100 protein-coding genes and 1 pseudogene (1 of these 101 running past the window's edge) are annotated in these 115,343 nt (G+C 71.7%); 39 read left to right on the top strand and 62 right to left on the bottom strand.

Annotated elements, in window-relative coordinates:
- From A8711_RS05400 to A8711_RS05385, 4 genes are all read right to left on the bottom strand, one after another.
- Window positions 1–108 carry the start of a VWA domain-containing protein gene (locus A8711_RS05400; protein WP_064447006.1) on the bottom strand. The gene continues 852 nt to the left of window position 1, outside the view, so only the first 108 of its 960 coding nucleotides appear in the window; it begins with the start codon at window positions 106–108; its stop codon lies beyond the left edge, outside the window.
- A complete protein-coding gene (locus tag A8711_RS05395; RefSeq protein ID WP_064447005.1) occupies window positions 105–1,121 on the bottom strand; it encodes a DUF58 domain-containing protein in 1,017 nt (338 codons plus the stop codon). Before A8711_RS05395 ends, A8711_RS05400 begins: the two co-directional genes overlap by 4 nt.
- Window positions 1,118–2,167, bottom strand: coding sequence for a MoxR family ATPase (locus A8711_RS05390; protein ID WP_043325980.1), 1,050 nt, complete (start codon window positions 2,165–2,167; stop codon window positions 1,118–1,120). The genes A8711_RS05395 and A8711_RS05390 overlap by 4 nt, the downstream gene beginning before the upstream one ends.
- Before the next feature lie 192 nt (window positions 2,168–2,359).
- A complete protein-coding gene (locus A8711_RS05385) occupies window positions 2,360–2,881 on the bottom strand; it encodes a hypothetical protein (protein WP_043325982.1) in 522 nt (173 codons plus the stop codon).
- Window positions 2,882–3,162: 281 nt separating this feature from the next.
- On the opposite strand from A8711_RS05385, the gene A8711_RS05380 reads away from it, so the two are divergent.
- Window positions 3,163–4,155 carry an endonuclease/exonuclease/phosphatase family protein gene (locus A8711_RS05380; RefSeq protein WP_069087636.1) on the top strand — a complete coding sequence of 331 codons (993 nt, stop codon included), beginning with the start codon at window positions 3,163–3,165 and terminating at the stop codon, window positions 4,153–4,155.
- Between the two features lies 1 nt (window position 4,156).
- Here A8711_RS05380 and cimA read toward each other — a convergent pair whose 3' ends face one another.
- Window positions 4,157–5,755 (bottom strand): citramalate synthase, encoded by a 1,599-nt coding sequence (gene cimA / locus A8711_RS05375; protein ID WP_043325985.1) that lies wholly within the window; start codon window positions 5,753–5,755, stop codon window positions 4,157–4,159.
- Window positions 5,756–6,073: 318 nt separating this feature from the next.
- Between cimA and A8711_RS05370 the strand changes: the two genes are divergently transcribed.
- The 4 genes from A8711_RS05370 to A8711_RS05355 all read left to right on the top strand — a co-directional run bounded on the left by A8711_RS05370 (window position 6,074) and on the right by A8711_RS05355 (window position 8,616).
- Window positions 6,074–6,634, top strand: coding sequence for a peroxiredoxin (locus A8711_RS05370; RefSeq protein ID WP_069087635.1), 561 nt, complete (start codon window positions 6,074–6,076; stop codon window positions 6,632–6,634).
- A gap of 2 nt (window positions 6,635–6,636) precedes the next feature.
- Complete coding sequence (locus A8711_RS05365) at window positions 6,637–7,167, top strand: carboxymuconolactone decarboxylase family protein (RefSeq protein ID WP_013284513.1); 531 nt, start codon at window positions 6,637–6,639, stop codon at window positions 7,165–7,167.
- A 193-nt stretch (window positions 7,168–7,360) separates the two neighbouring features.
- Window positions 7,361–7,825 carry a hypothetical protein gene (locus A8711_RS05360; protein ID WP_030500871.1) on the top strand — a complete coding sequence of 155 codons (465 nt, stop codon included), beginning with the start codon at window positions 7,361–7,363 and terminating at the stop codon, window positions 7,823–7,825.
- 50 nt (window positions 7,826–7,875) lie between these two features.
- Complete coding sequence (locus A8711_RS05355) at window positions 7,876–8,616, top strand: tyrosine-protein phosphatase (RefSeq protein ID WP_069087634.1); 741 nt, start codon at window positions 7,876–7,878, stop codon at window positions 8,614–8,616.
- A gap of 52 nt (window positions 8,617–8,668) precedes the next feature.
- On the opposite strand, the gene A8711_RS05350 is transcribed toward A8711_RS05355, so the two are convergent.
- Window positions 8,669–9,763 carry a branched-chain amino acid aminotransferase gene (locus tag A8711_RS05350; RefSeq protein WP_043325988.1) on the bottom strand — a complete coding sequence of 365 codons (1,095 nt, stop codon included), beginning with the start codon at window positions 9,761–9,763 and terminating at the stop codon, window positions 8,669–8,671.
- A gap of 194 nt (window positions 9,764–9,957) precedes the next feature.
- A complete protein-coding gene (locus tag A8711_RS05345) occupies window positions 9,958–10,989 on the bottom strand; it encodes a 3-isopropylmalate dehydrogenase (RefSeq protein WP_030500874.1) in 1,032 nt (343 codons plus the stop codon).
- A 219-nt stretch (window positions 10,990–11,208) separates the two neighbouring features.
- On the opposite strand from A8711_RS05345, the gene A8711_RS05340 reads away from it, so the two are divergent.
- The gene (locus A8711_RS05340; protein ID WP_043325992.1) at window positions 11,209–12,081 is read left to right on the top strand and encodes an FAD:protein FMN transferase; all 873 of its coding nucleotides are present in this window, start codon (window positions 11,209–11,211) and stop codon (window positions 12,079–12,081) included.
- Between the two features lie 296 nt (window positions 12,082–12,377).
- Window positions 12,378–12,731 carry a hypothetical protein gene (locus A8711_RS05335; RefSeq protein WP_030500876.1) on the top strand — a complete coding sequence of 118 codons (354 nt, stop codon included), beginning with the start codon at window positions 12,378–12,380 and terminating at the stop codon, window positions 12,729–12,731.
- Between the two features lie 61 nt (window positions 12,732–12,792).
- On the opposite strand, the gene serA is transcribed toward A8711_RS05335, so the two are convergent.
- From serA to A8711_RS05310, 5 genes are all read right to left on the bottom strand, one after another.
- Window positions 12,793–14,391 (bottom strand): phosphoglycerate dehydrogenase, encoded by a 1,599-nt coding sequence (gene serA, locus A8711_RS05330; RefSeq protein ID WP_043325995.1) that lies wholly within the window; start codon window positions 14,389–14,391, stop codon window positions 12,793–12,795.
- A gap of 315 nt (window positions 14,392–14,706) precedes the next feature.
- The gene (gene ilvC, locus A8711_RS05325) at window positions 14,707–15,720 is read right to left on the bottom strand and encodes a ketol-acid reductoisomerase (RefSeq protein ID WP_043325996.1); all 1,014 of its coding nucleotides are present in this window, start codon (window positions 15,718–15,720) and stop codon (window positions 14,707–14,709) included.
- Window positions 15,721–15,779: 59 nt separating this feature from the next.
- A complete protein-coding gene (ilvN, locus tag A8711_RS05320; RefSeq protein WP_018786257.1) occupies window positions 15,780–16,295 on the bottom strand; it encodes an acetolactate synthase small subunit in 516 nt (171 codons plus the stop codon).
- Window positions 16,296–18,191 (bottom strand): acetolactate synthase large subunit, encoded by a 1,896-nt coding sequence (locus A8711_RS05315; protein WP_069087633.1) that lies wholly within the window; start codon window positions 18,189–18,191, stop codon window positions 16,296–16,298.
- Between the two features lie 180 nt (window positions 18,192–18,371).
- Window positions 18,372–20,819: a bifunctional diguanylate cyclase/phosphodiesterase gene (locus A8711_RS05310; protein WP_069087632.1), complete on the bottom strand. Its 2,448-nt coding sequence runs from the start codon at window positions 20,817–20,819 to the stop codon at window positions 18,372–18,374.
- 110 nt (window positions 20,820–20,929) lie between these two features.
- Between A8711_RS05310 and ilvD the strand changes: the two genes are divergently transcribed.
- Window positions 20,930–22,777 (top strand): dihydroxy-acid dehydratase, encoded by a 1,848-nt coding sequence (gene ilvD, locus A8711_RS05305; protein WP_083296934.1) that lies wholly within the window; start codon window positions 20,930–20,932, stop codon window positions 22,775–22,777.
- A gap of 94 nt (window positions 22,778–22,871) precedes the next feature.
- The gene (locus tag A8711_RS05300; RefSeq protein ID WP_069087649.1) at window positions 22,872–23,582 is read left to right on the top strand and encodes a hypothetical protein; all 711 of its coding nucleotides are present in this window, start codon (window positions 22,872–22,874) and stop codon (window positions 23,580–23,582) included.
- A gap of 76 nt (window positions 23,583–23,658) precedes the next feature.
- On the opposite strand, the gene A8711_RS32375 is transcribed toward A8711_RS05300, so the two are convergent.
- The 3 genes from A8711_RS32375 to A8711_RS05290 form a co-directional block, all read right to left on the bottom strand.
- A complete protein-coding gene (locus A8711_RS32375) occupies window positions 23,659–23,832 on the bottom strand; it encodes a hypothetical protein (protein ID WP_166455563.1) in 174 nt (57 codons plus the stop codon).
- A 97-nt stretch (window positions 23,833–23,929) separates the two neighbouring features.
- The gene (locus A8711_RS05295; protein WP_069087631.1) at window positions 23,930–25,324 is read right to left on the bottom strand and encodes a stress response protein; all 1,395 of its coding nucleotides are present in this window, start codon (window positions 25,322–25,324) and stop codon (window positions 23,930–23,932) included.
- 219 nt (window positions 25,325–25,543) lie between these two features.
- Complete coding sequence (locus A8711_RS05290) at window positions 25,544–26,248, bottom strand: TetR/AcrR family transcriptional regulator C-terminal domain-containing protein (protein WP_083296933.1); 705 nt, start codon at window positions 26,246–26,248, stop codon at window positions 25,544–25,546.
- Window positions 26,249–26,333: 85 nt separating this feature from the next.
- Here A8711_RS05290 and A8711_RS05285 point away from each other — a divergent pair, with 85 nt between their 5' ends.
- The gene (locus A8711_RS05285) at window positions 26,334–27,017 is read left to right on the top strand and encodes a DUF4386 domain-containing protein (RefSeq protein WP_069087629.1); all 684 of its coding nucleotides are present in this window, start codon (window positions 26,334–26,336) and stop codon (window positions 27,015–27,017) included.
- Here A8711_RS05285 and A8711_RS05280 read toward each other — a convergent pair.
- From A8711_RS05280 to A8711_RS05255, 6 genes are all read right to left on the bottom strand, one after another.
- Window positions 27,014–28,708 (bottom strand): SulP family inorganic anion transporter, encoded by a 1,695-nt coding sequence (locus A8711_RS05280; protein WP_069087628.1) that lies wholly within the window; start codon window positions 28,706–28,708, stop codon window positions 27,014–27,016. The two genes, A8711_RS05285 and A8711_RS05280, sit on opposite strands and share 4 nt — an antisense overlap.
- Entirely contained in the window at window positions 28,705–29,043 is a 339-nt protein-coding gene (locus A8711_RS05275; RefSeq protein WP_069087627.1) for a helix-turn-helix transcriptional regulator, read from the bottom strand. Before A8711_RS05275 ends, A8711_RS05280 begins: the two co-directional genes overlap by 4 nt.
- 81 nt (window positions 29,044–29,124) lie before the next feature.
- Window positions 29,125–31,572 (bottom strand): glycoside hydrolase family 2 protein, encoded by a 2,448-nt coding sequence (locus A8711_RS05270; RefSeq protein ID WP_069087626.1) that lies wholly within the window; start codon window positions 31,570–31,572, stop codon window positions 29,125–29,127.
- Window positions 31,569–32,429 (bottom strand): carbohydrate ABC transporter permease, encoded by an 861-nt coding sequence (locus A8711_RS05265; protein WP_069087625.1) that lies wholly within the window; start codon window positions 32,427–32,429, stop codon window positions 31,569–31,571. Before A8711_RS05265 ends, A8711_RS05270 begins: the two co-directional genes overlap by 4 nt.
- Window positions 32,426–33,427 (bottom strand): carbohydrate ABC transporter permease, encoded by a 1,002-nt coding sequence (locus A8711_RS05260; protein WP_069087624.1) that lies wholly within the window; start codon window positions 33,425–33,427, stop codon window positions 32,426–32,428. The genes A8711_RS05265 and A8711_RS05260 overlap by 4 nt, the downstream gene beginning before the upstream one ends.
- A gap of 70 nt (window positions 33,428–33,497) precedes the next feature.
- On the bottom strand, window positions 33,498–34,781 hold the full coding sequence (locus tag A8711_RS05255; protein ID WP_069087623.1) for an ABC transporter substrate-binding protein: 1,284 nt from the start codon (window positions 34,779–34,781) through the stop codon (window positions 33,498–33,500).
- A 339-nt stretch (window positions 34,782–35,120) separates the two neighbouring features.
- On the opposite strand from A8711_RS05255, the gene A8711_RS05250 reads away from it, so the two are divergent.
- A complete protein-coding gene (locus A8711_RS05250; RefSeq protein ID WP_069087622.1) occupies window positions 35,121–36,146 on the top strand; it encodes a LacI family DNA-binding transcriptional regulator in 1,026 nt (341 codons plus the stop codon).
- A gap of 11 nt (window positions 36,147–36,157) precedes the next feature.
- On the opposite strand, the gene A8711_RS05245 is transcribed toward A8711_RS05250, so the two are convergent.
- Complete coding sequence (locus tag A8711_RS05245) at window positions 36,158–38,515, bottom strand: GGDEF domain-containing protein (RefSeq protein ID WP_255365598.1); 2,358 nt, start codon at window positions 38,513–38,515, stop codon at window positions 36,158–36,160.
- A gap of 379 nt (window positions 38,516–38,894) precedes the next feature.
- On the opposite strand from A8711_RS05245, the gene A8711_RS05240 reads away from it, so the two are divergent.
- Entirely contained in the window at window positions 38,895–39,278 is a 384-nt protein-coding gene (locus tag A8711_RS05240; protein WP_069087620.1) for a PH domain-containing protein, read from the top strand.
- Here the strand turns inward: A8711_RS05240 and A8711_RS05235 are convergent.
- Window positions 39,272–40,198, bottom strand: coding sequence for a 2-hydroxyacid dehydrogenase (locus A8711_RS05235; protein ID WP_064446986.1), 927 nt, complete (start codon window positions 40,196–40,198; stop codon window positions 39,272–39,274). The two genes, A8711_RS05240 and A8711_RS05235, sit on opposite strands and share 7 nt — an antisense overlap.
- A gap of 142 nt (window positions 40,199–40,340) precedes the next feature.
- Here A8711_RS05235 and A8711_RS05230 point away from each other — a divergent pair, with 142 nt between their 5' ends.
- From A8711_RS05230 to A8711_RS05220, 3 genes are read left to right on the top strand one after another with little or no spacing between them, the layout of a single operon-like run.
- On the top strand, window positions 40,341–42,146 hold the full coding sequence (locus tag A8711_RS05230; RefSeq protein ID WP_069087648.1) for a SpoIIE family protein phosphatase: 1,806 nt from the start codon (window positions 40,341–40,343) through the stop codon (window positions 42,144–42,146).
- Window positions 42,147–42,191: 45 nt separating this feature from the next.
- The gene (locus A8711_RS05225; RefSeq protein ID WP_043326037.1) at window positions 42,192–43,367 is read left to right on the top strand and encodes a sorbosone dehydrogenase family protein; all 1,176 of its coding nucleotides are present in this window, start codon (window positions 42,192–42,194) and stop codon (window positions 43,365–43,367) included.
- Window positions 43,368–43,420: 53 nt separating this feature from the next.
- On the top strand, window positions 43,421–45,040 hold the full coding sequence (locus A8711_RS05220; RefSeq protein WP_069087619.1) for a metallophosphoesterase: 1,620 nt from the start codon (window positions 43,421–43,423) through the stop codon (window positions 45,038–45,040).
- A gap of 339 nt (window positions 45,041–45,379) precedes the next feature.
- Here the strand turns inward: A8711_RS05220 and A8711_RS05215 are convergent, their stop codons facing one another.
- The 7 genes from A8711_RS05215 to ligA all read right to left on the bottom strand — a co-directional run bounded on the left by A8711_RS05215 (window position 45,380) and on the right by ligA (window position 57,615).
- On the bottom strand, window positions 45,380–47,737 hold the full coding sequence (locus A8711_RS05215; RefSeq protein WP_069087618.1) for a pyruvate dehydrogenase: 2,358 nt from the start codon (window positions 47,735–47,737) through the stop codon (window positions 45,380–45,382).
- Window positions 47,738–47,848: 111 nt separating this feature from the next.
- Complete coding sequence (gatB, locus tag A8711_RS05210) at window positions 47,849–49,342, bottom strand: Asp-tRNA(Asn)/Glu-tRNA(Gln) amidotransferase subunit GatB (RefSeq protein ID WP_043326041.1); 1,494 nt, start codon at window positions 49,340–49,342, stop codon at window positions 47,849–47,851.
- A gap of 99 nt (window positions 49,343–49,441) precedes the next feature.
- A complete protein-coding gene (locus A8711_RS05205) occupies window positions 49,442–50,590 on the bottom strand; it encodes a putative Ig domain-containing protein (protein WP_255365597.1) in 1,149 nt (382 codons plus the stop codon).
- A 192-nt stretch (window positions 50,591–50,782) separates the two neighbouring features.
- Entirely contained in the window at window positions 50,783–52,258 is a 1,476-nt protein-coding gene (gatA, locus tag A8711_RS05200; RefSeq protein ID WP_043326045.1) for an Asp-tRNA(Asn)/Glu-tRNA(Gln) amidotransferase subunit GatA, read from the bottom strand.
- Window positions 52,259–52,334: 76 nt separating this feature from the next.
- Window positions 52,335–52,640, bottom strand: coding sequence for an Asp-tRNA(Asn)/Glu-tRNA(Gln) amidotransferase subunit GatC (gene gatC, locus A8711_RS05195; RefSeq protein WP_013284468.1), 306 nt, complete (start codon window positions 52,638–52,640; stop codon window positions 52,335–52,337).
- Between the two features lie 98 nt (window positions 52,641–52,738).
- Window positions 52,739–55,309: a bifunctional diguanylate cyclase/phosphodiesterase gene (locus A8711_RS05190; protein WP_069087616.1), complete on the bottom strand. Its 2,571-nt coding sequence runs from the start codon at window positions 55,307–55,309 to the stop codon at window positions 52,739–52,741.
- 152 nt (window positions 55,310–55,461) lie between these two features.
- Entirely contained in the window at window positions 55,462–57,615 is a 2,154-nt protein-coding gene (gene ligA, locus A8711_RS05185; protein WP_083296931.1) for an NAD-dependent DNA ligase LigA, read from the bottom strand.
- A gap of 179 nt (window positions 57,616–57,794) precedes the next feature.
- Here ligA and A8711_RS05180 point away from each other — a divergent pair, with 179 nt between their 5' ends.
- Window positions 57,795–58,340 (top strand): type II toxin-antitoxin system PemK/MazF family toxin, encoded by a 546-nt coding sequence (locus tag A8711_RS05180; protein WP_069087615.1) that lies wholly within the window; start codon window positions 57,795–57,797, stop codon window positions 58,338–58,340.
- Window positions 58,341–58,359: 19 nt separating this feature from the next.
- On the opposite strand, the gene A8711_RS05175 is transcribed toward A8711_RS05180, so the two are convergent.
- From A8711_RS05175 to A8711_RS05145, 7 genes are all read right to left on the bottom strand, one after another.
- The gene (locus A8711_RS05175) at window positions 58,360–59,394 is read right to left on the bottom strand and encodes an ADP-ribosylglycohydrolase family protein (RefSeq protein WP_043326052.1); all 1,035 of its coding nucleotides are present in this window, start codon (window positions 59,392–59,394) and stop codon (window positions 58,360–58,362) included.
- A gap of 26 nt (window positions 59,395–59,420) precedes the next feature.
- Entirely contained in the window at window positions 59,421–59,789 is a 369-nt protein-coding gene (locus A8711_RS05170; RefSeq protein ID WP_176722754.1) for a VOC family protein, read from the bottom strand.
- Between the two features lie 36 nt (window positions 59,790–59,825).
- On the bottom strand, window positions 59,826–60,830 hold the full coding sequence (locus A8711_RS05165; RefSeq protein ID WP_069087613.1) for a methionine synthase: 1,005 nt from the start codon (window positions 60,828–60,830) through the stop codon (window positions 59,826–59,828).
- A 30-nt stretch (window positions 60,831–60,860) separates the two neighbouring features.
- The gene (gene mnmA, locus A8711_RS05160) at window positions 60,861–61,937 is read right to left on the bottom strand and encodes a tRNA 2-thiouridine(34) synthase MnmA (RefSeq protein ID WP_069087612.1); all 1,077 of its coding nucleotides are present in this window, start codon (window positions 61,935–61,937) and stop codon (window positions 60,861–60,863) included.
- A 37-nt stretch (window positions 61,938–61,974) separates the two neighbouring features.
- The gene (locus A8711_RS05155) at window positions 61,975–63,150 is read right to left on the bottom strand and encodes a cysteine desulfurase family protein (RefSeq protein ID WP_043326058.1); all 1,176 of its coding nucleotides are present in this window, start codon (window positions 63,148–63,150) and stop codon (window positions 61,975–61,977) included.
- Between the two features lie 98 nt (window positions 63,151–63,248).
- The gene (locus A8711_RS05150; RefSeq protein ID WP_064446976.1) at window positions 63,249–63,914 is read right to left on the bottom strand and encodes a class F sortase; all 666 of its coding nucleotides are present in this window, start codon (window positions 63,912–63,914) and stop codon (window positions 63,249–63,251) included.
- Entirely contained in the window at window positions 63,911–64,744 is an 834-nt protein-coding gene (locus tag A8711_RS05145) for a DUF4397 domain-containing protein (RefSeq protein WP_069087611.1), read from the bottom strand. Before A8711_RS05145 ends, A8711_RS05150 begins: the two co-directional genes overlap by 4 nt.
- A gap of 240 nt (window positions 64,745–64,984) precedes the next feature.
- On the opposite strand from A8711_RS05145, the gene A8711_RS05140 reads away from it, so the two are divergent.
- Window positions 64,985–65,590 carry an RNA polymerase sigma factor gene (locus tag A8711_RS05140; RefSeq protein WP_013284457.1) on the top strand — a complete coding sequence of 202 codons (606 nt, stop codon included), beginning with the start codon at window positions 64,985–64,987 and terminating at the stop codon, window positions 65,588–65,590.
- Complete coding sequence (locus A8711_RS05135) at window positions 65,544–66,317, top strand: anti-sigma factor (protein WP_064446974.1); 774 nt, start codon at window positions 65,544–65,546, stop codon at window positions 66,315–66,317. The genes A8711_RS05140 and A8711_RS05135 overlap by 47 nt, the downstream gene beginning before the upstream one ends.
- A 95-nt stretch (window positions 66,318–66,412) precedes the next feature.
- Here the strand turns inward: A8711_RS05135 and A8711_RS05130 are convergent, their stop codons facing one another.
- The 4 genes from A8711_RS05130 to A8711_RS05115 form a co-directional block, all read right to left on the bottom strand.
- The gene (locus A8711_RS05130; protein ID WP_069087610.1) at window positions 66,413–67,372 is read right to left on the bottom strand and encodes an electron transfer flavoprotein subunit alpha/FixB family protein; all 960 of its coding nucleotides are present in this window, start codon (window positions 67,370–67,372) and stop codon (window positions 66,413–66,415) included.
- Window positions 67,373–67,384: 12 nt separating this feature from the next.
- Window positions 67,385–68,164 (bottom strand): electron transfer flavoprotein subunit beta/FixA family protein, encoded by a 780-nt coding sequence (locus A8711_RS05125; protein WP_069087609.1) that lies wholly within the window; start codon window positions 68,162–68,164, stop codon window positions 67,385–67,387.
- A 177-nt stretch (window positions 68,165–68,341) separates the two neighbouring features.
- Window positions 68,342–68,746 (bottom strand): hypothetical protein, encoded by a 405-nt coding sequence (locus tag A8711_RS05120; RefSeq protein ID WP_030500918.1) that lies wholly within the window; start codon window positions 68,744–68,746, stop codon window positions 68,342–68,344.
- A 2-nt stretch (window positions 68,747–68,748) separates the two neighbouring features.
- Window positions 68,749–69,546: a GNAT family N-acetyltransferase gene (locus A8711_RS05115; protein ID WP_030500919.1), complete on the bottom strand. Its 798-nt coding sequence runs from the start codon at window positions 69,544–69,546 to the stop codon at window positions 68,749–68,751.
- A 41-nt stretch (window positions 69,547–69,587) separates the two neighbouring features.
- Here A8711_RS05115 and A8711_RS05110 point away from each other — a divergent pair, with 41 nt between their 5' ends.
- The 3 genes from A8711_RS05110 to A8711_RS05100 are packed head-to-tail and all read left to right on the top strand — an operon-like array spanning window position 69,588 to window position 70,692.
- Window positions 69,588–69,974 carry a YidH family protein gene (locus tag A8711_RS05110; protein WP_030500920.1) on the top strand — a complete coding sequence of 129 codons (387 nt, stop codon included), beginning with the start codon at window positions 69,588–69,590 and terminating at the stop codon, window positions 69,972–69,974.
- A complete protein-coding gene (locus tag A8711_RS05105; protein WP_030500921.1) occupies window positions 69,971–70,270 on the top strand; it encodes a DUF202 domain-containing protein in 300 nt (99 codons plus the stop codon). Before A8711_RS05110 ends, A8711_RS05105 begins: the two co-directional genes overlap by 4 nt.
- A 26-nt stretch (window positions 70,271–70,296) precedes the next feature.
- A complete protein-coding gene (locus tag A8711_RS05100) occupies window positions 70,297–70,692 on the top strand; it encodes a PLD nuclease N-terminal domain-containing protein (RefSeq protein ID WP_043326070.1) in 396 nt (131 codons plus the stop codon).
- A gap of 55 nt (window positions 70,693–70,747) precedes the next feature.
- Here the strand turns inward: A8711_RS05100 and A8711_RS05095 are convergent, their stop codons facing one another.
- Together A8711_RS05095 and A8711_RS05090 are read right to left on the bottom strand one after the other, a co-directional pair.
- Window positions 70,748–72,370, bottom strand: a complete 1,623-nt coding sequence (locus tag A8711_RS05095) for an acetolactate synthase (RefSeq protein WP_043326072.1) — start codon at window positions 72,368–72,370, stop codon at window positions 70,748–70,750.
- A gap of 70 nt (window positions 72,371–72,440) precedes the next feature.
- The gene (locus A8711_RS05090; protein WP_043326074.1) at window positions 72,441–73,214 is read right to left on the bottom strand and encodes an enoyl-CoA hydratase-related protein; all 774 of its coding nucleotides are present in this window, start codon (window positions 73,212–73,214) and stop codon (window positions 72,441–72,443) included.
- 131 nt (window positions 73,215–73,345) lie between these two features.
- Between A8711_RS05090 and A8711_RS05085 the strand changes: the two genes are divergently transcribed.
- The gene (locus tag A8711_RS05085) at window positions 73,346–73,909 is read left to right on the top strand and encodes a DUF6232 family protein (RefSeq protein WP_069087608.1); all 564 of its coding nucleotides are present in this window, start codon (window positions 73,346–73,348) and stop codon (window positions 73,907–73,909) included.
- Between the two features lie 88 nt (window positions 73,910–73,997).
- Entirely contained in the window at window positions 73,998–74,480 is a 483-nt protein-coding gene (locus tag A8711_RS05080) for a DUF6232 family protein (protein WP_064446971.1), read from the top strand.
- A 15-nt stretch (window positions 74,481–74,495) separates the two neighbouring features.
- Here the strand turns inward: A8711_RS05080 and A8711_RS05075 are convergent, their stop codons facing one another.
- Window positions 74,496–75,971 carry an alpha/beta hydrolase gene (locus A8711_RS05075; protein ID WP_069087607.1) on the bottom strand — a complete coding sequence of 492 codons (1,476 nt, stop codon included), beginning with the start codon at window positions 75,969–75,971 and terminating at the stop codon, window positions 74,496–74,498.
- Window positions 75,972–76,065: 94 nt separating this feature from the next.
- Here A8711_RS05075 and A8711_RS05070 point away from each other — a divergent pair, with 94 nt between their 5' ends.
- A complete protein-coding gene (locus A8711_RS05070) occupies window positions 76,066–76,830 on the top strand; it encodes a hypothetical protein (protein WP_064446969.1) in 765 nt (254 codons plus the stop codon).
- 45 nt (window positions 76,831–76,875) lie between these two features.
- On the opposite strand, the gene A8711_RS05065 is transcribed toward A8711_RS05070, so the two are convergent.
- Together A8711_RS05065 and A8711_RS05060 are read right to left on the bottom strand one after the other, a co-directional pair.
- Window positions 76,876–77,772: a ribokinase gene (locus A8711_RS05065; protein ID WP_069087606.1), complete on the bottom strand. Its 897-nt coding sequence runs from the start codon at window positions 77,770–77,772 to the stop codon at window positions 76,876–76,878.
- Window positions 77,773–77,789: 17 nt separating this feature from the next.
- A complete protein-coding gene (locus A8711_RS05060) occupies window positions 77,790–78,629 on the bottom strand; it encodes an ABC transporter ATP-binding protein (RefSeq protein WP_064446967.1) in 840 nt (279 codons plus the stop codon).
- Between the two features lie 132 nt (window positions 78,630–78,761).
- Between A8711_RS05060 and A8711_RS05055 the strand changes: the two genes are divergently transcribed.
- Window positions 78,762–79,772, top strand: a complete 1,011-nt coding sequence (locus tag A8711_RS05055) for an ABC transporter ATP-binding protein (RefSeq protein WP_043326083.1) — start codon at window positions 78,762–78,764, stop codon at window positions 79,770–79,772.
- A complete protein-coding gene (locus A8711_RS05050; protein WP_043326085.1) occupies window positions 79,769–80,779 on the top strand; it encodes an ABC transporter permease subunit in 1,011 nt (336 codons plus the stop codon). The genes A8711_RS05055 and A8711_RS05050 overlap by 4 nt, the downstream gene beginning before the upstream one ends.
- A gap of 85 nt (window positions 80,780–80,864) precedes the next feature.
- Here the strand turns inward: A8711_RS05050 and A8711_RS05045 are convergent, their stop codons facing one another.
- The gene (locus A8711_RS05045; protein WP_069087605.1) at window positions 80,865–82,070 is read right to left on the bottom strand and encodes an ROK family transcriptional regulator; all 1,206 of its coding nucleotides are present in this window, start codon (window positions 82,068–82,070) and stop codon (window positions 80,865–80,867) included.
- A gap of 124 nt (window positions 82,071–82,194) precedes the next feature.
- On the opposite strand from A8711_RS05045, the gene A8711_RS05040 reads away from it, so the two are divergent.
- The 4 genes from A8711_RS05040 (at window position 82,195) to A8711_RS05025 (ending at window position 85,286) form a co-directional block, all read left to right on the top strand.
- Window positions 82,195–83,646, top strand: a complete 1,452-nt coding sequence (locus tag A8711_RS05040; protein WP_069087604.1) for a glycoside hydrolase family 3 protein — start codon at window positions 82,195–82,197, stop codon at window positions 83,644–83,646.
- An 83-nt stretch (window positions 83,647–83,729) separates the two neighbouring features.
- On the top strand, window positions 83,730–84,167 hold the full coding sequence (locus tag A8711_RS05035; protein WP_043326089.1) for a hypothetical protein: 438 nt from the start codon (window positions 83,730–83,732) through the stop codon (window positions 84,165–84,167).
- On the top strand, window positions 84,164–84,646 hold the full coding sequence (locus tag A8711_RS05030) for a thiol-disulfide oxidoreductase DCC family protein (RefSeq protein WP_043326091.1): 483 nt from the start codon (window positions 84,164–84,166) through the stop codon (window positions 84,644–84,646). The genes A8711_RS05035 and A8711_RS05030 overlap by 4 nt, the downstream gene beginning before the upstream one ends.
- Window positions 84,585–85,286: a TetR family transcriptional regulator gene (locus tag A8711_RS05025; protein ID WP_043326093.1), complete on the top strand. Its 702-nt coding sequence runs from the start codon at window positions 84,585–84,587 to the stop codon at window positions 85,284–85,286. Before A8711_RS05030 ends, A8711_RS05025 begins: the two co-directional genes overlap by 62 nt.
- 174 nt (window positions 85,287–85,460) lie before the next feature.
- Here A8711_RS05025 and A8711_RS05020 read toward each other — a convergent pair whose 3' ends face one another.
- The gene (locus tag A8711_RS05020; protein ID WP_069087603.1) at window positions 85,461–86,126 is read right to left on the bottom strand and encodes a GNAT family N-acetyltransferase; all 666 of its coding nucleotides are present in this window, start codon (window positions 86,124–86,126) and stop codon (window positions 85,461–85,463) included.
- 228 nt (window positions 86,127–86,354) lie between these two features.
- On the opposite strand from A8711_RS05020, the gene A8711_RS05015 reads away from it, so the two are divergent.
- The 4 genes from A8711_RS05015 to A8711_RS05000 all read left to right on the top strand — a co-directional run bounded on the left by A8711_RS05015 (window position 86,355) and on the right by A8711_RS05000 (window position 87,907).
- Entirely contained in the window at window positions 86,355–86,540 is a 186-nt protein-coding gene (locus tag A8711_RS05015) for a DNA repair protein (RefSeq protein ID WP_069087647.1), read from the top strand.
- Between the two features lie 63 nt (window positions 86,541–86,603).
- Complete coding sequence (locus A8711_RS05010; protein ID WP_043326097.1) at window positions 86,604–86,861, top strand: type II toxin-antitoxin system VapB family antitoxin; 258 nt, start codon at window positions 86,604–86,606, stop codon at window positions 86,859–86,861.
- A complete protein-coding gene (locus A8711_RS05005; RefSeq protein WP_069087602.1) occupies window positions 86,861–87,280 on the top strand; it encodes a PIN domain nuclease in 420 nt (139 codons plus the stop codon). Before A8711_RS05010 ends, A8711_RS05005 begins: the two co-directional genes overlap by 1 nt.
- Window positions 87,281–87,388: 108 nt before the next feature.
- The gene (locus A8711_RS05000; protein ID WP_069087601.1) at window positions 87,389–87,907 is read left to right on the top strand and encodes a hypothetical protein; all 519 of its coding nucleotides are present in this window, start codon (window positions 87,389–87,391) and stop codon (window positions 87,905–87,907) included.
- Between the two features lie 48 nt (window positions 87,908–87,955).
- On the opposite strand, the gene A8711_RS04995 is transcribed toward A8711_RS05000, so the two are convergent.
- Window positions 87,956–88,693, bottom strand: a complete 738-nt coding sequence (locus A8711_RS04995; protein ID WP_043326103.1) for a Clp protease N-terminal domain-containing protein — start codon at window positions 88,691–88,693, stop codon at window positions 87,956–87,958.
- A gap of 67 nt (window positions 88,694–88,760) precedes the next feature.
- Here A8711_RS04995 and A8711_RS04990 point away from each other — a divergent pair, with 67 nt between their 5' ends.
- Complete coding sequence (locus A8711_RS04990; RefSeq protein WP_069087600.1) at window positions 88,761–90,470, top strand: Na+/H+ antiporter; 1,710 nt, start codon at window positions 88,761–88,763, stop codon at window positions 90,468–90,470.
- A 27-nt stretch (window positions 90,471–90,497) separates the two neighbouring features.
- Here A8711_RS04990 and A8711_RS04985 read toward each other — a convergent pair whose 3' ends face one another.
- Together A8711_RS04985 and A8711_RS04980 are read right to left on the bottom strand one after the other, a co-directional pair.
- Entirely contained in the window at window positions 90,498–93,152 is a 2,655-nt protein-coding gene (locus A8711_RS04985) for a DUF4132 domain-containing protein (RefSeq protein WP_069087599.1), read from the bottom strand.
- Window positions 93,153–93,461 carry a hypothetical protein gene (locus tag A8711_RS04980; protein ID WP_051611207.1) on the bottom strand — a complete coding sequence of 103 codons (309 nt, stop codon included), beginning with the start codon at window positions 93,459–93,461 and terminating at the stop codon, window positions 93,153–93,155. It lies immediately after the preceding gene.
- Window positions 93,462–93,573: 112 nt separating this feature from the next.
- Here A8711_RS04980 and A8711_RS04975 point away from each other — a divergent pair, with 112 nt between their 5' ends.
- Both A8711_RS04975 and A8711_RS04970 read left to right on the top strand, forming a co-directional pair.
- Window positions 93,574–95,058 (top strand): sigma-70 family RNA polymerase sigma factor, encoded by a 1,485-nt coding sequence (locus tag A8711_RS04975; RefSeq protein ID WP_255365595.1) that lies wholly within the window; start codon window positions 93,574–93,576, stop codon window positions 95,056–95,058.
- A 21-nt stretch (window positions 95,059–95,079) separates the two neighbouring features.
- Window positions 95,080–96,060 (top strand): DUF2804 domain-containing protein, encoded by a 981-nt coding sequence (locus A8711_RS04970; RefSeq protein ID WP_069087597.1) that lies wholly within the window; start codon window positions 95,080–95,082, stop codon window positions 96,058–96,060.
- Here the strand turns inward: A8711_RS04970 and A8711_RS04965 are convergent.
- Window positions 96,045–97,802, bottom strand: coding sequence for a glycoside hydrolase family 2 protein (locus A8711_RS04965; RefSeq protein WP_064446958.1), 1,758 nt, complete (start codon window positions 97,800–97,802; stop codon window positions 96,045–96,047). The two genes, A8711_RS04970 and A8711_RS04965, sit on opposite strands and share 16 nt — an antisense overlap.
- A complete protein-coding gene (locus A8711_RS04960; RefSeq protein ID WP_069087596.1) occupies window positions 97,799–99,127 on the bottom strand; it encodes an MFS transporter in 1,329 nt (442 codons plus the stop codon). Before A8711_RS04960 ends, A8711_RS04965 begins: the two co-directional genes overlap by 4 nt.
- A gap of 622 nt (window positions 99,128–99,749) precedes the next feature.
- Between A8711_RS04960 and A8711_RS33105 the strand changes: the two genes are divergently transcribed.
- Window positions 99,750–99,911 (top strand): hypothetical protein, encoded by a 162-nt coding sequence (locus A8711_RS33105; RefSeq protein WP_176722753.1) that lies wholly within the window; start codon window positions 99,750–99,752, stop codon window positions 99,909–99,911.
- On the opposite strand, the gene A8711_RS31330 is transcribed toward A8711_RS33105, so the two are convergent.
- Complete coding sequence (locus tag A8711_RS31330; RefSeq protein WP_083296930.1) at window positions 99,847–100,047, bottom strand: transposase; 201 nt, start codon at window positions 100,045–100,047, stop codon at window positions 99,847–99,849. The two genes, A8711_RS33105 and A8711_RS31330, sit on opposite strands and share 65 nt — an antisense overlap.
- Window positions 100,048–100,285: 238 nt before the next feature.
- Here A8711_RS31330 and A8711_RS04950 point away from each other — a divergent pair, with 238 nt between their 5' ends.
- The gene (locus A8711_RS04950; RefSeq protein WP_124778990.1) at window positions 100,286–104,812 is read left to right on the top strand and encodes a sacsin N-terminal ATP-binding-like domain-containing protein; all 4,527 of its coding nucleotides are present in this window, start codon (window positions 100,286–100,288) and stop codon (window positions 104,810–104,812) included.
- 136 nt (window positions 104,813–104,948) lie between these two features.
- On the opposite strand, the gene A8711_RS04945 is transcribed toward A8711_RS04950, so the two are convergent.
- From A8711_RS04945 to A8711_RS31320, 8 genes and pseudogenes are all read right to left on the bottom strand, one after another.
- The gene (locus A8711_RS04945) at window positions 104,949–105,323 is read right to left on the bottom strand and encodes a hypothetical protein (protein WP_124778989.1); all 375 of its coding nucleotides are present in this window, start codon (window positions 105,321–105,323) and stop codon (window positions 104,949–104,951) included.
- 649 nt (window positions 105,324–105,972) lie between these two features.
- Window positions 105,973–106,494, bottom strand: coding sequence for an endonuclease NucS domain-containing protein (locus tag A8711_RS31325; protein WP_083296929.1), 522 nt, complete (start codon window positions 106,492–106,494; stop codon window positions 105,973–105,975).
- A gap of 193 nt (window positions 106,495–106,687) precedes the next feature.
- Window positions 106,688–107,407: a M48 family metallopeptidase gene (locus A8711_RS04935; RefSeq protein WP_069087591.1), complete on the bottom strand. Its 720-nt coding sequence runs from the start codon at window positions 107,405–107,407 to the stop codon at window positions 106,688–106,690.
- Window positions 107,394–110,480: a type I restriction endonuclease subunit R gene (locus A8711_RS04930; RefSeq protein WP_069087590.1), complete on the bottom strand. Its 3,087-nt coding sequence runs from the start codon at window positions 110,478–110,480 to the stop codon at window positions 107,394–107,396. Before A8711_RS04930 ends, A8711_RS04935 begins: the two co-directional genes overlap by 14 nt.
- Window positions 110,477–111,622, bottom strand: coding sequence for a restriction endonuclease subunit S (locus tag A8711_RS04925; protein ID WP_083296922.1), 1,146 nt, complete (start codon window positions 111,620–111,622; stop codon window positions 110,477–110,479). The genes A8711_RS04930 and A8711_RS04925 overlap by 4 nt, the downstream gene beginning before the upstream one ends.
- Window positions 111,619–114,033, bottom strand: coding sequence for a type I restriction-modification system subunit M (locus tag A8711_RS04920; protein WP_255365593.1), 2,415 nt, complete (start codon window positions 114,031–114,033; stop codon window positions 111,619–111,621). The genes A8711_RS04925 and A8711_RS04920 overlap by 4 nt, the downstream gene beginning before the upstream one ends.
- A 535-nt stretch (window positions 114,034–114,568) precedes the next feature.
- Window positions 114,569–114,991 (bottom strand): hypothetical protein, encoded by a 423-nt coding sequence (locus tag A8711_RS32365; RefSeq protein WP_069087491.1) that lies wholly within the window; start codon window positions 114,989–114,991, stop codon window positions 114,569–114,571.
- A gap of 119 nt (window positions 114,992–115,110) precedes the next feature.
- Window positions 115,111–115,343 (bottom strand): annotated as a pseudogene (locus tag A8711_RS31320) (transposase family protein); the annotation flags it as partial.

Below are 115,343 nucleotides of genomic sequence, written 5' to 3'. Positions count from 1 at the left end.
GAAACGCACCGCGTACCGGCTCTGCCGCCGTTGCAGCACCAGGTAGCCGGCGACCAGCGCGAGGACGGCGAGCAGCAGCCAGAGGCGGGCTGGTGACTGCCAGGTCATGCGACACCTCCGCGGGCGGCGGCCGGCACGGTGGCCAGCCGGCGCTGCTCGTGCACGTGCCGCACCACGTCCGCGCACCAGTCCCGGTCGGTGCGCAGTGCCATGTGGGTGGCGCCGGCCCGGCGCAGCGTGTGGCGTACCTGCTCGCGCTGCTCGGCGGCGGCGCGCGCGTACCGCTCGCGCAGGTCCGGGTCGCCGGTCCACACCTCGCGGTGCCGGCCGCTCTCCGGGTCGACGAGCGTGATCAGCCCGACGTCGGGCAGTTCCAGCTCGCGCGGGTCGGTCACCTCGACCGCGAGCACCTGATGACGGACCGCGAGGCGGCGCAGCGCCGCGGCCCACGGCGGGGGCGCGGCGTCCGGGTCGTCGGGCAGTTCGTCGAGGAAGTCGGAGACGATCACCACGAGCCCGCGCCGGGTGGCGACACGCTGCAGGCCGTCCAGGCCGTCGGCCAGGCCCGGCCCCGCGGCGGGCGGGCGTGCGCCGGCCGCGCCCGCGCCGTCCGGGTCCCGCCGGTCGTCGGTACGCGGGGCGCCGAGCAGCGCGCGGAGCAGCCCGAGCAGATGGGTACGCCCGCTGCGGGCCGGGAATCGGCGCAGCCCGTCGGGCGTGAGCACCTGCGCGCCGAGCCGGTTGCCGACTCCGGCGGTGAGGAAGCCGATCGCTGCGACAGCGGCCACCGCCAGCTCCCGTTTGTCCAGCGTGGAGGTGCCGTACTCCATGCTGGGGCTGGCGTCGACGAGCAGCCAGGTGGTCAGTTCCCGGTCCGCGTCGACCTGGCGGACGTGCGGCACCGTGGTCCGGGCGGTGACCGCCCAGTCCATCCGGCGTACCTCGTCCTCGCCGGGGCGGTACTCCCGGCTGCCGGCGGCCTCGCTGCCCGGCCCGGGCAGCAGGCCCCGGTACCGGCCGTGCAGCAGGCCGTCGAGCCGCCGGGTCACCGTCAGCTCCAGCCGGCGCAGCCGCTGGTCGGGCGCGAGGTCGGTCAGCCCGGGCTCGGCCGCGCCGGTCATGCCGCCGCCAGGTCCGGCGCCGCCTCGGTGGGCCCGTTCACCAGCCGGGGTGGTGGCACCGCCTCGATCACCCGGCGCACCACGTCCTCGCCGGAGATCCCGTCGGCGACCGCGTCGAAGGTGAGCACGAGCCGGTGCGCCAGCACGTCCACCGCCAGGTCCCGGATGTCCTCGGGGAGGACGTAGTCGCGGCCGTGGATGAGCGCCTGCGCGCGGGCGGCGGCCACCAGGCCGAGCGTGGCCCGGGGGCTGGCCCCGTACGCCAGCAGCGGCGCGATGTCGGGCAGGCCGAAGCGTTGCGGGTCGCGGGTGGCGAGGATGAGGCGGACCACGTACTCGGCGAGCGCGTGGTGGACGAAGACGTCGGTGGCGCGGCGCTGGAGTTCCCGCAGCCGGATCGGGTCGAGCACGGTGCTCGCGGTGGGGCGCTCGGTGCTCATCCGGTAGAGGATGGCCAGCTCGTCGGCGTCGCTCGGGTAGTCGACCACGACCTTCATGAGGAAGCGGTCGCGTTGCGCCTCGGGGAGCTGGTAGACGCCCTCGGACTCGATCGGGTTCTGGGTGGCCAGGACCAGGAACGGCTCCGGCACCGGCCAGCTCCGCCCGCCGATCGAGACCTGCCGCTCGGCCATTGCCTCCAGCAGGGCCGACTGCACCTTGGCCGGGGCCCGGTTGATCTCGTCGGCGAGCACGAGGTTCGCCATGATCGGTCCCAGCTCCACGTCGAACTGCTCGGTCGAGGCGCGGTAGATGCGGGTGCCGACGATGTCGGAGGGCACCAGGTCGGGCGTGAACTGGATCCGGGAGAAGGTGCCGCCGACGACTGTGGCGAGGGTCTGCGCCGCGAGCGTCTTGGCCACCCCCGGTACGCCCTCCAGCAGGCAGTGACCGTCGGCGATGAGGGCGGTGAGCAGGCGTTCGACGAGCCGATCCTGCCCGACGATCACGCGTTTGACCTCGGCGAGGGTCTGTTCCAGCTCGACGCCGCTCGCGTCGGCATCGACCGGGCTGGGCACGCTGGCCAGGGTGTCCGAGATGTCCGTCACGGTGCTTGCTTCCCGGGCCGGACCGGCGACAAACGTCGGATTATCGGACCCGGACCGGCAGTGGCCGAACCGGACGGGCAGCATCTCCCCGATCGGGCGGCAACGGCGCGAACCCCATCGGTCCGGGCGGGACCGGGACGGAACACGACACCGGCCCCCGCCGCAGCGGAGGCCGGTGCGCGGCCGGACGGGTCAGTTGGCGACCAGGATGTGGAACGGCCGGTCGGCGAAGCCGCCGGTGGAGTTGCGGGTCTGCACGAAGACCGCGTTGGGGGTCAGCGTGCGCGGCGCGGCCGAGATCTCGCCGCCCGGCGGCACGTTCGCCGAGTCGTTCGTGCCGATCGAGACGTGGTACGCCTTGGCGGACACGTCGTAGTCGAACAGCACCTGGTACTGCCCGGCGGACACGCCCGGGCCGGGTACGAACCGGAGCGAGGACACCACGTTGCCGGAGTGCTGCAGCAGCGTCCCGTTCGCCGACACGACCGCCCAGGCGACCTGACCGGGGGCCGGCGGGGCCAGCGTGGCCCGCATGGCGGCGCGGGCGGCCTGCCGCTCGGCGGCGGTCACCGGCGGCTGCGCGGTGCTGTGCCGGGCGCCGGGCTGGGGTCGCGCCTCCGCCTGGGCGGCCGCGGCGATCCCGCCACCGGCCAGGGTGAGGGACAGCGCGGCGAGCGCCACCACCGTCGCCTTTCGCTTGAAGAATGTGGCCATGAGTTCTCCCTTGGTTAAACCGTGGTGATACGGCGACTGCGCGCGTCAAATTGCGGATCATCGGGAATCCGCCCGGGGAGCGCACCGCTCGTGAGCTGGCCTTACTACAGAGAGTCGCGACGTCTCAACCAGGGGGAACGTAGCACCGGAAAACGCGGGCGGTCAATAGCTCATATTGCGTGTCCGACCGATCGAAAAAGTGCTCAGAAATTGCGGTCGAGCATTCACGAAATTGTTTCGCCGGGCATCGCGGCAGCGCGGACCCGGGTAGCCTGACGGCCATGATCACAGCTCCGGACCTGTCCCGGGGCGGCACCCGGGGCGGCCGCTGGGCCACCGCCGCGTGCTGGCTGGCAGCGGCGCCGGTCGCCGCCTGGGCGCTGGTACGCCTGGCCGGGCTGGAACGCGGTCCGCTGGTGCTGGCGATCGCCTTCACGCCGTACGTCGCCGCGCTGGCCCCGGTCGTGGCGGTGTCGGCGCTCGCCCTGCGGCGCCGGGCCCCGGCGGTGGTCGCGGCCCTCGCCGCGCTGTCGTTGATCGGCGCGGTGGCGCCCCGGGCGGTCCCCGACGCCCGTCCCCCGGCCGACGGGCCGACGCTGCGGCTGCTCACCGCCAACCTGCGCCTCGGCTCGGCCGACCCGGCGGGACTTGTCGACCTGGCCCGGGTCCGGCGGGTGGACGTGCTCACGGTGCAGGAGCTCACCCCGGCGCTCGCGGCCGAGCTGGACCGGCTCGGCCTGGCCACGCTGCTGCCCTACCGGTCGCTGAGCCCCGAGGTCGGCTCCACCGGCTCCGGCGTGTACGCCCGCCACCCGCTGCGCGACACCGGGCACCGCCGCAACAAGGGGTTCTTCTTCACCCAGGCGTACGCGACGGTGACGGTGCCGGGCGCGCCGCCGTTACGGGTGGAGTCGGCGCACCCGGCCGCGCCGTACGCGGTGGACGTGGTGCCGGACTGGTGGACCGACCAGCGCGCCCAGCCGCCGGCCACCCCGGACAGCGGGCTGAGCGTGCTGGCCGGGGACTTCAACGCGACGCTCGACCACGCGGCGCTGCGGGAGCTGATCGCCACCGGTTACACCGACGCGGCGGACGCGGCCGGGGCCGGGTTCGGCGGCACCTGGGGGCCGTACGACGGCGACCCGATCCCGCCGGTCACCATCGACCACGTCCTGGTGGACCGGCGCATCGCGGTGCGCGCCGCCGGCACCTTCCCGGTGCCGGGCAGCGACCACCGCGCGTTGCTGGCCGAGCTGCGCCTGCCGGCCGGGTGAGTCAGGCCGCGGTCCCGCCCGTCACGCGGGTCCGGTCCAGGCCGTAGGTGAGCGCGTCGACGAGCGCGTGCCAGCTTGCCTCCACCACGTTCGGGTGCACGCCCACGGTGGTCCAGTCGCGGCCCGCCCCGGCGGTCTCCACGAGTACGCGCGTCACCGCGCCGGTGCCGTGGCTGCCCTCCAGGATGCGGACCTTGTAGTCGGCCAGCTGGAACTCGCGCAGCTCCGGGTAGTGCCGGGACAGCGCCACCCGCAACGCCTCGTCCAGCGCGTTGACCGGGCCGTTGCCCTCGGCGGTGGCGATCACCCGCTCGCCGCGTACCCGGATCTTCACAGTGGCCTCGGAGACCACCGCGCCGTCCTCGCGGTGCTCGACCAGCACCCGGTACGACTCCAGCGTGAACGGCCGGACCGGAGCCGCGCCCGGCAGTTCCGAGCGGACCAGCAGTTCGAACGAGGCGTCGGCGGCCTCGAACGACCAGCCGTCGGCCTCCAGTTCCTTGACCCGCCCGGTGACCTTGGACAGGGTGTCCGGATGGCCGGCCAGGTCCAGACCGAGCTCACGGCTCTTGAGCTCGATGCTGGCCCGGCCGGCCATCTCGGTCACCAGGATCCGCATGTCGTTGCCCACCACGGTGGGTTCCACGTGGTTGTAGAGCAACGGGTCGACCTTGATCGCGCTCGCGTGCAGCCCCGCCTTGTGAGCGAAGGCGGCGGCCCCGACGTAGGCCTGGTGGGTGTCGGGGGCGATGTTGGCGATCTCGGCGATGGCGTGCGAGACCCGCACCATCTGTTCCAGGCAGCCCTCCGGTAGGACGGGCATGCCCAGCTTGAGCTGAAGATTGGCGACGATCGCGAAGATGTCGGCGTTGCCGGGGCGCTCGCCGTACCCGTTGGCGGTGCCCTGCACGTGGCGGACGCCGGCCTCGACGGCGGCGATGGTGTTGGCGACCGCGCAGGCGGTGTCGTTCTGCGCGTGCATGCCGAGCCGTTCCGGCGCGATCCCGGTGCGCGCCACCAGCCCTTCGATCACGGCGGTGACCTGGGAGGGCAGCATGCCGCCGTTGGTGTCGCAGAGGACGAAGCGCTCGGCGCCGGCGGCCAGCGCGGTCTCCGCCACCGCGGTGGTGTAGCCCGGGTCGAAGCGGAACCCGTCGTAGCAGTGCTCCCCGTCGACGAAGACCCGCCGGCCCTGCGCCACCAGGTACGACACGGTGTCGCGGATCATGGCGAGGTTCTCCTCGGCGGTGGTGCGCAGCGCGCGTTCCACGTGCCGCAGGTCCGCCTTGGCGACCAGGGCGACGGCCGGGGTCTGCGCGTCGAGCAGCCCGCGCACCTGCGGGTCGTCCTCGACCGCGAGGCCGGCCTTGCGGGTGGCGCCGAAGGCGACCAGGATCGCGTGCCGCAGTTCCAGCTCGGTGCGGGCCCGGCGGAAGAACTCGGTGTCCTTGGGCACCGCGCCCGGCCAGCCCCCCTCGATGAAGCCGACCCCGAGGTCGTCGAGCAGGCGGGCCACCGCCAGCTTGTCGACCACCGAGTACGTGAGTCCTTCGCGCTGGGCGCCGTCGCGCAGCGTCGTGTCGTACACCTGGAAGGTCATCGGAGTCCTCTTCTCGTGTCCGTCCTGGGGCGCAAACAAAAAGACCCCCCGCGGATGCGGGAGGTCTGCGCGCTCGGCGAGGGAAGGCCGGCGCGCTAGCTGCTAATGATCAGGACGAAGCTGGTCACGACCAGTACTCTGCCACCCCGCCCCCGCTTTTGGGAGGCGAAACCCATATTCCGGGACGATCGCGGGGCTGGTGACCGCCTTCACACCCGGCCACCGCCCGCCACGAGCGCAAACAGGGCTGCGGAAGAATCTTGAACAGATCCAGTTACTGGCCCGGCGGTGCTGCCGGGTCACGCTCAAGGAGGACCCGTGCTCACTGTCGGTGACCACTTCCCCGAGTACGAACTCACCGCCTGCGTATCGCTCGACGCCGACAAGGCGTTCGAGACGATCAACCACAAGTCCCACGAGGGCCAGTGGCGCGTCGTGTTCTTCTGGCCGAAGGACTTCACCTTCGTCTGCCCCACCGAGATCGCCGAGTTCGGCCGCCTCAACGGCGAGTTCGCCGACCGCGACGCCCAGGTGCTCGGCGTCTCCGTCGACAACGAGTTCGTCCACTACGCCTGGCGCAAGGACCACCCGGACCTGCGCGAGCTGCCCTTCCCGATGCTCAGCGACATCAAGCGTGAGCTGACCTCCGCCTGCGGCGTGCTCGGCGCCGACGGTGTCGCCCAGCGGGCCACCTTCATCGTGGACCCGAACAACGAGATCCAGTTCGTCATGGTGACCGCCGGCTCGGTCGGCCGCAACGTCTCCGAGGTGCTGCGGGTGCTCGACGCGCTCCAGACCGACGAGCTGTGCCCGTGCAACTGGAACAAGGGCGCGGCGACGCTCGACGCCAACGCGCTCCTCGCCGGCGCCGGGGCCTGACCATGGGCCTGGACGCGATCAAGGCGGGCCTGCCCGAGTACGCCAAGGACATCCGGCTCAACCTCGGCTCCACCATCACCACCTCGACGCTGAAGCCGGAGCAGGCGTGGGGCACCGCCCTGGCCTGCGCGGTGGCCGCCCGCAACCCGGTGGTGCTGCGGGAGATCGCCGCCGAGGCGGCCGGTCACCTCACGCCCGAGGCGGTCGAGGCGGCCAAGGGCGCGGCGGCGGTCATGGCGATGAACAACGTCTACTACCGGGCCAAGCACCTGATCGGCGACGAGCAGTACGCGTCGCTGCCGGCCCGGCTGCGGATGCAGATCATCGCCCGCCCCGGCGTGGAGAAGACCGACTTCGAGCTGTGGTGCCTCGCCGTCTCGGCGATCACCGGCTGCGGCGTCTGCCTGGAGTCGCACGAGAAGACGCTGCGCGCCGCCGGGTTCAGCCGGGAGCAGGTGCACGAGGGGCTGCGGATCGCCGCCGTCGTACACGCCGCCGCGGTGACCCTGGACGCGGAGGCCGCGCTGGCCTGATCCACCGGCCCGGACGCGCCCGACCGGCGCCGCGCGGGCCGACCTCCCGAGGGGCCGGCGTCACCACCGTGGCGCCGGCCCCTCGGCGTCGGCGGGCCGGCCGCCGGCGGGTTGGTGCCCGGACAGGGTGGGTAACCCTCCCGACTGATGACGGCGCCGCGACGGCCGCGGCCCTGGGGACGGGAGGCGGCACATGGACGGACTGGACCCGCGCGCCACGCACGGCGGCACCGAGCCGATCCTCGACGACGGCCGGGGCACCGTCGCCGGGGGCGCCCCGGCGGGCGCCTTCGACCCGTGGCGCTACCGCGACGAGGCGGGCGTGGCGAGCGCCGACCTGACCGGCTACAAGGTCGAGGCCACCGACGGCGCCATCGGCAAGATCGACCGGGCGAGCCACGAGGTGGACGACAGCTACCTGGTCGTGGACACCGGGCCGTGGATCTTCGGCAAGAAGGTGATGCTCCCGGCCGGGACCGTGAACCACGTCGACCACGACGCCCGCACCGTGCACGTCGACCGGGAGAAGGACCAGATCAAGGCCGCCCCGGAGTACGACGAGTCCAGCCACGCCGACCCGGGCTACCGGGACCGGCTCGGCGGCTACTACGGCGAGAGCCACTCGGCGCTGCCACCGGACGTGCCGCCGCGCATCTGACACCGCGGCGACGGCCGGCGGGGACGTGGGAACGCCCCGCCGGCCGTACCGTGTCGGATGTGGACGCCCCGCAGAGCCCCTTCCCCACCCTGTTCAACTTCCGCGACGTCGGCGGATACGCCGCTCAGGACGGGCGCACCGTGCGCCGCGGCCGGCTCTACCGTTCCGACTCGCTGCACCGCATCGACGAGACCGACCGGGCGGCGTTCACCGCGCTCGGCATCCGTACCGTGATCGACCTGCGCCGCCCCACCGAGGTGGAACGCGACGGGCGGGTGCCCGCCTACGACGGGCTCGCCTACCGGCACATCCACCCCGAGCACGCCGACTGGGGCGCGAACCGGTTCGACGCCTCCGGCGTCAGCCTGGCCCGCTACCTGGCCGACCGGTACGCCGACCTGGCGCGTACCGGGACCGCCGGGCTCGCCGAGGCGGTCGGGCTGATCGCGGACAGCGCCAACGCGCCGGTGGTGGTGCACTGCGTCGCCGGGAAGGACCGCACCGGCATCGTCTGCGCGCTCACGCTGTCCGTGCTCGGGGTGCCCGACGAGGACGTGGTCGCCGACTACGCGCTCAGCACCGCGGCGTCGCAGCGCTTCACCGAGTGGGTCCGCGCCACGCTGCCGGACGCGGAGGAACCGCCGCCGCCGTTCCTGGAGTCACCGGCCGAGACGATGGAGCTGTTCCTGGCCGAGCTGCGCGCCGGCCACGGCTCGGTCGAGGGTTACCTGACCCACGCGGGCGTCACCGAGACGCAACTGGAGTCGCTGCGCACCCACCTGCTGGACTGACGCCGCGCGGTGAGCAGGGAGCGGACTCGCTGCTCACCGCGCGGTCGGGCGGTCAGATGACCCGGGTGACCCAGCCGTGCGGGTCCTCGGCGCGACCGCGCTGGATGTCCACCAGCTTCTGGCGAAGGGCCATGGTGACCTGGCCGGGCTCGCCGCCGCCGATGAGGAACTCGCCCTCCGGGAAGCGCACGCCGCCGATCGGGGTGACGACAGCGGCCGTGCCGCAGGCGAACACCTCGCGCAGCCGCCCGCTCGCCGCGTCGGCCTGCCAGTCGGCGAAGCTGACCGGCGCCTCCCGCACCTCGTGCCCGGCCTCGGCGGCCAGGGTGAGGATCGCGTCGCGGGTGATGCCGGGCAGGATCGTGCCGCCCAGCGGCGGGGTGACGATGCTGCCGTCGTCGTAGACGAAGAAGACGTTCATGCCGCCCAGCTCGTCCACGTAGCGCCGCTCGACCGCGTCCAGGAAGACCACCTGGTCGCAGCCCGCCTCGATCGCCTCGGCCTGCGCCGCGAGCGACGCGGCGTAGTTGCCGCCGCACTTCGCCGCGCCGGTGCCGCCGGGCGCGGCCCGGGTGTAGTCCGGCGAGACCCAGACCGTCACCGGCTTCACCCCGCCGGAGAAGTACGCCCCGGCCGGCGAGGCGATGACGCAGTACAGGTATTCGTTGGCCGGGCGCACGCCGAGGAAGACCTCGCTGGCGAACATGAACGGACGCAGGTAGAGGCTGGCGTCCTCGTGCTCCGGGATCCACGCCTGGTCGATCTCGACCAGGCGGCGCAGCGACTCCACGAACGTCGCCTCCGGCAGCTCCGGCATGGCGAGCCGGCGGGCGGACGCGCTGAACCGGGCCGCGTTGGCCTCCGGGCGGAACATCGTCACCGCGTCGCCGGTGCGGTACGCCTTCAGCCCTTCGAAGATCTCCTGCGCGTAGTGCAGCACCGCCGCGGCCGGGTCCATCGGGATCGGCGCGCGCGCCTCCAGGCGGGCGTCGTACCAGCCCTTGCCCTCGGCGTAGCGGATGGTGACCATGTGGTCGGTGAAGACCCGGCCGAAACCGGGGTTCGCCAGCAGGGCGGCCCGGTCGGCGGCGGATACCGGCGCGGGATTCGGACGGATCTCGAAATCGAGCTTGTCACCACCGCTCATCGCGCTGACCTCCCTGCGGGTTCACGGCATGCGGGATCGCACGCCGACGTCACTGGTGCCAGAAACTTACCCCGAACGGTCGTTCAGCGGATAGGTCCGCCCCTCGGACGGCTGCGCTGCACCGGACCGCCGAATCGGGCCCGGAGACGGGTCTGGCGGCCCGTTACCGGGCCGCCAGGTGAGGATCGGCCCGGTCAGGATACGGCGTACCCGGCGAGCCGGTCGCCGACCTCCTCGGTGCGCAGGGGCGCGCCAGGCGTGCGCGCGGCCAGCTCGGCGCCGACCGCGGCGGTGACCCGGGCGGCGGCGTCGGCGTGGCCGAGCTGGTCCAGCAGCAGCGCGGCGGAGAGCACGGCGGCGACCGGGTCGGCGACGCCCTTGCCGGCGATGTCCGGCGCGGAGCCGTGCACCGGCTCGAACATCGACGGGTAGCGCCCCTCCGGGTTGATGCAGCCGCTGGCCGCCAGCCCGATGCCACCGGTCACCGCGGCGGCGATGTCGGTGAGGATGTCGCCGAAGAGGTTGTCGGTGACCACCACGTCGTACCGGGACGGGTTGGTCACCAGGAACATCGCGGCGGCGTCGATGTGCTGGTACTCGGTGGTGACGTCGGGGTGCTCGGCGGCCACCGCGGCGAAGGCGCGCGACCAGAGCGAACCGGCGTGGGTGAGCACGTTGGTCTTGTGCACGAGCGTGACCTTGCGCCGTTCGCGACGGCGGGCGCGGGCGAAGGCGTCGCGGATGACCCGCTCGACGCCGTGCCGGGTGTTCAGGCTCTCCTCGGTGGCCACCTCGGCCGGGGTGTCCCGGTGCAGCGCGCCACCGGCGCCCGCGTACAGCCCCTCGGTGCCCTCGCGGACCACCACGAGGTCGACCTCGCCGGGCTTGACCGCGGCGAGCGGGCCGCCGACGCCGGGCCAGAGCCGGGACGGGCGCAGGTTGACGTACTGGTCGAAGGCGAACCGGAGCTTGAGCAGCAGGCCGCGCTCCAGCACGCCCGGCGGCACGGTCGGGTCGCCGACCGCGCCGAGCAGGATCGCGTCGTGACCGGCCAGCTCGTCGAGGACGGAGTCGGGCAGCGCCTCGCCGGTGCGGTGCCAGCGCGCCGCGCCCAGGTCGTACTCGGTGGCCTCGATGCCGGGCAGCACCGCGTCGAGGACCTTGCGGGCCTGCGCGACCACCTCGGGTCCGATGCCGTCGCCGGCCACCACCGCGATGCGTGCCACCTGATGCTCCTCGTCTCGACGTTCCCGGCAACGGTACGTCGGTGTCCCGTCCCCCGGTACGAATCTTCCACCATTCGGGAACGCGAGTCACAGAATCCTCCCAGCTGACACCCATGGCGCGGTCATCTCCACTGCTTAGGGTCGGGTTTCATCGGGTCGACGCAGGCCCGGAACCGGCCACCGCCGCGACACGGCGGCGACCACCGAGGGGCAGGTGTCATGCGGATCGAGCACCGGCGGACCCACTGGGCGGACGAGCAACCACGTACCCGCTGGGTCGACCAGTCCGCGTTCCGCCCGGTCCGTCCGGACCTGCACCTGGGCGCCAGCAGCCACCGCGTCGAGCGGCCCGGCGCCGGCGCGTCCGGCCGGATCACCGTCCGGCACACGGTGGCCACCTCGACCGCCGACTACACACTGCTGCTCAACGCGCCCGAGTGGCTGGGCCACCGGGTGGTGGGCGAGGCGCTGCGGGACGCCGTCGCCGAACTGCGCGCCATCGACCTCACCTACGGACCGAACCGGCCGGACAGCCTCGTGTCCCGGCTGCGCCGCGACGAGATCAGCCCCGACTCGTACCCCCCGCTGGCCGACCTGATCGACCTCTGCGCGTCGATGCGGGCGGCGACCGACGGCTGGTTCGACGCCTGGGCCGTGCCCGGCGGCTTCGACCCGGGCGGCCTGCTCGGCGGCTGGGCCGTGGAGCGGGCCGCGGCGCGGTTGCGCGCCGCCGGCATCCACGACTACGCCGTGCTCAGCGGCGCCGACCTGACGGTACGCGGGCGCGCGGCGCACGGCGGGCCGTGGCGCGTGGCCGTGCACCACCCCACCGACACCCGGCGCACGCCGCTCGTGCTGGAGATGACGACCGGCGCGGTGGGCACCTCCGGTGTCACCGGGCGGCGGGGGCACGTGATCGACCCGCACACCGGCGAGCCGACCGACCGCCTGGCGGCCGCCACCGTGATCGGCCCGGACCTCGCCGTCGCCGACGCCTACGCCACCGCCCTGTACGCCGCCGGACCGGCCGGACTGGCCTGGTTCCGCCAGGACTCGGACTACCGCCCGCTGTTCGCGCAGCACCGGCGCTGAGCCGCGATCGGCCCCCGCGGTCTCGGCAACGACCGTGGGGGCCGGTCAGCGACGAGTGCGCGTGGCTCGCGCAATCGAGGGGTGCGGGCCGACGGGGCGGACGCCCGACCGCGCCACCCGAAGACGGGCCGGGGAATCGACTCAGCCGGAAACCGCAACGGTACGCTAGCGAATCGACGCAACTCGACGCAAGAGTCTCCACAGCGGACGCCGGGGAATCGGTGTCGGCAATCAGCCGGTGAACGCACGGTGGGGCAGAGGTGACGGGCCGGGCCCGGGATGGCACGCTGTCCGCCGTGAGTTTCGATCTGAGCGTGTGGGCCCTGCCGAACGGGGCGACACCGGAGCAGGTGCGGGCGGCGGTGCAGCAGTGCCGCGAGGGCTGGCACGGCAAGCAGCAACCCGACCCGAGGCTGGTCGCCTTCTACCGGGCGATCACGGCGAGCTACCCCGACGGTCCGACCCGGCCGGGTACGCCCTGGGAGGCGCCGCTGCACACGGCCGCCGACCACATCGAGATGAACCTGAACCCGACCTGCCCGGACCAGGTCCTGCTGGACATCGAACGGCTGGCCGGCGAACACGACCTGATGCTCTTCGACGCGCAGGACGGCTCGGTCTACCCGCCACCGGCCCGCGTGCGTTCCTGACCGGCCGGAACGACGAAGGGCCCGGCCGCATCCGGCCGGGCCCCGATGTGTCCTGTCCGGACTACACGTCGCGCAGGTCGGCCGCGCTGGCCGCCACCGCGCCGATCGAGTCGGCGGCGGAGGTGAGCAGGTCGGCGCCGAGCGCCTGGTCGACGGTGAGCGTCATCAGCGTCTCGCCGCCGGCCTCACGGCGGGCCACCTGCATGGCGGCGATGTTGACGCCGGCCTCGCCGAGCAGCGTGCCGACGGTGCCGACCACGCCGGGCCGGTCGGCGTAGCGCAGGAAGACCAGGATGCCCTCCGCGCCGATCTCGACGTCGAAGCCGTCCACCTCGGTCAGCTTGAACACGTCCCGGGCGCCGGTGTGCACCACGGTGCCGGACACCCGGACGGTACGGCCGTCCGGCAGCGCGCCGCGCACGGTCACCAGGTTCGGGTGGTCGACCGTCTCGCCCGGCGTGGCCAGCGTGACCTCGACACCCCGCTCGGCCGCCAGGTGCGGCGCGTTGACGTAGGTGACCTGCTCCTCCACCACGGAGCTGAACAGGCCCTTGGTCGCGGCCAGCTTGAGCACCGACACGTCGTGGGCGGCGATCTCACCGCGCACCTCGACGGTGACGCTGGCGGCCACCCCGCCGGCCAGGGCGGTGAACGCCCGGCCCAGCCGCTCGGCCAGCGGCAGCAGCGGGCGTACGTCCTCGGCGACCACGCCGCCGGCCTGCACGTTCACCGCGTCCGGCACGAACTCGCCCTGCAGCGCCAGCTTGACGCTCTTGGCCACGGCCAGACCGGCCTTGTCCTGCGCCTCGTTGGTGGAGGCGCCCAGGTGCGGGGTGGCCACCACGTTGTCGAAGGCGAACAGCGGCGAGGAGGTGCAGGGCTCCTTGGCGTACACGTCGACGCCGGCGCCGGCGACCCGGCCCTCCGCGATCGCGTCGGCGAGCGCCTGCTCGTCGACCAGCCCGCCCCGGGCCGCGTTGACGATCCGGACGCCCGGCTTGACGATCGCCAGCTCCTTCTCGCCGATCAGGCCCACCGTCTCCGGCGTCTTCGGCAGGTGGATCGAGATGAAGTCGCTCTCCCGCAGCAGCTCCTCCAGCCCGACCAGGCGGACACCGAGCTGCGCGGCGCGGGCCGGCTGGATGTACGGGTCGTACGCGATCAGCCGGGTGCCGAACGCGGCGATGCGCTGTGCGAACAGCACGCCGATGCGGCCGAGGCCGACCACGCCCACGGTCTTGCCCTGGATCTCCACGCCGGTGTACTTGGACCGCTTCCACTCGCCGGCCTTGAGCGCGGCGCTGGCGCTGGCGGTGTTGCGGGCCACCGCGAGCAGCAGCGCGACGGCCTGCTCGGCGGCGGAGACGATGTTCGAGGTGGGCGCGTTCACCACCATGACGCCCCGGGCGGTGGCGGCGGGCACCTCGACGTTGTCCAGACCGACGCCGGCCCGGGCGACCACCTTGAGCCGCGGCGCGGCCGCGATCGCCTCGGCGTCGATCTGGGTGGCGCTGCGTACGATCACCGCGTCGGCCTCGGAGAGGGCGGAGAGCAGGGCCGGGCGATCGGTGCCGTCCACGTGCCGCACGTCGAAGTCGTGGGCGAGCACCTCGATGGCGGCGGGGGCGAGTTCTTCGGCGATCAGTACGACAGGATTCATCGGTCCTCGTAGACGCTCGGTAATGGTGCGGCCTGGGACGCCGGGGCGCCGCGCTGCGCCCTACGCCGATCCGTGCCATGGCCGTCGGGTGCGCCGGGGCACCACACCAAGGATGGTAGGTGGCTGCCCGCCCGGCGTGTCCCGGAGTGCGGGGTGAGGGCCCTCACAAAGGCCCGTCGCACGCCCGTCATCCCCCGTTAACGGGTGCGGTACGGGACGAGGCGCTACTCACCGTGTCTCAACACGTGAACGCACGGCGGCCCGCGGCCGGACGCCGGGGAGAGCGTCGGGCCACGGGCCGCACGAGGGAAGAACTCAGGCGGTCTCGGTGATCGGCCGGTCGACCCAGCTCATCATGCCGCGCAGCTTCTGCCCGGTCTCCTCGATCGGGTGCGCCGCGCCCTCGGCCTGCCACTTGGCGAAGTTCGGCCGGCCGGCCTCGTCCTCGGCCACCCACTCGCGGGCGAACTCGCCGGACTGGATCTCGCCGAGGATCTTGCGCATCTCCTCCTTGACCCGCGAGTCGATCACGCGCGGGCCACGGGACAGGTCGCCGTACTCGGCGGTGTCGGAGATGCTGTAGCGCATCCGGGCGATGCCGCCCTCGTACATCAGGTCGACGATCAGCTTCAGCTCGTGCAGGCACTCGAAGTAGGCCACCTCGGGCGCGTAGCCGGCCTCGGTGAGCACCTCGAAACCGGTCTGCACCAGCGCCGCCGCGCCGCCGCAGAGCACCGCCTGCTCGCCGAACAGGTCGGTCTCGGTCTCCTCGGTGAACGTGGTCCGGATCGCGCCGGCGCGGGTGCCGCCGATCGCCTTGGCGTACGCCAGGGCGAGGCCGAACGCGTTGCCGCTGGCGTCCTGCTCGACGGCGACCAGGCAGGGCACGCCCTTGCCGTCGACGTACTGGCGGCGGACCAGGTGACCGGGGCCCTTCGGGGCGACCATCGCCACGTCCACGTCGGCCGGGGGCTTGATCAGGCCGTACCGGATGTTGAAGCCGTGCCCGAAGAACAGCGCCTTGCCCGCGGTCAGGTTCGGCGCGATGGCCTCGGCGTAGATGTGCCGCTGGGCCGTGTCCGGCGCCAGGATCATGATCACGTCGGCCTCGGCGGCCGCCTCGGCGGGCGTGAGCACCCGCAGGCCCTGCTCCTCGGCCTTCGGCCGGCTCTTCGACCCGGCGGGCAGGCCGATCACCACGTCGACGCCCGAGTCGCGCAGCGACAGCGCGTGCGCGTGGCCCTGGCTGCCGTACCCGATCACGGCGACCTTGCGGCCCTGGATCAGGCCCAGGTCGGCGTCGTCGTCGTAGAACACCTCAACGCTCATTGACTTCCCTTTCGTACGGCGGAGCCCGTCGGCCCGTCGAAAAAACTTGTGGGTACGGATCAGGCGGCGCGCAGGGCCGGGCCGGCGGTGATGGCCCGGGAACCCCGCCCGATGGCCACCGTGCCGGACTGGACCATCTCCTTGATGCCGAACGGCTCCAGGTCACGCAGCAGCGCGTCGAGCTTGTCCGGCGTGCCGGTGGCCTCGATCGTCAGCGTGTCCGGCGCGACGTCGACCACCCGGGCACGGAACAGGCCGACCGTCTCCAGCACCTGGGCGCGGGCCGTGCGGTCCGCGCGGACCTTGACCAGCAGCAGCTCCCGCGCCACCGACACCTGCGGATCCAGCTCCACGATCTTGAGTACGTTGACCAGCTTGTTGAGCTGCTTGGTCACCTGCTCCAGCGGTGAGGACTCGGCGTTGACCACGATGGTGATGCGGGAGACGTCCGGGTTCTCGGTCTCGCCGACGGCGAGGCTGTCGATGTTGAACCCGCGCCGGGAGAACAGCCCGGAGACCCGGGCCAGGACGCCCGGCTTGTTCTCCACCAGCACGGACAGCGTGTGCATCGTCATTTAGAGTTCGTCCTCGTCGAAAGCAGGGCGCACGCCCCGCGCGAACATGATCTCGTCGTTGCTGGTGCCGGCGGCGACCATCGGCCAGACCATCGCGTCCTTGCCGACCACGAAGTCGATGACCACCGGCGCGTCGTTGATCGCCATGGCCGCCTCGATGGTCTTGTCCACGTCGGCGGCGTTCTCGCAGCGCAGCCCGACGCAGCCGAGCGCCTCGGCGAGCTTGACGAAGTCCGGGATGCGGTGCTTGTGCGTGCCCAGCTCGGTGTTGGAGTAGCGCTCCCCGTAGAACAGGGTCTGCCACTGCCGCACCATGCCCAGGTTGCCGTTGTTGATCACGGCGACCTTGACCGGGATGCCCTCCAGCGCGCAGGTGGCCAGCTCCTGGTTGGTCATCTGGAAGCAGCCGTCGCCGTCGACCGCCCACACGGTGGTGTCCGGCTTGCCGACCTTGGCCCCCATCGCGGCCGGAACGGCGTAGCCCATGGTGCCCAGGCCACCGGAGTTGAGCCAGGTGTGCGGCTTCTCGTACGAGATGAACTGGCTGGCCCACATCTGGTGCTGGCCGACGCCCGCCACGTAGATCGCGTCCGGGCCGGCGATCTCGCCCAGCCGCTTGATCACGTACTGCGGGGAGAGCGTGCCGTCGGCCGGCTCCTCGAAACCGAGCGGGTACCGCTCGCGCAGGTCGTCGAGCTGCGCCCACCAGTCGGTCAGGTCGACCGACGGGTGCGCGGCCTGCTCGGCGGTGACCGCCGCGATCAGCTCGTCGATGACGTGCCGCGCGTCGCCCACGATCGGGACGTCGGCGTGCCGGTTCTTGCCGATCTCGGCCGGGTCGATGTCGGCGTGGACCACAGTCGCGTCCGGCGCGAACGAGTCGAGCTTGCCGGTCACCCGGTCGTCGAAGCGGGCGCCCAGCGCCACGATCAGGTCGGCCTTCTGCAGGCCGTAGACCGCGGCCACGGTGCCGTGCATGCCCGGCATGCCCAGGTGCTGGCGGTGCGAGTCGGGGAACGCGCCGAGCGCCATCAGCGTGGTGACCACCGGGATGCCGGTCTGCTCGGCCAGCTTGCGCAGCCCCTCGGTGGCGCCGGCCTTGAGCACGCCGCCGCCGACGTAGAGCACCGGACGGCGGGCCGAGGTCATCAGCCGGGCCGCCTCGCGGATCTGCTTGCCGTGCGGGTGCAGCGTGGGCCGGTAGCCGGGCAGGTCGAGCGCGGGCGGCCAGGAGAAGGTCGCCGGCGCCTGGAGCACGTCCTTCGGGATGTCGACGAGCACCGGGCCGGGCCGGCCGGTCGCGGCCAGGTGGAACGCCTCGGCCAGCACCCGCGGGATCTCGTCGGCCGTCTGCACCAGGAAGTTGTGCTTGGTGATCGGCAGCGTGATGCCCTGGATGTCCGCCTCCTGGAAGGCGTCCGTGCCGATCGACGGCCGGGCCACCTGGCCGGTGATCGCCACCATCGGCACCGAGTCCATGTAGGCGTCGGCGATCGGCGTCACCAGGTTCGTCGCGCCCGGGCCGGAGGTGGCGATGCAGACGCCCACCCGGCCGGTGGCCTGCGCGTAACCGGTGGCCGCGTGCCCGGCGCCCTGCTCGTGCCGGACCAGGATGTGGCGGACCGTGGAGTCGTAGAGCGGGTCGTACGCGGGCAGGATCGCACCGCCCGGAATGCCGAAGACCACGTCGACGCCGAGCGCCTCCAGCGACCGCACGAGCGAACCGGCCCCCGAGACCTGCGCGGTGGCGGGCTCCCGTACGGGCGTCTCGGTGGTGGCGGCCGCCGGGGCGGCACGGCCGGGGCGGGCGGCGGAGTCGGAGTCACCGGCCGCGCCGGTGCCGGAACGGGCACGGCGGGCGGAGTGGGCGAGGGTCTCGGGCGTGGGTCTCGTCATGGCGGTTCAAGCCTTCGGAAGTGAGTGGGTGACGCGCTTCTCAGGATGGGACGCGGAGGTCCCGCGATGGGTCCGACGGCAACAAAAAAGCCCACGTGCAGGATGCACGGGGCCAGCGCACTCTCGGTGGGAGAGTGCGCTCAGGTAAGTACTCGCGGCGACCGGTTCGACGACATGCGGCTAAGCCTGACGCATCTCACGCGATGAGTCAACTGATCCCACATTTTGGTTCACGGACGTGGGCGTTTCGGCACCCGGCATGCCCTCCACTCCCGGCGCCACCTGCGAAGATCCCTCCATCGGAGGACGCTGGGCGGGCACCGTGGCGGGCGGGTTGTTGCGCAGCCGGGGCAGCAACGGAGACGGGCTGTGCGCCGGCGGGGCCGGTGGTGTCTGCGGCATCGCGGTGTGCCGGTTCCCGGGCGCGGTCGCCGCCTCCAGCATCGCCTCCAGGTGCTCGGCCGGCACGCCCCAGCCGAACAGCGCCCCCTGACCGAACCGGCAGCCGGCGGCCACCACCGCGGCCAGCTCGGTCGGATTGGTCACGCCCTCGGCGATCACCTCCAGGCCGAGCTGATGCCCCAGGCGCATGACGATGTCGACCATCGGCGCGAACGCCGGACCGTCCCGCCCGACCGGCCGGACCGGCTCGTGCTCGGCGACCAGACTGTGGTCGATCTTGAGAATGTCGATCGGCAGCCGCCGGAGCTGGCCGAGCGACGAGTAGCCGGCGCCGAAGTCGTCCAGCGCGATCCGGACGCCGGTCAGCCGCAGCGCGGTGAGCCGCCGGATCAGCTCGTCCAGGTCGGTGGCGACCGCGTGCTCGGTCACCTCCAGCACCAGCCGCTGCGGCGGCACGTGGTGCGCGCGCAGCGCCTCGGCGACCTGGACCACGTACTCCGGCGCGTGCAGCTCGCGCGGTGAGACGTTCACCGACACCCACACGTCGTGCCCGTCGGCGAGCCAGCGGGAGAGCTGGTAGCAGGCCTGGTGCAACACCCACGCGCCGAGCTTGGCGATCATCCCGCACTCCTCGGCGAGCGGGATGAACTCGTCCGGCCGGACGTTGCCCAGCTCCGGGTGCCGCCAGCGCAGCAGCGCCTCGGCGCCGACCGGACGCACCGACGGCAGCGAGGCCACCGGCTGGAAGACCAGCCGCAGCTCGTCGCGCTCGATCGCGCCGCGCAGCTCGTGCTCCAGCCGGGTACGCCGGCTCAGCAACTGGTCGTACGTGGCGTCGTAGCGCTCGATCCGGTTCTTGCCCCGCTGCTTGGCGTAGCGCAGCGCCAGGTCGGCGTTGCGCAGCAGCAGCTCCACGTCCGCGTCGCCGTGCCCGGCCGCCACGCCGATGCTCACCGACAGGAAGACCGGACCGTCCCCCTGCTCGTACGGGCGGCCGAGCACCCCGAGCAGCCGGTCGGCCACCGGGCCGGGATCGGCCGACCCGTGCATCAGCACCGCGAACTCGTCGCCGCCGAGCCGGGCCGCCAGGTCACCCGGCCGCAGGTTGCCCCGCAGCCGCCGCCCCACCTCGATCAGCACCGCGTCGCCGACGTCGTGGCCCCGCATGTCGTTGACGTTCTTGAACCCGTCCAGGTCGAGCCCGAGCAGGACGCAGGGCACGCCCGACTCGGCGCAGCGGTGCAGGGCCCGCAGCAGCCCGCGCCGGTTCGCCAGCCCGGTGAGCGGGTCGGTGTGCGCCAGCTCACGGAAGTGCGCCTCCCGCTCGGCCAGCCGGCCCGCGTAGCCGCGTACGTCGTTGAGCGCCAGGTACTGCCGGGTGACCAGGGCGAAGCCCTCGACCGTGCCGGCCACGATGGCGTACCCGTCGAACCCGCCACCCTGCACCAGGTGGTACATCGCGGAGGCGGCGATGGCGAACATCGGCACGAAGGCGTACTCGCCGTCGCGGCGGATGAGATCGACGTCGAGCTGCGTCAGGTCGGCCCGGCGTCCGGCCACGGCGGTGGCGAGCAGGCCGGCGGCGGTCAGCGCGGCGCCGGTCAGCGCCAGGCCGGGACCGGCCTGGCAGAGCCCGGCCGAGACGCCCAGACCGCCCGCGGTGACCGCTATCGCGCCGACGCCGAGCAGGGTCAGCCACCCGCGTGGCGGCGCGACCCGCAGCACCAGGATCACGGTCAGCCCGGTGGTCAGCGCCGCGATGATCGAGGCCAGCACGATCGGCAGGCAGGCGACCGGGGTGGCCTCACCGAGCAGCCGGGTCGGCTCGCTGAACGCCACCCAGCCGACGAACCAGAGCGCGCTGCCCATGATCAGGCCGTCCAGCAGCAGCCGGGCGGTGGCGGCGCGGGTCGCGGCGGCGCCGGGCAGCCGGAGCACGGCGGCGCCGAGGCCGAGCCCGGCGAGCGTGGTGCCCACCGCGACCACTGCCGCCCAGCCGGTCCGCTGGCCCTGCCGGTGCGCCCAGTGGTCCCCGGCCGCGAGCAGACCGCCGAGACCGACCAGCAGGCTGAGCAGGGCCGCCCCGGCGGCGACGGCCAGCAGCAGGTGGGCCTGCCGCCGAGGGCCGGTGCGCCGCCGCGCGGACGCGGCGAGCAGCACCGTGGCGGCGGCCGCGGCGATCCCGCTCAGCGCCGCGACGGTGACCATCCCCGGGGACGACTGCACGCGTCAACTGTGCCGGATGAGCGCCCCCCGTGGGGCACCGGGTGTGCAACTGTTGGGACACAGGGTGCGCGGCGGGGGCGCGCCGCCGGGATGGTGTCAGACTGGTTGTCATGCCTGAGCTGCGGTCGAGGACCTCCACCCACGGTCGGACGATGGCCGGCGCCCGGGCCCTGTGGCGGGCCACCGGGATGACCGACGACGACTTCGGCAAGCCGATCGTCGCCATCGCCAACAGTTTCACCCAGTTCGTACCCGGTCACGTCCACCTCAAGGACCTCGGCGGCCTGGTCGCCGACGCGGTGGCCGAGGCCGGCGGCGTGGGGCGGGAGTTCAACACCATCGCCGTGGACGACGGCATCGCCATGGGCCACGGCGGCATGCTCTACTCCCTGCCCAGCCGGGAGCTGATCGCCGACGCGGTCGAGTACATGGTCAACGCGCACTGCGCGGACGCCCTGGTCTGCATCTCCAACTGCGACAAGATCACCCCGGGCATGCTGCTCGCCGCGCTGCGGCTCAACATCCCCACCGTCTTCGTCTCCGGCGGCCCGATGGAGGCCGGCAAGACGGTGGCGATCGAGGGCGTCGTGCACTCCAAGATCGACCTGATCGACGCCATGATCGCCTCCTCGAACGAGGCGGTCACCGACGACCAACTCGGCGAGATCGAGCGCTCCGCCTGCCCGACCTGCGGGTCCTGCTCCGGCATGTTCACCGCCAACTCGATGAACTGCCTCACCGAGGCGATCGGCCTCGCGCTACCAGGCAACGGCTCGACGCTCGCCACCCACGCCGCACGCCGGTCGCTGTTCGTCGAGGCCGGGCGCACGATCGTGGAGATCGCCAAGCAGTGGTACGAGAACGACGACGCCTCGGTGCTGCCGCGCTCGATCGCCGGCCGGGAGGCGTTCGAGAACGCGATCGCCCTCGACGTGGCCATGGGCGGCTCCACGAACACGGTGCTGCACCTGCTCGCCGCCGCCCGCGAGGCCGAGCTGGACTTCGGCGTCGCCGACATCGACGCGATCTCCCGCCGGGTGCCGTGCCTGGCCAAGGTCGCCCCGAACTCGCCGAACTACCACATGGAGGACGTGCACCGGGCCGGCGGCATCCCGGCCATCCTCGGTGAGCTGGACCGCGCCGGGCTGCTGCACCGAGACGTGCGCGCGGTGCACTCCCCCGGCCTCGACAAGTGGCTGGCCGACTGGGACGTGCGCGGCGGCGCGGCCACGCGAGAGGCGATCGAACTGTTCCACGCCGCCCCGGGCGGCGTGCGCACCACCGAGCCGTTCTCCACCACCAACCGCTGGTCGTCGCTGGACACCGACGCGGCCGGAGGCTGCATCCGGGACCGGGAGCACGCCTACAGCGCGGACGGCGGCCTGGCCATCCTGCACGGCAACCTCGCGCCGGCCGGCTGCGTGGTGAAGACCGCCGGCGTGCCCGAGGAGTGCCTGACGTTCCGCGGCCCGGCCAAGGTCTACGAGTCGCAGGACGACGCGGTGACCGCGATCCTCGCCAAGGAGATCGTCGCCGGAGACGTCGTGGTGATCCGGTACGAGGGCCCGAAGGGCGGCCCCGGCATGCAGGAGATGCTCTACCCGACCTCGTTCCTCAAGGGCCGCGGGCTGGGCCGCTCCTGCGCGCTGCTCACCGACGGCCGGTTCTCCGGCGGCACCTCCGGCCTGTCCATCGGGCACGTCTCCCCGGAGGCCGCCTCCGGTGGGCTGATCGCGCTGGTCCGCGACGGCGACGAGATCGTCATCGACATCCCGGGCCGGTCGATCGAGCTGAACGTGCCCGCCGACGAGCTGGAGGCGCGCCGGGTGGCCGAGGAGAAGCGGGATCGCCCGTACACCCCGGTCGACCGGCAGCGTCCGGTGTCGGCGGCGCTGCGCGCGTACGCCTCGATGGCGACCTCGGCCAGCGACGGCGCCTACCGCCGCGTCCCGGAGTGATGTAAGGAAGGGCCCCTTCTTAACGCCTCCGGTAGAGGAGGGGGCCCTTCTTAACACCCGCACGCCGGTAGGGTCCGGCGGCGTGGAGACGACGGTGAGTTACGCGCGACTGGTCCGGCCGGCGATCGACCGGGTGTACGTGGGCGCCCGCTGGGCAGCGCGCGCCCGGATGGAGGCGTTCTACGCCGAGCGGGGCTGCACACTCGGTGCGGAGAACAGCTTCTTCTCCGGTGTGCTGGCCCGGCCGATGCCCGCCGAGGCGCTGGCCGACGGCCTGATCTACACGTCCGGCAGCATGGACGAGGAACTGGCGCAGGGCGTCGTCGTCCGGGACGCCGAGGGCGCGTGGCACCTCACCGAACTGGGCCGGGAACTGACGCTGTTCGCCCAGCGGGCCACCGGCGAGGCCGCCGAGGAACTGTGGGCCATGCTGCCGGGCGTGCTGCCCGGCCTGGGCATCGTGCCCCGGCTCGCCGACCTGGTCGGCCGGGTGCTGGCGCACGCGCAGGCCACCGGCGGGCCGGTGTTCCGGGCGATGTCCCCGCCGTACGAGCCGGAAGGGGCCTCCCCGGCGCTGCTGCTCGTGACCCGGCTGGGCTCGCTGCGGCACCACCGCGCGGACGCGCACCGGGCCGCGTGGCGGGCCGCCGGGCTGACCGCCGACGAGATCCGCGCGCTGCCGGACGGCCCGGAACGCGCGGCGATCGAGGCGGACACCGACCGCCGCGACGAGCCGGCGTACGCGGCGCTCACCAAGGCCGAGCGCTGGGAACTGCTGGCCGGCCTCGCCGCACTGCCCAACTAGCGCCCGCGGCCTCCTCGGCCATCGGGTGGAACGTCATGGGTGTCTCGGGACCCGTTTGACACCCATGACGTTTCACTCACCGCTGGGTGGGGTCCTCCTCGGCCGGGGCGGTGCCATCTATCGGCAGGCCGAACTCCGCCGGTGAGTTCTCGTCGGTGCCGTCCAGGTCCGCGTGCGGCTCGTCCGGGATGACGTCGTCGGGATCGGCGCCTCCGGCGTGCAGTTCGGACAGCTCAACCGGATCAGTCATGCCGTGCTGGTACCCGTCCGACGCTGTCCGAACCCGCCGGTCCGGTGGGACGTCCGCATCGGCGGGGCGTCGCACGGCGCTCCATGCAGAGGTGGGATCACTCGTCGGTGCGATCCGAGGAACCGGAGCCCCCGTGCGTTCCCTGGGTGTCGAACTCGGGGCTGTCCTGGGACGAGATGGCGGTGGAGACGAGGCTGGAAGCGACCGGCTGAACGGGGATCACATCCTCCGACGTACGCAACCGGGGTGCCGCGGGCATCCACGGCTTGAGGTTCTGGATGATCTGCTCGTAGAAGTCGTCGATGGCGTGCAGCACAGAGTCGATGAAGGCACCCCGACCACTGCCACGCTTGGTTCCCGCAGTTGCGCTCTGGGCGATCCGGAAAGCCCGAAGTTCACGCGAGGGATCGTTGATGAGTGTCGTCGGCTCGGCACGTACCTGACGGAGGAGATCGGTGGCGCCACCGCCCCGGGCGTGCATGGCGAACGCCTCGATCCGCACCGTGTCCGGTGCGTCCTTCAGTTGACGGACCAGCCAGTTCACCCGGGTGGTCGGACGGCCTGACCGCGGAGCGTCGACATCGACGTGGCAGACGATCTGCCCAGCCCGCAGATCGGCCGTCACGTGAAGATGCCCGACCGCGCCCGGGATCCGGATGCTGCCGCTCAGGGTGCCGGCGCTGGCGAGCTGGTTGGCGAGCGATTGGGTGCGTGCGGCCGGATCGGCGAGGTCGCGGCGGCTCAGCGCGGGGGTCACGTCGGTGCCCAACTGCCGGCCGAGTCGGAGGCATGCGTAACGAATCAAGGCGTCGAAGCGCCCGGCGACCTGCGCTGCCGCGTCGTCGCCGGCCCGCAATGTCCCGGCCGACACCCCGTCCCGGACCTGCACCCAGGCCGGCCCCATGTCGCTGAACTCGAGAGCGCCCGAACGCGGGTGTTCGAGGTATCGGATCAGTTCGCCCAGAACCCACGCCTGATCCGGGTCTGCGACGCCACGGTACTCCTTCTGGATCACGGCCTGGGTCAGGATCTCCGTCCACGGCAGGTGATACAGGGCGACCCTGCGCAGTTTCCGGCGATCGACGGTCGTCGGATGCTGGCCCGGGACGGGAGCGATCTCGTTCGAGATCGTGATGAGGGCGTCGAATCCCTGCTCCCGCGCAATGTCCAGGTAGGCCTCCAACTGCTCGGATCGCAGCGGGTTACTGCCGGTCTTCACCTCCACGAGCGCGGTCCACTGGCGCTGCCCCCTGGTGACGCGGATGAGGCCGTCCGGAAAGAGTTGCTGGTTTCCGAGTTTGAACGGAACCTCGATGAAGGTCTGCACGACTCCGGCCGGCGCGCCGACGGACTGGGTCAGGACACGCCCGAACTCCCGTACCGAGCTCATCACCGCCAGCAGGGCGGAGGTCGCCCGGCGTTCCTGCTCCTCGGCGCCATTGATACCCGAGGTGGGAATCAGACGCGCCGCGAGCCAGGTTTCCTCAGACATAAGTGACTCCTCGTGAATGCGGTGGTACGAGAAGTTACTCGCGAGGCCAGCTGGAAAGCAGCGCGACAATTGGCGTGTACGAACGGAAAGAGTTGACCGGTCGGATGTCGAGCGATCCGTCCCGGCCGAAAGCGAATGCCGGACGGATACGCTGTCTCATCAGTTCGGCTTTCGTCGGCTTCTCAGTCCGATACCTGACTGCGAATAGCGCAGGCCGGGTCAATGGCTCGGCAGGTGTCGTTCGAGGCCGTCGAAGAGCAGGTCGAGGGTGAACTCGAACTCGGTCTGGGAGTCGCACCAGCCCAGCGTCGGATCGGCCGCGTCGTGCGTCTCGGCGGCCACCATCGCGGCCAGGTGCGGCAGCCGTTCGGCCAGCGCCACCATCTCCGCTTCCGCGGCTGCGGCGTCGGCCGCCCCGCCCGCGTCCGGGCGGAACACCTCCTGGGCGAAGCCGAGCGCCATGCTGCCGAACGCGTGCAGCGCCCGGTGGGCGATCCGGTACGAGAAGCCGCCGTCGACGAGCGTGGCGAGGATGCCGTCGTAGTAGGCGTACACCCCGGCGGGGACGGTCGGGCGGGAGCTGAGCAGCGCGGGGGCCCACGGGTGCCGCAGCATGACCGCGCGCGCGGCGAGGAAGCGCAGCCGTAGCCGAGTCCGCCAGTCGCCGCCGGGCGCGTCCGCTTCGGCACGCTCGGCGGCCGAGGTGATCTCCGTGGCGACCGCGTCCACGAGGCCGTCGAGCAGTCCGGCCTTGCCGGGTAGGTGGTGGTAGAGCGACATGGCCTCGACGCCGAGTTCGGCGGCGAGCCGGCGCATCGTGAGCGCCTCCATCCCTTCCGCGTCGACGAGGGCGATCGCGCTGGCCAGGGCCCGCTCGCGGCTCAGCGGCTCCCGAGGTTTCCGCGCTCCCATCCGGCTCCCCATCTCCCCTTGACCTTACAACGTATGGTTGGCCTTACGGCGTAAGGCAAGCCCCGCCACCGCGTCGCTCACCCCCGAAGGAGCCGCCATGCACCAGCTGATCCGTACCGCCCGGGTGACCGGGCTGTTCTACCTCGGGCTCGCCGTCACCGGCGCGCTGGGGTTCCTCACCGTCCGGCCGATGATCTTCAACCCGGACGACGCGGGCGCGACGTTCGCCAACCTGGTGGCCCACGAGTCGCTGGCCCGCGTCGGCGTCGCCCTCGAACTGCTCGTCGTCCTCACCCAGGCGCTCACCGCCGTCTGGTTCCACCGCCTGTTCCGCACTGTCGACAGCACCGCATCGGGCAGCATCGCCGCCTTCGGGCTCGTCAACGCGGTCGCGATCCTGGGCAGCGCCGCAGTGCTCGCGACGGCCCTGGGGGTGGCGACCGGCGGGCCGGGCGACGCCGACACGGTCCAGCTGCTCTACCTGGTCAGCGGGAACCTGTGGGAGGTGGGCGGCCTCTTCTTCGGGCTCTGGCTGGTGCCGATGGGCTGGTGCGCGCTCCGGTCGGGCTGGCTGCCCCGACCGCTGGGCCGGCTCCTCGTCGCCGGTGGCGTCGGCTACGTGCTCATGACGTTCGTCGCGTACCTCGCCCCCGGCGCCGGCATCGTCGGCGATCTGCTGGTGGTGCCCGCCACGGTGGGCGAGGTGTGGATCCTCGGCTACCTGATCATCTTCGGCGTGCGAAAGCGCGCGGAGACGGATGCCAGGGCGACCGCAGCCTAGGCGGGGCTCGCGGCCAGGGCGACACCCCGGGCGTACCGGATGGCGGCCGGGGTGTCCGCGAACACCAGGCCCTCGCGGCGCAGCTCCTCGGCGACGCCGAGCGTGCTGAGCACCTGGTCGTGGCCCGGGGTGATGCCGGAGAGCAGCACCGTGATCCCCCGGGCGCGCAGCCGGGCGATGGCGTCGCCGAGCACCTGCGCGCCGGTGGCGTCGATGGTGGAGACGCGGGACATCCGCAGGATCACCACCCGCACGTCGGCCACCTCGGCCAACTCCAGCAGGAACGTGTGCGCGGCGGCGAAGAAGAGCGGCCCGTCCAGCCGGTACGCGACGATGTGCTCGGCGAGCAGCGCGTGCTCCTCGGCGCTGTGCTCGCCGGTGTCCAGCGGCACCTGTTCCAGCTTGGCGCTGCGGGCCACCGCGCGCAGCGCCAGCACGACCGCGACGGCGAGCCCGACGACCACAGCTGTCACCAGGTCCCAGATGACGGTGACGGCGAACGTCAGCACCAGCACCACCGCGTCGGCGCGGGTGGCCCGCATCAGCGCCAGCAGGGAGGCGGCCTCCACCATCCGGACGGTGGTGGCGAGCAGCACCCCGGCCAGGGCGGCCAGCGGGATGCGCCCGACGAGCGGGGCGGCGGCGAGCACGATCGCGGCGAGGGCGACCGCGTGGGTGAGCGCGGCGAGCTTCGAGGACGCCCCGGCGCGGACGTTCACCGCGGTACGGGCGATGGCGGCGGTCGCCGGGATGYCGCCGAAGACCGGGGAGGCGAGGTTGGCCAGGCCCTGGCCGAACAGTTCGCGGTCCGGGTCGTGCCGCTCGCCGACTGTCATGCCGTCGGCCACGGTGGCGGAGAGGAGGCTCTCCAGCGCGGCGAGCGCGGCCACGGCGAGCGCGCTGGGCAGCAGTACGCCCAGCGCGCCGAGGTCGACGAAGTCCAGCGACGGCGCGGGCAGCCCCTGCGGCAGCTCGCCGATCCGGGCCAGGTCGATCGGGGCCAGCTCGGCGAGGAGCGTCGCGGCGGCCACCCCGACCAGGGAGAACGGCACGGCGGGCCGCCACCGGCCGCCGAGCAGCATCAGCGCCGCCACGCCGAGCGCGACAGCGATCGCGGCGGGCCGGGGATGCGCGGCGAACCGGGCGACCGCGTCGGCGGCCACCGCCCACACCTTTTCGCCGTGCGCGCCGGTGACGCCGAGCGCGGCCGGCACCTGTTGCAGCGCGATGACCACGGCGATGCCGGCGGTGAACCCCTCGATCACCGGGGACGGCAGGTAGCGGACGTACCGGCCGAGGCGGGCCAGGGCGAGCGCGATCAGGATCAGCCCGGCCAGCGCGCCGACCATCAGCACGCCACCGGCGCCGAACTGCTGCACCACCGGCACCAGCACGACAGTCATCGCTCCGGTGGGGCCGGAGACCTGGAGGTTGGAGCCGCCGAAGACCGCCGCGACCGCTCCGGCGACGACGGCGGTGACGAGGCCGGCCTGCGCGCCGAGGCCGGAGGTGACGCCGAAGGCGAGCGCCAGGGGCAGCGCCACCACGGCGACGGTGAGCCCGGCGAGCAGGTCGCGCCGGGGCGAACGGCGCGCCGCCGCCCAGTCGGCCCGGCCGGGCAGCAGCCCGCGGAACAGCCGGCCCGTCTGCCGTACGACGTCACCGGCGCGAAGGGCAGTCGCCGCGCTCACCGGTCCGTCCCCGAGGCCCGCAGCTCGTCCAGCAGGCCGTCCCGGTCGGTGAGGACCGCGCCGAGGATGCGCCGACCGGCGGCGAGCAGGTCGGCGACGTCGGGGGTGCTGAGCGCGTACATGACGAGGGGGCCGTCCCGGTACGAGGTGACCATGCCGGCGCGGCGCAGCACGGCGAGCTGCTGGGAGAGGTTGGACGCCTCCACGTCGATGGCGGCGAGCAGGTCGCGGACCGGTCTCGGCCCGTCCTGGAGCAGTTCGAGCACCCGGATGCGCACGGGGTGTCCGAGGGTGCGGAACAGCTCCGCCTTGGCCTGGTACAGCGGCACCGACACGACACACCCCTCCGACGACGACTCTGAAGACTTTAGCACTTGCAGAAATCTTCACATCGATGGAGATGGACGGCGTCCCTCTCAGGCCAGGTCGTTGACGCAGCGCAGCACCGGCCGGGAGGTGAGCGCCTCGGCATCCAGCGGGCACGTGGTGCTCACCGTGAAGACGACGCTCTCCCCCGGCAGCAGCGTCACCAGGGCCGCGTCGACCTGGGCGGACGGGTCCAGCCGGTCCGGGAACAGCGTCAGGTCGCGCAGCACCGTCCGCGCGGTCACCCGGACCCGCCGGCCGCCGTCCACCGGCTCGACCGCCGCGTCCCACTCCGCCGCCGGCCACCGCACGTCGCGGTCCTCGGCGAAGAACCACAGCGCGCGCTCCGCGGCGTCCCCGGCGTCCGCGACGAGCAGTTCCGCGCGGCCGTCGTCCGGCCGCGCCAGCTCCGCCGGCAGTTCCACCACGACCGAGGAGTACGCCGGGACGTCGAGGTCGACCGAGGTCTTCGCCCTCGGCTCCCCGGTGACTGTCAACCGGGTGACCGTGGCCGGCCCGCGCCACGCCTGCGCGGTCTCGTTCACCGCCACCAGCGCCGGCCGGCCGTCGCGCGGCTGCACCGTGAGCAGCCGGTCGGCGTAGGCGCGGCGCAGCGCGTACCACAGGGGTTTGCGGCGCCCGTCGCCGTCGATCGCCGACCACGACGTGACCGGCCAGCAGTCGTTGAGCTGCCACACGACGGTGCCGGCGCAGACCGGCCGGTGCGAGCGGAAGTGCTCCACGCCGAGCTGGATGGCGCGGGCCTGGTTGAGCTGGGTGAGGTAGTGCCAGTCGTCGAAGTCGGCGGGCGGCGGCAGGTGGGCGTCGAGCCCGCGCCGCAGCTTGCCGTCCCCGTCGGTTGCCTTCTGGTGGTGCGTCATGCCCGGCGAGTCGTGCGCGAGCGGGTCGTCGGAGAGGGCCCGGCGCAGCGTCGCGTACGCGGGCGGCGCCTGGTAGCCGAACTCGGCCACGAAGCGCGGCACGTAGTCCCGGTAGCGCGTGTAGTCGTCGGTGTTCCACACGTCCCAGATGTGCGTGGTGCCGTGCGCCGGGTTGTTGGGGTGAAGTTCCTCGCTGCCGGACCAGGGACTGCCCGGCCAGTACGGGACGGTCGGGTCCAGCTCCCCGACGACGGCGGGGAGCAGCTCCAGGTAGTAGCCGCGTCCCCAGGTGCGCCCGGCCAGGGGTTCCTGCCAGTCCCAGTCGTGCCAGCCCCAGATGTTCTCGTTGTTGCCGGTCCAGAGCACCAGCGACGGGTGCCCGGCGAGGCGGGTGACCTGCTCGCGCGCCTCCGCCTCGACCTCGGTGCGGAACGGTTCCTCCTCCGGGTACGCGGCGCAGGCGAACAGGAAGTCCTGCTGCACCAGCAATCCCATCTCGTCGGCCAGGTCGTAGAAGTCGTCCGACTCGTACCGGCCGCCGCCCCAGACGCGCAGCAGGTTGACGTGCGCGCCGGCCGCCTGGCCGAACCGCTGCGCGAGGCGCTCCCGGGTGACCCGGTTCGGGAACGCGTCGTCGGGGATCCAGTTGACGCCCCTGACGAACACCGGCACGTCGTTGACGTGCAGCGCGAACGGGGTGCCGTGCGCGTCGGGCGTGGTGTCCAGGCGTACCGAACGGAACCCGATCCGGCGGGACGCGGCGTCCAACTCCCGGCCGTCGGCGGCGTGCAGGGTGGCGTCGAGGTCGTACCGGGGCTGGTCGCCGTACCCGATCGGCCACCACAGCGCGGGGCCCGCGACGGTGAGCGTCACGACGGCGGTCCGCTCCCCCGCCGGTACGGGGACCTCGGCGGTGACCCCGGCGACGGTGGCGCGGACGGTCAGCGGCTCGTCGCCGGTCCGCTCGACCTCGGCGTGCAGCTCCACCCGGCCGACGCCGTCGACCACGGTGACGATCGGCCGCACCGACGCGAGCCGGGCGGTGGACCAGGCGTGCAGGCCGATGTCGCGCCAGATGCCGGCGGTGACGAGCGTCGGTCCCCAGTCCCAGCCGAAGTTGCAGGCGGTCTTGCGGATGAAGTGGAACGGCTCCGGGTACGCGTTCGGCCGGTCACCGAGCCGGTCCCGGTGCGCCTCGGCATACCGGTACGGGGAGTCGAAGCGTACGGCCAGGGTGTTGCCGTGCGGGCGCAGCAGCGCGCGGACGTCGAAGCGGTACGAGCGGTGCTGGTTCTCGGTGCGGCCGACCTCGACGCCGTTGAGCGTGACGGTGGCGACCGTGTCCAGGCCGGCGCAGACCAGGTCGACCCGCTCTTCGTCGCCGGGCTGCCATCCGAACGTCGTCTCGTAGACCCAGTCGGTGCGCCCGATCCAGGTGAGGCGGTTCTCGTTGTCGTCCAGGTACGGGTCGGGGATGAGGCCGGCCGCGAGCAGGTCGGTGTGCACGCATCCGGGCACTGTCGCCGGCACCGCCGTCCCGGCGATCTGCGGCGGCACCGCCGGACCGGGCTCGGCCCGCAGCGTCCATCCCTCGTGCAGCAGAGTTCGACGGCTCACGACTTCACCGCGCCTTCCATGATTCCGCGGACGATCTGACGTCCACCGATGAACAGCATGACCAGCAGGGGCACGGTGGCGATGAACGCACCAGCGAGCACCCGCCGGTAGATCACGTAGTTGCCGCTTGCGAGGTCGGAGACCGCCACCATCGACGTCGGGTAGTCGGTGCCGCTGAGCGTGATGAGCGGCCACTGGAAGTCGTTCCAGGTGGCCACGAACGTGAGCAGGCCGAGCACCGCCAGCGCCGGGCGGATCGCGGGGAGCACGATCGTCGCGTACACCCGCATGGTCGTGGCGCCGTCGACCCGGGCCGACTCGATCAGCTCGTCCGGGACGGTGTTCAGGATGAACTGCCGCATGTAGAACACGCCGAACGCGGTGACCAGGCCGGGCGCGATGACCGCGAGCAGCGTGCCGTTCCAGCCGAGCTTGCCCATCACGATGTAGAGCGCCACGATGCCGAGCTGGTTGGGCACGGTGAGCGTGAGCACCACGAACAGCATCAGCGCGCGGCTGCCCCGGAAGCGCAGCTTGGCGAACGCGAAGCCGGCCAGCGAGCAGAAGAACAGCACCGAGGCGGTCACCACCACCGAGACGATGACGCTGTTGATCAGCGACGCGGCGAAGTAGACGTCCTGGAGGGAGAAGACCTCCTCGACGTTCGTGAGGAACCGGTCGCCGGGGACCACCGCGGGTGGCAGCTTCGCCAGCGCCTCGTCGTTGCTCGTGGCGATGACGAACATCCAGTAGAGCGGGAACGCGGCGAACAGCATGCTGACCGCGAGCAGCAGGTAGGTCCAGAGCCCGGCCGGGGTGTCCTGCGGGGCCCGGGCCACCACACGTCGGGTCGTCACCGGCGGCCTCCGGAGAGTCGGTTGGTCAGCAGGTAGTTGAGGCCGGCCACGATCAGGATGATCAGGAACAACGCCCAGGACATGGCGGCGGCGTAGCCGAGGTTGAGGTCCTTCCAGCCGACCTTGTAGATGAGCTGGGCGATGGTCTGCCACTCGCCGTCCGGCCCGCCGGTGGCGGCCTGCGCGTTCGGGTCGAACAGCATCGGCTCGGTGAACAACTGCAACCCGCCGATGGTGGAGAGGATGACTGTGAACAGGACCACCGGTTGGATCATCGGCACGGTTATCCGCCAGAGCTGCTTCCACTGCCCGGCGCCGTCGATGGCGGCGGCCTCGTAGACGTCGCGCGGGATGGACTGCATGGCGGCCAGGTAGAGCAGCGCGTTGTAGCCGATCCACTTCCAGTTGACCATGGTGGCGATGGCGATCCAGGCCTGGAGCTTGCCGGCCCGCCAGTCGATCGGGTCGTCCGCACCGCCGATGCCGAGCAGGCCGAGCACCCAGTTGGCCATGCCGAAGTCGCGGGAGAAGAAGACGCTGAACACCATCGTCGAGGCCACGATCGGTGTCACGTACGGCAGCAGGACACCCACCCGCCACCAGGTCTGCGCCCGCAGCTTCCGGTTGAGCAGCGACGCGACGAGCAGCGCGAGCAGCAGTTGCGGCACTGTGGAGAGCAGGAAGATGCCGAACGTGTTGTAAAGGGCGTTCCAGAAGTCCTCGTCGGCGGCCAGGCGGCTGAAGTTCTCCAGGCCCGCCCAGTACGGCAGCGTCGGGTCGTCCAGGCGGTAGTTGCGCAGCGACACGACCGCGTTGAACAGCAGCGGGAACAGCCCGAACACGAGGAAGAGCAGGAAGAACGGCGCGATCATCAGGTACGGCATGTAGCGCATGTCGAAGCGGTACAGCCGGTCGCGCCAGGTCATCCGCCGGTCGCCGGCACTGCCGCCCTGCGGCGCGGGTGGGCGGCGGGGCGGTGCGGCACGGGTGCTGGACATCTGTTCACTCCAGGGCCGGGAGATCGGACGGTGACGGGGCGGGCCGGGCCGCCCCGTCACCGCTGACACGTCAGGACTTCGCGGCCTTCTCGGCCTCCTTGACCGCCTCGTTCCAGGCGGCGTCGGACTTGAGCGACTTGTTCTCCACCCGCCGGATCACGTTCTCCACCGCCACCCGGGTCGGGCCGTTCTTGCGGCCCAGGTACTGCGGGGTGAGGCCCTGCGCCATCTTCGGGAAGATCTGGCCGACCGGGGCGTCGTTGAAGAACGGGTTCTTGAAGTCGGCGATGGCCGGGTCGGTGTAGAGCGCCGGCTGCGACGGGAGGTTGCCGACCTTCTTGAAGATCTCGATCTGCTGCTCCGGCGCGACCAGCCAGGTCAGCAGCTTGTACGCCTCGTCGACGTTCTTGCCCTGCTTCGGCAACGTCAGGAACGATCCGCCCCAGTTGCCGCCGCCACCCGGTACCGCGGCGATGTCCCACTTGCCCTCGGTGCCGGGCGCGGTGTCCTTGATGTGGCCGAGCATCCAGGCCGGGCAGGCGAGCACCGCGAACGCGCCGCTGGTGAAGCCCTTGTCCCAGTCGGCCTGGAAGCTGACCAGGTTCGCCGAGAGCCCGGCGCCGACGGCCTTGACCGTGTAGTCGAACGCGACTTTCGGGCCCTGCTCCATCCGGAGCTGGTCCTGCTCGTCGTAGAACCCGACCGGCTGCTGACCGAGGATCGGGTTGAACAGGTTGGTGCCGGCGTCGATGAACTTCTTCTTCGTCGTGGTGGTGTACTGCTGGCCGACCTCGATGAACCTGTCCCAGGTGGGCCAGAGCGCTGACACCTGGTCGCGTTCGGTGGGCAGGCCGGCGGCCTTGAACAGGTCGGTGCGGTAGCACATGGCCAGGCCGCCGACGTCGGTGCCGAGGCCGATCTGCGTCTTGCCGTCCGCCGACAGCGACTGCTTCCACTTCCAGGGCAGGTACTTGCTCTCGTACGAGCCGGCGCCCTTGTCGAGCAGGTTGACGAACTTGTCGGACTGGCTTCGGAACTGGACCATGAAGCCCTCGTCGATCGCCGCGATGTCCGGCGCGCCGTTGCCCGCGACGAGCTTCTTCTGCAGGTCCTCGTGCTGGGCGTTGTACTCGCCCGAGTTGAGCTGGATCTTGACGTTCGGATGTTCGGCCTCGTACCTGGCCTTGAGGTCCTGGAGCCCGAAGTCGCCCCAGAAGTTGATTTTCAGCGTGACCTGACCACCGGCCGGGTCGGAGCCGCCGGTGGTGCTCCTGCCGCTGCAGGCGGCGATCATGACCAGGCTGACGGCACCGACGGCGGTCACCCGCGCCAGGTGCGTCCAGGACCGTCTCATCTCATCCTCCGCGCCGAAATGGGAACGCTCCCGAATATCGAGAGACGTTGACTGAACCGGATAAGTGACGCCACCGTACGGTTCCCATTCACGACTGTCAACGGCCGGTTACCGATGTGCCGATCCGGTAACCTCGCCGCCGCTCACGACCACGCTGCGGGCGGTCTCGTCGGGTCCGCGCTCTAAGCTGAACCGCACAAGCGACTGCCGCCGGAAGCGGTCCACCGATGCCGCCCGCGGCACCCGGACCCGGCACCGCGTGCAGTAGCGTCACCAGACGCCGGTGATCCGGCGACCGGAAGCGCCCGCGAGGGCCGGACACAGTGGAGGAACGCTCCGGTGAAGCGGCCGACCATCGCCGACGTCGCCCGGCGCGCCGGGGTCTCCAAGGGCGCGGTGTCGTACGCGCTCAACGGCCAGCCCGGCGTCTCCGAGGCGACCCGCCAGCGCATCCTCGCGATCGCCGCCGAGATCGGGTTCCGGCCCAGCAGCGCCGCCCGCGCGTTGTCCGGGGCGACCGCCAAGGCGGTCGGGCTGGCGCTGTGCCGCCCCGCCCGGATACTCGGCATCGAGCCGTTCTTCATGGAGCTGATCAGCGGCGTCGAGGCCGAGCTGTCGGCCCGCTCGTACGCGCTCACACTCCAGGTGGTCAGCGACCAGGACGCCGAGATCGCGGTCTACCGGCGGTGGTGGGCCGAGCGCCGGGTCGACGGCGTGCTCGTCTGCGACCTGCGCACCGACGACCGGCGGGTGCCGGCGCTGGAGGAGCTGCAACTGCCGGCGGTGGTGATCGGCGGCCCCGGCCACACCGGCGGCCTCGCGAGCGTCTGGGCCGACGACGCGGCGGCGCTGGTCGAGACGGTGGAGTACCTGGTCGCGCTCGGCCACCGGCGCATCGCCCGGGTCGGCGGGCTGCCCTCGCTGCTGCACACCGAGATCCGCACCGAGGCGTTCACCGGCGTGTGCCGGCGGCTCGGGCTGGAGGAGGCGCAGACGGTCTGGTCCGACTACACCGGCGAGGAGGGCGCGCGGGCGACCCGCCGGCTGCTCAGCTCCGCCGCACGCCCCACCGCGGTGATCTACGACAACGACGTGATGGCGATCGCCGGGCTCTCGGTGGCCCAGGAGATGGGCCTGGCCGTCCCCGGCGACCTGTCCATCGTGGCCTGGGACGACTCGCCGCTCTGCCGGCTGGTGCACCCGCCGCTGACCGCGCTGGGCCGGGACATCCCGGCGTACGGCGCGCACGCCGCCCGGCAGCTCCTCGCCGTGATCGCGGGTGAGCCGGCCGCCGTGGTCCAGGACGAGACCGCGCACCTCACGCCGCGCGGCAGCACGGCCCCACCTCGTACGACGGACCGCTGAACCGGTTCAGCTCAGCGGGCGGCGGACGGGAACTCCTCGAACCACGCCTCGACCCGCTCGGCGGTCGCCGGGCGGGCCAGCGCGAAGCCCTGCCCGTACCGGCAGCCGGCCCGGCGCGCGCCCGCCACCTGGCCCTCCGACTCCAGCTCCTCGACCACCAACTCGACCCCGAGCCGGTCGGCCAGGTTCGCCACCACGTCGATGAGCGGACGCTGCCCGTCCCCACCCGGCCGGACCAGATGCGGGCCCACCTTGAGCAGGTCGATCGGCAGGCGGCGGAGCTGGGCGAGCGAGGCGTGCTCGGCGCGGAAGTCGTCGAGCGCGGTCCGCACGCCGATCGAGCGGAGACCGGCGAGCCGGGCCACCACGGTGGACAACTCGGCGCCCACCCCCGGCTCGGCCACCTCCACCACCAGCCGCTCCGGCGACACGTCGTACGCGGCCAGCGCGGTCGCCGTACGCGCCACGAAGTCCGGCGCGGCCAGCTCACGCGGCGTCACGTTGACAGCCATCCACAGCTCCCGGCCGCCCCCCGACCACGCGGCGAGTTGGCGGCAGGCCCGGTCCACCACCCACCGCCCGATCTCGCCGACCAGATCGAGGTCGGCCGCCACCGGCAGCAACTCCGCCGGCAGCACGGTGCCCAGCGTGGGACTGCGCCAGCGCAGCAACGCCTCGGTGCCGACCGGTGTCCGCTCCGCGAGCGCCACCACCGGCTGGTAGACCAGGTCCAGCTCACCGCGCGCCACCGCGCCGGGCAGCTCCCGTTCCAGATCCAGGCGCCGGACCAGTTGCTCCTCCAGGTAGGCGTCGTACCACTCGACCCGGTCCCGGCCGAGCTGCACCGCCCGGCGGCGGGCCAGGTCGGCCTGACGCAGCACGTCCTCCGGCTCGCCGCTTCCGGTCTCGGCCAGCCCGACGCTCACCCGCACCCGGGCCACCCCGCCCGGCCGCGGGTACGGCTCGGTCAGCGCCGCCAGCAGCCGGGTGCCGAGCGCGTACGCCAGCACCGGCCCGACATCGGTGAGGACCGCGTACTCGGTGTCGCCCAGCCGGGCGACCAGGTCGTGCGCCTCGACGCCGGCTCGGAGCCGGCGCGCGACCTCGGTGAGCACCGGCCCCTCCGGCACGGCCGCGCCCTCGCCGTGCAGGTCGACCACGAGCAGGGCGCCACCGCTGCGCTGCGCCAACGCCCGGACCAGATCCGCGCGCGTCAGCGGCGCGGGCTCGACGGCCCGGGCATCAGGCCCGAGACGGCGCCGCAGCCACGCCTCCCGGGCCGCCAGTCGTTGCACCCGGCGACGCTGGTCCGCGGCGGCGAGCAGCTCACCCACCATGATCGGCGGAACGACCGTCAGGCCCAGAGCCATCGCGCCGGTGCTGAACTCCCCCACCAAGCACAGATGGACACCGGCGGCCAGCGCGGCGATCCCGGCCGGCGCGGTGAGGCGGGGCCAGGCGGCCGGGGCCACGTCCCGGTCCGGCCGCTCCCCGGCCCAGGCACGCCGGAGGCCCGCGACGGTCAGCAGCGCCCCCGCCAGCAGCGGCGCCGCGACGACCGGCAGCGCCCGGTCCGGCGCGCCGTACGCCAGCAGCACCACAAGCAGCGTCAGCCCGCCGAGCGTCAGCGCGGCCCCGGCGTGACAGCGTGCGGCGCCCGGCCGGCGGTGACGTTCGGCGAGGGCCGCCACCACGAGCACGGCCAGCACCACCGCGCCGCCCGACGCGGCGATCCCGGCGGCGGCCGGGACCGGGCCGCCCGGCAGCAGCATCCAGCCGGCGAAGACCAGGCTGACGCCGAGCGCGAGCACGTCGACGGTACGGCGTACCAGCTCGGGCCCGGACAGCCGGGACCGGCCGGGCAGGCGCAGCAGCGCCGTCACGTGCAGCGGCGCGGTGAGGCACAGCCCGGTCAGCGCGATCGGCAGCCGGTACGCGGGATCACTCAGCGGCAGCACCGCCACGGAGAGCCCGGCGACCAGGACGGCGGCGTCGAGGATCGCGGCGACCCGGCGGGACAACGCGACCCGGCGCGCCTGCCGCCCGGTCGTCACGCCCGCCGCGAGTGCGTCCCGGCGCTCGGGTGGGCCGGTTTCGGCGCTCCAGGCTGGTGATTCGGCGGTTCGGGCGTCGACGGTCGGCGGCGCGTTCGGGGCGAGGTCGCTCGGAGCGGGCAGCGCTCCGCCGGCCAGCCAGGCGAGCCGGACGCAGGCGAGCGCGGATCCACCGGCGACGGCGAGCGCGGTCGCGGCCGGACCGGGTAGGAGCCCGGCGACGCCCGCCAGGAGAAAGGCCGCGCCGGTGAGCGACACGGCGACATCGGGCAGGGGTGGCCGCCGACGGGGACCGGCGGGAGGAGGGACGGGCACGGCGGTCGCCTTCGTGAGGGGGCACGGGGGCGGTGCGGTTGCGGTTCGCGGTTACGACGTGCGGGGTCGGGGCGGGCGGGACGCATCGGCGGGGACCGCTGCGGCCACGCCTAGAAACGATCCCGGAAGCGCCCGGTGACGTCATCCCACCAGTGACATCCGTCACACCCCCGCCTCCCGACGAGATCTCGGAAGCAAAGGGCCACCATGAGGACCGTTTCCTTCCAAGATCTCCATCGCACGACCCGCCCGCGCCAGATCTTGGTACGCAGTCGCCCTCGGGAGGGCGGAGACGTACCAAGATCTCCGGAGTTGACGGGGCCGCCGGGGCTGCCGGGGCGCGGGGTGGCGGGAGTCGGCCGGGTGGGATCATCGGAGGGTGAGCCGTGCCGATACCGTCCGTTTCCGACACAACCAGGCCATCCTGGTCGCCGCGATCGTCGCCACCATCGGCGCGCTGCCGCTGGCCTCCGCCCGCTGGTGGCTGCTCTGGGTGCTGCTCGTCCCGCTCACCGTCGCGGTCTGGGCGTGGCGCGCCGGCACCGACGCCGACGCCTCGGAACTGCGGCTGCGGGCGATCGCCGGGCAACGCCGGGTGCCGTGGACGCGCGTCACCGAACTGGCCGGCGACGCCCGGGGCCGCGCGCTCGCCCGGCTCGACGACGGCGAGGTGGTGATGCTGCCGGCGGTACGCGCCACCGAGCTGCCCCACCTGATCGCCGTCACCGGGCAGGAGCTGCCCGGTGAGGCGAGCGCTCAGTAGCCGTCGACCACCCGGTTCGTCAGCTCCTCCCCGGCCACGTGCCGGCGCAGCTGCTCGGCCACCAGGCGGTACGCCCGGGGCAGCAGACCGCGTACCGAGCCGCCGATGTGCGGGGTGAGCAGCAGGTTCGGCAGCTCCCACAGGGGATGGTCGGCGGGCAGCGGCTCCGGGTCGGTGACGTCCACCGCCGCCCGCAGGCGCCCCGAGGTCAGCTCGGCGAGCAACGCGGGGGTGCTGACCACCGGCCCCCGTGCGGCGTTCACCAGCAACGCGCCGTCCGGCATCGCGGCCAGGAACTTCTCGTCGACAAGCCCCCGGGTCCGGTCGGTCAGCGGCACCAGCAGCACCACCACGTCCGCCTCCGGCAGCAGGGCGGGCAGCTCGTCCACCCCGTGCACACCCTGGTCCGGGCGCGGCGTACGGGCCACCAGCGTGAAGCTCACCTCGAACGGGGCGAGCCGGTCACGCACCGCCGTGCCGATCGAGCCGGCGCCCACGATCAGCACCCGCTTACCGGCCAGTTCGTCGGTCGGCGCCACCTCGTCGTACGCCCACTCGCGCCGCGCCTGCGCCCGGGCCAGCGGCGCGAACCCGCGCAGCGAGGCGAGGATCGCGGCCACCACCCACTCGGCGGTGGGCGAGTCGTGCACGCCCCGGGCGTCGCAGAGCGTCACACCGTCCGGTACGCGCCCCACCCAGGCGTCCGCGCCGGCGGAGAGCAGCTGCACCACCTCGACGTCCGGCAGGCGGGCCAGGAACGCGCCGGCGTCCGGGCCGGACAGGAACGGCGGTACCCAGAACCGCACCCCGGCCGGGGACGACGGGGGCCGTTCCGGGTCCTCCAGCAGCTCCACGGTGACGCCGGGCGGCAGCTCGCCGAGCAGCCGGAGGCCTTCGGGGTGCGGGATCCATGCCTTCACGACCGCCGACCATATCGGCAGCCCCGGGCCGGCATGGCGTGGGCCGTGACGAACGCCCCGCCCGGGGTCGATTGACAGTGCAGCGGGGTATAACCGAGGACGGGATGCCGGTCGGGTGTTCCGCTTGCTGAGGGCGGTGGCGATGAGCGAGGACGGCCGGGGCCGGGTGGCCGTGCCGATTGCCGCGCTCACCGATCCCGACCGGTTGCGTGCGCTCGACGAGACGCGGCTCGACGCCGTACCCGACGAGGCGTTCGACAGGTTCGCCCGCCTGGTCGGCGACCTGCTCGACGTGCCGGTCGCGCTGGTCTCCCTGGTCGACGCCGACCGGCAGTTCTTTCCCGGCGCGACCGGGCTGCCGGAGCCCTGGGCGGCGCGCCGGCAGACACCGCTGAGCCACTCGTTCTGCCAGCACGTCGTCGACATCGAGATGCCGCTGGTGCTGCCCGACGCCCGCCTCTACCCCCGGGTACGCCTCAACCTGGCCATCGAGGACCTGGGCGTGGTGGCGTACGCCGGAATGCCGCTCACCGACCTGGACGGGCGGGTACTCGGCTCGCTCTGCGCGATCGACAGCAAGCCCCGGGCCTGGACCCCCGAGCAGTTGCGTACGCTCGCCGACCTGGCCGCCGCGTGCTCCTCGGAGCTGCGGCTGCGCATCGCGGTCCGCGGCGCCGAGCAGGCCCGCCGCCGCGCCGAGGAGGCGCACGACCGGCTCGCCATGCTGGCCGGGATGAGCGAGATGCTCGGCGGCACGCTGGACGTGGCCACTGCCGTCGACCGGCTCGGGCACGCGATGGTGCCGCTGCTCGCCGACTGGTGCCTGATCACGCTCGTCGACCCGGCGGGCCGCCCGCGCACCGTCACCGGCGTGCACCGGGAGGCCGAACGCGGGGCCGACCTGGCCCGCTTCGCCGAGTTGCTGACGACCGGCCTCAGCGCGGAGTCGCAGATCCGTTCGGTGCTGCGTACCGGGCGGCCGGCGGTGCGGGCCGTGGCCGGACTGGACGACGTGGCGCGCGGCACCACGCGCCCGGAGCTGGTGCCGCTCGCCGACCGGCTCGGCATCGGCTCCCACCTGACCGTGCCGATCACCGCCGCCGGGGACCGGGTGATCGGGGCGGTCACCCTCGTCAACCGCCAGGGGCGGCGCGGTTTCGACGACAGCGACCTGCGCACCGCGCAGGACATCGGGGTACGCGCCGGACAGGCGGTCGGCAACAGCCGCCTCTACGGTGAGCAGCGCCACGTCGCCGAGGTGCTCCAGCACAGCATGCTGCCCACCCTGCCGACGGTGCCGGGGATCGAGCTGGCCGCCCGCTACCTGCCGGTCGCGGACCGGGTCGAGGTGGGCGGTGACTGGTACGACGCGTTCGTCCAGCCCGACGGCGAGCTGGTGGCCGCGATCGGTGATGTCGCCGGTCACGACATCGAGGCGGCGGCCACCATGGGCCAGTTGCGCAACCTGGTGCGCGGCAACGCGTACGGGCGCGACGACCCGGTGGAGTTGCTGGTGGCCCAGCTCGACCGGGCGATGGGCGGGCTGCGGGTGCCCACCGTCGCCACCGCGGTGCTGGCCCGGATCCGCCCGGACGGGGACGGGCTGCGGGTCTCCTGGTGCAACGCCGGGCATCCCCCACCGGTGCTGGTCCGGGCGGACGGCACGGTCTCGGTCGCCGAGGGACGCGGGCCGCTGCTCGGCCTGGCCCGGGCGCCCCGGCGTACCGGCCGGACACTGGTCCTCGCCCCCGGCGACACGCTGCTGTTGCACACCGACGGGCTGATCGAGCGCCGGGACCGGTCGATCGACGAGGGACAGGCCGACCTGCTCGCCCATCTCCGCGCCGACGGGCCGGGCGTACCGCTGGACCTGCTCTGCGACCGGCTGCTCGCCGCCGCCCACCGCCGTGAGGACGACGTGGCCCTGCTCGCCCTGCGTGCCGGCTGAGCTGAGCGGCCCGGTTCGGCGCTTCGCCCGGCTAGGCTGGGCCGGGTGAGAGCGCGTCTTCCGTACCCCCGTGCCCGCCGGCTCCGCACGGCGCTGGCGGTGTCCTGCGCGGCGCTGCTGCTGGGCAGCGCCGGTTGCGCCCTCGGCGAGCCCGAGCCGGACCCGGCCGGCGCGCCGCCCAACCTGCCGAGCCCGTCCAGCACCGCCAGCCCGGGTGGGGCCGGCCAGCAGGTGGTCGCCACCGTGCTGGCCAAGGGCCTGGAGGTGCCGTGGGGCATCGCGTTCCTGCCCGACGGCGCGGCGCTGGTGACCGAGCGGGACAAGGGGCGGATCCTTCAGGTCGGCCCGGAGTCCGGCCCGGACGGGCTGGCCGTGCGGCCGGTGCAGACCGTGCCGGACGTGGCCGCCGGCGGCGAGGGCGGTCTGCTCGGCATCGCGGTCTCGCCGGCGTACGAGCGGGACCGGACGATCTTCGTCTACTACACCGCCGAGAACGACAACCGGATCGCCAAGATGCGGCTCGGGCAGGCGCCGACGCCGATCCTGACCGGCATCCCGAAGGCCGGCACGCACAACGGCGGCGGGCTGGGCTTCGGCCCGGACGGTCTCCTCTACGCCAGCACCGGCGACGCCGGGCGCACCGAGAACGCCCAGGACGCGAAGAGCCTCGGCGGCAAGATCCTGCGGATCACCCCGGACGGCAAGCCGGCGCCGGGCAACCCGACCGCCGGGTCGCCGGTCTGGTCGACCGGGCACCGCAACGTGCAGGGCTTCGCCTGGACGCCGGACAAGAAGATGTACGCGGTGGAGTTCGGGCAGAACACCTGGGACGAGATCAACCCGATCAACAAGGGCGGCAACTACGGGTGGCCCCGGGTGGAGGGGCGCAGCGACGACAGGCGCTACGTCAACCCGATCACGCAGTGGCCCACCGGTGACGCCTCCTGCTCCGGCCTGGCCGCCGTGGATCGGCTGCTGGTCGCCGCCTGCCTGCGCGGGCAGCGGCTGTGGCTGGTGGAGCTGGCCGGCAACGGGACCGTCCTCGGTCAGCCGCGCGACCTGCTCAACGACAAGTACGGCCGGCTCCGGGCGGCGGCGGTGGCCCCGGACGGCTCGCTCTGGGTGAGCACCTCGAACCGGGACGGGCGGGGCCGGCCCGCCGCCGAGGACGACCGCCTCCTGCGGCTGGTCTTCGCCGACGGGGGCGCCGGCCGGAGCTGATCCGGGTCGGCAGGTTTGTCAAGATCGCTCAAGGGGCAGGTCAGGATCTCAGCATGGACGGCCACGACAACGAAGAGCACCGCGCGGGGGACGAGACGTCGCCCGGGCGCGGGCCTGCCCGCCGCTGGACGGCGTGGCGGCCGGGTCACCGGCTGCGCCGGCTGGGTGTCGTGCTGGCCCTGTTCGCGGTCACGCTCGGCGGCATCGTGGTCGGCACGTACGCGGGCGGCCACGTCGGCACCGACATCGGCCCGTTCCGGGCCGAGCTGAAGCTCAGCCCGTCACTGAGCGGCGGCACCACCGTCGACATCCCGCCGCTGGGCGCGTTGCTGCTGGACAGCCACGACGGGCCGGCGTACCTGACCGTCGAGGTGGGCGCGCTCGACCAGGGGCGCACCGAGGCGCTGATCGACGACCCGGCCAGCATCAGCCGGGCCAGCCAGTCGGCGGTGCAGGACGTCCGCGACGGCGTGATGCGGCTCGGGCTGCGTACGCTCGCCTCGGCGGTGCTGGCCACGCTGATCCTGGCCGCGCTGGTCTTCCGCGACGTGCGCCGTACCGCCTGGGCCGGCGGCCTGGCGCTCGTCATCACCGCCGGCAGCCTCGGAGTGGCCGCGACGACGCTGCGTCCGCAGGCGATCGAGGAGCCACGGTACGAGGGCCTGCTGGTGAACGCGCCCGCGATCGTCGGTGACGCGCGGCGCATCGCCAACGACTACACCAAGTACGCCGAGCAGTTGCAGCGGCTGGTCGGCAACGTCAGCAAGCTGTACACCACGGTCTCCGCGCTGCCGGTGGTGCAGCCGTCGCCGGGCACCACCCGGGTCCTGCACGTGTCGGACATGCACCTCAACCCGACCGGCTGGCAGTTGATCCGTACCGTGGTCGAGCAGTTCGGCATCGACGTGGTCATCGACACCGGCGACATGACCGACTGGGGCAGCGAGCCGGAGGCGTCCTTCGTCGGCTCGATCGGCCTGCTCAAGAAGCCGTACGTGTTCATCCGCGGCAACCACGACTCGCCGCGCACCGCCGCCGCGGTGGCCCAGCAGCCGAACGCGATTGTGCTGAACAACTCGATCACGACGGTGGGCGGGCTGACCATCGCCGGCATCGGCGACCCCCGCTTCACTCCGGACAAGGAGACCTCACCGGCCGGCAGCGGCCTCACCGCCGCCGTCGCCGACCAGGTGATCGGCGCCGGCGAACAGCTCGCCGCGACGGTCGAGAAGTCGCCGCGCAAGGTCGACATCGCGCTCGTGCACGATCCCGCCTCGGCCGGCCCGCTCTCCGGCACCTGCCCGCTGGTGCTCTCCGGGCACACCCACGCCCGGCAGGTGTCGAAGCTGCCGGAGGTGCCCGGCAAGCAGCCGACCACGCTGATGGTGGAGGGCTCGACCGGCGGGGCCGGGCTGCGCGGCCTGGAGGGCGAGAAGCCGACGCCGCTGACCATGACGGTGCTCTACTTCGACCAGCAGAAGCTGCTCCAGGCCTACGACGAGATCACCGTGGGCGGGACCGGGCAGTCACAGGTCAACCTGGAGCGGCACGTCATCCGCGACCCGGCCAAGGGCGACCAGGTGCCGGTCACCCCGACCCCGACCCGGGGACCCTCCGAGTCGCCGTCGCCGGGTACGACCACCCTGAGCCCCACCGCCGCCCCCACCCGCTGACCGTCCGGGCGTTCTCCGGCCGCCTGCCGCGCGGACGCCCGGTCACCGCGTGTCACCGACCCGTCCGGCACTGGCATGTCCTGCTGCCGCCTTTGCTCTGCAGCCATCGGCGCGGCAGGCACCGGGAGTGACCGCACGGACGGCCGCGCGCCGCGGGCACTCTTCGCCGCACCCCAGCTCAGGGCGATGCTGCGGATGTGGCTGCAGAGCAAAGGCGGCGAGAGGCGATCGCCCGGGTCGCCGGAGACGGTCACTCTCAGCAATCGGGCCAATCTGTCACGTTCCGTGACCACCACGGCCTGCCGCGCCGCCGGGTCGAGCCGGACCAGCCCGGCGCGGTCAGCGCAGCGCGATCGCGGCCAGCGCGGCGTTGACGATGCTGCCCGGCAGCAGGTCGTGCAACTCGTACAGCTCCCGGACGTTGCCGGACTGGCCGAACTCGTCCACGCCGAGCGGCACCGCCGGGGCGCCGACCGCCGAGCCGAGCCAGGCCATCGCGTGCGAGGCCGCGTCGTGCACGGTGACCACCGGCACCCGGTCGGCGAACGCCGACCGCAGCGCGCCCGGCACGCTCGGCACCGTCGCGGTCCGCACACCTTGACGCAGCGTCCGCTGCCACGCCCGGTAGAGGCGGTCCAGGCTGGTCACGTCCACGACGTGCGCGGCCACGCCCTCCTCCGCCAGCTCCGCGGCGGCGGCGAGCACCTCCGGCAGCACCGCGCCGGAGGCCGCGAGCTGCACGACCGGGGCGTCAGCCAGATCGGGGTACGCCTGGTGCGCGTCGACGAGCCGGTACGCGCCGGCCACCACCTGCCGCCGCAGCACCGCGTCCCCGAGCCGGGTCCGGGCCGCCTCGAACGGGGCCTGGTCGATCGGCCGGGTGCTGAGCCGGAAGTAGTACGCCCCGTCCTCGGCCGGCGCGGCGGTGGCGGCGGGCGCGGCGCCACCGGCGATCTGCCCGAGCGCGTCGCAGAGCAGCCAGTCGAGGCTGCCGGCGTACGCGGGCTCCAGGAACGTCACGCCGGGCAGCTCCAGGCCGACCGACGCGGTGATGGTGGACTGGTGCGCGCCACCCTCCGGGGCCAGCGTGATGCCGGACGGGGTGCCGGCCACCACGAACCGGGAACCGGAGTACGTCCCGTAGAGGAACGCGTCGAGACCGCGCAGCACGAACGGGTCGTAGACGGTGCCCACCGGCAGCAGCGGCTGGCCGGACAGGTCCCACGACAGGCCGAGCTGGCCCAGCAGCAGGAACAGGTTCATCTCCGAGATGCCCAGCTCGATGTGCTGCCCGGCGGGGCTCTCCGTCCAGCGCAGCATCCGGTCCTCGGTCCAGGAACGCTGCTCGGTCGGCGCGAACACGCCCGTCTTGTTGATGAACCCGGCCAGGTTGGTCGAGGTGGCCACGTCCGGCGCGGTGGTCACCAGGTAGGGCGCCACCTGCGGATCGCGGGCCAGGTCGACCAGCACCCGGCCGAAGACCTCCTGGGTGGAGACCGGCTTGTTCGCGCGTACCCGCGTGGTTTCCGGAACGGTGACGCCCAGCGCCCGCTCGCGCGGCGGGCGGGACAGCGCCTCCCGGCGCTCGCCGGCCCGGATGCCGGCCGGGGACGCCGGGTCGAGGCGGTCCCACTCGGTCTCCGGGGTCAGGCCCTGCGCGGCGCGCAGCGCGTCGACCTGCTCGGTGGTGAGCAGCGCCGAGTGGTTGCGCGGGTTGCCGGCGATGGGCAGACCCCAGCCCTTGACCGTGTACGCGAACACGACGCTGGGCCGGTCGGTCACCGCGTCGCACTGGGCGTACGCGTCGAGCATCGCCTGCGCGTCGTGGCCGCCCAGGTCGGTGACGAGCGGGCCCAGCTCGTCGTCGCCGATGTCGGCCACGAACGCGGCCACCTCGGCCGGCGCGCCGTCCAGGAACTGCTTGCGCAGCGCCGGGCCGGCCAGCCCGAACAGCGACTGGTACTGCTCGTTGGGCATCCGGTCGATCCAGTCGCGCAGCGCCGCGCCACCCGGCCGGGCGTACGCCTCGGCGAGCTTGCGGCCGTACTTGACCTCCACGACGTGCCAGCCGGCCGCCTCGAACTGGCCGCGCCACTGGTTGATCCGGATGCCGGGGACGACCCGGTCCAGCGACTGCCGGTTGAAGTCGACGAGCCACATCACGTTGCCCAGGCCGGTGGTGGCCGGGTCGGCGACCGCCTCCCAGATGTTGCCCTCGTCCAGCTCGGCGTCGCCGATGATGGCGACGAACCGGGAGTGCGGGCGCGCGCCGAAGTGCGCGTCGACGTAGCGGCGGGTCACGGCGGCGAACAGCGGCGCGGCGGCGCCCAGGCCGACCGAGCCGGTGGAGAAGTCCACCTCGTCCGGGTCCTTGGTCCGCGACGGGTACGACTGGAGGCCGCCGCGCGCCCGCAGCTTCGGCAAGTACGACTTGTCGAGGTTGCCGAGCAGGTACTGGATGGCGTGGAACACCGGCGAGGCGTGCGGCTTCACCGCGACCCGGTCCTCGGCGTCGAGGTGCTGGAACCAGAGCGCGGTCATCGCTGTCACCAGGGAGGCGCTCGACGCCTGGTGGCCGCCGACCTTCACCCCGTCGCCGGTGTCGCGGTCGTGGTTGGCCGCGTCGACGATGCGGGTGGCGAGCCAGAGCACCCGGCGCTGGATCTCGTCGAGGACGTCGAGGTCGTGCTGGTTCACGGTGACTCCATCCGGGCGTCGCCGTTGACGCCCACTGAGTGGGGGTGAGGCGTTAGGAAGGGCCCCTTCCCATGCACCAGGCGTTAAGAAGGGGCCCTTCCTTACAACACGTCAGGCGCCGAGGCGCGCCAGGATCAGCTCGCGGACCGTCTTCGCGTCCGCCTGGCCGCGGGTGGTCTTCATGACCGCGCCGACCAGCGCGCCGGCCGCCGCGACCTTGCCGCTGCGGATCTTGTCGGCCACGTCCGGGTTGGCGGCGATCGCCTCGTCCACGGCCGCGGTGAGCGCGCCGGTGTCCGAGACGACCTCCAGGTTGCGGTTGGTCATGATCTCGGTCGGCGAGCCCTCGCCGGCCACCACGCCCTCCAGCACGGTACGGGCCAGCTTGTCGTTGAGCTTGCCCGCGTCGACAAGGCCCTGCAGCTCGGCGACCTGGGCCGGGGTGGCGCCCACGTCGGCCAGCTCCACGCCGGTCTCGTTGGCGCGGCGGGACAGCTCGCCCAGCCACCACTTGCGGGCCGCCGCGGGGGTCGTGCCGGCGGCCACTGTCGCCTCGATCAGCTCGACCGCGCCGGCGTTGACCACCGACTGCATGTCGAGGTCGGACAGGCCCCACTCCTGCTGGATCCGCTTGCGGCGCAGCCGCGGCAGCTCCGGCAGGGCGGCCTTCAGCTCGGCCACCCACGCGGTGTCCGGGGCGAGCGGCACGAGGTCCGGCTCCGGGAAGTACCGGTAGTCGGTGGCGGTCTCCTTGGACCGGCCCGACGTGGTGTCGCCGGTGTCCTCGTGGAAGTGCCGGGTCTCCTGGGTGATCCGGCCACCCGCCTCCAGCACGGACGCCTGGCGCAGCATCTCCGAGCGCACCGCCCGCTCGACCGAGCGCAGCGAGTTGACGTTCTTGGTCTCGGTGCGGGTGCCCCACTCCTCGCCCGGCCGGTTCAGCGACGTGTTGACGTCGCAGCGCAGCGAGCCCTCCTCCATCCGCACGTCGGAGACGCCGAGCGAGCGGATCACGTCGCGCAGCTCGGCGACGTAGGCGCGGGCGACCTCGGGCGCGAGCGCGCCGGTGCCGGGGATGGGCTTGGTGACGATCTCGACCAGGGGGATGCCGGCCCGGTTGTAGTCGACGAGCGACTCGGTGGCGCCGTGGATGCGGCCGGTGGCGCCGCCGACGTGCAGCGTCTTGCCGGTGTCCTCCTCCAAGTGCACCCGCTCGATGCCGATGCGCACCAGCTCGCCGTTGACCTCGACGTCCAGGTACCCGTCGAAGCACAGCGGCTCGTCGTACTGGCTGATCTGGAAGTTCTTCGGCATGTCCGGGTAGAAGTAGTTCTTCCGGGCGAACCGGCACCATTCGGCGATCGAGCAGTTGAGCGCCAGCCCGATCCGGATGGTCGCCTCGATGGCGGCCTTGTTCGCCACCGGCAGCGAGCCGGGCAGGCCGAGGCAGACCGGGCAGACCCGGGTGTTCGGCTCGCCGCCGAAGTCGGTCGGGCAGCCGCACCACATCTTGGTGTTCGTGCCCAGCTCGACGTGGGTCTCCAGGCCGATCACCGGTTCGAAGCGCGCGACGACCTCGTCGTACGCGGGCAGTGTCGTCGTCATCTGAGCTCCAGGCGCGATCCGGACAGAACCGTTCCAGCCTAATCGGCTGGCCCGGCCACCCCGCTGCCGGGCTTCGAGATCACCGCGCGGGGCCCGGCGTCACTCGGGTGTGGTGAAGGTGCGGCGACGGTTGTACGCCAGCACGAGCAGGATGCCGCCGATGGAGAAGGCCACGATGCTCAACAGCAGCAGCACGAGCGGCGAACCCGGCCCGGTGATCGGCAGCCAAGCGCCGCTCACCTTCGACGGCGAGGCCGTCGGCAGCGGCGCCGAGGTGCTGCTCTCCGACGGTGTGGCGGCCGGGTCGTCGGGGGACGGCGTAACAGTCGGGTCGGCCGGGTCGGGCGTCGAGCCGGTCGGGGACGCCGTCGGGGTGCCCGGGTTGCGGGCGGCGACGGTCAGCGACACCTGCTTCGTGGCGCTGGTGCTGTACCCCTTCGCCGCGACGGTGAAGGCGAACGTGCCGGCGCTGCCCGGGGTGCCGCTGAGCTTGCCCTCCCCGTCGAGGGTGAGGCCGTCCGGCAGGGCCCCGGCCGCCAGGGAGAACACGATGTCCGAGTCACCGGCGGCGGTGAACCGGAAGGAGTAGCGCTTGCCGACCGTGGCGGCGGGCGGATCGCCGGAGGTGAACGCGGTCGCCGCCTCGGCGACCACGATGGTGGCGTCCTRCTCGTCGAAGCGGTCGTTCTTGTCGGTCATCCGAAGCGTGAACGTGTACGTCCCGGCAGTGGTCGGTGAACCCCCGAGCGACGTACCCACCACGAGCATCCCCGGCGGCAGACTGCCCGAGACCACCGACAACCGGTACGGCCCGGTGCCGCCGGTCGCCTCGACCGTGTGGATCGCGTACACCCGGCCCAGGTACATGGGCGACCGGGGCTTGCCCGACGTGATGACGACCTTGGGTTCGCGCACCTCGATCGTCGCCGTCTGCTCGTCGAAGAGGTCGTTCTGGTCGGTCATCCGCAGCGTGAACGTGTACGTCCCGGCAGTGGTCGGTGAACCCCCGAGCGACGTACCCACCACGAGCATCCCCGGCGGCAGACTGCCCGAGGTCACCGACAGCCGGTACGGCGCGGTGCCACCGGTCGCCTCGACGGTGTGGATCGCGTAGACCTGCCCGATGACCATGACCGAGCGGGGTTTGCCCGAGGTGATGGTGACGGCCTCGGTGGCGGCGGTGGCCGGTTGCGCGACGGCCGGCTGCCCGGCGCCCAGCAGCAACGCGACGACCATCGTCAGGGCCATGACCGGGCGAAGTGTCCCCATCGCACATCCAGCTCTCGGTCGGAACCGCTCGCGTCCGCCAGCGGGCCACAGTCCAGTCGATCCAGCAGAGTCGCAGTTTATTCGACCAGTGCCAGTGACCCCCGGCAATCCCCTGATCGGTGATCACCGTGTCGGTACGGAGGCGGGCGGGCCGCCTCCGTACCGTCCGGTTCAGATCGTCGGCGGGGTGAGCGTGCCGACGGCGCTCTCCAGCGCGGCGGCGATCCGGTACATCCGGTCGTCCGCCATGGTCGGCGCCATGATCTGGAAGCCGACCGGGAGCCCGTCGGACAGGCCGCACGGCACCGAGATGGCCGGGCCGCCGTACAGGTTCGTCGGGATGGTGAACAGGTCCGCCAGGTACATCTGGTACGGGTCGGCGGTACGCGATCCGAGCGGGAACGCCACGAACGGCGTAGTAGGCGAGATCAGCGCGTCTACCTGCTCGAACGCGCTGGTGAAGTCCCGCGTGATCAGGGTGCGGACCTTCTGCGCCTGGCCGTAGTAGGCGTCGTAGTAGCCCGAGGAGAGCGCGTACGTGCCGATCATGATGCGGCGCTTGACCTCGGGGCCGAAGCCGGCCTCGCGGGTCAGCGACATGACCTCCTCAAGCGACCGGTTGCCGTCGTCGCCGACCCGCAGACCGAACCGGACGCCGTCGAACCGGGCCAGGTTGGAGGAGCACTCACTCGGCGCGATCAGGTAGTAGGCCGGCAGCGCGTACTTGAAGTGCGGGCAGGAAACCTCGACGATCTCCGCGCCCAGCTTCGCCAGCGCCTCGGCCGCGTCGCGGAACGCGGCCATCACGCCCGGCTCCGCGCCCTCGCCGATGAACTCGGTGACCATGCCGAGCTTCACGCCGGTCAGGTCGCCGGTGGCGCCGAGGCGCGCGGCGGCCACCACGTCCGGCACCGGGGCCGGGATCGACGTGGAGTCGCGCGGGTCGTGACCGCCGATCACCTCGTGCAGCAACGCGGCGTCGAGCACGGTACGCGCGCACGGGCCGGGCGTGTCCAGCGACGAGGAGAACGCCACCAGGCCGTAGCGGGAGGTGCCGCCGTAGGTGGGCTTCGCGCCGACGGTGCCGGTGACCGCGCCGGGCTGGCGGATCGAGCCGCCGGTGTCCGAGCCGATCGACAGCGGCGCCTCGTACGCGGCCAGCGCCGCCGCGCTGCCACCGCCGGAGCCGCCCGGGATCCGGTCGGTGTCCCACGGGTTACGGGTCGGCCCGTACGCCGAGTATTCGGTGGAGGAGCCCATGGCGAACTCGTCCATGTTCGTCTTGCCGAGCATCACCGTGCCGGCGGCGCGCAGCCGCTCGACGATGGTCGAGTCGTACGGCGGGCGCCAGCCCTCCAGGATCTTCGACCCGACCGTGGTCGGTACGCCCTTGGTGGTGAGCACGTCCTTCACCGCGACCGGCACACCGGCGAGCGGGCCGAGTTCGTCACCGGCGGCGCGGCGCTCGTCCACGGCACGCGCGGCGGCCAGCGCCCCCTCGGTGTCGACGTGCAGGAACGCGTGCACCCGGTCGTCGACGGCGCCGATGCGGTCCAGGTGGGCCTGGGTGACCTCGACGGCGGAGGTCTCGCCGCTCGCCACCAGCCCGGCGATCTCAACAGCGCTCAGCTTGGTCAAGTCGCTCATGCCGGCACTCCGCTTCGCTCCGTGCCGTCATGAGCGACAGCCATGCTGGGCCCGATGATTCGCTCGCTGCGCTCGCTCATGAGGCCACATCCTCGTCCAGGATCCGCGGGACGCGGAACCGCTGCTCCTCGGCGTCGGGTGCGCCCGACAGCGCCTCCTGCGGGGTCAGGCCCGGCCGTACGACGTCCTCGCGGAGCACGTTCGTCAGCGGCACCGAGTGGGACGTCGGCGGGATGTCCGCCGCGGCGACCTCGCCGACCTGCGCGACCGACTGGAGGATCACATCCAGCTGGCCGGCGAAGGTGTCCAACTCCTCCTCCGTGACGGCGAGCCGCGACAGTCGCGCGAGGTGCGCGACCTCCTCGCGGGAGATGGCGGCCATCGGGTGCCCCCTTCGTGGCTGTCCTGAGACGTCTGCGGTGGGCCGGCCGCGCGTACGGGATGACGCGCGGTGACCGGAGCGAGTCTATTGTCCCGCCGTCACGACGACGCCTTCGCCTCCCCCTCCGGCGCCGCTCCGCTGCGGCTCCCGGCCTCCACCGGGCGCACCGGACGGTAGCGCGACAACCAGGCCACCAGGTCCTCGGCCGGCATCGGCCGGGCGTGGAACCAGCCCTGCGCCACGTCGCATCCGGCGGCGTGCAGCAGCCGCCAGGTGCGCTCGTCCTCCACGCCCTCGGCCACCACCCGCAGCCCGAGCGCGCCGGCCAGCTCGATCATCGAGCGGACGATCGCCGCGTCGTCCGGGTCGTCGGCCATCCCGAGGACGAACGAGCGGTCCACCTTCACCTCGGACAGCGGCAGCCGGCGCAGGTGTTGCAGCGACGAGTAGCCGGTGCCGAAGTCGTCCAGCGCGATGCCGACGCCGATGCGGTGCAACTGGGTGATGCTGGCGAGCACCCGCCGGGGGTCGGCCATCAGCGCGCCCTCGGTGATCTCCACCTGGAGCCGCTGCGGCGGCACCCCGTACCGGGCCAGCCGGTCGGCGATCTGGTCGGCGATCTCGCCGGTGTGCAGGTCACGGACGCTGACGTTGAGCGCGGCCCGCAGCGTGAGCCCGGCCGCCGACCACTTGGCCAGCTGCTCCACCACGTCGTCCACCACGCGGCGGGTGAGCAGCCGCATCACCGCGCTCTGCTCGGCGACCTGGATCAGCTCGCCCGGGTCGACCATGCCGCGGCGCGGGTGCCGCCACCGCAGCAGCGCCTCGACGCCCACCACCTCGCCGGTCGCGATCGCGATCTGCGGCTGGTAGTACATGGTGATCTCGCCCGGGTGCCCGGACTGGTCCTCCGGCTCGGCGCTCCCGTCGGCGGTCGGCCCGATCACGCCCGGCGCGCCGGTGCTCACCGCGGCCTGCGCGTCGTGCCCGGTGTCGGTCTCGTGCGCGGCCTCCGTGTCGCGCCCGGTGCCGGTCTCCGCCGCGTCGGCGTCCCCGCCACCGACCACTGGCGTCGCCACCACCGCTCCGGCGCGCGCGGCCCGGCTGCGGATCGGGTCGGCGCCGGTGAGGATCCGCTCGATCAGGTCGTCGTCGTGCCGCTCCGCGGCGCGGTCCCGGCGACGCCGCAGCCACCGGTTCGGCCCGTCGCCGGAGCGTCCGCCGCCCCGGCCGTCGTCGCGCGCCGGACGCTGGTTGCGCGACGGCCGCTCGGCCCGGGCCGGTCGCGGCGCCGACAGCGCCGGCGTCAGTGCCGCGCCGTCACCTCCGCGTACGCCCACCGTCTCCCCGCCCTGCGCGGACGGGCCCGACTCCAGCACCCGGCGCAGGTCGGCCAGGAGGCTCAGCCGCTCGGCCGAGTTGTGGTCGGACTCCGGCGCGTACACCGCCACCGTGTCGTTGCGATGCTTCGCGTCGTACATGGCCACGTCGGCGTGGCGCATCAGCGTGGCGAAGTCCTCGCCGTGGTCCGGGTAGAGCGCGATGCCGATCGAACCGCCCACGTCCAGCGGCAACCCGTCCAGCGGCACCGGCTCGGCGAGCGCGGCGACCACCCGGTCGGCCCGCTCGCGGGCCTGGTCGATGTCGGTGAGCCGGGGTACGACTATGGCGAACTCGTCACCGCCCAGTCGCGCCACCATGTCACCGGCGCCGACCACGCCCATGAGCCGGGCGCTCACCTCGACCAGCAGACGGTCCCCCACCGCGTGCCCGAGCGCGTCGTTGACGTGCTTGAACCGGTCGAGGTCGAGCAGCAGCAGCGCCAGGTGCGCGTCCGGCGCGCCCCGGGCGGCCCGCTCGCCGTGCAGGTGCACCTGCTCGGCCACCTCGGTGAGCAGCGCCTTGCGGTTGGGCAGCCCGGTGAGCGGGTCCACGTCGGCGAGCTGTTCCCGTTCCTCGGACAGCCGGGCCATCCGGTAGACGGCGAACAGCGGCACCAGCACCAGCGGGATCAGCGCCGCGCTGGCCCGGGCGGCGGCCACCAGCACCGGCGCGAGCAGCAGCAGCGAACCGGTGGACAGCAGCTCGTACGCCAGCCCGCTGCGCACGCTGGGCCACCACCGGTCGCCGAACCGCAGCCGCACGGCCGAGCTGACCAGCCCGTAGTTGACCACGAACCAGGCGAGCGTCGCGCCGCCCACCGCCGCCACGTCGGTCCAGTGCAGCCGGCCGTCGCCGAACAGCTCGCCCGGACCGAGCCGGCTGACCGCGTACGCGGCGGCGAGCGCGCACGCGTACTGCGCGGCGTTGAAGCCGGTACGCCAGGGCGCGTACCCGAGCCGCCAGCCGCTCACCGCGACGGCCACCGCCTGGACCGCCACCGCCGGGCCGAAGCCCCAGCCGAGCAGGATGGCGAAGGTGAAGCAGGTCGACGGGAACACGGCCGAGGTCTGCCGCCGCCCGGGCGGCACGAACGGGCGGGCGTCGCAGGCGACGGCGAGCGCCGCCATGGTCCAGAACGCGGCCGGCAGCTCGGTCAACCGGTCGGCGAGCGCGATCAGCGGCCCGGCCGAGACAAGTACGGCCACCACGCCGACCGCGCCGACGAAGCCGAAGAACGGCCCGCTCCGCCCGGGCGGGACGGAGTTACGCGGGTCGCCGGTCTCCATCGCACCTCCCGGGGGCAACGTCGTGGCGCGCGCCGTCACGCGCCGTACGCCAATGAAACGCCCTCCGAGGCGGTTTCCCCGACACGACAGTCACGAATCGGTCGGAGTCGTAATTAACTTGGTATCCGCGGACGATCGCCGTGACCAGCCCGTCAGTCCTCCACCCGGGCCACCTCGCGGGCCGCGTCCGGGCCGGAGTCCAGCAGCACCCGGAAGCCGTCCTCGTCGAGGATCGGCAGTTTCAGCGTGGCCGCCTTGTCGGCCTTGGAACCCGGGTTGTCGCCGACCACCACGAACCCCGTCTTCTTGGAGACCGAGCCGGTCACCTTGCCGCCCCTGACCTGGATCGCCTCGGCGGCCTGGTCACGGCTGAACCCGCTGAGGGTGCCGGTGACCACGACGGTGACGCCGTCGAGCGGTCGTGGCCCCTCGTCGGCGGCCTCCTCGGCCATCCGTACGCCCGCCTCGGCCCACTTGCGCACGATGTCGCGGTGCCAGTCGACGGCGAACCACTCCTTGACGCTCGCGGCGATGGTCGGGCCGACGCCGTCCACCGAGGACAGCTCCTCCTCGCCGGCGGCCTCGATGGCGTCGACCGACCGGAAGTGCCGGGCGAGCGCCTGGGCGGCGGTCGGGCCGACGTGCCGGATGGACAGTGCAACCAGCACGCGCCACAGGTCGCGTTCCTTGGCCTCGGCCAGGTTGTCGAGCAGCTTGACCGCGTTGCTGCCCAGGCTGCCGTCCTTGTTGACGAAGAACGGTGACCGGCTCAACTGCTCGGCGTCGAGCTGGAACAGGTCGCCCTCGTTGGTGATGATCTGCGCGTCCAGCAGCGCCGCCGCGCCCTTCTCGCCGAGCACCTCGATGTCGAGCACCTTCCGGCTGGCCAGGTAGAACACCCGTTCGCGGATCTGACCGGGGCAGGCGCGCCCGTTGGGGCAGCGGATGTCGACGTCGCTCTCCTTGGCCGGCGCGAGCGGCGTGCCGCAGGCCGGGCAGGTGGTCGGCATGACGAACGGACGGGCGTCGGCCGGGCGCAGCTCGACCACCGGGCCGAGCACCTCGGGGATCACGTCGCCGGCCTTGCGCAGCACCACCGTGTCGCCGATGAGCACGCCCTTGCGCTCGACCTCGCGGGCGTTGTGCAGCGTGGCCAGCGCGACCGTGGAGCCGGCGACCCGGACCGGTTCCAGGACGGCGAACGGGGTGACCCGGCCGGTGCGCCCGACGTTGACGTCGATGTCGAGCAGCTTCGTGTTCACCTCCTCCGGCGGGTATTTGAAGGCGATCGCCCAGCGGGGGGCCCGGCTGGTCGAGCCGAGGCGGCCCTGGATGGAGACCGGATCGACCTTGACCACCACGCCGTCGATCTCGTGCTCGACGTCGTGCCGGTGCTTGCCGTAGTAGGCGATGTAGTCAGCGACGCCGGCGAGGTCGTCCACCACCCGCCAGCGGTCGCTGGTGGGCAGCCCCCACGCCTTGAGCGCGGCGTACGACTCGGACTGCGCCGCCGGCCGGAAGCCGGTGCGGGCGCCGATGCCGTGCACCACCAGGCGCAGCGGGCGGGAGGCGGTGACCCGCGGGTCCTTCTGGCGCAGGCTGCCGGCGGCGGCGTTGCGCGGGTTGGCGAACGGCGCCTTGCCCTGCTCGACCAGGCTCGCGTTGAGGTCGGCGAACGCGGCCACCGGGAAGTAGATCTCGCCGCGCACCTCGATCAGATCCGGCACGTCGGGGAAGTCGTCGGCCGGGGTCAGCCGGGCCGGCACGCCCTTGATGCTGCGCACGTTCGCGGTGACGTCCTCGCCGGTGCGGCCGTCGCCCCGGGTGGCGGCGCGCACCAGCCGGCCCTTGGAGTAGGTCAGGTTGATGGCCAGCCCGTCGACCTTCAGCTCGCACAGGTAGGGCACCGGGCCGCCGGCGTCGCGCTCGACCCGCTCGGCCCAGGCGGCCAGCTCCTCGTCGGCGAAGGCGTTGTCGAGCGAGAGCATCCGCTCGGCGTGGGCGACCGGCGTGAAGTCGGTGGAGAAGGTGCCGCCGACGCGCTGGGTGGGCGAGTCGGGGGTGCGCAGCGCCGGGTATTCCGCCTCCAGCGCCTCCAGCTCCCGCAGCTGCGCGTCGAACTCCGCGTCGGTGATCGTCGGCGCGTCCAGCACGTAGTAGCGGTACTGGTGTTCGGTCAGCTCCTGACTGAGCGTGGCGTGCCGCTCCCGGGCCGCCGGGGTCGGCTCGGCCCCCGCCGCCGCCTCCTGGGCCGCGTCGGCCGCAGTGGGAACCGCTTCTTCGGACACGCCGCCGCCTTCGGACACCGCTGTCGCCTCCCGTGCTCGCGCTACCCGAGAACCGTAGCGGTCGGCTGTGACAACAGTCCGGCCACCCGCAGGAGCAGGGCGAACCGGCGCGCGTCGCGCCCCCGCGCGGTCCGGCCCCGGGCGTGCGACCATCGCCTCGGCGGCGCTGTGCGGGAACGGTCGGAAGGCGGGTACTGATGCGCGACGGGGTTCTCTGGGCGCTGGTGATCGTGGCCTGCGTCGCGGCCGGCTGGCTCTGGAACGAGTGGCGCCGCCGGTCGGCCGACCGTTCCGCCGGGGCGCGCGGCCGGGCCGACAGGCGACGGCCGGGCTCCGGGCGCGGTGGCCGGGCCGGCGTCGGCGTCCGGCGGGACCGGGGTGGCGTCCCGCCACGGCCGCGCGGCGCCGGGCGGACGGACCGGGACGAGCCCCGGCCCGGGGAGATCTGGTGGGCGGACGTGCCCTACGCCGACGGGACCGGCTCCAAGGTGCGGCCCTGCCTGGTGCTGCGGGTCGACGGCGGGGACGCCGAGGTCCTGAAGATCACCAGTCAGGACAAGTCGGACCGGGACGACCACCTGCCGATCCCGACCCGGAGCTGGGACCCGGACGCCGACCACGACAGCTACCTGGACATCAGCGAGCCCATCCCGGTGCCGCTCACCGCGTTCGCCGACCGGGCCGGCACCTGCGACCCGGACCTGTGGCGGGGCGTGCGCCGCCTGAACCACCTCACCGGCTGACGCCGGCGGCCTCCGGACCTCAGCGCTGCGACGCCCCTGCGTCGAGCGCGTCGGCGAGCGCGGCGAGCTGACCGGCGTACTCGATCCGGTCGGCCCACCCGGCCGGCCAGGCGGCCATGCCGTACGCGGCACCGGCGAACGCGCCGGCCAGCGCGGCGATGGAGTCCGAGTCACCGGCCGTGGTGGCGCCCCGGGCCAGCGCGCCGACCGGGTCGTCCGCGTGACGCAACGCGCAGAGCAGCGCGGTGGCGAGCGCCTCCTCGGCGATCCAACCCTCGCCGGTGAACCGGCACGGGTCGCCGCCGTCGTCGGGACGGGCGAGTGCCGCCTCCAGCCGGTCGAGCACCCGCAGGCAGTCGTCCCAGCCGCGGGCGACGAACCCGGCCGCGTCGCTCTCGCCGGGCCGCTGCCACAGGTCGCCCAGCCAGTCCTCCCGGTAGACGGTGCGCTGCTCCCGCGCCCGCTCGGTGAGCAGGCCGGGCAGCTCGGGCAGCGCCGCGCCGTCGCGCAGCAGCCGGACCGCGTACGCGGTCAGCTCGCTCGCCGCCAGCCCGGTCGGGTGGCCGTGGGTGAGCCCGGCCTGGAGCTGGGCCAGCCCGGCCATGGTGTCGAGGTCGACGTCGAGCAGCCCGACCGGGGTGACGCGCATGTTCGCGCCGCAGCCCTTCGAGCCGGCGACTGTGGCCTCCTGCCAGCGGGCGCCCCGGGCCAGCTCGGCGCAGGCCCGCAGGCAGGTCATGCCGGGCGCGCGGTTGTTCTCCGGGCTGACCGACCAGTCGACGAAGCGCTGCCGCAGCAGCGGCTCCACCGCCTCGGCCGTGTACGCGGGCGCCTCGTGCAGCGCCCACGCCACTGCGAGCGCCATCTGCGTGTCGTCGGTGACCAGGGCCGGGTCGCCGGTCAGCTCGCGCGGACCGCCCGGGCCGTAGCGCCGGACGATCTCGGTGACGGTGAGGAACTCGGTCGGCTTGCCCAGGGCGTCGCCGTAGGCCAGGCCGAACAGCGAGCCGGCGACGCGGCCGGTGGCGGTGGAGGCGGTCACGGTGGCGATCATGCCTCCGCCGCGCAAGCCCGGGAAGATCAGTCCCAGCAGAGGCAGAACGGGTGGCCGACCGGGTCGGCGTAGACCCGGAAGCCCTCCCCCTCGCCGGGTAGCCGCCGTGCGCCCAGCGCCAGCGCCGCCTTCTCGGCCGCCTCGATGTCGTCGACGCTCACGTCGAGGTGGAACTGCTGCGGCCGGGCCGGGTCGGGCCAGTCGGGGGTGCGCAGGCCCGGCGCCCGCTGGAAGGCCACCCGCGGCTGGTGCCCGGGTGGCCCGCCGAGCACCACCCACTCGTCGCCGTCGGAGTTCTCCTCCACCACGGGCAGGCCGAGCAGCTCGGAGTAGAAGGCGGCGAGCGCGCGCGGATCGGGGCAGTCGATCACTGTGGAACGCAGTCGTCCAATCATGCCGGTCATCGTGCCCGGCGGGTACGACGGAAAACGTCAGTCCTCGGCCAGCCGCCGGCCCGCGTCGCGGCAGGCGGTGAGCACCGCGCGGGCGTACGCCGGGGTGGCGCCGGCCAGGCCGCACGCGGGAGTGACCACCACCTGCTCGGCCAGCCGGCGGCGGGGGAAGCCGAGCTGGTCCCAGACCCGGCGGACCCGGCCCGCGACCTCGGCCGACGTCGGCGCCCGGCCGGAGGCCGGTGGCAGCGTCGGCGCGGCACCGGCCAGCAGCCCGAGCCCGGCGTCGATCGCCTCGCCGAGCGGGTCGAGGTCGGTGACCAGCGACAGGTCGAGCGCGACGCCCACCGCACCGGCCGAGCGGATCAGCTCCAGCGGTACGTCCGGCGCGCAGCAGTGCACCAGAGCCGGTACGCCCGCCGCGTCGATCACGTCGCGCAGCAGTCCCCGCGCCACCTCGGTCTCCACCGGACGGTGGGTGCCGAAGCCGCTCTCCGTGGGCACCCGCCCGGCCAGCACGGCCGGCAGGGACGGCTCGTCGAGCTGGAGCAGCACCGAGGCGCGGGGCAGCCGCCGGGCGACCGCCTCGACGTGCCCGCGCAGGCCTTCGCCGAGCGAGCCGGCGAGGTCGCGTACCGCGCCCGGGTCGCGCAGCATCCGGCCGCCGATCGGCAGCTCCAGCGCGGCGGCCAGGGTGAACGGGCCGGCGGCCTGGATCTTGACCGGTCCGGCGTACTCCTCGGCCTGCTCGGCGAGCTGGTCCAGGTCGCGTTCCATCAGGTCGCGGGCGCGGCGCAGGTCCCGGCCGGGGCGCGGGGCGATCCGCCAGCGGGCCGCGTACAGCTCGACCGGCAGTTCCACGAGCAGGCCGGCGCTGCGGCCGACGAGGTCCGCACCCGGTCCCCGGGCGGGCAGCTCGGGCAGGTGCGGCAGGGTGGGCAGCTCGCCGAGCACGATCCGCTGCGCCTCGGCGATGTCGGTGCCGGGCAGCGACCCGATGCCGGTCGCCGCTCCGGTGGGCCAGGGCCACGCCTGCTCAGTCACGGCCGCAGCCTATCCGCTGCCGATGCGAGGTCAGGCGGCGGTGATGGTGGCGGAGCCGAGGACCACGTCTCCGGCCGGGTCCGGCCGGTAGGCCACGATCGCCTGGCCGGCGGCGACACCCCGGACCGGGCGGCGCAACGACGCGCGCAGGCCGTCGGCGTCCACCTCGACGGCGGCCGGCACCACGTCGCCGTGCGCCCGCAGCTGCACCTCGCACTCGACCGGCCCGTCCGGGCGCGGCCCGCCGGTCCACACCGGGCGGGTCGCGCGTACGTCGGAGACCTCCAGCGCCTCGGCCGGGCCGACCGTCACCGTGTTCGTGGTCGGGGTGATGGACAGCACGTAGCGGGGCCGGCCGTCCGGCGCCGGGCGGTCGAGGTGCAGGCCGCGCCGCTGCCCGACGGTGTACTGGTAGGCGCCGCTGTGGCTGCCCACCACCGCGCCGGTGAGCGCGTCGACCACCTGGCCGGGCGCCTCACCGAGCCGCTCGGCGAGGAAGCCGCGGGTGTCGCCGTCGGCGATGAAGCAGATGTCGTGCGAGTCCGGCTTGTCGGCCACCGCGAGACCGCGCCGGGCGGCCTCCGCGCGCACCTCGGCCTTGGTCGAGTCGCCGAGCGGGAAGATCGACCGGTCGAGCTGCGCGCGGCTCAGCACCGCCAGCACGTACGACTGGTCCTTGGCCGCGTCGACGCTGCGCCGCAGCAGGCCGTCCGCGCCGAGCCGGGCGTGGTGGCCGGTCACCACGGCGTCGAAGCCCAGGGCCACGGCCCGGTCCAGCACCGCCGCGAACTTGATCTTCTCGTTGCAGCGCAGGCAGGGATTCGGGGTACGCCCGGCGGCGTACTCGGCCACGAAGTCGTCCACCACGTCGTCGTGGAACCGGTCGGCCATGTCCCACACGTAGAACGGGATGCCGAGCACGTCGGCGGCGCGCCGGGCGTCCCGGGAGTCCTCCAGCGTGCAGCAGCCCCGGGCCCCGGTGCGGTAGGTCTGCGGGTTGCGGGCCAGTGCCAGGTGCACGCCCGTCACGTCGTGCCCGGCCTCCACCGCCCGCGCCGCCGCGACGGCGGAGTCCACCCCGCCCGACATCGCCGCCAGAACCCTCACCGGCCCACTCCCCTCGTCCTCACCGAGCGTATCCGGGTCAGCGGGGCGTACGGAGGGCGGCCGCGCGGCGGGCCCGCTCCACAGCGGCGGGCAGCGCGGCGATCAGCGCGTCCACGTCCGCGCCGGTGCTGGTGTGCCCGAGCGTGAAGCGCAGCGAGGACCGGGCCCGGTCGTCGTCCGCGCCCATGGCCAGCAGCACGTGCGAGGGCTGGGCCACCCCGGCCGAGCAGGCCGACCCGGTGGAGCAGGCGATGCCCTGGGCGTCCAGGAGCAGCAGCAGCGCGTCCCCCTCGCAGCCGGGGAAGGAGAAGTGCGCGTTGCCGGGGAGCCGGTCGGCCGGGTCCCCGTTGAAGATCACCTCGGGGACCGCCTGCCGGACCCGCTGGACCAGTTCGTCGCGGAGCGCGGCGACGCGGGCCGCGTACTCCTGCTGGCCCTTCACCGCGGCCTCGACGGCGACCGCGAACGCGACGATGCCGGCGGTGTCCAGCGTGCCGGAGCGGACGTCGCGCTCCTGGCCGCCGCCGTGCAGCAGCGGGGTGGCGGCCACGTCGCGGGCCAGCAGCAGCGCGCCCACGCCGGTCGGCCCGCCGAGCTTGTGCCCGGTCACGGTGAGCGCGGACACGCCGCTGGCGGCGAAGTCGACAGGCACCTGCCCGACCGCCTGGATGGCGTCGGTGTGGAACGGCACGCCGTGCTCGGCGGCGACAGCGGCCAGCTCGGCGACCGGCTGGACGGTGCCCACCTCGTTGTTGGCCCACATGGCGGTGACCACCGCCACGCGCTCGCCGTGCTCGGCCAGCTCGGCGCGCAACCGCTCCGGGTCGAGCCGGCCGACCGCGTCGACCGGAAGGAGACCGGCCTGGGCACCCTCGTGCTCGACCAGCCAGTCCACCGCGTCCAGTACGGCGTGGTGCTCGACGGAACTGGAGACCACCCGGACCCGGTCGGCCCGGGCCGCGCGACGGGCCCAGAACACGCCCTTCACGGCGAGGTTGTCGCTCTCCGTCCCGCCACCGGTGAAGATCACCTCGGAGGGCCGGGCGCCGAGCGCGGCGGCCACCCGCTCGCGGGACTCCTCCACCCGCCGCCGGGCACGGCGGCCCGCCGCGTGCAGCGACGACGCGTTCCCCACCTCGCGGGCGGTCGCGACGTACGCCTCGAGTGCCTCGTCCAGCATCGGGGTCGTCGCCGCATGATCAAGGTATGCCATCACCGTTCAGCCTAACGGCCTGCGAACCCGCGGCCGGGGGCCGGACCGCCCCGTCCCACCCGGGGCGGTCCGGCCCGCTCACGACCGAACGGCCGCGATCACGCGGGAACCGCCGTGACCACGATGTTGTCCCGGTAGCTGCGGGTCTTGGCGTCGAACGGCCCGCCGCAGGTGATCAGCGTGAGCCGGGGCTTGCCGTCGCGCGCGAAGTACCGCTCGAGCGGGATCTTCGACTTCCGGTACTCCTCCCGGGCCACCACCCGGTAGGAGCGCTCGCGTCCGTCCGCGCCGGTGGCGGTGAGCTTGTCGCCCTGGCCCAGCTCGCGCAGCCGGAAGAACGCGCCCTTGCCCTGCTCGGCGCTGTCCACGTGCCCGGCGATCACCACCGAGCCGGCGTCGGCCTCCAGGCCCGGGCCGTAGCGGTACCAGCCGACCTGGTCCACGCTGGGCGGGACCTCGAACTCGTCGGTGCGCTCGTTGACACCCACCGGATTGACGGTGGCGGTGACCCGGATCGGCGGGATGCTGAGCTTCACCGGCGGCACGATCTCACTGCCGGCGGGCAGCGTGCCCGGGTTCACCGGAACCGAACCGCCGCCGGTCGCCGCCGGGGCCGGCGTGGGAGTGGCACTGGCCAGGGCCGTCACCTCGTCGCCGCCGACGTCCTCGGCGGGCTCGGATCCGCACGCCACCACGCCCGCCAGGGTGAGCGCGGCGGCGCCGGCGGCCATCGCCGCCAGCGCCCCGCGGTTGCGCACCGTCACCGGCGACCGGCCCGGGCGGTTGCCGCCACCCGCGCACCGCCGCCGACCAGGAGCAGCACGCCGGCCCCGGCCAGCACGTACCACCAGGTGTCCACGCCGGTGCCGGCCTGGCCGCCGGTGCCGCTGGGCACGCCGCCCGGAGCCGAGTGCAGGCCGGTGATGGTCTGGGCGACCACGCTCAGGTTCTTCGCCTCGGCCGAGCCGATCGCGTAGACGATGGTGGCGGTGCCCTCCTTGAGGTTTAGGTCGGCCGGGCCGATGGCGACGGTGTCGGTGCCGGCGAGCACCACGTCCGCCTTCACCGAGCCGGCGGCCACGTCCGCCTTGGCCTCCTTCGGGTTGGTCAGGTCCTCGAAGACCGGCTTGCCGCCGGCCCGCACGTCGACGGCCGGGGCGGCCGCGGTGTGCCGGACGATCAGCCGGGCCTTGCCGGCGCCCACCTTGGACACGTCGTTGACGAACGGCGTGATCTGCGGGTTGCCGTCGGCGCTCAGGTGCGCGGCGAGGCTGATGTTCGCCCCGCCCGGCACCGCGGCGTCGTCCACCTTCAGGATCGCCTTGTCGATCGCCTCGCCGGGCTTGGTCAGGGCGATGTCGTACTCCCCCTCGGGCAGGGTGAGCGGGCCGGCCACGTCGCCCGGCTTGAAGTTGTTCAGCGTCTTCTCGCCGTTGACGTACACGTCGACCGGGGTGTCCGGAATGCCGTGGACCACGGAGACCTTCGACGAGGCGGCGTAGGCCGGGCTCATGGTGGCGGCGCCGACGCCGGCGAAGGTGAGGGCGGCCACCGCGCCGCCCGCGGCGACCCGACGGAACATCGCGTACTGCATTGTCTGCCTCCTGGTAGTTCATGCTGATTCGTCAGGCCTGGCTTGCAGAACGGGTTACGCCGGCTCCGTGGCCCCCGGATGCGCCCGGATCCGATTTCTTTTTCCCGTCTCCGGGCGCATCCGCCGGAGCCTCCGGCGACGAAGGAGAGGTGACGAGGGTCGTGACGGACACACCGGGAGAGTGGGGCGGGGGCTGTGGGAGTTACAGTCGGGCATGCCCCACGGAAGGCGAGCCGCCCGGTGACGGCGGCCAGGCAGGGCCCCGAACCGCCGGGCGAGGACGACCTCGCCACCCGGTTCCGCGACGGCGACGAGGCGGCCCTGCGAGAGGCGTACGACAGGTACGGGCGGGCGGTGCTGCACCTGGCCACCACGACGCTCGTGAACCGCAGTGACGCCGAGGACGTGACCCAGGCGACGTTCGTCGCCGCCTGGCTCGGCCGGGAGACGTTCGACCCGGCGAAAGGCTCACTGGTCGGCTGGCTGCTCGGAATCGGGCGGCGCAAGGTGGTCGACCGGATCCGGGCCTCGGCCCGGGAGACCCGGGTGGTCGAGACGGTGAAGCAACTGCCGGAACCGGTCTCCACCGGCCCCGACCCGGACACGGTGGTCGACCGGCTGGTGGTCGCCGACGAGCTGGCCCGGCTCCCCGACGAGCAGCGCCGGATGCTGGAGCTGGCGTTCTACGACGACCTGACACATCAGCAGATCGCGGCGGTGACCGGAGTGCCGCTCGGCACCGTCAAGAGTCACATCAGACGCGGCATGCAGAGCCTGAAACGCAGATGGGAGGTGGACGGTGCAGCACCTGGACCACGACCGGCTGGTCTTTCTGGCGCTCGGTGAGAGCGAGGCGGCTGACGGCGAGGCCACCCATCTGGGCACCTGCGACCACTGCCGGGGCGAGATGGAGACGCTCCAGCACGTCGCCGGGCTCGGCGCGGGCACGCAGGGCCTGGCGGAGCTGCCCGACCCGCCGGAGCACATCTGGCAGGGCATCGTGGCCGAGATCCGGGCCGCCGAGGAGCTGCCGGCGTTGACCGAGCGGCGCCTGCCGCGCCCGGCCGACCCGGTGGAGCCGGCTGCCGTACCCGTGGTGGCACGTCGTCCGCGGCGGAGCCGGCGCTGGCCGGGGTGGGCGACCACGGCGGTCACCGCCACCGCCGCCGCGGTGATCGGCGTGGCCGGCACGGCCGCGGTGCTCGGCGGCGGCGGTGGCGAGCCGGCCGACCCCGACCCGCCGGTGGTGGCCAGCGCGCCGCTCGCCGCGTTCGGCTCGACGCCGAAGGACGCCTCCGGCGACGCCCGGGTGCTCGGTGACAATCGATTGCATCTGCACGTGGCGAATCTCCCGAGCGTTCCGGGGTACTACGAGGTCTGGCTGATCGATCCGAACACGATGAAGATGTTCTCCGTGGGTACGCTGAGCAACGGTTCGGGGGACGCGCTGCTGCCGATCCCCCCGAACGTCGACCTGCGCACCTACACCGTTGTCGACGTCAGCGCGGAGCAGTACGACAACAAGCCCGGCCACTCCGGCGACAGCCTGCTGAGGGGCACCCTGACGGGCTGATCGGCGGGCCGGCTCAGCTCCCCGGCCCGCCGATCAGCTCCCTACGAGAAAGGCCGCCGCCCGGTGCACCGGGCGGCGGCCTTTTCACGCGACGCTCACTTGCGCTTGCGGATCTCCTCGGCGGCCTGGGGGACGACCTTGAACAGGTCGCCGACCACGCCGTAGTCGGCGAGTTCGAAGATCGGCGCTTCGGCGTCCTTGTTGACCGCGATGATGGTCTTCGAGGTCTGCATGCCGGCCCGGTGCTGGATCGCCCCGGAGATACCCAGCGCGACATACAACTGCGGAGAGACCGTCTTGCCGGTCTGGCCGACCTGGAACTGGTGCGGGTAGTAGCCGGAGTCGACTGCCGCGCGGGACGCGCCGACCGCGCCGCCGAGCAGGTCGGCGATCTCCTCGACCAGCTTGAAGTTGTCCGCGTTACCGACACCACGCCCGCCGGACACGACGACCGACGCCTCGGTCAGCTCGGGGCGGGAGCCCTTCTGCTCGGCGACCCGCTCGACGACCTTGGCGAGCTTGTCCGCGTCGGTGACCGACACGGTGAGCTGCTCCACCGCCGGGCTGGCAGCGGCCGGGGCCGGGTTGAGCGAGTTCGGCCGGACGGTGACCAGCGGCAGGCCCTTGGTGACCTTCGCCTTGACGATSGTGGAGCCGGCGAACGCSACCTGSGTGGCGGTGCCGTCSGCGGCCAGGCCGACCACGTCGGTCAGGATGCCGTTGTCCAGCTTGACCGCGAGGCGGGCGGCGATCTCCTTGCCCTCCTGCGACGAAGCCAGCAGCACCGCCGCCGGCTGCACCCGCGCGACGAGGTCGGCGACCACAGTCGCCTTGGGGGCCACCAGGTAGCCGTCGATCTCCTCACCCTCGGCGGCGTAGATCTTCTCCGCGCCGTACTCGCCGAGCTTGGCGCTCAGCGCCTGCGCGGCGCCGGCGCCACCGAGGACGACGGCGCTCGGGGTGCCCAGCTCGCGGGCGAGGGTGAGCATCTCCAGGGTGACCTTCTTGACGCCGAACTCCCGGGTGGCTTCGACGACGACGAGAACCTCAGACATGTCAGTGACCTCTCACACGAACTTCTCGGAGGCGAGGAACTCGACCAGCTTCACGCCGCCGTCGCCCTCGTCGGTGATCTTCTCGCCGCCGGAGCGCGGCGGGCGCTTGGAGTGCTCCACCACCGCGCTGGTGGCGCCGTCGAAGCCCACCTCGGCCGGGGCCACGCCCAGGTCGGCCAGGGAGAGCGTCTGCACCGGCTTCTTCTTCGCGGCCATGATGCCCTTGAACGACGGGTACCGCGGCTCGTTGATCGTGTCCCAGACGGAGACCACGGCCGGGGTCGAGGCGGTCACCACCTCGTAGCCCTCCTCGGTCTGCCGCTCCACCGTCAGGGCCGACCCGTCCACGGTCAGCTTCCGCGCGCCGGTCAGCGCGGCCACACCCAGCCGCTCGGCGATCATGTGCGGCATCACCTGCACCCGGCCGTCGGTCGACTCCGCACCGCACAGGACCAGGTCGGCGTTCAACTGCCCGAGCGCGGCGGCGAGGACCTTCGAGGTGGCCACCGCGCAGGAACCGTGCAGGGCGTCATCGACGACGTGGACGGCCTTGTCCGGGCCCATGGACAGCGCCTTACGGATCGACTCGGTCGCCCGGTCCGGACCCATCGTCAGGATGGTGACCTCACCACCGTGCGCTTCCTTGATCTTCAACGCCTCTTCGATGGCGTACTCGTCCATCTCATTGATGACGTTGTTCGCCGAACCGCGGTCGACGGTGTTGTCGTCAGAACGCAGGCTGCGGTCCGCGCCCGAATCAGGCACCTGCTTGACGAGTACGACGATATTCATCGCGCTTCGACGACCCTCCTGTTTGGTGTAGCGATCACTCGCCCGGTCACGGGCGCAGCCTCCCGCGTGACGGAACGTGGGTCAACCGCGGGCAGCTGTGCACTTCCCCACGAGCGCAATGTTACCCGCAAGTAGCATGACGGCCCCGGCCGCCCGCAGTGACGCAGGTCACCGGCATCAGACCGATCCGGCCAACGCCTGCGTGATCTTCTCGATCGCCGCCGCTTCGGCGGGCTCGATCCCCCGGTGCGCCTGCGCCACCCGCTCCGCGGCGGCCAGCACCACCGACCGGTACGTCTCGGCGTCGGCGGGCGACTTGGCCCGGAGGATCTCCATCGACCGGCCCAGCGCGGGCAGCACCACGGACTCGACCTCCAGGGCCGAGTCCCGGGGCAGCTGCGGCAGCGGGCCGGTGGTGAGCGCCTCCTTGACCACGCCCCCCACCTCGGCGAGCGCCCCGGAGGCGGCGAAGCTCTCCCGCACCATCGCCAGCACCCCGGGTACGGCGTTGGAGACCAGGAAGACCGCGCCGAACGCACCGGTCTTCAGGGTGAGCCGCTCGTCCGCCGTCAACCGTTCCATGATCACGGAGTGTAGACGTACGGCGTGGAGGTGGTGACCGCAACGAGTCCGAGCCGCTCCAGGATGGGCCGGCTGTCCGGCGAGCAGTCCACCTGCAGCAGCGTCTTGCCGCGCTGCTGCGCCAGCCGCGCCCGGTACGCCACGAGCGCCCGGTAGATGCCCTTCTTTCGCCACTGCGGCAGCGTCGAGCCGCCCCAGAGGCTGGCGAAGCCGGTGCCGCGCTGGTAGCGGATCCAGCCGGCGCTGACCACCGTCTCCCCGGCCTCGGCCACCACGATCGTGATCGACTGCGGATCGGCCTCGATCTCCCGGGCCAGCCCGTACACCAGGTGGCTGCGGTCCTCCCGCCAGACCTCCTCCTCCATGGCGGCGATGCGCTCCAGGTCGGCCCGGCTGGTGACCTCGCGCAGGCGTACCCCCTCGGGGAGCACCGGAACGGCGGCGGCGAGCGGCGCGACCGGCCCGACCACCACGGTCTCCTGGTCCTCCGGCACGAAGCCGGCGGCGCGCAGCCGGTCGCCCAGGTCGGCCGGCTCGTCGTGACCGGCGAGCTTCCACTCGACCGACTCGCCCCGGGCCCGGAAGACCTCGACCTGCCGGGCGATCAGCGCGTCCAGCTCGGCGCCGGCCAGGCCGTCCAGCGTCCGGTAGGTGAGGAAGCCGCGGTGGTCGAGGCCGAGCACGCGGAACAGCGGGCCGTCGCGCTCCACCGTCACCCCGTCCGGCAGCGGGTCCGGCAGCTCCGGTCGGATCTGTGCGTCGTAGGCGGCGCGCAGCTCACGCGCGTCAAGATCGGTCATCCCCCCAGGCTAGGCGCGGGGCAAAGCGGATAATCGGCAGCGTGTGGGAGTCGATCAAGAACTGGTTCGACCCGCGTGAGCTGCGTTCGGTCGGCAACCCGCCGGACTACCGCTTCTCGCTGGCGAACGAACGGACGTTCCTGGCCTGGCTGCGTACCGGCCTGGCGCTGGTGGCGGGCGGGCTCGCCGCGGCGCAGTTCCTCCCGCCGCTGCGCCTGGCCCACCTGCGCGAGGCGCTCGCGATCGCGCTGCTGCTGCTCGGCGCGACCGTCTCGATCCGGGCGGTCGACCACTGGGCGCGCACCGAACGGGCCATGCGGCTGGACGAGGAACTGCCCGCGTCCCGCTTCCCGGCCGTGCTGGCGCTGATCGTCGCGATCGGCGCGCTGCTGCTGGTGGCCGCCGTGCTGCTGGGTGGCGCGGGATGACCCGCGACCCCGGCCTGCAACCCGAACGTACCCGGCTGGCCTGGCGGCGGACGCTGCTCACGCTGACCGCGGTGCTGCTGCTGCAGCTCCGGCTGGCGTTCACCGGCCGGGTCCTCGACGCGCTGCTGACCGGAGCAGCGCTCCTGGTCTGGCTCGCCGTGCTCGTGGTGACGTGGCACCGGGCCACCGGCGCAGGGCCGCGGCGGTTCGACAGCTGGTCGGTGCCGCTGACCGCGATCGGGGCGGCCGGACTTGCGGTGCTCGGCGTGGCGCACGTGCTGGGCGGGGTGCGCTGACGTGCGCGGGTGAGCCATCATGGGGCATGGCCCGCCTCTACGTGCTGCTCTTCCTGGTTCAGGTCGTCCTCGCGGTCGTCGCGCTGATCAGTTGCCTCTCCGCCGACGAGGAGAAGGTCAAGGCGCTGCCCCGGATGATCTGGGTGCTGATCATTCTGTTCTTCCCGCTGGTCGGCTCGATCGCCTGGTTCCTGGTGGGCCGCGAGCGCCCGGCCGGAACCACCGGCGTCACCGGCGCGGCCCGGCCCGCCGCCCCGGCCGGTCGCCCGCTCGCCCCGGACGACGACCCGGAGTTCCTCGCCTCGCTCGACGAGCGGTCCCGCCGCGAGGACCAGGAACGGCTGCGGCTGTGGGAGGAGGACCTGCGCCGCCGCGAGGAGGAGCTGCGCCGCCCGGACGACCGGGACCGCCCCGAGGTCTGACACGCGCCGCGGGCCGCCCGCCGGTCACCCGGCGGACGGCCCGCACGCGCCGCGGTCAGGCCAGGTTCGACGACCGGGGGTACGCGTCAGCCGGGTCGGTCAGCACGTTCACCAGGTACGGCACGCCCGAGTCGAACGCGCGCCCCAGCGCGGGCCCGAGGTCGGCCGCCTTCTCCACCGTCTCGCCCCCGCCGCCGAGCGCCTCGACCACCTTGTCGTAGCGCAGCCCGGGCTGGAGGTCGGCGGCCACGTCGTAGCCGTACATCGCCCGCATCGGGTGCTTCTCCAGCCCCCAGATGCCGTTGTTGCCGACCACGATCACCACCGGCAGCTTCTGCCGGACCAGCGACTCCACGTCCATCAGCGAGAAGCCGGCCGCGCCGTCGCCCATCAGCACGCAGATCTGCCGGTCCGGGTGGCTGATCCGGGCGCCCATCGCGTAGCCCATGCCGGTGCCGAGGCACCCGTACGGGCCGGGGTCGAGCCAGGTGCCGGGCTGGGCCGGCTCCAGGTAACGCCCGGCGTACGACACGAAGTCGCCGCCGTCGCCGATGGTGACGGCGTCCGGGGCGAGCACCTTGCGCAGCTCGCCGTAGATCCGGGCCGGGCGGATCGGGTCGCTCTCGGCGGCCATCTCCTCGGCGTCGCGGGCCTTCGCCGCGTCCTCGGCGGTACGCAGCTCGGCGATCCAGTCGGCGTGGTCGGCCCGGTCACCGGTGTGGTCGGCGAACGCGCCGAGGATCAGCCGCAGGTCACCGGCGGGCGCGGCGGCCGGCTGCACGTGCCCGGCCCGCTGGCTGGGCGCGTCCACCACGTGCACGACCTGGGCGTCGCCGAAGTCGCCGAAGGAGAGCCGGAAGTCCAGCGGGGTGCCGATCACCACGACCACGTCGGCGCCCTTGAGCGCGACCCGGCGGGCCTTGGCGAACGCGAGCGGGTGCTCCGGCGGCAGCGCGCCCCGGCCCATCCCGTTCGTGAACACCGGCACCCGCAGCGACTCGGCGGCGGCACGCAGCGCCTCGACGGCGTCGCCCGCGTACACGTCGGAGCCGGCGATGATCACCGGCCGGGACGCGCCGGCGATCAGGCGGGCCGCCTTCGCGACCTCGTCCGGGTCCGGCTCGATCGGCGCCGGCGGCGTGACCGCCGGCAGGTCGGCGTCACCGACCGAGAAGACCGCCTCCAGCGGGAAGTCCAGGAACACCGGGCCGCGGTGCGGGGTGAGCGCGGTGGTCAGCGCCGCCGACACCGCGCGCGGGATGTCGTCGGCGCTGAACACCGTCTCGGCGTGCTTGGTCACCGGCGCGACCAGCGGCAGGTGGTCCATCTCCTGGAGGCTGCCCGAGCCCCAGCGGAACTGCGGGGCCCGCCCGCCGAGCACCAGCACCGGCGAGGCGTTGAAGAACGCGCTGGTCAGGCCGGAGACGCCGTTGGTGACGCCGGGGCCGGCGGTGAGCACGGCCAGGCCGGGGCGGCGCTGGAGCTTGGCCACCGCCTCGGCGGCGAACACGGCGGACTGCTCGTGCCGCACGTCGTAGAGGGGGAAGCCCGCCTTGTGGGCGGCGTCGTAGAGCGGGAAGACGTGCCCGCCGGAGAGCGTGAACATCTCCCGTACGCCGTGCGCGCGCAGTGCCGCGAGCGCCAGATCGCCGCCGTGGCCCTCGACCCGTTCCGTCATGCCATTCCCCTTCATCGACCGACCGGGGTCACGTTACTGGCCGGTACAGCAGATGTGAACAGCTCTCGCGTCAGCGGCCGGTGAAGCCCGGCTTGCGCTTCTCCACGAACGCGGTCATGCCCTCGCGCCGGTCGTCGGTGGCGAACAGCGCCGCGAAGAGCTGACTCTCCCAGGCCAGGCCCGAGGTGAGGTCCATGTCCAGACCCGCGTCGACGGCCGCCTTCGCCGCCCGCAGCGCCTGCGCCGGCCCGGTCAGGAACGGCTTCACGTACGCCACCGCGGCGTCGTAGACCTCCGCGGCGGGCACCACCTGGTCGGCCAGGCCGATCCGCAGCGCCTCGGCGGCGTCGACCATCCGACCCGTCATGATCAGGTCCTTGGCGCGGGCCGGGCCGACCAGGCGGGCCAGCCGCTGCGTGCCGCCCGCGCCCGGGATGATGCCGAGCTTGATCTCCGGCTGGCCGAGCTTGGCGTCCTCGGCCACGATCCGCCAGTCGCAGGCCAGCGCCAGCTCGCAGCCGCCGCCGAGCGCGTACCCGGTGATCGCGGCCACGACCGGCTTGGGGATACGGGAGATCGCGCCGAGCGCGCTGGACAGGTCGGCCGCGCGCTCCGCCATGTCCACGTAGGACATGTCGGCCATCTCCTTGATATCCGCACCGGCCGCGAAGACCTTCTCGCCGCCGTACACGATGACGGCGCGGACCTCGGCGTCGGCGGTGGCCGCCGCCGCGGCGGCGCGCAACTCCTCCTGCACCTGGGTGTTGAGCGCGTTCATCGGCGGCCGCTCCAGCCGGATGGTGCCGATGCCGTCCTTGGATTCCAGCTTGACGAACTCGCCCACGCTGCCCTCACTTCCTCGTCGAAGTCGCGTGCCAACCTTACGGCTCGCCTCGTTGGGGTAGACAGTGTGGTGTCGGCGACTCCCCAGGTAGCCGCCGGAGTCACCGCCGCCCCGCCACCGGGAGTGAGGTCATGATCACCTACTTCGACGACCGGTCCGTCCAGGTCACCTCCACCACGGTACGGGTGAACGGGCGCACCTACCCGCTCGCCGAACTCACCACCGTGTGGCACCGGCGGGGCGAACGCTCGTGGCGGGTGCTCGCCGGGCGCGGCGCGATCGGGGCCGCGATCGCCGGGCCGCTGGTCACCGCCGTGCTGGGTATCGGGCTGGCCGTGTGGCTGCAACGCTCGGCGGTGGTCACCATCGCCATCGTCGGGATCTCGGTGCTGATCGGCCTGGCCGTCGGGCCGGTGGCCGACTTCCTCTTCGAGTACCTGGACCGCTCCTACGCCCGGGGCAGCCGGGAGATGGAGATGTGGGCCGACTGGCGGGGTCGTCCGGTGCGGCTGCTGCACACCCGGGACGCGATGCGCTTCGGCCAGATCTACCGGGCGGTGCAGCGGGCCATGGAGAGCCTGCCGGCCGCGCCCGGTCGTCCCGCGGCCGACCCTGCCGCGACCGGTCCTGCCGCGACGGGTCAGAACGTGATCGGCTCGTCCGGCAGCAGGCCCAGCCCGCGCAACAGGCCGTAGGTATCCTGCTCGCCCGGCCCCGCCCGCCATACCGTCACCCTACCGACGCCCGACCGTCCGGTGTCGACACACGCGGTTAGGCTGATTTATGGCCCTCTATTACCGGGACGACGCGGTGCAGGTCACCTCGGACGCGATCCACGCGGGTGGTCGGGTCGTCGCGCTCGCCGACGTCACGTACGTCTGGCACGAGCGCGGCGCCACCACCCTCGCGGTCCGGGGACGGGTGCTGGGACGCGGGGTGCTGGTCCTGCTGCTGTCGCTGCCACCACTGGTCGCCGTGGTCTGCGTGCTCTCCCTCGCCTGGTCGGCGCAGGACCGGGGCGAGTGGAAACTGGCCCTGATCATCCTGGCCGCGTTCGTGGTGATCGGCCTGGCGCTCACTCCGTTCCTGGAGGTGCCGCTCGGCTGGCTGGACCGCTCCTACGAGCGCGGCAACCGGGTGCACGAACTGTGGGTGCAGCACCACGGCCGGGAGACGATGCTGGTCCGCACGCCCGACGCGCTGCGGTTCGGGCAGATCTACCGGGCCGTGCAACGTGCCGTGGAACAGCAGACCGACCGGCGCTGAGCCGACCGGCGCCAGTCAGGCCAGCGGCAGCGTGGTAGCGATCGGCCAGGCCAGCAGCACCGCCCCGAGCAGCGGCGCCAGCCACCACGGCGCGGCCCGGCGGCGCAACACCGCGGCCCAGGCCGCCTGCCAGGCCACCAGCGCGGCGAACAGCGGCACCACCAGCAGCACGAACCCGGGCGCCAGGCCGAGCACCGCCGCGGCGGCCAGCACCAGCACGGCGATGCCGCCGGTGGCCGCGTAGCGGAGGCCGTCGCCGCCCGCGAGCCGCTCGGCGCCGAGCAGGAACACCAGGCAGCAGAACGCCACCAGGGGCAGCAGCCAACACCGGGCCCCGACCGGCACGGTCGAGGTGAGCCCGAGATGAAGCGGCAGCGCGACGGCGAGCACCGCGTACCCGAGGAACGCGACAGCGACCACCGCGGACCGGACGCCGCTCGCGGTCGGCGGTGTCCCACCGGGGCGCGCGTAGCGTGCCGCGGCGGCCAGCAGCACGCCGGTGAGCAGCAGGAACACGGCGACGTATCCCCCCACGGCGAGCGGCAGGCGGGTGGTCGGCAGCAGCGCGGCGAACACCGCGCCCAGCCCGGCCGCCGGCACCGTCGCAGCCAGCCACCAGCCGGTACGCGGACCGCCCGCGCCCGGCCGCGCCCGGCGCGGCAGCAGCGCCGCAAGCGGCACGAAACCCAGCGCGAGCCCGGCCAGCAGCAGCCCGGCGCCGCCCGGTCGGGTCAGCGGGGACGGCTCCGGCCCGCCGGTACGGCCCGGGAGCGCGTCGAGCACCGCGGCGTGGGTACGCGGCGCGAACAGCACCGACACGTGCTCGACGCCGGGCGCCACCACCCGCGTCCGGGAACCTGCTGGCGCGTCCCGGGTCGCCTCGTCGACGGCCTGGCGGAAGCCGGCGAACTCCAGCCCGCCCACCACCAGCGTCAGGTTCCCCGGCCAGCCGGCCGGCACGTCACCGCCGTCGGGCAGCGAGATCGCCACCGTCCGGTCGATCTCCGGATGCGCCACCGCGTACCGGACGACAGCGCCGGCGCCCATCGAGTGCCCGACCAGGACGATCCGGTCCCTGTCGACGCCGGGACGCCCGCGCAGCCACCCGACCGCCACGTCCAGGTCGTGCCGCAGCCGCGCCCGGGCGCGTTCGTCGTCCCGCCCGGCGCCGGGCAGCCGGGACCCACTGGCGCCGTGCCCGGCGAAGTCGAGCAGCACCGCGACGCCGCCCTGGCGGGCCACCGAGTCGGCCAGCGGCCGCATCAGCCGGGCCGACCCGGCGAAGCCGTGCGCGATCACCACCCCGGGCCGCAGGTCACCGGCCCCGCCGTCGGCACGTACCTCGGTCAGCGGCACCCCGGCCACCGTCGCCCGCGCGGTGCTCAGCCCGGCGTCGGCGCGGACCAGGAGCAGGGCGCCGAGGACGACGGCGAGCAGCGCGACCACGCCGCAGGCGAGCGTTCGCCGCGACGCCGGGCCGGGGGTGGGCATGCCGGCACCCTACGCCGCGTCGGCGGCCCGGCGTGACCTTCGCCGCCCGGCTGCCGCCGGGCGGCACTGGCCGCGACGCCGCACACTGGATGCCATGGCGATCCCTCTCCCCCGGCCCGGCGCCCTGCTCGGCCTCACCCGTACCGCAGTGGACCAGGCGCTCGGCTCCGCCGCCACGATGGCCTCGGTACCCGCTCGCGCCTTCGCCGTCCTCGACCAGGTGGAGGCGCTGGTCCGGCGGATCGACGGAGTGGTGGACCGGATCGAGGGCACGCTCGACCGCACCGACCGGGTGCTGGCCGACGCCGAGACGGCGGTCCGCGAGGTGGCGGTGATCAGTGCCGCCGCGACCGCGGCGATCGACACGGCGACCGAGGTGGCCGCCGCCGCGACGGTGGTGGTCGGCGAGGCGCAGCGGGTCTCCGCGGCGGCGGCCACCGTGGTCGGCGAGGCGGACCGGGTGGCCCGCAGCGCGGCCGGTGTGGTCACCGAGGCGGAGACGGTGACCGCGCGGGCGGCGGGCACCCTCGCCACCGCCGAGAAGGCCACCGGCGTCGCGAACGAGCTGCTGGCCGCGTACGAGTCGACGCTGCGCCGGGCCGCGCCGATGGCGGCGCGTTTCGTGGAGCAGCTCAGCCCGGAGGAGGTGACCGCAGCGATCCGCCTCGTGGACGAGTTGCCGAAGCTCAAGGACCACCTCACCTCGGACGTGCTGCCGATCCTGGCCACGCTGGACCGGGTCGGCCCGGACCTGCACGACCTGCTGGACGTCACCCGCGACCTCAAGCTCGCGGTCGCCGGCATCCCCGGGCTCGGCATGCTGCGCCGCCGCGGCGAACGCCTCACCGACGAGGTGTAAGGAAGGGCCCCTTGTTAACGCCTCCGGTAGTGAAAGGGGCCCTTCTTAACAGTCGGCGAACAGCTCGTCGATCTCCGCGCGGTGCGGCAGCGCAACCGAGGCGCCGAGCTTGCGTACGCACGCCGCACCGGCGGCCGCCGCCCAGCGCACCGCGTCGGCCAGGTCCCGCCCCTCACCCCAGGCCACGGCGAGCGCCGCGGTGAACGCGTCGCCGGCGGCGGTCGAGTCGACCACGTCCACCGGCACCGCCGGCACGTGCGTCGCCGGCCGCTCCCGGTCGACGTACCAGGCGCCGTCGCCGCCGAGCGTGAGCACCGCCCGGGGCACCAGATCCAGCAGCGCCGCCGGCTCGTCCCGGCCGCGACCGGTCAGCGCCTGCGCCTCCGGCTCGTTCACCACGAGCAGGTCGGTGGCCGCCAGCAGCTCGGCCGGCACCGGCCGGGCCGGCGCGGCGTTGAGCACCACCCGGGTGCCCGCCGACCGGGCCGCGAGCGCCGCCTCGGTCACCGTCTCGACCGGCACCTCCAGCTGCGCGACCAGCACGTCCGCATCGCGTACGGCGGAAAGCTCGTCGGCGGTCGGCGACGTGAACGCGGCGTTCGCGCCCGGCGTGACCAGGATGGCGTTCTCCCCCGCGCCACCGACCATGACCAGGGCGACGCCGGACGGGCCGTAGACCACCCGCAGGTGGCCGGTGTCCACGCCGGCCGCTGTCATCCTGGCCCGCAGCGTCACGCCGAACGAGTCCGAGCCGATCGCGCCGAGGAAGACGCAGGAGGCGCCGGCGCGTACCGCGGCGACCGCCTGGTTGGCGCCCTTGCCGCCGGGCAGCATGACGAAGTCGCTGCCCAGCACCGTCTCACCCGGCCGGGGCAGCGCGGCGCCGATGCCGACCAGGTCCATGTTGGCGCTGCCGACGACGGCGATCCGGGTCTGCGGCACGGTGTCCGTCCCGTCGCTCAGGCGGCGCGGGCGGCCCAGCGGTCGCCGGACCGCGTGACCACCAGCGGCAGGCCGAACGTCTTCGACAGGTTGTCGGCGGTGAGCACGTCGCCGAGCAGGCCCTGCGCCACCACGCCGCCCTCGCGCAGCAGCAGCGCGTGCGTGAAGCCCGGCGGGATCTCCTCGACGTGATGGGTGACCAGCACCATCGCCGGCGCGTCCGGGTCGTACGCCAGCTCGGCCAGCCGGGCCACCAGGTCCTCGCGCGCGCCCAGGTCGAGCCCGGCGGCCGGCTCGTCGAGCAGCAGCAGCTCCGGGTCGGTCATCAGGGCGCGGGCGATCTGCACCCGCTTGCGTTCGCCCTCGGACAGCGTGCCGTACGCGCGGTCGGCGAGGTGCCCGACACCGAGCTGGCGCAGCAGCGCGGCGGCGCGCGCCTCGTCGGTGCGGTCGTAGCTCTCCCGCCAGCGGCCCACCACCGACCAGGCGGCGGTCACCACCACGTCGGTGACGCGCTCGTCGGCGGGGATCCGCTCGGCGAGCGTCGCGGTGGACAGGCCGATGCGGGTACGCAGCTCGTTGACGTCGGTGCGGCCGATGCGCTCGCCGAGCACGTGGGCGACGCCGTTGGTCGGGTACAGCCGGCCGGAGGCCAGGTTGAGCAGTGTCGTCTTGCCCGCGCCGTTCGGCCCGAGCACCACCCACCGTTCGTCCAGCTCGACCCGCCAGTCGACGTCGTGCACCAGCGCCGTGCCGGAACGCTTGACGCCGACCCCGTCGAGGCTGACCACCAGATCCGCGTCCACGGTCGAGGGGGCGGGGGCGCCCGGGGCGCCGGGGATCAGGTCACCAGTCACCGCACCATCCAATCACGCATCCGGCACGGTGCCCCCCACGGGAGGCGTCGCCACCATAGGGTGGGGCGCCGTGTCGTTGGTCACCGCTTCCGGAAGGACACCCATGCCCGACCGCTGCCGGAAGGCGCGCGGATGAGCGCGGTCATCGAGATCGCCGGCCTCCGCAAGACGTTCCACTCGCTGCGCCAGGGGCGGCGGGTCGCCGTCGACGGCTTCGACATGCTGGTCGAGGCGGGTCAGGTGCACGGTTTCCTGGGGCCGAACGGGTCCGGCAAGACCACCACGCTGCGTGCGCTGCTCGGGCTGGTCCGGCCGGACGCCGGGCGGATGCGCGTGCTGGGCGCCGATTCACCCGAGCGCCTGCCGGACGTGGCCGGCCGGGTCGGCGCGATCGTGGAGAGCCCGCAGTTCTTCGCCAACTTCACCGCGCACCGGACGCTGCGGCTGCTGGCCGTGGCCGGTGGCGTGCCGACCGTCCGGGTGGACGAGGTGCTGGAGCAGGTCGGGCTGCGGGACCGGGGCCACGAGCGGGTCAAGGGCTACTCGCTGGGCATGAAGCAGCGGCTGGCGGTCGCCTCGGCCCTGCTGAAGAACCCGGAGCTGCTGATCCTKGACGAGCCGGCGAACGGGCTGGACCCGGCCGGCATCCGGGAGATGCGCGACCTGACCCGGTCGCTCGCCGAGGCCGGGGTGACGGTGCTGCTCTCCAGTCACATCCTGGCCGAGATCCAGTTGATCTGCGACCACGTGACGATCGTCAGCCGGGGGCGGCGGGTCGCGTACGGGCCGGTGGAGGAGGTGCTGGCCGGCTTCGACCAGCACCAGTGGCGGGTGCGGGTGGCCGACCCGGAGCAGGCCGGTGACCTGCTGGGCCGGGCCGGTCTGTCGGTGACGGCCGGGCCGGACCACCTGGTGGTGACCGGCGTGGAGGATCCGGAGACGATCAGCCGGACGCTCGGCGAGCAGGGCGTGTGGGTACGCGAACTGGTCCCGCTGCGGCCGGACCTGGAAAGCGTCTTCCTGGAACTGACCGGCGACCACGAGCACATGGGCGTGGAGGTGCCGCGGCAGGTCGACGGCGCGCCGCCGAGCGACGGAGTGATCGACCTCGACGTCCGGGAGAGCCGGGAGGTGGACGCGTGAACCTGGTCCGTGCCGAGCTGGAGCGGCTGGCCGCCCGGCGCTTCGTGCAGCTCATGGTGGTGCTGCTGGCTGCCGCCTTCGCGGTGACGGTGGTGACCACCCTCGCCGGTTCGCACCGGCCCAGCCCGGCGGAGCTGAGCCGCGCGCAGGCGCAGGCGGCGGAGAGCGTCCGCGAGATGGAGATGACGTACGACCGCTGCCTGCGGATCCGGGAGGGCTCGCTCCCGCCGGCCGAGAACGACTACCTGCCGCGCGACTGCGCCCAGATCGACCCGGCCCAGCTCGACGAGCTGCCGACCGCGGCCGACTACCTCAGCGGTGTCTTCGTCTTCGCCAAGGAGGCCGAGCCGCTGCTCTACTTCCTGATCGCGTTCCTGACGCTGTTCGGGTTCCTGGTCGGCGCCTCGTACATCGGGGCCGACCTGAACTCGGGCGGGGTGGTCAACCTGCTGCTGTGGCGGCCCCGGCGGTCGACGGTGCTCGCCGCGAAGCTGGGCACGCTGCTGGGCGGGCTGGTCGGCCTGTCGGTGCTGGCCTCGGTGGCGTACCTCGGGGCGTTCTGGTTGATCGGCCAGGCGTCCGGTCTGGTGGGGCGGACCGGCGGCGACTTCTGGCCGTCGCTCGCCGCGATCTGGGGGCGCGGCCTGGTGCTGGTGCTGCTCGCCGCGGCGCTCGGCTTCGCCGTCGCCACGCTGGGCCGGCTGACGTCGGCGGCGCTCGGCGCGGTGGCCGCGTACGTGGTGGTGTGGGAGCTGGGGGCACGGCTGGTGTTCCAGATCCTCCAGGTGGGCCGGCCGGACCGGTACATGCTGTCCAGCTATCTGGCGGCCTGGCTCTCCGGTGAGGTGCGGCTCTGGGACGGCAACGCCTGCGGCCCCGGGATCTCCGGCTACTGCGACGGCTCGTACACGGTGACCTGGCCGTCGGGTCTGGTGGTGCTGCTCGGGCTCACCGGCGCGCTGGTGGCCGCGGCGTTCACGGTGTTCCGCCGCCGCGACCTGATGTGACGGAAGGGCAGGCCCGGCAACTCCTTGCGAACCCTGACGCCATGATGAAGGATTCCTTCACATGGCGTCAGGGCGCACGACGCGGTCAGCCGACCGTCGAGCCGAACACCTCGTCGCGCACCGCGTCCAGCGCGGTACGCAGCGCGCCGCGCAGGATCGGCTCCTCGGTCAGCCCGGTGGTCACCACCCGGGGCCGGACGAGCGTGATCGCGGCGACCTCGTGCTGCACCCGCTCGGCCAGCGCCGCCCCGCCCGCCTGCCCGACCGCGCCGGCGAGCACCACCAGCGGCGGGTCCAGCACCACGCAGGTACTCGCCACGCCGAGCGCCAGCCGGCGGGCCAGCTCGTCCAGCATCGGCCCACCGGCGGTGCCGGCCGCGATCGCCGCGCGTACCACCTCGGCCGCCCGGGCCGCCGCGACGCCCTGCTCCGCCGCCTTCGGAGTGGCGAAGCCGTGCTCGGCGGCCACCGCGCGTACCGCGTCGGCGCCGACGAGCTGCTGGAATGCCGGCTTGGCCCGCTTGGACACGTCGCGCGGGATGGGCGCGCCGGGCACCGGCAGGTAGCCGATCTCGCCGGCCGCGCCGCTGCTGCCGTGGTGCAGCCGCCCGCCCAGCATGATCGCCAGGCCGACGCCGGCGTCCACCCAGACCAGCACGAAGTCGGAAGTGCCCTGGGCCGCGCCGGACTGCGCCTCGGCCACCGCGGCGAGGTTCACGTCGTTCTCGAACACGACCGGGGTGTCCAGGTCCTCGCGCAGCGCGGCGAGCAGGCCGCTGTGCCAGCGCGGCAGGTTGAACGCGAAGGTGATGTCACCGGTCTGCGGGTCCACCAGGCCGGGGGTGCCGAGCACGACGCGCCGGACGGCGGACAGCTCCGCCCCGGCGCTGCTGGCCGCCTGGACCACCGCGTTGTGCACCACCCCGACCGGGTCGTCGGTGTCCTTCGTGGACTGCTCGACCCGGCCGGCCACCGTGCCGGTGATGTCGGCGCAGGCCGCCACCACCCGCTCCGCGCCGACGTCCACACCCACCACGTACGCGCTGCCCGGCCGGACGGCGTAGAGCTGGGCGTTCGGGCCCCGCCCGCCGGCCTGCTCGCCGACCCGGGCGACCAGGCCGCGCTCCTCCAGCCGTTCGACGAGCTGGGACGCGGTGACCTTGGACAGCCCGGTCAGCTCACCGATCCGGGCCCGGGTCAGCGGGCCGCGTTCGAGCAGCAGCTCCAGCGCCGCACGATCGTTGAGCGCCCGCAGGAGTCGGGGGGTACCGGGCAGCCGGGTCGCACTCATGCCGTCGTCCTCAATTTTCAGTAAAGTTTTCTAACCACAAAACGCCTGCCGAGGGGCGTCCGTTAGCGTATCGGCCGCCCCGATCCGCGAAGGTCGGACGACCCGGCAGGGAAAGGGGATACTCGTGGGTCAGGATCCAGGACTCCGGCGGCTCGCGCTGGGCACGCTGCTGGCCGCGTACCCGGGTCCGGTCCCGCCGGACTGGGCGGTCGACCTGCTCGCCGACGGGCTCGCCGGGCACACCCTGTTCGGCACCAACATCCACGACCCGGCCCAGGTCGCGGCGTCCACGGCGGCACTGCGCGCCGGCCGCCCCGACGTGATCGTCGCGATCGACGAGGAGGGCGGCGACGTCACCCGGCTGGCCCACGCCACCGGCAGCCCGTACCCGGGCAACGCCGCGCTCGGCACCGTCGACGACCCCGCGCTGACCCGCGAGGTGTACGCGGCGATCGGCGCCGAGCTGGCCGCGCTCGGCGTCACGCTCGACCTGGCGCCCACCGTCGACGTGAACACCGCCGACGAGAACCCGGTCATCGGCACCCGCTCGTTCGGCGCCGACCCGAAGCGGGTGGCGGTCCACTCGGCCGCCGCCGTCGCCGGCCTCCAGTCGACGGGCGTGGCCGCCTGCGCCAAGCACTTCCCCGGGCACGGCGCCACAGTCGCCGACTCCCACCACGAGCTGCCCACAGTCGACGTGCCGCCGGCCGTCCTGCGGGAACGGGACCTGCCGCCGTTCGCCGCGGTGGTCGACGCGGGCGTCCGCGCGGTGATGACCGCGCACATCCGGGTGCCGGCGCTGACCGGCGACGGCCCGGCCACGTTCAGCCGCGCAGTCCTGCACGACCTGCTGCGCGTCGAGTACGGCTTCACCGGCGCGGTAGTCACCGACGCGCTGGAGATGAAGGGCGCGGTGCTCGCCGCCGGCGGGGTCGGCACGGGCGCGGTCCGGGCGCTGGCGGCCGGCGCGGACCTGCTCTGCATCGGCGCCCGGGTCGACGCCGAGCTGGTCGAGTCGGTCGCCGCCGAGATCGTCGCGGCGATCGGCGACGGGCGGCTGGCGCGCGAGCGGGTCGAGGAGGCGGCCGGCCGGACCGTCGCGCTCGCCGCCACCAGCCCCGCCGACGCCCCGCCGCCCGCCACCGACGGCCTCGGCTACGCCGCCGCGCTGCGGGCGGTACGGGTCGAGGGCGACCTCACCCGCGCCGCCGCACCCCTGGTGGTGCAGGTGCACGCCACCTCCACCGTCGCCGAGGGGCGGGTGCCGTGGGGGCTCGGCCCGCACCTGGCCGCCGGGATCGAGCAGGCCCGCGCGGTGGCGGGCGAGACCGACCCGGAGAAGCTGCGGCGGCTCGCCGGGGACCGGCCGGTCGTGCTGGTCGGGCGGCACCTGCACCGGCTGCCCGGCGCGCGGGAGCTGGTCGAGGCGCTGGCCGCCACGCATCAGGTGACAGTGGTCGAGATGGGCTGGCCGGGCGCGTGGCGGCCGGCTGGCGCGCGCGCGTTCGTCGCCACCCATGGCGCCAGCCACGCCAACGGCCGCGCCGCCGCGCAGACGCTGGGCCTGACCGGCTGACCGCATCACTCTTGAACACGTTCAAAATCTGTCGTACGCTCAGGGCGTCCTTGATTTGAACACGTTCAAGAGAGGCGACGGGGATGGACGTGAAGGTCTGGATGTACCTGGCCTACCTGGCGGTCAGCATCGGTCTGACCATCTGGGTGGCCCGGGCACTGTCCCGCAACGGGTTGGTGTTCCTGCAGGACGTGTTCGCCGACAGCCGGCTGGCCGAGGCGGTCAACAGCCTGCTCGTGGTCGGCTTCTACCTGCTCAACCTCGGCTACGTCACGGTGGCGATGAAGGAGTCCGGCCCGGTCGGCGACACCAGCCAGGCGCTGGAGCAGCTCTCCATGAAGGTGGGCCTGGTCCTGCTGGTACTGGGCGCGCTGCACTTCTTCAACGTCTTCGCGCTCGGCCGCTACCGGCGCGGCCGCCTGCGGCAGCAGGCCACCCACCCGCCGCTGCCGCCGGTCCGTATCCTCCCGCCGCAGGGTGGGCCTGTACCGGCAGGCGGCCCGAACCCGCCGGCCCGGTGACGTCCGCCCCGGGCGGGCGCCCGTCGGATCCCACCGGGCACGGGGCCGGTGGGATCCGCGGGTTCACCGTCCTGTTCGACGCGGGCTGCCCGATGTGCCGGGGCGCCCGGCGGTGGCTCGCCTCGCGGCCCCAGCTCGTACCCCTGGAGTTCGTGCCGGCCGGGTCCGCCGAGGCCCGGCGGCGCTTCCCCGGCCTCGACCACGACGCGACGTTGCGGGACCTGACGGTGGTGGCCGACACGGGCGCGGTCTACAGCGGCGACGGCGCCTGGTTCGCCTGCCTCTGGGCGCTCGCCGAGCATCGGGGTACGGCCGAGCGGCTGGCCCGCCCGCACCTGCTGCCGCTGGCCCGGCGGGTGGTGGCGGCGGCCTCCGCGGTCCGCGAACGGATCCGGGAACCGGGATACGGTGACGACGATGACCGAGCAGAGTGCGCCGACGACCGCTGCGGGTGGGCAGGGGTCGACGGCCCGGGGTGAGCAGACCCGCCAGTTGATCCTGGACACCGCGATGCGGCTGTTCCGCGAGCGCGGGTACGCGCGCACCACCATGCGGGCGGTCGCCCAGGAGGCCGGCGTGGCGGTGGGCAACGCCTACTACTACTTCGGCTCCAAGGAGCACCTGGTCCAGGAGTTCTACGCGGGCACCCAGCGCGATCACCGGGAGGCGGCCGGCCCGGTGCTCGCCCGGGAGCGGGAGTTCGCCGCGCGGCTGGCCGGGGTGCTGCACGCGGGCATCGACGTGCTGAGCCCGTACCACGCGTTCGCGGGCGCCTTCTTCAAGACGGCGGCCGAGCCGACCTCGCCGCTCAGCCCGTTCTCCGCCGAGTCGTCGGAGCCGCGGGACATGTCGATAGCGCTGTTCCGCGAGGCCCTCACCGGGTCCACTGTCAAGCTCGACGACGAGCTGCGCGAGGCGCTGCCCGAGCTGCTCTGGCTCGGCTACATGGGTGTGGTGCTCTACTGGGTGCACGACCGCTCGGACGGGCAGGTCAAGACCCGCCAGCTCATCGACGGCGTGGTGCCGCTCGTGGACCGGCTGGTGGGGCTGTCCCGGCTGCGCGTGCTGCGGCCGGCCACCCGGCAGGCGCTCGCCCTCATCCATACGCTGCGTCACTGACCTCGCCCGCGCACCTGCCAGCGATTTCGCAGGTGAGAGTCCGCAACCGGACAGCAACACACCCCTTGTTCACGGTCGGTAATACACATAGCGTTACCGGTGTCGGGGCCTGGGGGAGAGCTGCGGACCGTGGATCCGGCCCGGGATCCACGGTCCGCGCCGAGCCGGGCCGGCTCAGCGGGGGAACACGCCGAACGCGGTGAAGCCGCGATCCGGGAAGCCGGCCGCCTCGGCCACCCGGCCGGACACCGCGTTGCCCGGGTCGTGCAGGTAGGTGGGAATCGCTCCCTCGTCCAGCACCCGGCGCGCCGCCTGCGCGACCAGCCGCCGGGCCAGGCCGCGCCCGCGCGCGGCTGGCACCGTGCCCACCGCCAGCTCGTGCCCGTACGAGTCGTGCCGCTTGATCCCCACCCCGGCCCGGTACGCGCCGTCGGCGCCCCGGACCACGAGCACCTCCCGGTCGAACAGCCGCAGCCACGGCGGCAGCCCGGGCAGCGTGGGCGGCACCCACTCCCCCACCTCGGGCAGCGGCGCCGGGTCGGCGCACCAGCGGAAGACGGACGTGTGCGAGATGAAGTCGGGCGTGCCGACCGCCGCCGGGAGGGCGGGCAGCCACTCGCCGGGCGGCCGTCCCCGGACCAGCGCCCGGACCGCCTCCACCCGATCGACGGCGACCGAGAGGACGGTGCTGCCGTGGGCGGTCACCGCGAGGGCCGGGCGCAGGCGGCCGTCCCAGGCCGGACGGGCGCGGCGGTGGGACCGCACCACGTGCAGTCCCGGGCCCGCCGGCCACTGTCCCAGCCAGGTCGCCAGATGGAGGAAGACCCGCCGGTCGAGCACGTGATCATGGTACGCCGGGCCGGACCGCCCGTGCTCGCGTAATCAACTGATCCCACGGGGGTTGAGACACGCGGCGGACGGGTAGTGGTGCGGCACGCCAGCGACGGATGACGATGTGTGTCCCGCCGGAGGCCGCAGGAATCTGACGCTTCACGGGAACCCGAGGCATCGACCCTGCGTCATATTCATTTCCATACATGGACAAGTTTCTCTGGGACGGTAGTGGTCATGCCTCACGAACCGAATGACCGATTCCAGCAGGACCCGGAGCGGAACTGGCGGGCCGCCCGCGACGCCGGACGCTTCCCGGCGCAGCGGGCGTACCGCGAAGCCCGCAACCGGGGGCTCTCCTGGGCCGAGCTGAACGCGCAACCATCGGGCGCCGCCGCCTGGCGCGGGTCGGCGGCCGCCTGACGCACCAATTTCAAGCGCAGCTTGGTGCGCAGATCCAGCACTTCCTGGTGTACGGTCGAACGCATGACCCGCATCACGGTGGACGTCAACGATGAGTGGCTGGAGTCCGCCCGCGAGGTGCTGGGCACCGACACCAAGGTCGCCACCATCAACGCCGCGTTGCACGCCTTCGCCGTCCGGCGGCAGGCGAAGGAGATCGTCGCCGCGTTCGATCAGGTCGAGATGGACTTCGCCGAGTCGGACGAGGGCTGGCGTTACGGCGGTGGGCGCGACTTGAGCCGGCTCGCCGAGGACGCCCGCGACGGCGAGGCCGCGGCCTGATGGCCGGCCAGGTCTACCTGGCGGACACGTCGGTGTACGTGCTTCAGGCTCGGCACCAGGCCGTCCGGAAGCACTTCGAGACGCTGCTGGCAGAAGGGCGCCTCGCCGCGTGCCAGATGACCTCGCTGGAATATCTGAACAACGCCCCCACACCGAAGGGATACGAGATCCTGTGGCAGGCGCTCCGGGGACACCGCTGGCTGGATGTCACCGCCGAGGCGATGGACCGCGCCATGGCGGTGCACCGCCTACTGGCCGCCGAGAGCCAGCACCGCAACTTTCGGCTGCCTGATCTGATCATCGCGGCGACCGCCGAGCTGCACGGTGCCACGGTGCTGCACTACGACGCCGACTACGACCGGATCGCCGCGCTCACCCACCAGCCCACCGAGTGGGTCGCCCCGAAAGGCAGCCTCTAGGAACGCGGGCGGCGACACACCGGCCGGGCGGGCGTACCGGTCTTCGCACACCTGTGCGGTAGCGTCTTGTGGTCCGATTTCCGGCCTACGACAGGAGAAGCTCCGCGCATGGGCAAGAAGACGATCCACGTCTCCGACTTCACCGGCCAGGTGCTGAGCCCCGACGACGAGGTGGTCAAGGTCGTCGTACTGGAGCACCCGGACCTGGTCGCCGGGCCCGTGCAACTGGACGCCACCCCGGTCGACGTGGAGAGCATCGACGACGCGGCACTGGACGTCGCGGTGGTGGAGATCCACGACCGGCACGGCCACGGCGAGCCGCGCCGGGTGGTGCTGACCGCCAGCGAGTTCGACGCGATGGCCACCGACGTGCCGATGGCGCAACTGCTGCGTACCGCCGAGCGGGTCAAGCCGCCCAAGGCACGCCGCGCCACCGAGAAGATCGACTACGGCACCATCGAGCACGCCGGGCGCCCGCACCGCGGCCGCGTCACCGAGGAGGAGGCCCGGCTGGTCCGGGAACGCCTGGACGAGGTGAACAAGCGCCTCGCCGACGCCGGCATCCGCCAGGTCGACCCGGCCGACCCGGAGCACGCGGCCCGCTACGGGTTCCCCACCGCCGACTGACACACGCGGGCCGGGCACGCGCCCCCGTGGCGCGTGCCCGGCCCGGTGTCAGGCCCCTTTTCGGGTGATCTCGGCCAGCGCCGCCTCGAACGCCGACTCCAGCGCGTCCTTGCGCAGCCCGAGTCCGGTCAGCACACCGTCGCCGCCCTCCTCCTCCAGCAGGGCGAGCAGGATGTGCTCCGTACCGATGTAGTTGTGTCCCATCCGCAGCGCCTCCCGGAACGTCAGCTCCAGGACCTTTTTGGCCCGCGCGTCGTAGGGGATCAGGTCCGGGACCTGGCCGGCCTTCGCCGGCAGCGTCGCGGTGACGACCTCCCGCAGCCGCTCCAGGGGTACGCCCTGCGCCACGATCGCGGCGGCGGCCAGCCCTTCCGGCTCGGCGAGCAGCCCGAGCGCGACGTGCCCCGGGGTGATCTCGGCGTTGCCGGCCGCCCGCGCCTCCTCCTGCGAGGCCAGCACCACGTTGCGGGCGCGCGGGGTGAACCGGCCGAACCCGGAGTTCGGGTCGAGCGCGGCGGCGGTCTCCGCCTTGGCCGCGGAACGCTTCTGGGCGGCCTGCTTGCTCACGCCCATACTGCGGCCGATCTCCGTCCACGACGCGCCGGAGCGGCGCGCCTGGTCGACGAAGTGCCCGATCAGGTGATCGGCGACGTCGCCCAGGTGGTCGGCGACGAGGACGGCGTCGGCCAGTTGGTCGAGCGCGTCGGTGTGTGCCTTCTTGATGCCGTCGATGAGGTCGTCGAGGCGTACCGGGTGGGTCATCTTGTGCGGTTCCGTCTCCTCCATGCGTCAACCATAGGTTGACGATGCGGATGCGTCAACCCTCGGTTGACGGCCCCTTTCCCATCGCGCGATGATCTCGATCCCGGTAGTGTCGACCGGGGTGAGCACCCATTCGACACTGCTGTTCGTGCTCGCCGCCGTCGCGGTCGTCATCGCCGTACGGTGGGTGGCCTCCCGCACCGGCCTGCCCGCCGCCGCGCTCCTGCCGCTCATCGGCATCGCGTACGCGCTGCTCCCCGGCCCCAACATCGGCCTCGATCCCGACCTCGTGCTCATGGTCGTGCTGCCGCCGCTGCTCTACAGCGCCGCGCTCGACTCGTCCCTGCTGGACATCCGGCGCAACCTGCGGATCGTGGTCAGCCTCTCGGTGCTGCTGGTGCTCCTCACCGGACTGCTCGTCGGCGTCGGGTTCCACCTGTTCGTCGCCGGCGCGACCCTGGCCGCCGGCATCGCGGTCGGCGCCGCCGTCGCCCCGCCCGACCCGGTCGCCGCCCTGGCCGTGGGCCGCCGGGTCAACCTGCCGCCGAAGATGGTCACGATCATCCAGGGCGAAGGGCTGCTGAACGACGCCACCGCGCTGACCATGCTCAGCGTCGCGGTGGCCGCCGCCGTGGGCGGCGAGTTCTCGTTCCACGCAGCGGTCGGGCAGTTCGTGCTCGCGGCGGCCGGCGGAATCGCCGTGGGTGTCGTCGTCGCCCGGGCCAAACGGCTGGTCCGGCCGCTCACCGCGGACCCGCTGCTGTCCAACGCCATCTCGCTCGCGACACCGTTCGTGGCGTACCTGCTCGGCGAGGCGCTGCACGTCTCCGGCGTACTCGCAGTGGTGGTCGCCGGCCTGATCGTCGGCCACCAGACGCCGCAGTTCGGGTCCGGGGCGGCCCGCCTCCAGACCAACGCCGTGTGGCGGCTCGTCGACTTCCTGCTCGAAGGCTTCGTCTTCCTGCTCATCGGGCAGCAACTCCCCGCCGTCGTGCGGGGCCTGCGCCAGTACGAGACGTCCACCATCGCCGTCGCCGTCGCCGTGTCCGTCGGCGTGGTCCTGCTCCTGCGCCCGGCCTGGCTGATCCTCACCCAGTGGCTCCCCCGGTCGCTGCACACCCGGCTGGGCGGCGTCGCCGAACAGGACGACACCGACCCGCCCGGCGCGGCGCGGCGAACCGGGCGAGCCGACCGCAACGCCCGCGGACTGACCGCACGCGAGGTGGTGGCGCTGAGCTGGTCCGGCACCCGGGGCGTGATCAGTCTGGCCGCCATCTTCACGCTGCCGCTCACCACCAACAGCGGAGACCCGTTCCCCGACCGCGACCTGCTGCTGTTCTGCACCTTCGTGGTGGTCCTGGTGACGCTGGTCGGGCAGGGCCTGACGTTCGCGCCGCTCGTGCGGATGCTCGGCCTGCGCGCCGACGAGGCAGACCAGGCCCGGGTACGCAACGAGGCCCGCTCCGCCGCCGTCGAGGCCGCCCTGGCCCGCCTCGACACCGTCGCCGCCGAGGAACCGGACACGCGGGTGGCGGTCGACACCACACGCGCCCAGTTGCTGACCCGGCTGGCCCGCTACCGGGGGCGGCTCGACCTGCTCCAGCAGAGCGGATCGTCGGAGCTGCCCACCTCACCCGAGTACGAGACGGCGCTGCGGGTCCACCGGACCGCGCTGGAGGCACAGCGCGAGGAGTTGCTGCGGTGGCGCGACTCCGGCCGGCTGCCGGACGAGGGACTGCGGGTGCTGGAACGCGAACTCGACCACGAGGAGCTGCTGCTGCCGAAACGGGCGCCGGGCTGACTACGGGCCCGGTGCCCGCCGGCCGCCTCACAGCTGGCGCAGGATCACCGGATCCTTGATCTTCTTGTCGGCGGCCAGCAGCAACGCCTTGCTGATGATCTCGCCGAGCCGGCTGTCACCCTCGAACGGCAGGAACATCTCCGGCTCCTTCGCCTTCGCCGAGTCCGGGATGACGCACAGGTACCGCTCGTCCGGGGCGATCAGGATGTTGCCCGAGCCGCAGTGGATGCGGTACGTGTGCAGGTCGCCGCGTACCTCCAGGAACCTGTCGGTGAGCGTGCAGCGACCGGCGATCGCCAGCCGGGGGATCAGCTCCGCCAGCACGTCCCGGCGCGTCCGGCCGGTCGGGTTCAGCTCGCCGAAGCTGTTCTGCGCCCAGTAGTCGCGATACCGGCCCTCCGGCCCACCGTCGTACCAGTTCGGGTCGGCGCCCACCCCGGCCGCGGCCACGAACAGGTCGACGTCGCGCATCACCTCGCTCAGCACGACCGGCGGAACCTGCGCCAGCGGAACCGGCAGGCGCTCGCCCCGGATGAAGAACAGCTGGTCGGTTCCCATCGTGTCGAACACGAGGTCGTCGTCCCGGTGCTCGATCCCGGCGACACCCAGTTCGACGCGCAGCCCCCAGTCCGGGAGGGCAAGCCAGGGCAGGTTGTAGGACGCCCCGTCGTTGCGGTGCTGGACGTACGACCAGCCACGCCGGGACAGCAGCGCGTTGAGCCGGTGCTGACGCACGATGTGCGCGGCGAACCGGTTGGAGTACACGCCAGTGGCCCGCTCCGCGTCGGTGAGCAGATACTGCTCCCGGTGCGCCTGCTTGAACGGCTGGGTGATCGCGTGCCGGGTCAGGAACTCCCGCCACGGCCCCACCGCGTCGGGGTCGAGCACCGGATGCCACAACCGGACCGTCGCGTCGTCGGCCGGCTCGAACACGGTGTCGTCCACTGTGCGCAACACCTCACCGGCCCAGCAGCAGGCGACGCCGTCGACCGTCCAGACGAGCCGCCGGGCCAGCGTACGGGCCAGCGGATGGTCCAGGAGCCGTTCGCGCCACTGCTCGACGGTCCACGAACGGTCGCGCCGCAGCAGCCCTTCCAGCCGGTCGCGGGTGGCGACGAGCGTCGCGGCGACGTCGGCGACAGTCGCCTTCAGCTCCTTCACCTCGTCGCCGTGCTCCCTGCGCACCTGCGCCGGAGGCGTCCTGACCACCTTGCCGTCCGCGTTGCGCCACATCACTACGGCGTCGACACCGCGCACCTCCAGCTCGTACGAACAGTCGCCCAGCTTGTCCGCGAGCGGCAGCCCGAAGCCGGGCAGGGCCATCTCCTCGACGTCCTCCCGGCTGACACCGAGCGCCTCGGCGTGCCGGGTCAACCCCTTCTCCACCAGGCGCAGGGTGCTCTTGTAGGTCAGCCGCGAGGACAACCGCGCCAGCTGGGCGAGCGCGGCCGGGTGATCGGTGTCGACGAGCGCCGCGACCGCGGCGTTCGCCAGCTTCGGGCTCGCCGGGCCGTGGCCGGAGATCTTGCGGGCGGCCCGTTCCGCGATCTGGCCGAAGCTGCGCAGGGTCTCTTCGGACGGCGGGCACATCGTCCGCATCCAGAGCAGGCCCCACAGCAGCCTGACGTTGTAGCGGTCGATCATCCGTGGTGGCATGTCCTTGATGTGGCCGGCGCAGCACGTGGTCATGCGCAGTGGCAGGCTGCGGGACTGCCCGACGAGCGGGAGCCAGTCGTCGAGCCGGGCGGTGAACTCGTCGACGCCCACCGCGTCGAGCAGCGACCGGGCCTGCTTGCGCCAGGCGGCCGTCGGCTTCGCCTTGTCCGCCTCGACCGGGCAGTGCGCCAGCAGCGCCTCCCAGGCCGACCTACGGTCCGCCGGCATCGCCTCGATGTCCGCTACGACGCGGTCGGCCCACTGCTCACCGACGTTGGGGATCGGCCACATCCGGTCGGCCTCGTCGCTGATGTAGCTCAGCGAGCGCTCGATCCCGGTCCGACGCCAGGTCGCCAGCGCCGCCGGGTTCACCCGCCCGGCCGCGGCCTCCGCCTGGATGGCCTCCCAGGTGAACCGCGTGAGATGGGAGCTCCAGTAGTTGAATCCCAGCCAGGCCTGAGTACTCAGCCGGCCGAGCCAGGCCGAGCCGTCGAGGCCGCCGCCGGAACACACGGCACGGATCAGCGTGGCCCACCCGTCCTTGCCCGAGCCCGGCACGGCCAACGCGTCGAACACCACCTGCCGTACCGGCGCCGGTTGTGCGGCCAGGAGTTCCTTCGTGCGGCGCCACGCTTCGCCCCGGGCCCGGTCCCGCGGGTCCTCGTGCGCGTACGGCAGCGACGGCAGGCGGTCGATCAGTGTCGACGCAGCGGTGACACGGCGGTCGTGATCCGCGTCGTCACCGGCCAGGTCGGCCACGGCGGCGGCGACCGTCTGCGCCTGCCGGGTCGCCTCCGGTAGCAGCTCGACCAGCGGCGGAGCGAGATCGTACGGCCCGTGCGGATCGTTCAGTGCCGCGAGCAGCGACGGAACCGTCCCGGCCGGCGCCCAGCCGCACACGGTCACCACCAGGCTGATGGATTCCCGCTGACCAGGCTCGTTGAGGGTCTGGCCGCTCCGCTCGCACCACCTCTTGACGGTGGCGACCACATCGCGCAGGGCCGACTCGGGGTCGTACGTGTCCACTCAGCCACCCACCAGCGGGACGAGCTTGAGGAAGGTGACGCGCGATCCCGCGTGCAGGCGGACCTTCTCGTCCAGGTCGGTGACCTGGTGGTCGTCGACGAGCACCACGAAGGCGTTGCGGCCGAACGCGTCGAGTGTCATCCGCGTCCGCTCCTCGGGATCGGCGTCCGCGCCGGACTCGGCGATCTCGAGGGAAACCCGACGGCGGATCAACTCGGCGAGGGGCAGCGTCTCCTCGAAGACCTCAATGGTCCACGCGGGCCCGCCCGGAGCTCCGACCACCTCGTCGGTGACTGTGATCAATGGCATGGCGGAGAAGGTAACGCTTCCCTCCGACACCTCAGCATTTTGTGTGACCTGACCGCGTACCGGACAGTCTCCACGGTGTACGAGATCATTCCGTGAAGGCGAGGTTGTGAGCGTGTCCTATCCCGCGTACCCGAACAGGGCCGACATGTCGGCGGTGGTGGACGCGGCGCGCCGCGGCGACCGGGCGGCGACGGACGAGGTGGTCACGCACTCTCTGCCGCTGGTCTACAACATCGTGGGCCGGGCGCTGAACCGGTCGGCCGACGTCGACGACGTGGTGCAGAACACGATGCTGAGCGTCGTACGCGGCCTGCCGGGCGTCCGCGAGCCGCGGCTGTTCCGGTCGTGGCTGGTCGCCGTCACCATGAACGAGATCCGCACCCACACGCAGCGCCGGCCCACCACACCGGCGCCGCCGGAGGACATCGACAACGTGATCGACCCGCGCGCGGACTTCGAGGACCTGACCCTGACCCAGCTCCGCCTCGCCGACCAGCGCCGCGAGGTCGTGCTGGCCACGCGCTGGCTGGACGACGACCACCGCCACCTGCTGTCCCTGTGGTGGCTGGTCGAGGCCGGTCACCTCACCCGCGCCGACCTGGTCGACGCCCTGCGCCTGGAGCCACATCACGTGACCGTGCGGGTGTCCCGGATGAAGGCGCAACTGGACACCGCCCGGCTGGTGGTGCGAGCCCTCACCGCGCGGCCCGGCTGCGCCGGCCTGCGCGACACCGCGTCGGGCTGGAACGGTCAGCCGGCGCCGCTGTGGCGCAAGCGGTTCGCGCGGCATCTCCGGGACTGCGCGCACTGCCCGGACGCGACGAACGACCTGGTGCCCGCCGAACGACTGCTCGCCGGCCTGGCGCTCACGCCGCCCCCGGCCGCACTCGCCTCGGACGTCACGCAGAAGCTGCACGCCGTCGCCTCCGTGTCGCCCGTCGCCCCGGCCGGTACGCACGCCGTGGCGGCCGGAGCGAGGTCCGGGCTCTCGTTGTCCAAGACCCTGGTCGGCGTCGCCGCGGCCGTTGCCGTGCTCGGCGGGGGTGGTCTGATCCTTGCCAACTACCCGAGCGGATCGAAGCAGCAGCCGACGAGCGTGGCGGCCTCGCAGCCCGCGACCGCGACCACCGCTCCCGCGCTCACACCCTCCCCGACCGCCGCTTCCCCGACCGCCGCCCTCCCGAGCCCCACCCCGAGCCGGTCGGCGAAGCCCAGCAAGTCGCCAAAGCCGACCCCGTCGCCGGTCAAGTCCACCGCCACGTCCAACGGCTTGTCAGCAGCGGAACGGCGGCTGCTGGTGCTGCTCAACGAGCGGCGTCGCGCGCTCGGGCTGACCGAGGTCAAGCTGGGCGCGGCGCAACACCGGGAGGCGGAGTCCTGCGTACGGCGGAACCTGAACGCGAGCGGGTTGCAGCACTGCGGGCACGAGGTGCTGTTCGCCTCGTCGGGCAACTCCTCGCCGGAGCAGATGATCGAGGCGTGGTTCAACAGTCCGGGCCACAAGACGGCGTTGACGTACGCCAGCTCCCGCTTCGCCGGACCGGCGATCGTGTTCAACGGCAGCCGCCAGGTCGCCGCCATCAACATCGACTACTGAGGCGGTCGCTACGCTCCCCCGATGACGCACGAGAAGGAGATCGTCGAGCCGGTCGACCTGTGCCTTCCGGACGGGCGGCTCAACCCCGCCGCGGTCGGCTGGACCCGCCGGCCGCTGCACCGGGCGAACCTACGCGGTTGGGGTAGAACCAAGCGCTGGGAGTACTGGGGGATAGTGACGCCGACCCACATCGTCGGCCTCGTCGCGTCGTCGCTGGACTACGCCGGGGTGCACGGCGTCTACGTGCTCGACCGCGCCACGAAGGTCGAGACCGGCACGGACGCCGTGGTCCCCTTCGCCCGCGGCGTCGTCATGCCGCCGATCAGCGGCGTGGGCGCCGTGCACGCGCACGGAGGCGGCCTGTCGATCGACATCGACCAGACCACCGAGGGCAGCACGATCCGTGCCACCGCGCCGGGCATCCAGATCGACCTCGTGGTGCCGCTCCCGCCCGGCCACGAGTCGCTCGGCGTCGTGGTCCCGTGGAGCACGCGCCGGTTCCAGTACACGGTCAAGGACGTCGGGCGCCCGGTGCGCGGCTCACTGCGGGTGAACGGTACGACGCACGTCGTGGACGAGCGGGACTCGTTCGCCGTGCTCGACCACGGCCGGGGCAAGTGGCCGTACGCGATCACGTGGAACTGGGCGGCGGGCAGCGGATCGGACGTGTCGATCCAGCTCGGCGGCAAGTGGACCGACGGCACCGGCTCGACCGAGAACGCACTGTTCACCGGCGGCCGGCTGCACAAGCTCGGCGCCGAACTGCGCTGGAGCTACGACCGCCGCGACTGGCTGCGGCCGTGGCGGATCAGCGGTGATCGCGTCGAGGTGGAGTTCCACCCGTTCCACGAGAAGGTCTCCCGCACCAACCTCGGCGTCGTGGCCAGCGAGACCCACCAGTGCTTCGGGCACTTCTCCGGCTGGGCCCAGGCGGACGACGGCGAACGGGTGGCTCTGGACGGCCTGGTCGGCTGGGCGGAGGAAGCTCAGAACCGCTGGTGACGCAGCCGCTCGTTGACCTGACGGACCACGTCCTCGGGAAGCTTGACCACGCGCCGGTCGTACGTGAGCAGACCGTTCAGCTCGTCCTCCACGTCGGACAGCTGGGTGTAGACGGTCGCGCTCAGACCGGCCCGGATCGCGGGCACGATCTGCTCGGTGTGCAGCCGCGTGAACGCCTCCGCCAGGTCCTCGGCGCTCCGGTACCGCCGGTAACCGAAATCCTTGCGGCTGAAGGCGTGCCCGTCGACGCGCAGGTTGTAGCCGCCGTACTCGGACAGCACCAGCGCCCGGCGGTCGCCGCGTCGCCGCGGCACCCGGAAGCGGCGGAAGTAGACGTGCAGGCTGCGCAGGTCGCCGCCGCCCTGGTCGTGCCAGCCGCTGGCGTGGTCGACCGTACGGGTGCTGTCGAGTTCGGCGACCTCGCGGGCGATCCGGGCCGCGTCGAACTGCCCCCAGCCCTCGTTGAAGGGCACCCACACGGCGAGGCTCACCACGTTGCGCAGGTGCTCGACGGTGTCGCGCAGCTCGGCCCGGAACCGGTCCCGTCCACCGGCGTCGGCACGGCCGAACCAGCGCCGCCACCGGCCCCGGTCGGGCAGCCGCAGCGGCGTCACCGCCGGCGCGGTGACGACCAGCGGGTGGTAACTGCTGCCGCCGTTGACCATGTCCTGCCAGACCAGCATCCCCAGCCGGTCGCAGTGGTGATACCAGCGCAGCGGCTCGATCTTGATGTGCTTGCGCAGCATGGTGAACCCGAGCCGCTTCATGGTGGCGATGTCGGCGATCATCGCCTCGTCGGAGGGCGCCGTGTACATGCCGTCCGACCAGTAGCCCTGATCGAGGATGCCGGCGTGGAAGTACGGCCGCCCGTTGAGCAGCAGCCGGGGCACGCCGTCCCCGTCCGGTCCGACACCGAACGAACGCATGCCGAAGTAGCTGCGTACCCGGTCCGCGCCCAACTCGGCGGTCACGTCGTAGAGGAACGGATCCTCGGGGCTCCACTGCCGTACCTCGGGGATCGGGATGCGAACGGCCACGCCGACGGGTGCGGTGGCCTCGGCCACCGCGACCCCGTCGGCCAGGATCCGGATGCCGGCGTCGCCGGCATCCGCCGTCGCGTGCACCGTCACCTCGACGCACCGCTCGTCGAGGAGCGGGGTCAGGGTGAGGTGCCGCAGGTGTACGGCGGGCACGCTCTCGGCCCACACCGTCTGCCAGATCCCGGACTGGGCGGTGTACCAGATGCCGCCGCGGCGCAACCGCTGCTTGCCCCGGGAGTGGTGGCCGGTGTCGCTGTCGTCCTGGACCGCCACGACCAGGACGTTGGCGTCCTCGCGGAGCGCGTCGGTGATGTCGCAGGTGAACGGCAGATACCCGCCGGTATGGCCGCCGACAGCAACGCCGTTCAGGTAGACCTGGCAGGTCTGGTCGACCGCGCCGAAGTGCAGCAGCAGGCGCGAGCCGGCCGCGTGGAAGCCCACCGGGAGGGTCAGCGGTCGGCGGTACCAGAGCGTCTCGCCCGGCTGGAGCTGCCGCCCGACGCCGGAGAGCGTGGACTCCGGGGAGAACGGCACGAGGATTTCGCCGTCGTAGCGTTCCGGCTCGGTGGACGAACCGGTGATCGCGTACTCCCACCGGCCGTTGAGGTTGAGATAGCTGTCCCGGGCGAACTGCGGGCGGGGGTACTCGGGCAGGACACGCTCCGGGTCGAGCGTGGAGCCCCACGGGGTCAGCAGCGTCATGCCCGGGCCTCCCGCTCCCGCCGCCGCAGCGCCACGGCCGGCACCGCGATGAGGACCAGCACTGCGAGCGCCATGAGGAAGATGCCCGGCGTCGGAACCTGCTTCACCACGCCGAGATCTTCGTAGACCTCGCCGGCGCCGGTGATCACGGCGGCGCCGAGGTACGGGCCGACGAGCATCGGCACGAGGATGGCGAAGACCATCCGCAGCCCCTGGACATGGCCGGCCCGATCCGGTGGCGAGTAGTCGCGCACGATGGCGCCGATCGGGGCGAGGACGAGCATGAAGCCCGACATCATCACGATCCCGGCGGCGATCACGGGAACCATGCCGCGGGCGAAGAACATCAGCACCAGGCCGGCGCCGTACACCACTACTGCCGGCAGGAGGAAGCGCACCTTGCCGACGCGGTCGATGAGCCGCCCGCCGACCACGCTGACTGCCGACGCCGTGACGAGGACGACGGCCAGGACGATCGCGTACCCCTCGATCCGCAGGTACCGCTGCAGGTAGATGATCAGATACGGCAGGAACACCTGCGTGGAGATCCCCCAGATCGACCAGGCCGCCAGGGCGAGGTAGAGCCCCGGGTTGGCGCGGACGGCGGCCGGGCGCAAACCGTGGACGACGGCGCGCAGGTAGCCGCCCTCGTGCCGGACGAGTGACGGGCTGTCCTCGACCAGGAACCAGGCCAGCAGACCGGCCACGGCCATGATCGCGCCGATGACCACGAAGAACAGCCGCCAGTTCCCGGCGCGGGCCAGCCCGTCGAACCCGCCGAAGATCACCAGCATCGAGACCAGCGGCATGATGGCGAGCACCGACTCGACCCGGCCGCGGTTCGCCGGCTCGGTCACGTCGGTGACCCACGCCTGGAACGCCGCGTCGTTTGCGCCCGAGCCGAGGAAGGACATCAGGCAGTCGAGGGTGATGACCGCGATCGCCGTGACCAGCACGACGTTCGCGACGGGCGCGATGTCCTCCACGAAACCCACTGTCAAGAAGCCGAAGGCGGCGGTGGAGACGCCCCACAGCAGGTAGCCGCCCGCGATGAACGACCGGCGCCGCCCGGTCCGGTCGGAGAGGGCCCCGAGCAGCAGGGTGGCGACAGTGGCGGTCACGGCGCTGGCGGCGACCATCGTGGCGATCGCGTTCGGGTCGTCGGTGATCGTGTCGTACACGAACAGGTTCAGGTAGATGTTCTCGATGGTCCAGGCCATCTGCCCGACGAGCCCGAGCACGATCAGCGCGGTCCAGGTGCGGGGGCGCAGGCCGGCTGGACCGGCCGACGTGGCCGGGGTGAGCACGCTCCGGATGGCGGACACGACGGCCTCCTTCGACGGGTCAGAATATGATCCGTCCCGCCCGGCCGTCGATGGGTCCGGGGTCGGCCAGGCTGCAGCCGACAAGCGGCCACGACGAATAGGCCCCGGTTCGGGGTTACCGAACCGGGGCCTCTGCCATCTGTGCGCCGCCAGGGACTCGAACCCCGAACCCGCGGATTAAGAGGTTGATCAACGCCGTATTCACTATTCCCGCAGGTCGCCGATTGTCCAAGAAATGCCCATCAGTCCCGGCACGCTGGCCGCGGCGTCCCGCAGAGTGCTCACCTGCCCATGGCGCGTGAGCACCCGCCGAGCACCCAAATGCCATGGGTTCGCCCATGAGACGATTCTCAGGTCCTCCAAGATCAGGATCCGGACCCTCGCGGCATCATCGCTTCACGATGTCTCGTCCGTTTGTAATCGATTCTCTTTGAGCGTGTTTGAGAGGCGTTGATCAGGTCGAGGTGAAGGTGCGGCGGGCTTATCGGCGGGCTGGTTGGCCGCAGGTGATCCGGCGGGCCATGCCGGCGATGACGGTCCAGCGCACGATGGCTTCCGGAGACAGATGGCGTCCGGAGACGTCGGGGCGACCCAGCTGTCGGCGCCGACGGTGTCGGCATCCGTGACCGACTGGGAGTCGAATGATCCCGGCCGGCGGCTCCCAGTGGCGGCACTGCTGGACGCGGGCCTTGATCCGCAGCGTGCCCAGGAGTTCTCCGTCACGCCGCGGTTTTCCCAGCGGATGAAGTACCAGTACACCGTCTGCCACGGCGGTGGTCGGTAGGCGGGTACCGCCACGGGCAGCCCGAGCGAACCATGTACAGGCTCACGTTAACGATCTCCCGCCGCGGGTGCTTCGCGACGGCCGCCGGTGTTGGCTCCAGCAGCGGCTGGATCAGCGCCCGCTGGGCATCGGTCAAGTCCGACGGTTAGCCCACGGCGAGGCAATGGCACCGGCCATCCTGCCGCCCGCGACCGTCGATGCCAGGCCACCAAACCCTCCACAACAGACATTTTCGAACCCCCTCTCAGCAAGCTCACGATCCCTGAGCTGAGGCCGGCCGCCAAACGTCGGGTGGTTTCGGCATCATAGAGATGCAAGGTTTTCGCCGCCTGAAGGACCACGTGCGGCGACGGCATCGGCCGATGGGTGCGGACATGGCGAACGAGACAGACGTGTGGGTTTTCACCGCCGACGAAGCGAAGAGGGCCGCACAGGTTGTCGCCGACCACGACCCCGACGCTCCCCGAACCCAAATTCTCATGCCTCACGACGCCGCGGCCGCCGCCGCTAGCGTTCTCGAACTGCGAGCGCATCTCGAGCGCCTGCCGATGTTCGTCCAACGGGCGCTAGAGGGTGCTGCCAGCAGCGCTGGCCAACTCAGTGATGACCGGCTTCAAGGGCTCGCCGAGCTCATCCAGAATGCCGACGATCTCGGGGCCACTGACGCCTACTTCACCGTCGACGAAACCAACTCCAGGCTGCTGTTCGCCCACAACGGTGGAGGTCTCACCCTGCACGACGTGCTGGCTCTCGCTGTCCCCTGGCTAAGCCTGAAGATCTCCGATCCCGAGATGCTCGGACGCTTCGGCATCGGGTTGAAGACTCTGCACTCCCTTTCGGAAGTTCTCGAAGTTCATGAGGGCCATTTCCACCTCCGCCTCGAGTCACAGACCATCACCCCGCTCGATGGCGACGTCACCTGGCCGGGGGTTCACCCGTATCCCTGTAGCACGGCTTTTGCCGTTCCGTTCGGCTCCAACGCCGTAGTAACCGATGACGTCGCTTCGTGGCTCGATCAATGGGGCGAAGGCGGCCTCGTGTTCCTCCGCCACCTGACCTCCCTCACACTGCTGAACTACAGAGGCGAGGAGCTGCGCCGGCTCAGCCTTGACCGGTCCGCAGTCGAGGAGATCCACTACGACCGGGGTGCGGTGGCTCGACGCACGGTCACTGCATCGGACGGGCGCCAGTGGCTTGTCTACTCCCGACGTACAGCCGCACCGGTGGGCAAGAGACGCGCCCGCAAAGCTCAAGCCGCACTCACCCCGATCGCGGTGGCCTTTCCACAGTTCGATGGCGACATCGGCATTCTTCATGTGGGGCTACCTGTACGTCCGGTCGGACTGCCGTTTCGGATCTATGCACAATTCGACCCCCTCGCGAACCGCCGCGACATCAACCACACCGAGTGGAACCTTGAACTGATCCCGCTCGTCGCCCACCTGTGGTGCGACGCTGCCCTCGACCTGTTCGGTCGCAACCCTTCCACTGCTTGGGCAGCAGTCCCGCTTGTCGAAGAGTTCAGCAACGACGAGCGAACCACGGGCCAGCTTCGTGAAGTACTCGAAACGCACTTGATGACCGCTGCTCGCCTTGAGCTCGCTCAAAGACTTCGCCTGGACGGTGGACACGGCGAAGACCTGCCGTTGGCGAGCCTTGCCTACGAGGTGCCGGCACTCGAACTCATCCTCAAAGCCTCCGACGTGGAACAGTTGGCTGACACGGAAGGCGCCATCACCAAATCCGCGCGCTCCCATGATCAGCGATGGCGGGATGTACTTGCCGAGCTTAATAATCTTGGCGGGCCCACAGGTCCTCTCGTAGATGTCAGCGACGCCATCACACTGCTGCTCGACGCTGACCGGTCACCTGCGTTCATTGCTGACCTGACCGCGGTAACACTTGAGGCGGGCATGGGAAACAGGCTGTGGTCGATGCCGTGCCTCGTCCTCGACGACGGCACACGCACAGGACCCGATGACCTCGGATACCTGGAGGCACTCCTCCCCGAAGAGGTCGGCGATCTGTGGGACACCCTCAACATCGGGGTCCGGGCGCACCCTGAATACCGCGATGCAGACGGCTGGGAGGTGGTGTCGGATTGGCTTCAGAACAAAGCCATCTCCCTTAGCTCCGCGCCTAACTACGCCGCACTCCAGGCGCTCGCAGCCGCTGGCCAAGCGGGAACTGAACTCGCCGAGCCGCTGACTGACGACCAGGCTGCCGCTGTCCGCGGGGCTCTAGAGGCGGTGCACGAAGACGACCGGGCCCGGGTCGGACCAGGAATCGGCCGAGCCGTCCGCCTTGCCGCGACCAGTTACGACGAGCGAGGCAACCGAATCGACACCTACGCCCGGCCATGCGACGCCTACATCATCGAACGCGAAGCCAACACCTGGCACGCTGCTGCCGGCCAAACTCCCGGGCTCGTATGGCTACACCGCAGGTACGCAACCTCGTTACGGGCACCGTCCGGACGCGAGGGCCTGGGCGCTCAGCGACTGTTCCGCATACTCGGAGCCGAAACGGCGCCACGAATCATCGCTCACCCGAAGAACCAGAAGCGTTACCAGCAGTACTCGCCCGGAGTGAACCGTTACGTTGCCGGTTCTCCCGACCGGCGCACCAATCTTCTGGAACGGCACCACGCCACCTACACGGTCGGCGACCATGCCTCTCCCCACCTGGACGCTGTCCTGCACAACATCACAGCGGAGAAGGATCCAGCCCGCCGACGCAGAAGAGCCGCAGCAGTTCTCGCAAGCCTCGCCCGAGCGTGGGATCGCCTCGAGCCATTCGCCACCGCGATGGCAGCATCGGAGGATTACGGGTGGGTCGACCGCGGCCGAATCGAAGCGTGGTGGCTAAGCAGTGCCGCCTCGATCCCGTGGCTCACATCCGAAAAGGGCACCCCAGCAGCCCCTGGCGAACTTCGCATCAAGACCATCGCCACCAAGGCGCTGTACGGAGACGACCCCGAGCGGTATCTGGCAGCGCTGTACGCTACGTCCGCCAACCTGGATGTCCTCGTCGCACTCGGCGTTGGGCAAGACGCTGGCGTCCTCGAACTCATCGGGAAGCTTGAGGAAATCAGAGCAGAAACCCTTAACGATCCGGTGAGGGCTGCCGACCTGGCAGCTCCGTTGTACAAGGCACTGGCAGGGCAGATCACCGCGACCGGACCAAGGCAGAGCCTAGGAACACTCGGACGCAGCGAGGCCCAAGCCGCGTTCCGTCGAGATGACGGCCTCATCGCAACTAACATCGGTTGGCGTCGCCCGACCGTCGTGTTCGGCGGCCCCGCCATCTTCGGCGATCGGCATCCATTCGTCCCCTCGGTCACAGGCACCGAGGCGCTATGGAACTTCCTCGGCATCCGACCCCCTGGAGCCGAGGACGCAAAAACGATGCTGAGGCAGCTCGCGAAAAGGAAGTCGCTCACGACCGCGGAGCGGATGATGATGCTTGAGAGCCTCCGCATCCTCGCCGACGCAAGACCCAACCAGCTCGGCGTACTCCGCCGCATGCCTGTATGGATTGGTGATAAGTGGTTGGCTAAGCGGCCCGTGTACGCAGTCGTAAACCCGCTCATCGCCGAGTCGCTCCAAGGCAGACTGCCGATTTGGGCACCAGGTGGTGCGCTGGGTCAGCTTGACTCGCTCATCGAGCCCCTCAACCTCACTTGCCTCGACGCGACAGGCAGCCGAGTTCTCGATACCCACAAAGCCATCGAAGATCCAGATCTGACCCGACTGTACGGCCGCGCGGTCATGAACCTGCGCGCGGACCTGGCGTTAAGTGACCCCCGAGCCGAAGAAAGCCTAAGCGTCTCCTGGGATGATCTCGCGCAGTTCCAGGTGCGCGTCTTGGCCGACATCCGCGTGCGCCTTGCCGAACCAACAGGTGGGGCGCCGTTGACCCTTGAGGTCGACGCATGGCTGGACATGGACGCCGGAACACTGTACGTCACGGACGCGACAGCAGCCGGGCGCGCAAGCTCGGGTGCGTACGCGATAGCATCAGCGTTCACCGGAGACACACGGCGCATCTCCCACGACTGGGTGGTCGCATGGTCGGAAGCGCTCGCCGGACACGAGGCTGAAAAGATCGCAACCGCAGCCAGCGAGGATGCCGACCGCAAACGCGAACGAGATGACGCAGCTCTCGCAAAGCTTCGCGAATTCGCTGAACGCGCCAAGAAGAAGCGCGGTAGGAGCACCCGAACGGCTCCGACGAAGCAGCCTGCGAGCGGGTCAGGTAGCGGTGCCGAGTCGGGATCCGAGAAGAAGACACAGCCACCACGACTGTTGATAGACACCAGCAACCTCACGCTCCGCAACGGCGACGGCCAAATCATCGGTGGTTCGGCGTCGAGACCAGCAGGCGGAACCGGCGCCGGAAGCAAAACCCGGAAGACGGGCCGCCTAGCCGACCCCGACTTTAAGAGTCAGAAAAAGACAGGCAACAGCCGGGGCATCGTCAACTACACGGCAGAAGAACGCGAAGACGTAGGCATGGAGCTGGTCCGGCAGGTTCTCGGCGCCAACACGGATGAGATGGTCGATATAAGAAACCAGCACGGCGTCGGCGCGGACGCGATCGACGAGTTGCGCAACTTTTACGAACTCAAGGTCTACTCCGGCGCTTTGCCGGACGAAGTCCGGCTCCAAGACTCGCAGGTCCAGAGGGCATACGAGACGGAGAACTTCTTTTTGGTCGTGGTCTGCAACGTCGAGCGAGGCGGCAACCCACCAGAGGTGCGCATCATCACGGACCCCTTAGGCCGGCTGAACAGGAAGGTCGTCGGGCACGTGACACTATCCGGTGTCCAGTCGGCCAAGGCCCTGCAGTACATCTTCGATGAAAACGAAGTCGTGCATTCTCAGTCGGACGAGGAATGAACACCCTAACCTGGCGTCACTTGGACGCCTCATGCCCGGCGGATTAGCAGCTTGATCTTGAAAAAGTCGACGCGTCCCGGACCGTCCAGGGAGCTCATGCCCCCTCAAGGAGCGTCACCCGGAGCTGTACCTGTCGCTACCCTCGCGGCGCCCGTTCGAGCGTGCCCGTGGGCATGGCGATCCCGACCTCGGCGTGCAACCAGGTGGCCAGGAGGTCCAGACCACGTTGGTTGTCGTGCACCCACTTGGCGAGCGGCAGGACCCCGCTCCATGCGACGCCGGCACCGTCGACTCGATCGGGCTCACGACGCACCAGCCGGTCGTCATCGTCCCAGTCCACATGGCGCGGCAAGCGTTCGCCCTCGATGGTTTCCAACACGATGTACCGCAGCCCGAGAAGCCGGAGGAATTCGAGATCGGTCTCCCAGGCAACACCCCCATTGCGGGCGATGATCCACCCCATGGGGTCGCGGTAGGCGCACTCGAATGCGCTCGGCACATCGATGCCCAAGCCGTTCCAAGCGAGTAAGCACCGCAGGGTCCTGGCGGGCTTGCCAGCCGACCGGGCCACACATAGCCCCATCGGAACGAACTCAAGCCACCGCGAAGGCCAGCCGAACGCCACCGCCGCCGGCAGGTCGCACGGGTGCACACATGGCAAGTCAGTTCGACTGAGTCCTCGGCTGCGGYGAGTTCCCGGCACCAGGCGTTCACGATCCGCGCCCAGTCAGAGTTTCCGGTTAACGCCCGGTTGAGACGGTCGAGGAGGCGTTGCCACCATGCTGGGTGATCGGCCCGCGCTGTCCGGTGTACGTCGGCGTACACCCCGGTACGGCGGACGGCGCGAATGGTCCAGTCGGGTCGCCTGTCAGTTGCGCGAGGACATGCGGATGCCCCAGCTCGATCTGGAAGGAGTTGAACGATCGGCACAGCCATCCCTGTGCGCGGTGCTCCGGCTCGTACCCAGGTGGTGCGTCGGAGACGTCGAGTGCTTCTTCCTCCCGTCGTCATCGTCTGCGGTGCCGCACCCGTCCTCGTCGCCGCTGTCCACATCAGAAACGAGTGGCGGCATCCGACCAAGCACGAGATAGATGCCTGGGTCGTACGTCGAGTGGGTGACCTCGAAGCCGACCATGTGGCGTACGCCGGCCGCCTGCAACTCACGTAAGGCCCAGCGCCAGATCGCGTCGAGGTTGCCGGTAGGCGTCTGTACCAGCAGCTGAATTGGGGTCAGCTCCTGAACAGTGGCCTCCGCCAGCGGCTGCCACGCGGCCAGCACCGATCGGGGTCACTCCGTCAGTGTCCAGCGTCAACCGGTACCCACGTAGATCCATGGACCACTCCCGGGCCGCCTGGCTGAACGCGGCATGCAGCCCGCGCCATTCCACCGCCGCGAGCACCACGCGGACGTCAGCGGGGCCGATCCCCTTCTCCCGACGGAACAGCTCCACATACTTGTGCAGCTCGTGCAGCGCCACCTCAGCGGCGGCTTCCGTACGCTTCAACTCGATGATCACGAAGCTGCCTGTGCTGTCCCGTGCGAGGATGTCGATCCGTCCGCCAGCGCCCACCCGGCTCGGCAGCCGATACTCGGTGGCAACGCACCTTAGTCCCGGCTCGATCAGGGTGAGCCGGGACGCCAGAGCGTCCCGGATGGCATTCTCATGGACCCTTCCGCTCATCTCACCGCCTCTAATCGTCCATGCTTTGACCGCGTCTCGCGAGAATGAGGGTCAGTTGGCGACGGTTAAATTGTTGGGCCGCTGGCCTACCTGGGACGCCCGACGGTCGAGCGTAATGACGTGAACCGGCTGGAGCCAGTACTCAGCGGCGTCACCCGTCGAGCACCCGATATCGCCTTCGCGCGTCCGCACCTCACCAGGTCTCCTCGGCTAGAGGAGCATCGTTTAGCTGGTCGCGAAGACTCCGCCAGTTGGGCATGAACCGGTCCATGAGCTTGGTGAAGCGCAGGCCGTGGTTGCGTTCAAGGTGATGCGTCATTTCATGGACGACGATGTATTCCAAGCAGTCTGGGTGCTTCTTGGCAAGCTCGACGTTGAACCAAATGTGCCCGCTCTCCCGGTTGCATGACCCCCACTTGGTCTTCATGCGCCTGATTGTCCATCGCGGCACCGACACTTCCAGGATCGGTTGCCACTTGGYAATGAGGTCTGGAATCGCTTGTCGTAGCTGCTCCCGATACCACCGATCGAGCAACTCACGTCGTCGTTCAATTGCGGTGCCTTCCGGGACGTACAGCAGCAGCCGTTCGCCGTCTACCTCGAAGTGCGCCCGCCCCGGGCGCTCTATGACCTTCATTCGGCGGCGAACGCCCCAAACATAGTGGGACTCGCCAGTGACCATCTCTCGCTCGGACTGGCGCGCGGCCGAGCGCAGCTGCTCACGCCGGTGTTTGATCCACGGCAACCGCTGAATCACGGCCAATCGAACGTGGTCGTCGTCAAGCCTGTGTGGAGCTGCGACCCGGACCCGCCCGAGTGGTGGATAGACCCCGACGTGCAGGTTCTTGATGTCCTTGTAAATGACATCGACGTCGATGCCAAGGACCGTCAGGTGGGAGCTAGCGATACTCATGGCGTGCCCGTACCAGCTCAAACAGTTCATCAAGCCGGTCGAAGTCATCCGGCAGGGCTCGAACGATTGCGCGCTTGACCTTCTTTTCCTTGATCGGGTTGCCCACCCACGAGTCCGGCTTGGTGTGCCGAATCGTCGTGTCGATCTCGACAGCAATCTCGGTTGACGGCCAGAAGAAGTCGATCAGGGCTCGGCGGGCACCGTTGTTGGCCCACTCCGGGTACTCGGTGTCGGATTCGCCCTTGCCGAGCTTGGTCGCGTGCTCCAGGAGCTTCGCGAGGTAGTCCTTATAGCTCAGTGCTCCCTGGCGCCGCTCTTCGAGGATGGCGTCGAGCAGTTCGGACATCTTGTCGTAGTACTTGGGGTTCATTGCGCGCTCATCGATAATCACCTTGCGCATGTTGTTGGTGATCGTCTCCGCTACCGCTTCAGGGTCCTTCTTGATTCCTGCGGGAAGCCTGTCGAGCGCACCGGCACCCATCTGCACAATCAGCTGAATAAGCCCGGCGTCCTGGAAGTCGGACACCACCTCGGAGGGTATTGCGTTGATGTAGGTGTCAAGCAGGTGGCGCATGCCAGCCTCGTACTGCTTGAAGTCGACGTTCTCGCCGGCGCCCAGCTTGACCTCGTCGCGCACGTTGGCATAGTGGGTGATCTCGTCCTTGATCGCTGCGGCTTCGGCATCGCTGTAGCCAGCGGCGTTCATCTCGTTGGCGAGGTTGCCGTACGCGCGAGTCACGGCGGCCACAGCCTTATATAGCGCCACACGCTTGGGCTCGTTGGCCTTAAGCTGCTCGGCGTTGCCCTGCTCGCGGGCACAGAAGTACTGCTGATACTGCAAGGTGTTCTTCGGCGGCTCGACCAGCTCACACAGCGCCCGGATCTTCTCCAGAGCTTCGTCGAGGTCTTCGCGGGCCTTCTCGATCCGGTCGGACAGCAGGCCCTCGATGTCCGTCTTCTCGTAACCTTCCAGAGCGCTACCCGTGTAGTCGGTAATCGCGGACTCAAGCGAGTTGAACAGGTCCCGATAATCGACGATGTAGCCGTAGTCCTTGTCATCGCCGTCGAGGCGGTTGACTCGGCAGATGGCTTGGAACAGCCCGTGGTCCTGCATCTTTTTGTCGATGTACAGGTAGGTGGTGCTCGGGGCGTCGAAGCCGGTCAGGAGCTTGTCTACGACAATGAGCAACCGCATCTGACCGGGATGATTGATAAAGCGGTCCTTGACGTCCTTCTCGAACTGCTCGACCTTGGCCATCGCCTTGTCGGCAGGCTCGTTGAAGTGGTCGGCGAGCATCTGCCGGTAGATCTCGTACTGGCGCAGTCGCTCGGTAGCGCCATGTCCGGAGTCTTCCTTGGCGATGTCCCCCGCCTGCGGCGCGTACGACGTGACGATGGCGCACTTGCCCCTGAACCCGGCCTGCGTGAACAGCTCGTAAAACTTGCACGCCTGATAGATGCTGGAACTGACCAGGATCGCGTTACCACGGCCATCCGACAGGCGCGGCTTGATCTCCATATCGAGCAGGATGTCGTTGACGATCTGCCGGGCACGCGGCTCCGAGCTGACAACCTTCTGTATGGTGCCCCAGCGCTTCTTGAGCTCAGCCCGGGATAGGTCCGTCATGCCCTTTGTCTTGGCTTCGAACCACTTGTCAACCTTCTCGGGTGAGGTCAACTCTTGGTCGATGTTGCGCGCCTCGTAGCGCAGGTCGAGCACAACACCGTCGGCCACACCCTCATCGAACTTGTAGGTGTGGATGAAGCTGCCGAACTTTTCGATCGTGGTGGCCTTGTCGGCCTTGAGCAGCGGCGTGCCGGTGAAGCCGATGAACATGGCACCCGGCATGAGCGCCTTCATGGCGTCGTGCATCTTGCCCGACTGGCTGCGGTGAGCCTCGTCGACGAAGACGAAGAGGTTGCCCTTGGCGCGGAAGTCCTTGGGGACGGTCGCATTCAGCTCGCGGATGAACCCGCTCTCGGCCTGGTCGCGGGCCGACTCGTCCTCCGAGCCGCGGAACTTGTGGACCAGCGAGCAGACGAGCCACTCCTCGCTCGTGTTAAGGGTGGTCAGCAGGTCGGCGCCGCTCTTGGTTCGATAGATCGACTCGTTGACACCACGGAAGACCTTCTCGATCTGCTCGTCCAGCTCGGTGCGGTCGGTGATGAGTAGCACGCGGCCATCCGGCTGGTTCTCGCGAATCCATTTGGCCAGCCACACCATGGTCAGCGACTTGCCGGACCCCTGCGTGTGCCAGATGATGCCACCCTCGCGCTTGGCGATGCGCTCCTGCGCCGCCTTGACGCCGAAATACTGGTTGTGCCGGCAGGTCTTCTTCTGGCCCGCGTCGAACACCACGAAGTCGTGGACCAGCTCAAGCAGACGCTCTTTCGAGCAGAGCTGGGTCAGGGAGCGATCGAGCGGGTCGGCGATGTCAGACGGCTCACGCCACGCCAGCCAGTACTTCTCCGGCGTGTCGATGACGCTGTAGCGCAGCCCTTCCACGTCGTTGCCAGCCATCACGAGCTGCACCGTCGTGAAGAACGACCGGATGAACTCGGGTCGCTGGTTCCCGTAGCTTTGCCGGATGCCCTCGGAAACCGCGACCTTCGAGCGCTTCAGCTCAAGCGTCCCGAAGGCGATGCCGTTGACATACAGCACGATGTCAGGGCGCTTGGTGTGCTGCCCGAACACCGTCACTTCCTCGGCCAGGGCGAAGTGGTTGGCCTCCGGGCGTGCCCAGTCGATGAGCCACACCGTCTCCGTCTGCTCGCCCACACCGGGCTTGACCTTCACCCCATAGCGCAGCAGGCCATAGACGTCACGGTTCGCTTCGTACAGGTCACGGCCACCACCGAGCGAGGCGTCGCTCTTCAGTTTGTCGACCGCCTTGTTGATGAGGTTGTCGCTGTAGCCGCGAGCACGGAGGTATTGCGCAAGCAGTTCGACCTCGACGTTCGAGTTCCCGTCGCGGTACTCCCAGTTGCCGAGGTACTCGTAAGCCAACGAATCCCGAAACAACTCAATGACGCGGTCTTGAGCCTTGCGTTCAGGCTGCCCGACGTTACTCATGACGCAGCCTCCACTGGCAAACGAGTAGAGCCAGTCAGGAGCTCCTGCATCATTCCAGCCTTTATCGCACGAGCCTTAGCGATGCGAACCTCCAGTGCGTTGACCTCTGCGCCTGCGTCATCGATGACCGACGCAATCGCACGCTGCTCGGCGTCGTCGGGAACTTCGACCTCGATCTTGCTGTACTCCGCGATCCATCGTCGCTTGTGGTCGACTACTGGGTAGTCGATCAACTGCATCCGTTCATACATGTAGTGAAGATTCACACCCGAGCGAGCGCTCAAGATCTTCATTGCCGAAGACTTCGCCTTGAACGGAAAGGTGACGAACTTTGATGCCGTAGTAAAGTCATCGAAGATGATTACCGGCACCGAGTAGTAGATGCCGTGCCTCTCCGTTGTGCGGCCAAGGACGAAGGTCTTACCGGCAGTCAGAACTGGCGTACCGACATCACCGTACTCGGTGCTCGACACCAAATAACGGCCAGGCTGCTCGTACGCCAGTAGATCACCAAGTCGCCTCAGCTCCCAACGTTCCGTGAAACCAGGGAGGCGGGTCGTGCCGGTCAGGAGCTGCTGCATCACGCCATGCTTGATTGCCTGCTTCTTGGCAATCATCCGCTCCAGCGCGGCAATCAAGTCGTCTACGTCATCTAGCGCGCGACCGATCGCCCTCTGCTCACGCGAGGGTGGGACGGTCAGCCGGTACTCGGACAGCTCTGCACGGTTAATCTTCGGGATCCCGCTCCTCGCAGACACACTCGTTGCGAAGTTCGTGAAGTCGCTACCAAGAATCGTGTGCAGAACAAAGGAGGCGTCGACGCCTGGCCGCGGGGTGAACGGATACATGTCTGCGCTGCAGAGTGCGTCGAAGTCGCACTTGTATGCCTTCTGCAGGTATGGGCGAATCTTGCTGTAGATGACGTCTCCGGGCTTCACAAGGTACTTGCCGCTGATGGCACCTTGCGCCGCCGCCGACTCCTTCTTCAGCAAGCGTCCCGTCTGAGAAGCCAAGTGGTCCGGTGCGATAAGCGGAAGGTTCCGATACGCAGGTGCCCGGGGATCGACTTGGCCGCTCTTGATCGTCACCAAGTCGAGCAACGCCATCTCGTTCCACGTTGACAAGATGGTCGACGAGGTCATGACTCGACCCCCATGTCTGCCAGGTGAGTGGCGACCTTCGCTTCGAGCCTCTCTAGTTTGGCATCGAGCGTACTAACGGTCAGGGCGTACCGTTCACCAAGTACCTGGATCCGCGCAACCAGGGCAAGCGTCAGCGAGCTGCCCACGCGGGCAATACGATCCGCGACCGTGGCGTGCCACTTGTCGTCGAGCACAAGCTGCTTGATCTCGGGCAGCGTGAGGTCGCCGTACTTCTTGAGGGTCGCCAGATCGAGCGCGGCCTGGGCCTCCTTGGTAGCCTTTTTGGCGATGGCTTCATCGTTGTACAGCTTGATTAGGTGTTGGAGAGCCTTGATCTCTTCTGAGTCAGCTCCTTCGTGCCGGGCTACCTTGAGCCGCGTCGAAGCGAGCACCTTTGAGATCTTGCCGTCGTCCATCGCCTCGGCGAGCAAGCCGTCTTCGACAGCGTGCTCCTCGACGTACTCCTCGACGGCGCGGCCGGCTTCCTCGGCCGCCGCGTTCAGCGTGTCGACCTCGGCCTGCTCGTTTGCAAAGTAGCAGGCGACGACGAGCGCAGGCGGGATGAGGTCCATCTTGTACTTCGTGGCACTACGCCCTGAGCCAACGACTAGGTCCGGGGTTTCGGAAAGCTTGCGCTCCTTGTCCTCGATGGTCTTGCGAGGTTTTGCCGCGTCGAGCCACCCATCGTTCATGATGAGGAAGACATCGTCGTGCATGACGCCGTGCCAGTACGTCATAAGCTGCTCGTAGACGTCGTACTCGTCGAGCAGTGGGGTGTCCTTGAACCGGGCCAGTAGATCGTCGCTGATGTGGGCGATCAGGTCCTTCGGAACGGTGTTGGCGTCGATCGCTTGCAGGATGGGCCGGTGGGCTGCGAACCAGTCGTCAACCTGGCCACGCACATCGGTAGCGAACTTCTGGAACTCGTCGGAGTCCAGGATGGTCTGCTGCACCTCGGTTACGCCGACCGCAAGGTCGCTGTAGCCGGGGCGGTTTGGCTCGAAGAGCATGGCGCGAAGGCTCGGGAACGCCTCCCAGTACCCGCTCAGCGCGTCCAGGTCGCGGTCCGGGATGCCGCCGTGCAGGTGGGCGTGGAGGTCCTGGATGTCCTCCGGTTCGGAGGAATCGATGTAGCGCGGGATGTTGAGGTTGTAGTCGTTCTTCGGATCGGCGATCTCGTGGAGCGGAATCATGCGCGAGTAGCGCTCGATCTCAATCTGCCGATTGAAGACATCGACGATCTTGTGTATATCTTGGCTTCGGAGGCGGTTCTTGTTGCCGTCCTTGATGAATCCCTTGGATGCATCGATCATGAAGACGCCGGTCCGCGCCTGGGCATCCTCCTTGTCGAGGACGACTATGCAAGCCGGGATGCCGGTGCCGTAGAAGAGGTTGGCGGGCAGGCCGATGACGGCCTTAATGTAGCCACGGCGCAACAGTTCCTTACGAATGCCGGCCTCAGCGTTACTACGGAAGAGCACACCGTGCGGCAGGATGACTGCGGCCTTGCCGTTGCTCTTGAGGGACTTGAGGATGTGGAGCAGGAAGGCGTAGTCGCCGTTCTTCTCCGGCGGCCGGCCGAGCTCGAAGCGGCCGTACTCATTCTCTAGGCCGTTGCTCCACGACTTGATCGAGAACGGCGGATTGGCGACGGCGAAGTCGAATGTCCGCAGCTGTACGCCCGTGATCAACTGCGGGTTGGTGATCGTGTCGCCCTTGCGGATGTCGGCGTCTTCGTTGCCATGGAGGATCATGTTCATCTTGGCTAGCGCCCAGGTCGCGTTGTCCTTCTCCTGGCCGTAGATCGTGATGCCCCGTGGCGCCTCGTCAGCCACCTTGAGGAGCAACGAGCCCGACCCGCACGTGGGGTCGTAGACCGTGTGGTCCTGCCGGGTGTCCGGTCCGATGCCGACGACCTTGGCGAGGACGCGCGAGACCTCGGCCGGGGTGTAGAACTGCCCCTTCGACTTGCCCGACTCCGTGGCGAAGTGCCGCATCAGGTACTCGTAGGCGTCGCCGAGCAGGTCATCGCCCTCGGCGCGGCTCCCTCGGAAGTCCAGGTCAGCGAAGATCGTTACCAGCTTGGAGAGCCGGTCCTGCATCTCCTTGCCCTTGCCGAGCTTCTCCTCGTCGTTGAAGTCGGCCAGGTCGATGACCTTCTCGAGCCCGTTGGCCTCGGCGAGCCTGCCGATAATCTTGTTGATCTTGTCGCCGATCTCCTTGTCGCCCTTGAGGGCGACCATGTCATCGAACGACCCTCCTGCGGGGACCTCGATCAGCGAACTTCGGTCAGACTTGGCCTTGTCCGTTACGTACTTCACGAACAGCAGCGTGAGGATGTAGTCCTTGTACTGGCTGGCGTCCATGCCGCCGCGGAGCTCGTCGCAGCTTCGCCAGAGTGAGCTATACAGGTCCGACTTTTTGAGAGCCAACGTCACGTCACCCCCTTGTCCACGTCGAGAGCAGAGCCTGCCCGGGAGCCGCGATGGGGCAAAAGTGCGACTTGTCCATGCCGAGGCGTCCATCCTTCACATGCCGCTGAGCGACAGATTCATCACAGTGAGCAACGCCCAAACTGCGTTCCCCAACGATAGCGTCGGGCACTGACGAGGGCTCACCCCGATGCCGGCCAGTCTGGCCCTGTTCCTTTGGCTTGGAGTGCGGCCAGCGGGCGGCACTGCCGGCTGACGCAACATTACTGGCGATGTGTGAGCAGCCCCTCGGACTACGCCGGCTTGGTCGTGCCACGACGCCGAGGGACGACGGCGACGGTGGATTCGGCGTCGGCGTGGGATAGCTCGGGAGGACATCGCCAGCCGCAGATGCCCCGGACGTAGTTCCGTCTGGGAGCAACTGGCGAACTGCAGGGATTCCGTAGGACGTGCGGATTATAGGGCTACGAGGAACGGCCGCTGACCGGCGGGGCTCGGTCGTGTCGACGCGCGTCTACCTGGGCGCGCTCGGCTGCGCCTCTTGGGCCTCGTTGATCTCGCGATATACCAGCTTGTCGAGGGCGCTCCGGAAGCCGGGGAAGTCAGGGATCGGTTCGGTGGGCTCGTCGTCAAGGGTGAAGTCTCGGCGTACGCCGCGGATCTGGCTTTTCAGATCCTCGGCGTCGACGGAGCTGTCGAGCCCGGTCTCGATATCGTCGAGCAGCAGGAGGGCGGCCTCGCGGCTGGCCCAGGTGGGGTGATCAAGCAGGAAGGAGCGCTTGACCCGCTTGATCTTCGCGCTGGTCTTCTCTGTGGCGGCCTCCCGCGGTGCGCGCCGCTGGAGCTGTCGAAGTTCTCGGAAGAGGACACGAAAGTTGGCGTCCATACTCTCTGCCGCCTGGGTGAGGTCGCTCTCGTAGCGGACGACGTCGAGCATGCTTCGGGCGAAGCCGACCTTGTCGAGGTGGAAACCGTCGACCAGCCTTGCTGCCGCGCCTTCGAGCGCGTCTTGGGTGCCTGCGCAGTCACCGAGCCCTTTTCATGCTGCGTAGGGTTGGCTTCGACGTGGTGCAGAACGAGGATGGCCTGGACGATCGGGGTCGCTCGTCGTGGGCAGCAGCGCAGCTTGTTCAGGATCTTCCAGGTTTTGAGGGTGGCGATCGCGCGTTCGCCGCGGGCGCGGATTTTCGCGTGGGCGCGGTTCACGGCCTTCTGCCGGCGTGACAGCTTCGGGCGGAAGCGGCGCCGTTTGAACGGTGTGTGCACGCTGCCACGGGCTCCTTGGTAGC

This window comes from Micromonospora sp. II (assembly GCF_001709195.1).
Taxonomy (GTDB): Bacteria; Actinomycetota; Actinomycetes; order Mycobacteriales; family Micromonosporaceae; genus Micromonospora; species Micromonospora chalcea.
The sequence above is the reverse complement of the archived record's forward strand: the minus strand, read 5'-3'. Positions and strand labels throughout refer to the sequence as shown.

Bases quoted from the DNA above. Each gene is read 5' to 3' on its own strand.
- A8711_RS05120 (WP_030500918.1), bottom strand. From the start codon at position 68,746: ATGGAACGGTTGACGGCGGACGAGCGGCTCACCCTGAAGACCGGTGCG.
- A8711_RS05005 (WP_069087602.1), top strand. From the start codon at position 86,861: ATGGCCGGCCAGGTCTACCTGGCGGACACGTCGGTGTACGTGCTTCAG.
- A8711_RS05255 (WP_069087623.1), bottom strand. From the start codon at position 34,781: ATGAGACGGTCCTGGACGCACCTGGCGCGGGTGACCGCCGTCGGTGCC.
- A8711_RS05105 (WP_030500921.1), top strand. From the start codon at position 69,971: ATGACCCGCGACCCCGGCCTGCAACCCGAACGTACCCGGCTGGCCTGG.
- A8711_RS04970 (WP_069087597.1), top strand. From the start codon at position 95,080: ATGACGCACGAGAAGGAGATCGTCGAGCCGGTCGACCTGTGCCTTCCG.
- A8711_RS32375 (WP_166455563.1), bottom strand. From the start codon at position 23,832: ATGACTGATCCGGTTGAGCTGTCCGAACTGCACGCCGGAGGCGCCGAT.
- A8711_RS05360 (WP_030500871.1), top strand. From the start codon at position 7,361: ATGGACGGACTGGACCCGCGCGCCACGCACGGCGGCACCGAGCCGATC.
- A8711_RS05000 (WP_069087601.1), top strand. From the start codon at position 87,389: ATGGGCAAGAAGACGATCCACGTCTCCGACTTCACCGGCCAGGTGCTG.
- A8711_RS05080 (WP_064446971.1), top strand. From the start codon at position 73,998: ATGGCCCTCTATTACCGGGACGACGCGGTGCAGGTCACCTCGGACGCG.
- A8711_RS31325 (WP_083296929.1), bottom strand. From the start codon at position 106,494: ATGAGCGGAAGGGTCCATGAGAATGCCATCCGGGACGCTCTGGCGTCC.
- A8711_RS05170 (WP_176722754.1), bottom strand. From the start codon at position 59,789: ATGATTGGACGACTGCGTTCCACAGTGATCGACTGCCCCGATCCGCGC.
- A8711_RS04925 (WP_083296922.1), bottom strand. From the start codon at position 111,622: ATGACCTCGTCGACCATCTTGTCAACGTGGAACGAGATGGCGTTGCTC.
- A8711_RS05365 (WP_013284513.1), top strand. From the start codon at position 6,637: ATGGGCCTGGACGCGATCAAGGCGGGCCTGCCCGAGTACGCCAAGGAC.
- A8711_RS05045 (WP_069087605.1), bottom strand. From the start codon at position 82,070: ATGAGTGCGACCCGGCTGCCCGGTACCCCCCGACTCCTGCGGGCGCTC.
- A8711_RS05125 (WP_069087609.1), bottom strand. From the start codon at position 68,164: ATGAATATCGTCGTACTCGTCAAGCAGGTGCCTGATTCGGGCGCGGAC.
- ilvD (WP_083296934.1), top strand. From the start codon at position 20,930: ATGCCTGAGCTGCGGTCGAGGACCTCCACCCACGGTCGGACGATGGCC.
- A8711_RS04930 (WP_069087590.1), bottom strand. From the start codon at position 110,480: ATGAGTAACGTCGGGCAGCCTGAACGCAAGGCTCAAGACCGCGTCATT.
- A8711_RS05070 (WP_064446969.1), top strand. From the start codon at position 76,066: ATGGCGATCCCTCTCCCCCGGCCCGGCGCCCTGCTCGGCCTCACCCGT.
- A8711_RS05260 (WP_069087624.1), bottom strand. From the start codon at position 33,427: ATGTCCAGCACCCGTGCCGCACCGCCCCGCCGCCCACCCGCGCCGCAG.
- serA (WP_043325995.1), bottom strand. From the start codon at position 14,391: ATGAATCCTGTCGTACTGATCGCCGAAGAACTCGCCCCCGCCGCCATC.
- A8711_RS05010 (WP_043326097.1), top strand. From the start codon at position 86,604: ATGACCCGCATCACGGTGGACGTCAACGATGAGTGGCTGGAGTCCGCC.
- A8711_RS05145 (WP_069087611.1), bottom strand. From the start codon at position 64,744: ATGCAGTACGCGATGTTCCGTCGGGTCGCCGCGGGCGGCGCGGTGGCC.
- A8711_RS04980 (WP_051611207.1), bottom strand. From the start codon at position 93,461: ATGCCATTGATCACAGTCACCGACGAGGTGGTCGGAGCTCCGGGCGGG.
- A8711_RS04950 (WP_124778990.1), top strand. From the start codon at position 100,286: ATGGCGAACGAGACAGACGTGTGGGTTTTCACCGCCGACGAAGCGAAG.
- A8711_RS05380 (WP_069087636.1), top strand. From the start codon at position 3,163: ATGATCACAGCTCCGGACCTGTCCCGGGGCGGCACCCGGGGCGGCCGC.
- gatA (WP_043326045.1), bottom strand. From the start codon at position 52,258: ATGAGCGACTTGACCAAGCTGAGCGCTGTTGAGATCGCCGGGCTGGTG.
- ilvN (WP_018786257.1), bottom strand. From the start codon at position 16,295: ATGACGATGCACACGCTGTCCGTGCTGGTGGAGAACAAGCCGGGCGTC.
- A8711_RS05100 (WP_043326070.1), top strand. From the start codon at position 70,297: ATGGCCCGCCTCTACGTGCTGCTCTTCCTGGTTCAGGTCGTCCTCGCG.
- A8711_RS05025 (WP_043326093.1), top strand. From the start codon at position 84,585: ATGACCGAGCAGAGTGCGCCGACGACCGCTGCGGGTGGGCAGGGGTCG.
- A8711_RS05035 (WP_043326089.1), top strand. From the start codon at position 83,730: ATGGACGTGAAGGTCTGGATGTACCTGGCCTACCTGGCGGTCAGCATC.
- gatB (WP_043326041.1), bottom strand. From the start codon at position 49,342: ATGACGACGACACTGCCCGCGTACGACGAGGTCGTCGCGCGCTTCGAA.
- A8711_RS04990 (WP_069087600.1), top strand. From the start codon at position 88,761: ATGATCTCGATCCCGGTAGTGTCGACCGGGGTGAGCACCCATTCGACA.
- A8711_RS05285 (WP_069087629.1), top strand. From the start codon at position 26,334: ATGCACCAGCTGATCCGTACCGCCCGGGTGACCGGGCTGTTCTACCTC.
- A8711_RS05075 (WP_069087607.1), bottom strand. From the start codon at position 75,971: ATGCCCACCCCCGGCCCGGCGTCGCGGCGAACGCTCGCCTGCGGCGTG.
- A8711_RS05085 (WP_069087608.1), top strand. From the start codon at position 73,346: ATGATCACCTACTTCGACGACCGGTCCGTCCAGGTCACCTCCACCACG.
- A8711_RS04965 (WP_064446958.1), bottom strand. From the start codon at position 97,802: ATGACGCTGCTGACCCCGTGGGGCTCCACGCTCGACCCGGAGCGTGTC.
- A8711_RS05350 (WP_043325988.1), bottom strand. From the start codon at position 9,763: ATGAGCGGTGGTGACAAGCTCGATTTCGAGATCCGTCCGAATCCCGCG.
- ilvC (WP_043325996.1), bottom strand. From the start codon at position 15,720: ATGAGCGTTGAGGTGTTCTACGACGACGACGCCGACCTGGGCCTGATC.
- A8711_RS05180 (WP_069087615.1), top strand. From the start codon at position 57,795: ATGCGCGACGGGGTTCTCTGGGCGCTGGTGATCGTGGCCTGCGTCGCG.
- A8711_RS05095 (WP_043326072.1), bottom strand. From the start codon at position 72,370: ATGACGGAACGGGTCGAGGGCCACGGCGGCGATCTGGCGCTCGCGGCA.
- cimA (WP_043325985.1), bottom strand. From the start codon at position 5,755: ATGACCTTCCAGGTGTACGACACGACGCTGCGCGACGGCGCCCAGCGC.
- A8711_RS05155 (WP_043326058.1), bottom strand. From the start codon at position 63,150: ATGGCATACCTTGATCATGCGGCGACGACCCCGATGCTGGACGAGGCA.
- A8711_RS05315 (WP_069087633.1), bottom strand. From the start codon at position 18,191: ATGACGAGACCCACGCCCGAGACCCTCGCCCACTCCGCCCGCCGTGCC.
- A8711_RS05220 (WP_069087619.1), top strand. From the start codon at position 43,421: ATGGACGGCCACGACAACGAAGAGCACCGCGCGGGGGACGAGACGTCG.
- A8711_RS05340 (WP_043325992.1), top strand. From the start codon at position 11,209: ATGCGGATCGAGCACCGGCGGACCCACTGGGCGGACGAGCAACCACGT.
- A8711_RS05115 (WP_030500919.1), bottom strand. From the start codon at position 69,546: ATGACCGATCTTGACGCGCGTGAGCTGCGCGCCGCCTACGACGCACAG.
- gatC (WP_013284468.1), bottom strand. From the start codon at position 52,640: ATGGCCGCCATCTCCCGCGAGGAGGTCGCGCACCTCGCGCGACTGTCG.
- A8711_RS05290 (WP_083296933.1), bottom strand. From the start codon at position 26,248: ATGGGGAGCCGGATGGGAGCGCGGAAACCTCGGGAGCCGCTGAGCCGC.
- A8711_RS32365 (WP_069087491.1), bottom strand. From the start codon at position 114,991: ATGCTCGACGTCGTCCGCTACGAGAGCGACCTCACCCAGGCGGCAGAG.
- A8711_RS05295 (WP_069087631.1), bottom strand. From the start codon at position 25,324: ATGTCTGAGGAAACCTGGCTCGCGGCGCGTCTGATTCCCACCTCGGGT.
- A8711_RS05230 (WP_069087648.1), top strand. From the start codon at position 40,341: ATGAGCGAGGACGGCCGGGGCCGGGTGGCCGTGCCGATTGCCGCGCTC.
- A8711_RS05190 (WP_069087616.1), bottom strand. From the start codon at position 55,309: ATGGAGACCGGCGACCCGCGTAACTCCGTCCCGCCCGGGCGGAGCGGG.
- A8711_RS05395 (WP_064447005.1), bottom strand. From the start codon at position 1,121: ATGACCGGCGCGGCCGAGCCCGGGCTGACCGACCTCGCGCCCGACCAG.
- A8711_RS04995 (WP_043326103.1), bottom strand. From the start codon at position 88,693: ATGGAGGAGACGGAACCGCACAAGATGACCCACCCGGTACGCCTCGAC.
- A8711_RS05175 (WP_043326052.1), bottom strand. From the start codon at position 59,394: ATGATCGCCACCGTGACCGCCTCCACCGCCACCGGCCGCGTCGCCGGC.
- A8711_RS05015 (WP_069087647.1), top strand. From the start codon at position 86,355: ATGCCTCACGAACCGAATGACCGATTCCAGCAGGACCCGGAGCGGAAC.
- A8711_RS05385 (WP_043325982.1), bottom strand. From the start codon at position 2,881: ATGGCCACATTCTTCAAGCGAAAGGCGACGGTGGTGGCGCTCGCCGCG.